Consider the following 114057-nt stretch of genomic DNA (forward strand, 5'->3'; position numbering starts at 1 on the left):
ATGTCCGATGGGCTGCTGAAGAGCGTGACCTGGGACCAGGGATCGGAGATGGCTGACCACCTTCGGTTCACTCTGGCCAGCAACGCGAAGGTCTACTTTTGCGACCCTCACTCGCCCTGGCAGCGCGGCACCAACGAGAACACCAACTACCTCGTCCGTGACCTCCTCGGCGGCAAACAAGCCGACTTCCGCGACTACACCGACGCCGACATTGCTGAGGCCCAACGACTCCTCAACATCCGACCCCGACAAATCCTCAACTGGCAAACCCCAGCCAACTACCTCGCCGAACGCTTTCTTGCACTCACCACTTGACACCGCCTAGTTGCGACCAACAGCCGCTGGGGCGCGGTTTTCTGCGGGGGCCGGCGCTGTCGGGCCGGAATCCGCACCTCAGAGATGGGGGAGGACCAGGTCCGCGTAGCGCTGGGCCATGGTCGCCACGATGGTCGGGGCGCCCTGCTCCCAGATGCCGACGTTGAAGATCTCGACCTCGATGTCGCCGGTGTAGCCGGCGTCGCGGACCCACTGGGTGGTCGAGGTGAAGTCACAGTGGCCATCACCCATGTAGCCGCGCGAGTTGAGGGTGTCCTCCTTGAGCGGCAACTCCCAGTCACACACCTGGTAGGAGGAGATTCGGCCCTCGGCACCGGCGCGAGCGATCATCTCCTGCAGCTTCGGGTCCCACCACACGTGGTAGGTGTCGACGACCACGCCGACCGCCTCCGCGGGGAACGGGGCCGCCATCTCCAGCGACTGCTCCAGCGTCGACAGGACGCCGCGGTCGGCCGCGAAGATCGGGTTCATCGGCTCGAGTGCCAGCCGTACGCCCGCGTCCTGTGCGTGGGGGACCAGCGCGGCGATGCCGTCGGCGACCCGCTGCCGGGCAGCCACGATGTCGCGGTCGCCCTCGGGCAGCCCGCCGACCACCATCACCAGTTCGCCGGCGCCGATCGCGGCGGCTTCTTCCAGCGCCCGCCGGTTGTCGGCGAGTGCCTCGGCGGTGGCCTGCTCGCCGACCGCGGTCAGGAACCCGCCCCGGCACAGCGAGGAGGTACGCAGGCCGGCGTCGCGGATGATGCGCCCGGCCTCGGCGGCGCCGACCTCCTGGACCCGGTCACGCCAGGGCCCGACTGCGCCCAAGCCCGCTTCGGCGGCCGCTTCGACGCATTCGGCCAAGGTTTGCAGCTTGGCCGTCGCGGTGTTGAGGGAGAGACGGGACAGATCGGTCACAGCGTGATCTCCGGGATCTCGAGGCGGCGCCCCTCTGCCGAGGACTGCAGGCCGAGCTCGGCCAGCTGTACGCCGCGGGCGGCCGACAGCAGGTCGTAGCGGTGCGGGCGGCCGGCGGCGACGTCGATGAGGAACTCTTCCCACTGCTGCTTGAAGCCGTTGCCCAGGTCAGCGTTGGCGGGCACATCGAGCCACTGCGCCCGATAGTCGTTGGTCTCGGGGATGTCGGGATCCCAGACCGGCTTGGGGGTGTGTGCACGCTGTTGGGCGACGCAGTTCGTCAGCCCGGCGACGGCGGATCCGTGGGTGCCGTCGACGTGAAACTCGACCAGTTCGCCACGGTGCACCCGGGTGGCCCAGGAGGAGTTGATCTGGGCAATGATCGAACCGTCCGGACCGTCGATGTCGAAGATGCCGTACGCGGCGTCGTCGGCGGTGGCCCGGTATTCCTTGCCCTGCTCGTCCCATCGGGTCGGGATGTGGGTGGCGGCCTGGGCGTACACCGACTTGACCGGGCCGAGGATCCCCTCGAGCACGTAGTTCCAGTGGCAGAACATGTCGGTCATGATGCCGCCGCCGTCCTCGGAGCGGTAGTTCCAACTGGGGCGCTGGGCGGGCTGCTGGTCGCCCTCGAAGACCCAGTAGCCGAATTCGCCGCGCATCGACAGGATGCGGCCGAAGAAGCCTTCGCTGACCAGCCGGCGCAGCTTCACCAGGCCGGGCAGATAGAGCTTGTCGTGCACGACGCCGGCGACGACCCCGGTCTCCTCGCGGAGCTTGGCCAGATCGACGGCCTGCTCGAGCGTCTCGGCGGTGGGCTTCTCGGTGAAGACGTGCTTGCCGGCCTTCATCGCCTTGGTGAGCGCTGGGAAGCGACGCGAGGTCAGCTGCGAGTCGAAGTAGATGTCGATGTCATCGCGGGTCATGCAGTCGTCGGTGTCGGTCGACCATTCCTCGATGTCGTGCTGCTGTGCGATCTCCTTGAGGCGATCCTCGCGGCGGCCCACGATGATCGGTTCGACCTGCAGGCGGGAGCCGTCAGGCAACGTGACGCCGCCTTGGTCGCGGATCGCGAGGATCGATCGCACCAGGTGCTGCCGGTAGCCCATCCGGCCGGTGATGCCATTCATGGCAATACGCAATGTGGTCATGTGTTCTCGTTCCTCCGCGAACGTCGGGGTGGGCATCCAAGGATGGCCTGGGACCTCCATGGCACCCCAGTCTGGAATGCGCTTTCCAATACTCTAGGTTGCCGGTTGGTGGGTGTCAAGACGGCAACTCCTCAGTCGAGTCGCTCGACCGTGCCGGTGCCCTTGCCGTCGGGGCCCTTGTCCCGGGTGCCATTGCCGGCGGTGCCGTTGTCGCTGGCGGTGGCCGCCGAGTCGCCGGACTCCGCGTCCGCCGAGCCGGCGTCAGCCGAGGCCGTCCCCGACTCGGCCCGCTCCTCGGCGCTCAGCTCGGAGGATCCGATCAGCTGGGGCTCCAGCTCGGGCTGCGGCTGGCGCCGGCGGCGTACGATCACAACCACGGCAGCGACCGCGACCAACAGCAGCGCACTGGCGGCGATGAGGATGCCGGTGGTGCCGCCGTCATCGACGGGGCGGCCGTCCTGGTCCACCACGTCGACCGGGATCGGGTCCTGGCTGCCGACCTCGGCGCCGCTGACCGGATCGCCACAGCCCTGCGCCGGATAGCCGTCGATCCCGCAGATCAGGCCGCTGTCAGCGGTACGAATCGCGAAGGCGTCCTGCAGCACGGCCTGGGCATTGGCGTCGGTGGCGATCTCCACGCAGGTCGCGGTCGCACGATCCAGCTTGGCCGGCTGCTCACCGTCGGGGGCGTCGGTGGCCGAGCCGCTGTCCAGCACCAGGGCGACCCGCTTCATGCCCTCGGCCGGTACGCCGGTGCCGCAGACCTGGTCGAAGCTGACCTGGGCGCGCGGCGCCGGCGGTTCGGCGGTGCTGACCGCAAACCGCCAGCCGAGCACATCGCCGTCATCCGGGATCACCTCGGCGGGACCGGTCATCGCGGCGGTCCACTGGTTGCCGTTGTGGGTGAAGAAGGCCCAGTAGCGGAAGCCCTCTTGAGCGTGGGCCGGCACGGCCGTGAGGATCAGAGCCACCAGGGCGGCGATTCCGGTTGCGAGGCGTCGCATGGTCAGAGTCCCTTCGTCAGGTCAGGGGTGGATTCCCGCCACTGCACGTTTACATCGATCTCCAGCGTCTGGGGTTCGCCGCCGCCGAGCGCGAGCTCCACGGCCGTGGCGCCGATCTCCTCCAGTGGCAGCCGCACTGTGGTGAGCTGCGGGCGTACATCCGCCAACGTCGGAATGTCACCGAACCCGGCCAACGCCACGTCGTTGGGCACCTGTACGCCGGCATCCCGCGCCGCAGCCAGAGCGCCGAGCGCCATCACGTCGGTGACGGCGAAGACCACCTCGGGTCGGTGCTTCATCAACTCGACCATCGCCTGGCCGGCGCCGGCCCGGTCGAAACTACACGGGTGGATCCGCAGCTCGCCCTGCCAGGCGCGGGCAAAACCCTCGGCCCGCTCCGTTGCCGTCTGGTGGGTCGGTGGTCCGGCGATGATCGCGGCACGGGTGTAGCCGCGCTCGTTGAGGCCACGGGCCAGCGCCTCGGCGCCGCCGCCGTTGTCGGGATGCACGGTGTGGTGGGTCAGACCCGGCTGGCTGATGAGGGCCACCTGTCCCAGCTCGGCGTACGCCGCCAGCGCGGCGTCGAGTTCGGCGAGCTCAGCCTCGTCGACGGGCAGCGCGCCGGCCAGGATGATGGCGCGGGCGCGCTGGGAACGCATCAGATTGATCAAGGTGATTCGGCGGGCATGGTCGCCGCCGGTGGAAGCCAGCGTCACCACTCCGCCGGAGGGCTGCACCGCGTGGCTCACGCCGGCGCTGACGCCGGTGAAGTAGGGGTCGGTGATGTCACCGATGATGAGTCCGATGGCATCGCTGCGGCCCCTGGCCATCGCCTGGGCGGCGGCGTGGGGGCTGTAGTTGAGGCGGATGGCGGCGGCGAGCACACGTTCGCGGAGCTCGGGCCGAACCTGCCGGTCACGGCTGCCGTTGAGGGCGCGGGAGGCGGTCGCCAAGGAGACGCCGGCCTCCTGGGCCACGTCAGTCAGCCGAGCCATCGCCGGATCCGTCGCTGCCGGCATCGCTGGAGCCGGAGTCACTCGTGCCACCCTCGGAGGTCTCGGTTGTGGTGGTGGCGCCCTGGTCGGGGTTTTCCCGCTGGGCAGTGCCCTGGTCAGTGTTCTGGTGAGTGTTCTGCGCCGGCACCGAGGCCTTGCCGCCGGCTGCCTTGCCCTTGTTGCGACGCAATACGAAGGCGGCGGCGATCACACCACCCAAGATCAGCGCCACCAGCACGAAGGAGAGGATGCCGCCGGCGGAACCGGGGACGTTCTCCTCGTCGATGCGCGGCTGCTGCCAACCACCCGAACCTGCCTGGACGTCGATCTCTTCCTCGGGTTCCTGCGGGAAGGGGCCTGACGCCGGTTCGCCACAACCCTCGGCCGGGTAGCCCTGGACCGCACAGATCGACTCGTCCTGCACGTCGATGCGGCCGAGGTCCTCGAACACCTGAGCTGCGGTCGCGCCGGGGTCGACGGACTTGCAGTACGCGACCGCCGAGCCCTCCCGCGGCGGTTCGGCGCCCTCGGGTGCGTCCGTGGCTGTCCCGAAGTCGATCAGCACCACGACCCGCTTGGCATCGTCGGAGATCGGCACCGAACCGCAGGCGGTCTCGACATCGGTCTGGGCCCGGGGTTCGCGCGGCGCGTCGGTCGGCGCGGCGCTGAAGCGCAGGCCCAGCACGGCACCGTCGGCGGGCACCACCATCGACGGCGGATCCTGCGTCACATTCCACTGCCCGTTGAGCAGCGAGAAGACCCGCCAGCCCCGTTCGCCGTCCTCGGTCTGGGCATGCGCGGGGGCCGCGGCGAGCAGCGGCGCCAGGAGAGCCAAGGCCAGAGCCAGCAGGACGACGACCGATCGAGCGGCTCGTCCGGTGGCAGGCATGGTGAGCGTACGCATGGAGTCCTTCCGATCGGCGCCGGCGGCGACCACCTTCCACCGACTGACGGTCACCCTACTGGGTCCGGGGCGGGTGACCGTTCGAGGTGTCGGCGGATGAAGCAGGCACGAACTGCGAGGGCAGCGGCCGCATCAGCGAGTCCGGGTCGGGTCCGGCAGCGCTCGGTGCCGGCAGCGGCAAGTCGGTGGTGACGCCGTCGGGCCAGGTCAGGCGTACGCCGTCCTGGCGCACCTCGGCCGTGGGGAGTGCTTCGGCGGGCAGTTCGGCGACCTCCCCGTAGGTGACCGCGACGACGGCGTGGCCGGTCTCGGCGGGGATCCGACCGTTCTCCAACGACACTGTCGCGTAGGGGGCATCCAGTTCCTCGCTGGTGGGGCTGGCGTCGGCGCAACTGGCGTGCCCCAACGACATCCCGGGCACCAGCGGGGTGACAGCGGAGCCGAGCGGACCGGCAGGGTCGATCGCCCAGCCGCCCAGTCGCAGCGCGATGCCGTTGTTGGCGCCATCGACCGGGTCGACCCGGATCGCGCGCACCTCAATGCCGCCGCGGATCGCGCTGGCGTAGGTCAGGGTCGGGCCGGGGGAAACCGTACGCCGCTGCCCGGGCTCAGCGTCCGGATCCAGGTTGGACCACTGGGCCTGCCACCAGGAACTACCGACCAGGGTGCCGTCGGCGTCGAGCGCGACGCCGGTCGCCTCGGGCCAGACCCGATGGCTGGCACGGATGCTGCCGTCGGCGTCGCTGAGGATCGCGGCCGCATTCGGCAGTGGGTTCTCGACCCAGTCACCGACCAGGGCTCCGGTGGTGTCGGTGGAGTATCCGAGCCGGGTGTAGAGGACGTCCTCCATCTTTCGGGCCATCCCCAGACCGCCGTGCGGGTGGACGCGTACGGTGCCTTCCTGCTGGCTGCCCGAGACCAGCCAGCCGGCCGGTTCGATGGCGAAGGCGATGTCGCCGGTCTCGATCGGCATGGGTTCCTCGACCGCGGACCAGACCGGGTGGTCGGCCGGCAGCGCGAGACCGAGCAGGCCCTTGGCGGCCCAGTAGGGCGAGCCGGTGCCCGAGTAGACCTGCGCCATCGCGGGCCAGTTGTGGTGCCAGCCGCGGTTGAGGATGCCGTCGGCGTCGGGGGCGCCGTGGTCGACGAAGTACTTCACCATCCCGGAGGTGATGCGGCGGATCTGACCCAACGGCAACGGACTGGCATCGGCGATGGTGGCTGCCCAGAAGGGTGCACCGGCGGCGAACCGATAGATCAGGCTGCGGCCCTGGAAGAGCGGGCTGCCGTCGACGCCGACCAGCGCGGCCGCCTGCGGCAGGAAGGTCCGGATCCGGTCGTGATAGATCGGCCGATACTTGTCGGCGAACTCCTGGTCGGGCACCAGATCGGCCCAGATCAGCGGGTAGGTGTGCATCGCCCAACCGTTGTAGTGGTCGAAACGCATCCCCTCACCGTCGGTGTACCAGCCGTCGGCCAGATACATCTGGTCGTGCTGGTCGAGGCGGAACTGGACGAACTCGCGGTCCCAGCCGGCGCCCATCACTTCCAGCAGGGTTTCGGTGAAGATGTGGAACCAGACCCAGTTGTTGAGGGCGACCCGCGCCTGACGTACGTCTCGCAGCCAGTCGGCCAGGTTGTCCTTGGTCTGCTGGTCCATCCGGTCCAGCGTCCAGGGCTTGGTCTTGAGCAACATCATCGCGATCGAGGCGGCCTCGACCACGGCCTGCGGGTGCTCGGTGGGCCGGGTCCACCGCTCCGGATGGGTGGGTTCGACGCCGTTGCGGATGCCCTCGAGGTACCACTCGGCGCTGCCCAGCGGGTCCGCGCCGTGCTCGCCGGCGATCCGGGCGCCCGCCAACAAGAAGGTACGCGCGAAGCCCTCCAGTCCGGCAACATCGTCACCGTGGGGGCCCTGATCGCCCGGGAAGAGGATCCGGGCGTGGCCGGGCGAGGCGTACCGCCGCGCATTCTCGAGCAGGTGGTCGACGACCGCGGTCAGGTGGTCACGGGTCCAACCCGTGTACGGTGACAGCTCGCGGTCTTCGGGGGGCAGATGGAGGGTCGGCTCCGACATCTCAACTCCTGTGAAGGGAACGCCGCCCATCATGCCGTACGCCCGCCGGACCCGGAAAGCGCCTACCTGCAGCCGGCGCTGATCGGTCAGAACAGGCCGAGACCTGCGTTGGAGTCCTCGGCTGGCTCGTCGGCGCCCGGTTCCTTGCTGCCCGTGGCCCGGGCACGCTGCTGTTGGCTCTCGGTCGGGCCGCTCTGGTCCTGGTTGCGGCCGCGGCGCCGCTTCTTCGGTTCCTCGAGGATCAGCTCGTCGCTCTCTTCCTCACGCGGCGGGCGCTTGAAGAGCTGGTCGACCGCCCCTCGGCCACCTCCGAAGGCGACGAAGATCAGGCCCAGGCAGGCGAGCGCGATGTTGAATTCGAAGCCGTTGTTCTCGTGGAAGAAGCCCTGCCACCAGTTGGTCCAGACCACGATCATCACCTGCTGGACCACGACCGCGACGCCGATCAGCGGGGTCAGCACACCGAACAGCAGCAGCAGTCCGCCGAGCAGCTCCAGGATGATGGAACCCCACACCATCACCTCGGGAAATGGCGTGGCGAACTGCTCCAGATAGGTGACCTGCGTCTGTACGCCCTCGACCTGCCAGCGGCGCCAGCCGTTCGCGACCATGATGGCGCCCAGGCCGAGACGCGCGATCAGCAACGCGAAGTCGCGTACCACCTTCATGAAACCCGCCATGCTCACTCCCGTCTGCCCTGAAAGGGTGCTGCTGCGCTGCCACAGTAGGGGAACCGTGGCGTCGGCGGCAGCAAGGTTGGACCCGAGGTGGAGGTGCGATCAGTCCTCGACGATCGCGGCGAGCCGTTCCAGGGTGTCGGCCATGTCGCGTCGGGAGACCTTCGGCATGCCGGTGGCAGCCAGCAGGGGTGCGCTGCCGGACTTGCCCCACAGATAGTTGTGGGTGACCAAGGTGCCGCCGTCGACGTCACTGAGGATGTACATCCAGACTTGGCCGGCCAGCGGGGCTGATCCGGTACGCCAGGCGATCAGCTGGCCGTCGACGAAGTCGACCACCGTGTTGGGGGTCTGGTAATTCACCGGGCCGCGCTTCATCTCCATGGTGAAGGTGGCGCCCTCGCTGAGTCGTTCGGGCGCCTGCGAGACGCCGACCACGCTGCCGCCACCATCCAGGTCGGGATGGCGGTGGGCGTCGGCGAGCAGGTCAAAGATGGCTTGGCGTGGCGCTGCGATCACCCGGCTCACCGTCTCGGTCCGTTTGTTGGCCTTGGCCTCGGCGGCGGCCTGGCGTACCGGTTCGGGGGCGGTCAGCATGGCCAGCTGGTCCTCGGCGCCACCGATCGCGGCGGCCGGGGCGCTGCCGATCCGCAGCAGCCGCGCCAGCCAGGGGCGGCGGTCCTGTTCGGCGCTGTGGGCGGCGATCTTGCCGCTGGCCGCGTTCAGCGCGGCGAGCGGACGGGCGTACACGCTGACCTCGCGCACCAGGCCCTCGTGGTTGAGGCGGAGCAGGTGGACCTCGTGGAGCTGTCGGCGGCCGGCGGCGCCGTGCGTGACCAACGTCCAGTTCTGGCCGCCACCCAAGATGTCGGTGACCTGGCTGGGAAAGATGACCTGCCACGCGGCCTCGAAGGAGGCCTGGACCTGCTGCCGGCCGGTCACCGCATAGGTGTCGGTCGAGACGGAATGCAGGACTGCGTCGGATGCCAAGCACTGGCCCAGTCGCGCGGCGCTGCCGTCCTCGATGGCGGCCTGCCAATCGCGTACCGCCTGGGGAACCTCGGGGATATCGGAGTGGGTGGTCATGCGGTCTCCCTAGCTGGTCGATCGGCGTCTGTGTTGGCCATCTTAGAGAGGGGCGTGCTGGTGCCGCGCAGCGCGTGCCTCACTACAGTGGGTGCGTGCCTCCGGCCTTTCCCGGCCGCCCATTGAACTTGACCAAGGAGCCTGCTGTCATGGCTGATCCCACCGCGCCGCGTACGCCGTCTCGGCTGGGTCGCGCGATCCGCATGGGGATCGACGCCGACACCCAGTTCGGGGCGGTGGCGCCCCCGATCTACACCTCCTCGACCTTCAGCTTTGCCGATGTCGGCGAGTCCCGGCAGTACGACTATGGCCGCTGCGCCAACCCCAACCGGGACCAGCTCGGCTCCGCCATCTCGGTGCTGGAGGACGGTGCGGCACCCGCGACCATCGTGGCCAGCGGGATGGCTGCCATCACGGCGTTGGTGGTCGGGCTGCTGAAGACGGGCGACACCATCGTCGTGCCGCACGACTGTTATGGCGGATCCTGGCGGCTCTTCGACCAACTGGAGCGCAAGGGCTACTGCCGCGTGGTCGCCCTCGACCTCACCCGGACCGACGCGGCCGCTGCCGCCATCGCCGAGATCTCCCCGGCGATGGTGTGGGTCGAGACGCCCTCCAATCCGCTGATGCGGATCACCGATCTGGCAGCGGTCAGCGCCGCCGGTCATGCTGCCGGCGCGATCGTGGTCGCCGACAACACCTTCTGTACGCCGCTGCTGCAGCGGCCGATCGAGCACGGCGCCGACTTCGTGGTGCACTCGACCACGAAGTATCTCAATGGTCACTCCGACGTGGTGGGCGGCGCGATCGTGGCGGCCACCACCGAGGGGGCCGAGCAGGCGGCGTACTGGGCGAACTGTCTGGGGCTGACCAGCAGTCCTTGGGATGCGGCGCAGGTGCTGCGCGGGATGCGGACCCTGGCGGTGCGGATGCGGGCCCATCAGGAGAATGCGGCGGCGGTGGCTGAGCAGTTGGCTGCGCATCCGGTCGTGACAGCGGTGCACTATCCGGGACTGGCTGACCACCCGGGCCATGAGCTCGCGGCACGGCAGCAGGACGGTTTCGGTGCAATGTTGAGCTTTGAACTGGCCGGTGGTGAGCAGGCGGTACGCCGGTTCGCGGACGGGTTGACGTCGATCACCTTGGCGGAGTCCCTCGGCGGGGTGGAGTCGCTGATCGCCCACCCGGCGAGCATGACCCACGCTGCGATGACCCCCGAGGCGCAGGCTGCTGCCGGGATCACCGAGGGTCTGGTGCGGATGTCGGTCGGGATTGAACCCGCTGAGGACTTGGCGGCCGATCTGGCTGCCGGGTTGGCCCGCGCTGAGGGCTGAGCCTCCGGGCACAGTCAGCCATCTGTCGGGACAGATTCCGGGAATGGTCCCGGGATGCGGCGACCCCAGTGTTCTGGCTGGATCCTGACCCCGGTCCGGGGCAGGGTGGGCTCCCAGCGCGGCCCTGACCCCAGGCGAGTTGGGGCCACCGGGGCCCGAGGGAAGGAATCGCCATGGACAACCCCAACCAGGCAAGTGATCCTCGACAGACGAGTGATCCTCGACAGACGAGTGATCCTCGACAGACGGGTGATCCTCGACAGACGGGCGCCCACCGCTCACAGCCGACCTTCGGGCGGCGCTCCATGCTCGCCGGCTCACTCGGTCTCGGTATCGCCGGCCTCATCGGACTGCCCGGGGTGGCGGCCGCCGCCGGCCCGGAGACTGCCGCCGAGTTCGACCGGGTGTGGACTGCGAACAGCCACACCGTCACCGACAACGAGTCCGGGGTGATCGCCTGGGGCACGTCATACGAACTGCTCGCCCTGACTCGGATGTACCAGGCCACCGACGACGAGAAGTACCTGGACTGGTTCGTGTCGCTCGCCGACGACGTGCTCGCCGCGACCGATGCCAAGCGCGGTGTCAAGGACGCGCTGGGCAGGTCCGGACCGGTGTGGCGCACCGGCGGCAAGTACACCGCCGCCAAGTTTGTGATCAAGGACGTCAACGGCGACGAGCTGGTGGCCCTGCGGTACGCGGGTGGTTCGGCACTGGAGGCGACCGTGACCTTCACCACCCACACCGACGCCAGCTTCGACCTCACGCTGACCTGCGGCACCGGGACCAAGAAGTACGAATTCGTCCAAACCGAACGCAGCCACGCCAAGTATGTCGTCGACGTCATCAACGACGCCTTCGCACCCAACTGGGAGTGGACGGCCGTCGACCTGCGCGACCCTGACTTCCCGGGCCGGGTCCCGCACGGCACCGCTGCGGTGCAGGAGCAGTTCCACGCCTTCACGGTGCACACCGGCATGGTCACCTATCCGTTGGCGCAATTCGCCCGGATCGTCACCGATGCGGGCCTCACCCGGCTCGCGCCCAAGGCCGAGGCGTACGCCGCTGCGGCCCGGGAGGCGGTTGCCTTCCATGCTCCCGAGGTGCAGTTCTACGAGGATCATCCCGACTCGGCCGACTACGCCCATCCGGTTGGTGCCGCGCTGCGGCACGACGGCCTGATCCAGCCCTACAACCAGTCCCACGCGCTGGGCGCGACCCAGGTTGAGCTGTATCGGTTGGACGGGGACCAGGCGTACGCACGGATCGTGAAGGCGCTGGTGGCCTCCTTCCTCCGCGGCGCTGACCTGGTGGACAACGCCTACGTGTGGTCCTACTGGCCGCCGTCCTCCCAGGCGTACGCCGGCTATCAGGGCGGCACCGAGTCGACCTACACGCCGCGCTGGAACGCCGCTCCGGGGATCGAGGACATCAGTCACGCCGCGATCACGGTCGAGTTCCTGGTGGCAGCCTCACGAGCCGGCATCGGCCTGACGGCGACGCAGTTGGCCAACCTGAAGCGGACCTTCAGCCAGAACATGGTCACCGGCGGCGACACGGTCGCCTATCGCGTGGACGGCAGTGACCCGCGCAACACCGTCTCCCTGGTGGGGCAGCTGCCGCGCTGGTTGCCGCTCGCGGCGTGGCTGCCGGATGCGCCCGCCCAGGCGCTGTCGACCTGGAATGCGGCCGGTGTGAGCGGAGAAACGGGCTCCTATGTGGCCGGCCGTGGCTATCTGGTGTGGGCGCACAATGCTGGCTGGGAGGGCGACAACCGCTGAGGTGGTGGCGCGGTCCTCGGTGGCTCACGTTCGCCGCGGTTGCGCGGCACAATGGGGCGCATGAGCACCGGCTGGAACAGTGAGGCGATCTCGGAGGGAGCCAGCAAGCGCCCTCGTCGCCGCGGCGAACGTGGACCGTTCTTCGGGCGGAGTCGAGTTGCGCTGCGCCGACTGTTCGGCACCTCCGGCGTCCCGGACTGGAAGGTCAATCTCGTCTCCAGCCGTTCGGCGGAGGATGACCGGCACGGACGTGCCGTGACCGAACTGTGCCTGCGGCTCGCCGAGGGCCTGCTGTCGACCGGGAAGGGCGCCGCTGACGTGGTGTCCACCGTGGTCCGCGTCACCCAGGCGTACGGCGTCTCCACCGTGAACGTCGAGGTGACCTACACCTCCATCTTCATCACCCGGCTGCGCGGTCTGGGGCGGGATCCGGTGACGGCGACCCGGGCGATCCGGGGTCGAGTCAGCGACTACGCGACGCTGGCCGGCCTGGAGGAAATCGTCGAGCGGATCGAGAAGGAGAACATCGACGTCGCGACCGCCGCCAAGGAGTTCGACAAGGTGATGGGGCGGCCGGAGACCTACAACAAGGTGGTCACGGTGATTGCCAGTGGGGTCACTGTCGCCGGAGTTGCGGTGATCTTCAATGCCACCGCCTTCATCGCGATCGTGTCGGGCCTGTCCGGGATGTTGGTCGATCTCGTGACCCGCGCGTTGGGGGAGCGCAAGGTGCCGCCGATGCTGGTCCAGTCCGCCGGCGGCGCTGTCCCGACGCTGCTGTGTGTGCTGCTGGTGTTGGGGCGCAACAACGGGATGACTTTCCTCAACGGCGTCTATCCGTCCCTGATCGTGGTTGCAGCCGTGGTGATCCTGCTCGGCGGGTTGTCCTGGGTGGGTGCGGCCGAGGATGCGCTGAGCGGCTACTACATCACCGCGTCGGCGCGGGTGACCGAGGTGGTCATCCTGACCCTGGGCCTGCTGGCCGGCATCTTGGCGGTGCTCACGGTCGCCAACGGGTTGGGTGTGTGGATCGAGTACGACCCGCCCACTGCGGTGCAGCAAAACCTGGTGGTCAGAGTGATCGCGCTGGCGGTGCTGGGGGTGGCGTTCGGCGTCGTCACCCACGCCCAGCCGCGGATGCTGGTGTGGTTTGCGGTGTCGCCGGTGGTGACCTGGCTGACGTACGCCACGGTCACCGACCAGGGCGTCGGCCCGGTCACGGCCGGGGTCGCCGGTGGCTTGGTGGCGGGTCTGATCTCACCGGTGATCGGCCGCCTTGCGAAGGTGCCCGACCTGGGGGTCGCGACCGTCGGCATCCTGCCGCTGGTGCCCGGCATGGCGGTGTTCAACGCCCTGTTCACGCTGATCGCCGGCACCGGCAACGAACAGTTGATCCTGGGCGCCACTCAGTTGTTGGCCGCGGCCCTCTTCGGCATCGGGATCGCGGTCGGTGCCTCCACCGGCATGGCGATCAGCCGCGGCATCATGGGCCGGCCGTTCCTGGTGGCCCGGTCGGCCCGGGTGCGCCAGCCGACCGCCGACTGAGGCGCGTACCTCGCGACCTGCACAACCACAGCATCGCGTCGTTGCGCACGAAGCCGCAGAAAACCCCGCCCTATTGCGACCTACCGCCGCTGGGGCGGGGTTTTCTGATCGAACTGGCCCAGAGGTACGCCCGGTGGCGAGCCCTGGGGTGGTGTCAGGGCTTCTGGACGGTGATGGTCCAGCCGGCGTCGCCGACCCGGTCGAAGGAGGTGACCGGGTAGCCCTCCTCGGCTGCCCAGCGCGGGATCGCCTCGGTGGCCTGGGTGCAGTCGAAGTTGATGCGCAGCTCATCGCCGCTGGGCAGTGTCGTCATCGCCTGCTTCGCCTCGGTGAGCGGGAAGGGGCAGACCTCGCCGTTGGTTTCGAGGGTGTGGATGGTCATGGTTGGTCCTTTCGGGTGGGTGTGTGGGGGGACTCTCAGACCGAGACTGGCTGCTTGACCGGCGCCGACGTACCGGCTGGGGGGCTGGTCTTGGGACGCAGGAAGATCTTGGCGGCGATGCCGACGCCGAGGAAGAAACCGCCGAAGGCGAGCCAGCCATTCCACTGGAACTGGGCCGCGCCGACCAAGGATGCGCCGATGGTGCAGCCGCCGGCCCAGCTGGCGCCGACGCCCATCAGGACGCCGCCGGTCAGCGACCGGACCATCTGGCGGGTGTCAGGCACCCGGAGCCGGAACTCACCGCTGGCCTTGGCTGCGATGAAGGAGCCGAGGATGATGCCGATGATCAGCAGGGTGCCCCAGTCGACCAGCTTGGCGACGTCGCCGGCGACCAGCCCGTACGCCAGGTTGGCCGACGGGGTGGTGATGCCCAGGCCGCCCTCGCGACCGGCGGAGTAGCTGAGCGGGAAGGCCGCGATGGCGATCAAGCCGAAGACGATCGCGGTGGCGAAGGGATGCCACGGCTTCTCGAAGAGCAGGTGCTCCAGACCGGTGCGCTGCGGCGGCAGCGTGGCGACCTTCAGGCCGCGTTCGGCGCGCAGTTGACGCCAGGTGAGATAGCCGACGAAGGCCACGAAGGGCACCACCAGGAACCACGGCGAGATGCCGAGGGTGTCGTGGACGCTGACCATCGGGAGGGTCGGCTCGCGCAGCCCGGAATTGATCGGGGCGAGGACGCCGTACTTCATGGCGGCGGCGCTGACGGCATACATGATGAGGGCCAGCCAGGAACCGATCAGGCCCTCACCGGAGCGATAGAAGGTGCCGGTCGCGCAGCCGCCGGCGAGCACGATGCCGACGCCGAAGATCAGCGCGCCGACGGTGGTGGCCAGGGCGGGCAACTGGGAGCTGGGGGCGTTGACGATGCCGGCGCCGAGCAGCAGGAAGAAGCCGACCGACAGGACGGCGATGGCGATGAGATAGGCGGTCAGCCAGCGGGTGCGCCCGGAGGTCCAGACCTCGCGGAACGCTCCGGTGACGCAGAAGCGGCCGCGCTGCAGTACGAAGCCGAGTGCGGCGCCCAGCAGCAGGCCGGAGCCGTGGGTGAGCAGGGGGGACATGGTTCTCCCGAGGAGGTGGTGACGCGGGTCGCGGGGTGCGACCGAGTCAGAAGTCAACCCCGGTCATGCTCAAAGCGCAAGCTATGCCCATATGTTGGACGGTTATATGGTGCTGGTTGGCGCTGGATCGGCCTGGGACGGGGTGACGGGTTTCTTCGCACCAGCACGAGCGGTGGGTCCTGTCGGTGCGGGCCTCTAAGGTGCAAGCGTGCCCTCGTACCGGATCGTCATCGACATCAACGGGAGCCGGCCGGGTGTGCTCCCCGACCAGGTGCTGCCCGCCGCCGAAGCGATGCTGGGGCGTACCCACCGGGTCGAGGACCGTAGCGTCGAACTGGTGGGGCGGCAGCCGCAGATCAACCTGCGCTTCCTGATCGAGTCCTCCCATGCGCAGGCTGAGGACGCCCAGGCCGAGGCGGTCGTACGCCGACTGGTCGCTGACCTCGACGAGGTCGCCGAATGTGGGGGCTGGGTGCTCAAGCGCGGTCCGGGGCGGCGATGGCGTCCGATCCGGTGGAGCTGAGGCTCAGCTCTCGATGCCGAGGCGGCGCACCAGCGACTCGCCGCCGACGGTGCGGATCACGGCCGGGTCGCCGACCACGATCAGGAGATCGGTCGCCCGCGACATGCCGACGTAGAGGCGTTCCCGGGCGCGGTCGCGGCTGCCGTCCTCGTTGACCACCAGGATCACGACGTGACGTTCCAAGCCCTTGCACCCCAGCACGTGTCCGTAGAAGACGTCCTCGCCCTCCCAGAAGGTCTGCCAGTAGCCGATCTGGCCGTCGCGCTCCTGCTGTTCGCGTTGCACCGGATGCCTGGATCCGGTCGTGACCAGCGCGATGCTGCCGGGTTCCCAGCCCTGGTTCAGCAGCCGTTCCACCTGGTCGTCGGCGACGCCGAGTGCCTCGGTGGGGGAAGCCGGCAGAAACTCCACCTCGGGGCCGTCGCCGCCGCGCGGCGACATTCGCTCCGGGCCGAGCATCGCGAAGCTCTGCGCGATCTGTTTGGTGTTGCGCAGATTGTGGTCCAGCACCAGCGGGACCAGGGCCACCGGTGGCCGGCCGAAGCGCGCGAACACGCGCTGGTGTTCGTCGGAATAGACCGACAGCCGGCCATTGTCCTCATCGCGCAGCGCCTTGAGGATCGGGCGCCACCACAGGTCGGCGAAGTCCTGCGCCTCGTCGACGATGATCGCGTCGAAGCGTTGGTCATCGCGCAGTTGGCTGGCCAGCAGGGCCATCTCCTTGGGCAGGTCCTGCTCCCAGAAGGTCGAATCGTCACGGGTGCCGCTGACGTCGGCGCCCCAGCTGCGACCGAGCTCGGCGAAGGTGCCGATGAAAGCTGGCCGCTGCTTGTACGGGCGGGCTTTGAAGTCGCGCTTGAACCACTCCGCCAGCCCGATCGAATAACAGACCAGTGCCACCCGCTGCGCCGGCACGTCCCGGGTGCCCTTGGTCAACTCCGCGGCCTGGGTCATCGCCAGGTGGGTCTTGCCGCTGCCCGCGCCGCCGCGGATCTCCACCCGCGGGATAAGCCGGGTGGCCCGCAGCAGCATCGCCTGCTCGTCGGTCAGCCGCTCGATCCGGGCGGCGCGCTCCTCGGCGTACGCCTGCGGGTCGTCCCGCCTGGGCGGCAGCCGACCGTTGAGGATCTCCTCGATGAGGGCCACGTCGTCGGTGGTGGGCACGTAATAGGGATCCTTGATCACCTCGAGCTGGCGCCGCAGGCGTACGCCGAGATTCGGCTGGTCGCTGCGGCCGTGCACCGCTTCCCGCGGCGCGTCGGGGGCCTCGAACGCGGCGTCGAAGTCGGTGTGCGGCGCGACCACCGCATGGGCCATCCGCGGATACCCACGGGAACCCCAGCGCGGATCGTCGATCAGATACTTGCGAAGCGTGTACTTGTTGCCGGCCACCTGGGTGGCGGGCGTCACCCGGTGCTTCTCGCCGGACCTGGACTGCTGCATCCACTCGCCGCCGACATAAGTCAGCGACCCGCCCTTGATCTCGACGACCACCAGCCCCGAGCCGGGCAGGACCAGGATCGCGTCAAGCTCCCGGTCCTGCCCGTCAACGGTGAAGTGCTGGTTGCACAGGACCAGGTCGCTGGCGCCCAGCTGGTCCACCAACCGCATGACGACCTGACGTTCGGTCTCGTTGACGAACGACGGATCCTCCGGCAGCAGGCGGGCCATGGCTCAGCCGGCGAGGACGTCGGCGATGTCGCTGACCTGGTCCTCGGTCAGTTCGATCTTGCCGGCCTCGGCGTTGGCCTCGAGCTGCGCGACGTGCGAGCTGGACGGGATCTGGGTGCCCATGCCCGGCATCGCCAGCATGTACGCCAGTGTCAGCGCGCTGATCGAGTAACCCCACTGCTGGCCCAGCTCGCCGAGCTTGCGGACCTTGGCCAGATGGGACTCGGGGATCTCGGAACCCTCGTCGTGGAGCCGGTCGCCCGCGCTGATCTTGGCCGGGTCGAGGTAGCGATCCGTCAGCAGACCGCGGGCCAGCGGCGACCACGGCATGAAGCTGAGGCCCTGATCGGCGCACAGGTCCAGCAGGCCCTCCTGGCGCTCGCCGTCCAAGACGTCGTACTGGTTCTGCAGCGCGATCGGGCGGACCCGGCGAGAGATCTTGGATGCCGCGTTCAGCGTCTCCTCGACCTGCTCGCGGGTGAAGTTCGACAGGCCCAGGTAGTGGACGGCGCCCTGGCTGACCAGATCCTCGACGGTCTCCAGGGATTCCTCGATCGGGGTCTCCGGGTCGGGGCGGTGGAACCACAGCAGATCCACCCATTCGACTTTCATGCGCTCCATCGAGGCGCGCACTGACTCGATGATCTGGAGGCGCGACAGGCCGCCGTGGTTGGGGGTGTCACCGTCCATCTGGCCGTGCGTCTTGGTCGCGAGGACGACGTCGCGGCGCCGCTGCGGATGCCGCTCGAACCAGGTGCCGAGGATCCGTTCGGAGTTGCCGGTGCCGTTGTTGTAGCGGTTGGCGGTGTCCCAGAACATCACGCCGATCTCGGCGGCGCGGTCCAGGATGGCCAGCGACTCGGCCTCGTCGCTGCGCGATCCGTCACCTTGGTCGGGATAGCCGAACTTCCACGTTCCGAGTCCGATCCGAGGGGTCTGCAGCCCCGATGCGCCCATGTGCAGGTAGGGCATGCCCTGATAGTCAGCCATGGCCCGAGCCTAGCCAGCGGCGTACCGGCGGGCTGATGCGGGTCCGGAGGCGGGATCCGGTCTCAGGTCGCGGCAGGATCGGCGTGCTCGGTGGCGGCGGCTCGGTCGCGACGCCAGCGGCGTACGGCCATCACGGTCAGCACCAGCACCAGGGCCCAGGCGAGGACCACCACGACGCCGTTGATGATGCTCGGGTCCACCAGGAAGGCGCCGATCGCCACCAGCGACAACTGGCCCGGCAGGGCGGCGACCGCGGTTGCCGTCAGGAAGTCGCGGTTGTTGATGCCGAACGCTCCGGCCCCGTAATTCACGGGCCAGTAGGGGATGCCCGGCGTCAGCCGCAGCGCGGCCACCGCCAGGAAACCGCCGGTGGACAAGCGTTCCTCAACCCGGCCCCGATGGCTGCCGAGCAACCGTCCCACGGTCTCGCGGCCCAGCCCGCGGGCGATCAGGTAGGCGATCCAACACCCGATCATCGCGCCGACCATCGAGGCAAGGGTGCCGCTGATCACGCCGAACATCGCGCCACCGGCCAACGCCATGATCGTCACCGGGATCGGGGTGATGGCGACCACGGCGTAGAGGCCGATGAAGGCCAACCAGCCCCATGGCCCGAGGCCGAGGATGCGGGCCTCGATCTCCTCCCAGGGTGGCAGGCGCACGTTGATCGCCAGCCACAGCATCAGGCTCACGAAGGCGACCAGGGCCACGCCGCGCAGCAGACCGCCCCACGGCAGCCCGTGCTTCTCGTGGTCCGGTTGGCTGGTCACCTCAGATCACGGTTGGCGCGTCCGAGTCGCCGACCAGCGGCCGCCCGGTCAGCTGCCAGCCCTGCATCCCGCCGAGCACGTTGGTGGCGGGGATGCCCTGCTGCGCCAGGAACTGTGCGGCCCGGGCGGACCGACCACCCGAGCGGCAGATCACCGGCAGCTCGCCGTCCACCTGAGGGATCTCCGCGATCCGGTCGGGCAACTGGGACAGCGGGATGTGGACAGCGGTCGGGGCATGGCCCGCGGCCCACTCGTCGTCCTCGCGCACGTCCAACACCACTGCGTCGGTCGGCAGGTCATTGATGGTGGTCTCGCTGGCGTCCATGACGCCATTCAATCACTCGGGCTGAGGTCGGGTGGGCGCCCGTCGGCCAACCTGGACAGAATCCGTCCCACTGATGGGTGATGATGCTGTCATGGTCAATCGCACCTTGGTCCGGCACCGCATCGTCGCGCAAGGCCTGACCGGGCCCGCGCCCGGCGTGTCCACACCCGACCCCAGCGCAGTGGTACGCCAGTTGGTCGCGATGCAGGGACAGGACCTGCCCGGCGTGGTCGCCTCGATTGCGCTGCGCAGCACCGGTGCGGTCGCCGACGTACTGGCCGCTTTCGAGCGCGGCGAGATCGTGCGCGGCTATCCGATGCGGGGGACGGTCTTTGCGGTCGCCGCCGAGGACCTGGCCTGGCTCACCGAGCTGTGTGCCGGCGGGGCGCTGCGCGCGGCCGCGGCCCGCCGCCCGGATCTCGGGCTCACCGACGAGCACCTGGCCACCGCCGAGGAGCTGGTGCTCGAACACGCCGGCGACGGCATCAGTCGGGCGGCGTTGCAGGAGCAGTTCGCGGCGGCGCAGGTGCCGACCGAGAAGGGCTGTTTCTATCATCTGGTCGCCCACCTGGTCGGGACTGGTGTGGCGGTCTACGGGCCCACCGACGGTAAGGACCAGGAGGTGCGTACCGCGGCCTGGTTGCCGGCCGGGGGCTTGGAGCATCGCTTCAACGGAGATCGCGATGCGGCCATCCAGGAACTCATCGTGAGGTACTTCCACGGGCACGGTCCGGCGACGCTGCGCGACCTGGCCTGGTGGAGCAAACTCGGCCTGACCGAGCTGCGCCGCAACCTGACCGTGGTCCAGGACCAACTCGAGGGTGGCGAACTCGCCGGGGAGGCCGAGCTGTGGTGGCGACCCGGGCTGCTCGATGAGGTTGCCGCCGCAGGCCGCAGTGTGGACCGGGAGCGGCTGTTGCCCGGCTTCGACGAACTGGTGCTCGGCACCCAGGACCGGGGCGTGGTGACGCCGGAGGCGTACCTGCCGCGGCTGGCGCCGGGCAACAACGGCGTATTCGGCAAGTCGGTGACCGCGGGCGGGGCCATGATCGGTCTGTGGAAGCGGGCCGGCCGGCCCCGCAAGCGCATGCTGGAGCTGGAGGAGTTCGCCACCATCTCGCCGACCCGGCGGGTCAAGCTGCAGCGGCTCTTCGAGGACTTCCCCTTCGTGGATGAGTGAGGTGCCATGACCAAGCTGACGATTTCGGTACGCCGAGTGCGCGAGCTCCTGGATGACGCCGGTGGACGTGACGGGGAGTGGCGAGTGCTCGTCGACCGGCTGTGGCCGCGCGGGATCAAGAAGGAACGGCTCGCCCACGACGACTGGGACAAGGCCGTTGCCCCCTCGACTGACCTGCGTCGCGCCTTCCATGGCGGTGACCTCGACTTCGATGCCTTCGCCGAGGCCTACCGGGAGGAGCTCGACGCCAGCGGGGCGGCCCGGGAGTTGCTCGACCGGGCCAAGGAGGCCGGCGTACATGAGCTGGTGCTGCTGTCGGACAACAAGGACGACGACCACAACCACGCCCGGGTGCTGCAGGCGGTGTTGGAGTCGGCCTGAGCGGTGCCGATCAGGAAGTGCGCGCACTACGTGCAGTCGATTCCCGCAGCGGCCCTGAAGACGGGGTCTGGGTGAATCGACTGCACGTCTTGCGCGTGGTGGTTGTGCGCGGGGCGTCTCAGCGTCGCGGCAGGCCCCGTTTGACCGGCAGGTCCTCGCCGTCGCTGACCGGGCGGCCGTCGGCGACCTCGACCAACAGCCGGTCCCAGGCCGGTGCCCAGCCGCCGTCGCGGCCGGTCTGGCGTACGACGACACGGTCCTCGGTGGCCTCGGCCTGCCAGTGATGGTGCAAGGTGCGGGCTGGGTCGGTGGTGTCGCCGTCGTCCTCGTACACCCAGCCGCGGTAGCTGCCGGCGCCCGGCGGCAGGCAGAGGCGCAGCCGGCGTACGTCGTCGGCTTCGACATCGACGTGCGCGAGCCGGTCGGAGGTCGCGATGCCGGTGCCGCCGCGGACGAACAACGGGATTCGGTCCAGCGGGGCATCGACGGTGACCTCGGAGCCGCCGGGATACCAGCGGCCGGTCCACCAGTCACCCCAGCCCGGATCCCCCTCACCGGACAGCGGCAGGGTCACCGTCCGTTCGCGTACGCCCGGGTCCAGCACCCCGGCGACCAGCAGGTCGCCGAGCAGGAAGTCCTCGAACTCGTCGGGCCAGCCTTCGAAGTCCCAGCTGATCGGGCGCAACAGCGGTCGGGTGCCGGCGGCCATCTCGTACAGCCCGGTGTAGAGGTGGGGCAGCAGTCGATAGCGCAGCTGGATCGCGTCGCGGATCGCCGGCAGGGCCTCGGGATACATCCACGGTTCGTTGACCGTGCCGTCGTCGTGCCAGGAGTGGATGCTGAAGCGGGGATGCATCACGCCGTTTTGGACCCAGCGGATGAACAGTTCCGGATCGGGCCGGTTGCCGCTGAAGCCGCCGACATCGTGGCCGACGTTCCACATGCCCGAGAGCACCATCGACAGGCCCTGGTGGGTGTTGTAGCGCAGCGTGTCCCAGCCGGTGCGGTTGTCGCCGCTCCAGGTCTGGGCCCAGCGCTGCAGGCCGGCGCTGCCGGAACGGGTGATGAGATAGGGCCGCTTGTCGGGGGCGTACGCCTGCTGTGCGGCGGCGGATGCCCGCACCATCCCTTGGGCCAGGATCGGCCGGATCGGGGCGATCGGCTGCGGCGTGCCGAAGCCGTGCCCGACGGCGCGATCATCCCAGATCTCGAACTCGTTGTTGTCGTTCCAGGTCGCGTCGATGCCGACCTCGAGGAGCTGCTTGGTGACGTTGTCGCTCCACCACTGGGCGGTGGCCGGATTGGTGAAGTCGAGGTGGGAGCCCCAGTCATCCCAGAACGGGGAGCGTTCCGGCTCGCCGGTCTCTGCGTTGGTGACGAACAGGCCCAGCTCGGCCGCCTCGGCGTACCGCGGATGATCATGAAGCAGGCAGGGCTTGATGTTGGCGACGATGTGGACGCCGGCCTCGGTGAAGCGGGTGAAGGTTGCCAACGGATCAGGGAACTTGTCGTGATTCCAGTTGAAGACGTAGCGCTTGTCGTTGATCGAGGTGTAGCCCGAGCTGAGATGGAAGGAGTCGCACGGGATGTCGTGGACCTTGATCAGTTCCAGGAAGGTGAGGAGCTGGTCGGCTGCGTCCGGGGCATCGGTGTAGTGCATCGTCGAGCCGGAATAGCCCAGCGACCACTTGGGGCCGAAGGCGTTGTGGCCAGTCAGGTCAGAAAACCGCGTGGACACCTCGGCGAGGCTGTCGCCGGCCCAGACGTAGTAGTCGATGTCGCCGGTCTCGGCCCGCCAGGAGTCGCTGCGGACGTGGTAGTTGTCGATCTCCTGACCAAGATCAATCCAGCCGCTGGACAGGTTGTCGTGATAGAGGCCGACCCAGCCCGAATCGAGCCGGCTCAGCAGCAGCGGGACGTGCTTGTAGAGCGGGTCGGTGTGTTCGGCGTTGTAGCCCATTGCGTCGACATTGCGCAGTTCGAAGCGGCGCTTGGAGCGGTTGGCGTGGCCGCCCTTGTCGGCCAGGCCGAGGATCTGGTCGCTGGTGTGGACCCGGTGGTGGGCGACTTGTCCGGTGCGGGGGTTCCAGGCGTACGCACCGGTGGGCCGGTCGGTGTGGATCGGCTGCCAGGTGCCGTCAGGGCGGCGTCGGCTGATGGTGAGCCGGAGCGGATCGGCGGCCACCTCGACCCGGAGGCGCCCTCGAATGATCATGGTCGGGGAGGGGTGCTCCAGTTCGGCGGCGCCGGCCGCAAAGCCGTCGACCTCCTCGCGGTCGCGACCCTCGGCCGGGATGGCGGCGGGGTCGGGCCCGATGGTCCAGGTCCTGGCCAGCGTCGGCTTGCCGTGGCTCACGGCGACGCGCACCAGGTCGTGGAGGAGCTGGATGCGCATGGTGAACTCGCCGTCCACCTCCAGGTCGAGGCCGTGGGGTGTTTCAGTGGTGGCGGTGATGGCCTGAAGTGTCCTCACGGGAGGCATTCTGCCACCGCGTCAGGTGAGTGGTGCTGCTGCCTGAGGGGTGCCGCTGAGGTCAGCGGAAGACCTCGCTGATGGGGCCGGATTCGTGGGCGCCGGGCTCGGCGCCTTCCGGCAACGGCTCGCCATTGCTCTGCCGGCGGGCCACCATGTCGGCGGCGATCCTGCTGCGCTCGAGGATGTCGGCGGCGACCTGAGGCAGCTGGTCCTCGCTGAACTCCGCCTTGGCCTGGTCATCCCACGACGACAGCGCCGTTTCGTTCTCGACGATCTCCACGACGCGATACAGCAGGGCGGTCACGGTGCGGGCTTGGTCCTCGTCGGTGAACCAGTAAGGCACCACCAGGTGCAGCCGCTCGGAGCTCCAGTCGATCCCGATCGCGCCCGATGCACCGGCCAGCCGGACCTGGTCGCGGCCGTCCTGGACCTCGAGGTCGGACATCAGTTCGCGCAGCTGGGCGGTGATGCGTTGCCACTGGGTGCGTCCGGCCTCGGTGAGGCCGCCGCTGGCGAGGTCAGGGGAGTCGCTGCCGGCTTGGCTCGGGGCGACGAAGTAGAGGTCGAAGCTCACGAGCCTGAGTCTAGGGGAGCGGGCGCAAGCGCCGCGGTCGGCCACGGCGTACGCCGGTAGCGTGCAGAAACGACGGCGATCGGGGCGGTTTCGCCGCACAGGTGCAAAACCCGGAGAATCGACGTCCTTTCTGCACGGGCGCCGGCGCGCGTGTACGCCCTCAGTGTCGCCAGCGCTCCCGCGGGTCGTAGGTCCAGTCCTCGCCCTGTTCCTCGCGTACGCGCTGGGCCTCCGACTCGGCTTCGCGTCGTGCTCGCGCGGCATCGACCTCGGCCTGCATCTGGGCCAGGCCGGCATTCAGTCCCACCTCAGCCTCGGCGGGGTCGGGCAGGCCCTCCTCGACGGCTTGCCGGAAGACCCGGTCCACCTCGGCCAGTTCGTCGGCGTGGACGCGTCGGTACGCCTCGGAGTTGAGGACCTCTCGGAAGCCGATCTCTCCCTTCTCGGCCCGCTTGAGCAGCGCGCGCAATTCGGGGTCGGTGGTCCGTTCCAGCTCCCAGGCAATCCGGGTGTCCTGGCTGCGGCGGGCTTGTTCCTGGAGTTCGGCGACCAGCTCGCGGAGCCGGGCCGGGATGTGGTCGCTCATCAGCCCACCGTCGGGTTGTCGTAGCTCGTGGCGCTGCCGGCGACCGCGGGGATGTTGCGGAGGTCATCGATGTTGCCCTGGGCGCCGGTGATGAGGTCCCACAGGGCCGCGATGCCGATCCCGAGCAAGGTGAGGACCTCCCCGAGGACGCTCAGGACGCGGCTGACCGCGAGCGGCAACAACGGCGGAAAGATCGCCGAGGCGAGGGCATCAAGCGCGGACCCGATCGCGGTGCCGACCAGTGTGGCGAGGGCGTACACCTCCGAGGCCAGCGTCTGGATGTCCTTGCCGATGGCGCGCATGATCCCGGGGGCGTCATCGGCCACTTCGGAGCCGCGTCGCATCTGTGCCTTGGCATCCTCGGCGGCATAGCCGCTCCATCGGTCGGTGACGCACCATGCGGCCTCGGCGGCGTGGTGATTGATGGCGCCCTGCATGTTGCCGGCAGTGTCCATCCAGTCTGCCGCTCGGCTGATGTCACGCCAGTCCGGACCCAGTTGGTCCTTCAGCCAGGTGAGCGGGTCGGACCCGAAAACCTGGCGGCAGACCCACGCCGCCACGCCGGAGGGCGAGATGGCGTCGCCGAGCGTGCTGGTGACCGCGTCGGCGATGTCCACGGCAATCTGTGGGCTCGGTGTGTGGAGTTCATCGAAGGGGTTGCTGATGGTCGGCTCGGGCACGTCGGGCCCGATGTCTGCGCGTGGGGTGGCGGAGTCCTCCGCCACCGGGGAACTGCTCCAGTCCGAGAAGCTGGCGTCCATCTCCTCGAGCTGGGACTGCTCGGTCGAGTCGTAGAGGTAGGCGGTCTGCAGGATCTCCTGCGCCGACCCGATCCAGAAGTCGATCTGGTCTCCGAAGAAGGTCGACAGCGCCTCGTTGGCGTTGGCGACCAACTCCTTGCCGTCGGCGTGAAAACCGCTGCTGTCCTCGACCTCGTTGACCAGCCATTGCCGGGACCAGTTGCCAATGGAGCTGTAGAAGCTCTCCATCTGCATGAAGCGCGGTGCGACGGTGTGGGTGAGGTGTCGAGTGTCGACCTCAAAGCTGGGCATCGGCTGATTCTACGTCTTGATGCGCTACGACCGCAGGGCCACGCGTAGCCGATCGCTCCGGGAATACCCGGAACTTCCCCGGAGTTGAGTCAATGTCACTCAAGTTTGCTTGTGCTCCGAACGGGGCGCCAGTAGGGTTGAGCGCGTTGGACTCAAGGTCGCAAGCCTCACGCGGCTCGGGTCCTGAGAAACCAAACATCGAACACAGCAAGCACCATCAGAAGGAGACTCACATGGCACGCGCAGTAGGTATCGACCTCGGCACCACCAACTCGGTCGTCGCGGTCCTCGAGGGTGGCGAGCCCACCGTCATCCCCAACGCCGAGGGCTCCCGCACCACGCCGTCGGTGGTGGCCTTTGCCCAGGGTGGCGAGGTCCTCGTCGGCGACGTCGCGAAGCGTCAGGCGGTCCGCAACATTGACCGCACCATCCGCTCGGTCAAGCGCCACATGGGCACCGACTGGTCGGTCGACATCGACGGCAAGAAGTACACCCCCCAGGAGATCAGCGCCCGCGTGCTGATGAAGCTGAAGCGTGACGCCGAGGCCTACTTGGGCGAGGACGTCACCAACGCCGTCATCACCGTCCCGGCCTACTTCTCTGACGCCCAGCGTCAGGCAACCAAGGAGGCCGGTGAGGTCGCCGGCCTGACCGTCGACCGCATCATCAACGAGCCCACCGCGGCTGCGCTGGCGTACGGCCTGGACAAGGGTGACGCCGAGCAGACCGTGCTGGTCTTCGACCTCGGTGGCGGCACCTTCGACGTGTCCCTGCTGGAGATCTCCGACGGAGTCTTTGAGGTCAAGGCCACCAACGGTGACAACCTGCTCGGTGGTGACGACTGGGACGCCAAGATCGTCGACTGGCTGGTCACCCAGTTCAAGAACGCCAACGGTGTTGACCTGTCCAAGGACAAGATGGCCAAGCAACGCCTGCAGGAGGCCGCCGAGCGCGCCAAGATCGAGCTGTCCTCGACCACTGACACCACCATCAGCCTGCCCTACATCACCGCCGGTGCCGACGGACCGCTGCACCTGGAGGAGAAGCTGACCCGCGCCGAGTTCCAAAAGCTCACCTCGGATCTGCTGGACCGTTGCAAGGCCCCCTTCAACGCCGTGATCAAGGACGCCGGCATCGACGTCAACAAGATCGATCAGGTCATCATGGTCGGTGGCTCCACCCGGATGCCGGCCGTCAGCGACTTGGTCAAGGACCTCACCAACGGCAAGGAGCCCCACAAGGGCGTCAACCCCGATGAGGTCGTCGCCCTCGGCGCCAGCCTGCAGGCTGGCGTGCTCAAGGGCGAGGTCAAGGACGTGCTGCTGCTCGACGTCACCCCGCTCAGCCTCGGCATCGAGACCAAGGGCGGCGTGATGACCAAGATCATCGAGCGCAACACCACGATCCCGACCAAGCGTTCGGAGGTCTTCACCACCGCTGAGGACAACCAGCCCTCCGTGATGATTCAGGTCTACCAGGGTGAGCGTGAGTTTGCCCGCGACAACAAGTCGCTGGGCAACTTCGACCTGACCGGCCTGATGCCCGCCCCGCGCGGCGTGCCCCAGATCGAGGTCACCTTCGACATCGACGCCAACGGCATCGTGCACGTGTACGCCAAGGACATGGCCACCGGCAAGGAGCAGTCCATGGTCGTCACTGGCGGGTCGGCACTGGGCAAGGAGGACATCGAGCGGATGGTCAAGGAGGCCGAGGCGCACGCCGACGACGACAAGAAGCGTCGCGAGGCCGTCGACCTGCGCAACGAGGCCGAGGCGCTCCAGTTCCGCACCGAGAAGCTGCTCAAGGACAACGACGAACAGCTGACCGAGGACATCAAGACGCCGGTCAACGAGGCCCTCGAAGAGCTCAAGGAGGTCCTGAAGGACGAGGAGGCCGACACCGACAAGCTCAAGGCTGCGGTCGACAAGCTCAACACCACTTCCTCGGCGATGGGTCAGGCGATGTACGCCAAGGCTGCAGGCGAGCAGCAGGCCTCCGAGTCCACCGACTCCGCCACCTCCGAGGACGCGGCCGATGACGGCGTCGTTGACGCCGAGATCGTCGATGATGAGGATGACAAGGACGCCAAGTGACCCCTGGCGACCAGCATCATCGAGACGACGGATCCGAGGAGACCGAGCCCACCGGCCCGGTGATCCGGGATCGTCGTCGCCTTGACCCGGAGACCTACCAAGTACGCCAGCCGGAGTCCGGCCCGGACCGCAACGGTCCGGGCCAGGCCCCGGCGGCAGGAGACAACGTGACTGATGCACAGCAGCCGCAGGACCCGATCGAACCGACCGAGTCGACTCCCGATGTCGACCCGGACCAGAGCGTCGGCTCCAGTGACGCCCCGGCGGGCGCTGACGGCGTACAGCAGATGATCGATGAGTTGCAGTCGGAGCTCAACGACCGCACCGATGACCTCAAGCGGGTCCAAGCCGAGTACGTCAACTACAAGCGGCGTGTCGACCGGGATCGGGCCCAGTCCAAGCAGCAGGGCATCCAGGCGGTCGCCACCGACCTGATCCCAGTGCTGGACGCAGTCCGTGCCGCGGCCGAGGTCGGCGACCTCGACGGCGGGGCCAAGCTGATCGGCGAAGAGCTGGGCCGGGTTGCCGCCAAGTACGGTCTGGTCCAATACGGCGAGGTCGGCGACGAGTTCGACCCGCACCTGCACGAGGCGCTCTTCCAGATGGAGATGCCAGGCGTGACGGTGCCGACCTGCGCGCAGATCATCCAGGTCGGCGTACGACTGGGCGATCGCGTCATCCGGCCCGCGCGGGTCGGCGTCGCCGAGCCTGATCCGGCTGCGCAGCAGCCCGGTGACGGCGCCGACGCAACCAACTGAAGGAACCGAAAGGGGGACGTGTGAGCACCAAGGACTGGCTCGAGAAGGACTACTACAAGGTGTTGGGCGTCCCCAAGGACGCCTCCGCCGAGGAGATCAAGAAGGCGTACCGCAAACTCGCCAAGGAGAACCACCCCGACTCCAACCCGGGGGACAAGGAACGCGAGAAGCGTTTCAAGGAGGTCTCCGAGGCCAACGCGGTGCTGTCCAACAAGGACCGTCGCAAGGAATACGACGATGCCCGACGATACTTCTCCGGCGGGGGCGGTTTCCGCTTCCCCAAGGGCAGCAACACCGCCGGCCAGAGCACCATGGACGACCTGTTCCGCAACGCTCGCTCTGGCGCTGGCGATCCGGGACTGGGCGACCTGTTCGGTGGTCTGTTCGGCAACCAGACCGGCGCCCGCGGCCGTACGCCTGGCACGCGGGGCCGCCGTGGCAGCGACGTCGAAGGCGAGGTGACCATCGACTTCTTGGAGGCGGTCGAGGGCACCACCGTGGGGATTCAGATGGTCTCCGACAAGCCCTGCCCGACCTGTCACGGCACCGGCGCGAAGGCCGGCAGCGTGCCGAAGATGTGCCCGACCTGTGAGGGCTCGGGCATGCGCACCAGCACGTCTGGTGGTGTCTTCAACGTGAGCGAGCCCTGCCCTGACTGCAGGGGCCGTGGCCTCGTCGTCGACGACCCGTGCCCCGACTGTGACGGATCGGGTCGGGGCAAGTCGACCGATTCCATGCAGATTCGCGTGCCGGCGGGAGTCGAGGACGGCCAACGGATCCGGATCAAGGGCAAGGGCGGTGCCGGTGAGAACGGTGGTGCCGCCGGCGACCTGTACGTGCTGGTGCACGTGCGGCCGCACGCCGTGTTCGGTCGCTCGGGCAGCAACCTGACCATCACCGTCCCGGTCACCTTCGTCGAGGCTGCGCTCGGGGCCGAGATCGACGTCCCGACCTTGGGGACGGGGCCGTTGGACAACTCCGTGCGACTGCGAATCCCCGCCGGCACGCCCAGCGGGCGTACGTTGCGGGTGCGGGGTCGTGGCGTCAAGCGCAAGGACGGTACGACCGGTGACCTCTTGGTCACTGTCCACGTCCAGGTGCCCACTTCGCTGTCCGATGAGGCCGCGGAAGCCCTGCGGGCGTACGCCGCGGTCGCGGCTGAGCCTGACCCGCGGGCAGCGCTGAGGAGTTGACCTCATGCCGACCCATCGAGAGCGCCGCGGGCGCCGAGCAGTCGGCGCCGACCTGCAGCCGGTGGATCGCCACGCGGCCCTGTTCACGATTTCGGTGGCTGCACGGCTGGCCGGCATGCACCCGCAGACGCTGCGCAGCTATGACCGGATGGGGCTGGTGGAGCCGCGCCGCGCCCGCGGGCGGGGCCGGCGTTATTCGGTTGCCGACATCGACCGGCTGCGGCTGATCCAGACGCTGTCCCAACAGGAAGGCGTCAATCTGCAGGGCATCAAGTACATCCTTGGACTCACCCGACGAGTCGAGCAGTTGCAGTCCGAGAATGCGCTGTTGCGAGACCAGCTCGCCGGGCGGGCCCAGCCCCGTGGCGGTCGTCGCTTCACCGCGGACCCGAATGGCGGTGTACACATGGCCAGGAGCGGTTCGAGGCTGCGCACCATCAGCAGCGGGCATTGAGCCGGACCGGGCAGCGAGGAACCCCGGCGGTGGGCCACACTGGGGCCATGCCCGACACGGTCGATCCATGGGAGTCACTTCGGGACGACCTGCGCCTTGAGCCGGTGGCGGACCGCCTCAAAAGGCTCCGGGCTCGGATGTGGCTGATCGTTCAGGCGGCCGCTGGCGCTGTGCTGGCATGGGTTTTTGCCAAGCACGTGATCGGTCACGAGTTGCCGTTCTTCGCTCCGATCACGGCGATGGTGTGTCTGGGCCTCACCTACGAAAACCGGGTACGTCGGGTGATCGAACTAGCTATCGGAGTCGCGATCGGCGTCCTCGTGGGTGACGCCTTCGTGCACCTGTTCGGGTCGAGCTGGTGGCAGATCTTCGTGGTCTGTGTGGTGGCGATGAGTCTGGCGGTGTTGTTTGGCGCCGGCCAGTTGTTGATGATGCAGGCCGGCATCCAAGGCGTCATCATCACCACCTTGGTCGCCGGCGATGGCGAGGCCCTGAACCGCTGGATTGACGCCGCAGTCGGTGGTGGCGTGGCCCTGCTCATCGCGGTGCTGGCACCGATGCGCTCCACCACCCAACGGCCCCGGCAACGCATCATCGCCTTGGTAGGGAACTTGGCGATGCTGCTCACCGAGACCGCCCAGTCGCTGCGGATCCGCGACCTGGACCGGGCCCGCGCAGCGCTGGCGACCGCCCGACAGCTCTCCGCTGAGTTGGACGAAGTGCGCGAGTCGACCCTTGAGGCAGCTGCGGCGGCGAGTGTGGCGCCGCTGTTGGCCGGCAGCTCTCGTCGCGACGTCGATGCGATACGTCGACTTCTCACGCCACTCGACCTGGCGATCCGCAACGCCCGTGTGCTGGTGCGACGGGCGGAGTCGTCGCTGGACGAATACCAGTACATCCCGCCCAGCTACATCGACATGATTGCCGAGCTGGCCAACGCCACCGCCGTCATCCAGGAACGGATTGTCACCCAGGAGCCCTTGGCGTCTGCGCGGGAGGACCTCATCTCCCTGGCTCGGCGCACCACCGTCCGGGATCCGCGCGCAGGCCTGTCCGCGGAGGTGATGCGCGCCCAGATCCGCTCGATCGTGGTGGACCTGTTGGTGCTGTCGGGGATGTCGCTGGCCCAGGCCCGGCGCCGAGTGCCGCCGACACGCGAGGAACTGGACCCGGGCTGAGGCGCGGACCCGCGATGCTTTCCGAAGGGTCGTGCATTGTTCATCGAAGAGACACCCAATCTCCGCCTGCATCCGATGGGATCACTGGGCCCGCCCCGGCCCGTTGCTCATCCCGTCCCAGGAGTTGTGCATGTCCCTGACTGTCCCTCGCCACGGTGTACGCCGTTGGCTCGCCACCGTGACCGGCTTCGCTCTGGCCGCCGGCGTCGTCGCGGTGGGCGTGGCGCCCCAAGCGCCGGCGTACGCCCAGGCCGACCAAGGTGTCACCCAGAGCTTGCGAAGTGAGGATGCTGCGTTGGTCGACAGCCACACCAGCGAACTCGCCCCCGGCGTCAACCTGACTCGCTTCGAGCGGCGGCAGGACCGCGCCTGGGTGGGCGGCAATGTGCTGGAGCTGGACCTGACTGCGGGCAACCTGTCCATCGACATGGTCGACGGTGACAGTGTCGCCGGCGACAACCGTACCGTCAGCGACTTCATCGAGGGTCAGGACGACGTGGTCGCCGCCGTCAACGGTGACTTCTTCGACATGAACGCCACCGATGCGCCGATTCACACCAACTACGCCGACGGCGAGATGCGGTCCTTCCGGGACGGAAGCCTGGCCTTCACGATGGCCGACGGGGTCGCCGCGATCGAGCGGTTGATGACCCAGAGCGCCATCGCCGGCCCGGCCGGCAGCGTCGACATCAAGGGCGTCAACACCCCCGATGTGACCAACGGCGTCACGGTCTTCAACCAGGCCTGGGGCAGCTACCCGTTGGACGGTCTGCTGGCCGGTGCGCCGGTGCGGATCCTCACCATCGAGGATGGCCGGGTGGCGTCGGTGTCGACCGATCCGGCCAGCGTGTCCGGCTCGGTCGACCTGAGCCCGGGCCGGATGATCGTGGTCGCCAGAGGCTCCCAGTGGGGATCGTCCCTGGACGGATTCCAGGTCGGCGATGAGGTCAGCATCGACCTGCAGGCCAGCTCCTCACCCGACACCGCGGTGGGCGGCAACTGGCAGCTGGTGACCAACGGCGAACTGACCGACACCGAGCAGGTGACCGCCGGGCGTACGGCCGTGGGCATCTCCCGCGACGGCACTCGCCTCTACATCGTGACCGTGGACGGCCGCCGCGCGGACGCCAACGGCATGACCGTGCAGGAACTGGCCCGGCTGATGCGTGACCTGGGCGCCTGGAACGCGCTCAACCTCGACGGTGGCGGCTCCACCACCATGGTCGGTCGCCCCGCTGGCAGCGAGGATCCGGTGGTACTGAATCAGCCCTCCGACGGCGGCCAGCGAGTCGTCTCCAACGCGCTGGTGATCCGCTCCTCGGCCACCACCGAGCTTTCCGGCGCCCACCTCGCGGTGGCCGGCGCCGACCCGACCACGCCCGAGGCCGGCCTGCTGGAGACCTTCCCGGGTCTGTCGCGTACGGTGCAGGGCTCCGGCCTGGATGGGGCCGGACGTCCGGTGACCTCGTTCGGGTCCTTCAGCTCCGGTGACCACGTGTCGCTGACCGCGGTCGGCGACCGCGCCAAGGTGACCGGTGGGGGCATCGGCTCTGGGCAGATCGAGTACGCCGTCGACGGGCACGTTGACAGCATCGACTACCGGGTCCACGGGGACCTGCAGCGGCTCCAGCCGAACCGTTCGCTGGTGGCGCTGTCCGCGGTCGACCAGACCTCGACCCTGCGACTGGAGGGCGTGGATGGCGACGGCAACACTGCCCCCATCGAGTACTCCGATGTGACCGTTGAGACGTCCGGGCCGATCTCGGTGCGGCCCAACTCGCTGACCAGCTTCGAGGTGTCGGGCACTGCGTCCGGCTCGGGTGTCATCACGCTGAGCGTGGGCGACCACAGCGTCCAGGTGGCCGTGACTGTCGGCACCGTTGACGCCGTGGTGTCGGACTTCTCCGACATCGGCCAGTGGCGCTTCACCGCCGCCCGCGCCACCGGCGAGGTGCATGCCACCGAGGGGCCTGAGGGCGGGCCGGCACTGGGCATGACCTATGACTTCACCACCAGCACCGCCACCCGCGGTGGGTACGCCGTCGCGGCGCAGCCGATTGCCGTCGAGGGGCAGCCGCAGTCGCTGAGCCTGTGGATCAAGGGCGACGAGTCCGGTGTCTGGCCGCGGATCCAGATCGGACGCGGGGATGGCACCACGACCAACGTCGACGGCCCGAATGTGACCTGGCAGGGCTGGCGCCAGGTGAGTTTCCCGATCCCGGCGGGGACGGCGTACCCGATCGAGGTCCAGCAGCTCCGCTTCATGGAGACGCGAAGCACCGTGAGCTATCACGGTGATGTCGCGATCGCCGACCTGGCGGCGCAGGTGCCCGCCGATGTCGAATTGCCGCAGACCCCGTACGTGCACGATCCGGTGATCGTGGCCAACGGTTCGGTGGCGGATCGCCCGACCCGGATTGCGGTGATGAGCGACGCGCAGTTTGTGGGGCGCAACCCCGACAGCGCGCTGGTTGCCAGCGCCCGCCGGACGCTGCAGGAGATCCGGGCCGCGCAGCCGGATCTGCTCGTCATCAACGGTGACCTGGTCGACGAGGCCAGCGACGCCGACTTCGAGCTGGCCAAGCGGATCCTCGACGAGGAGCTCGAAGGGTCGGTGCCGTTCATCTACGTTCCTGGCAACCACGAGCTGATGGGCGCGGGGATCGACAACTTCGAGAAGCATTTCGGCGATTCCCGGACCGCGACCACCGTGAACGGCACTCGGATCATCACCCTGGACAGCTCGACCGGCAACCTGCATCCGGGCGGCATCGACCAGCTGGCCTTCCTCGAGGAGGAGCTGGCCGCGGCCCAAGCCGATGACGCGATCACCGGTGTGGTCGTGTTCAACCACCATCCGATCGACGACCCGACCCCGCAGAAGGCGAGCCAGCTGGGCGACCGGACCGAGGCGGCCGCGCTGGACCGGGTGTTTGCCGAGTTCCGCGCCGGCGGCAAGCAGATCGCTCACATCAACGGCCACGTCGGCCTCTTCCACGCGACCGCGCGGGACGGAGTGAGCCGGGTCGTCAATGGCAACTCCGGCAAGGCACCGGCCGCGGGAGCTGACCAGGGTGGCTTCGTGGGCTGGACGATGCTTGGCATCGACCCGGCGCGGGGTGTCGTCGACACCGACCCGCAGATCGTGGCGGACCGGATCGGTTGGCTGCGGGCCGAGACCAAGCCGCAGACCGATGAGGTACGCCTGACCGCCGAGTTGGACGGCAACCAGGATGCGGAGATGGTCGATGGCCGGCTGGTCATCGCCGAGGGCGGGCAGGTCGACCTGTCCGCGGTGCTCAGCCAAGGCAGCATCGAGGTGCCGGTGCAGTGGCCTGTGTCGGCGCAGTGGGCCGGCAACGGTGTGCTGGTGGCGGCCGAGGATGTGCTGGGGGAGCAGCAGCTGCTCGCCGCGCAGGCGTTGCCGGAGGGTTACCGGTTTGACCCGGCCACCGGCGTACTGGCCTGGAACGGTGGCGGGCAGGCCGAACTGACCGTGACCGTCAATGGTGTCGAGGCGACGCTGCTGATCGGTCCGGCTCAGGTCGACCCGACCCCGACCCCGACGCCGAGCCCGACCCCGACGCCGGATCCGACCGGTACGCCGACCCAGGATCCGACCGGTACGCCGACCCAGGAGCCGACCGTCACGCCGACTCAGGAGCCGACCGTCACGCCGACTCAGGAGCCGACCGGGGAACCCACCGGTACGCCGACGCCGACCCCGACCGAGCAGCCGACGGGGACGCCGACTTCGGACCCGACCGGTCCGGCCGACCCCACCGGGACCCCCGGCGACTCGGCTGGCCCGACCGGTTCGTCGACCCCGACCGGGGATGACGACAAGCCCGGCATGCTGCCGGACACCGGCGCGGGCGCTGCCGGCGTGGTGCTGGCGGGGCTGGGCGCAGCCGCAGCGAGTGTGATGGTGCTTCGTCGCCGGAGCTGACCGGCGTACGGCTGATCCTGTAACAACGAACGGCCGCCCCAGCCTGAGCTGGGGCGGCCGTTCCGTCGTCGGGAGGCGGTGTTATTGGGGGCGTCGGCCCCAGGCATCCGCGACCTGGTCGGGGGTCGGCGGGTCAGCGGCGGGGCGCTGCGGTTGCTTGCGGAACACCAACCAGGCTGCCCAGCCGAACAGTCCGATCGAGATCAGCCGCACCACCCGTCCCAGGACGAGCTTGAGCTCCGCGATCTCTGGTCCGAGCGGGAGATAGCCAACGCCGAGGCCGATCAGCTGGGCGGCCAGCGCAAGGAGCAGCACCACTTGGGCGGGGCCGCGCATCAGGAAGGCGACGAGCACCAGCAGCGCGAGGACGGTGACCAGTGTCACGATGCTGGCGGTGACGCTGGCGATCACGAACTCATTCATGCGGCCTCCCTGCTCCGCAGGATGAGCCCGAGGACGAGGCACACCAACCCGATGCACGACACGGCGACGGGCAGGATAATCAGCGGGAGGATCGAGGCCCGGGCCGCGCTCAGCCAAAACCCCAGGCCGATGGGCAAGACCATCGCGAAGGCCAGCAGAGCTGCGCCGATGATGGCCAGCTTGGAGCCGGGGCCGCGCGCGATCAGTGCCACCAGGACGACCAGCGCGCCGACCGCAATCACCCCCAGAATCGAGAGCGCGGCGTTGAGCCACAGGATCGGTTCGGACATTGATCGTCCTTTCGGGGAGGGACCCGACAAGCCTATTCCCTGGCGGTGGCGCCCCGCCCGTAGTGCGCAGCCTCGGGTGGCTTGCGCACCGGGGGATGGAGCACAGTGTCCCCATGGAGATCGCGGATCGGCGCACCGACTATGCGGGGCTGTCGCTGGACGATGAGGTGCCGAAGGACCCGGTTGGCCTGTTCGAGACGTGGCTGGAGCAAGCAATCGCAGCCCAGGACGGCGGTGCCGACATCGAGGCGACGGCGATGACCTTGGCGACCGCCTCGCCACGGGCTGACGGCGGCTGGCAACCACATGCGCGGATCGTGCTGCTCAAGGGCTGGGGAGCCGAGGGCCCGGTGTTATTCACCGGCCACGGCTCCGACAAGGGGATTGAGCTGGCCGCCAACCCGTACGCCTCACTGAGCTTCTACTGGACTCCACTGTTTCGCCAGATCCGCATCGAGGGCAGGGTCGAGCAACTCCCGCAGGCGGAGTCCGAGGCGTACTTCGCCTCCCGCCCACGGGCCTCGCAACTGGCGACGTACGCCTCGGACCAGAGCCGACCGGTGGCCTCCCGGGCCGTGATGGAGCAGGCGTACGCCGCCGCCGAAGCACGGTTCGCCGGGACCGAGGTGCCGATGCCCGAGGACTGGGGCGGCTATCGGCTGGCGGTGGAACGGATCGAGTTCTGGCAGGGGCGGCCTGCGCGGTTCCACGACCGGATCCGCTACACCCGGGCCGCCGACGCCTGGACGCACGAGCGCCTGCAACCCTGAGCCGTACGCCGGCCGCCCGGGTTTCGGGCTGGGCCGGACGACCCGCGTATTGCGCCAACATGTGGGCGCAAAGACGGGTCAGGGCTCGCGGTGGCGCGTCGGGGCGTACGCACCGGTCCCGCCGGACCTGTACGCCGCGGCTTGGCCCCACCCACGCAGGACACCGCGCCCTACCGTGCGACGTCGTCCTGCGGGGCGAGCTCCTGTGCGCGCAGCTGCTTGATGGTCGGCAGACCCTCGAAGTCGCCGCGGTGGGTGACGGCGGCGCGGCCCATCAGGTTGGCGCGCGCCATCCGTTCGGCCGGCGGCAGGCCGTCGAGTAGTCCTGCGACGTAGCCGGCGACGAAAGCGTCCCCGGCGCCGACCGCATCCACCACCGTGGCCGGCTTGGTGGGGACCTCGAAGGATTCGGTCGCCGACGTGTAGCGGGCGCCCTGGGCGCCCAGCTTGGTGAGCACCTCAGCCGGGCCGCGCTCGATCAGCGCTGACTCGTCGGCGGTGCCGAGCATCGCCAACTCCTCGGGGGAGCCGACCAACACGTCCACGTCGGCCGACAGCGGCGCCAACGCCTGACCGGCCTGCTCGGCGGTCCACAGCTTGCCGCGGAAGTTGACGTCGAAGACAACCGTCGCGTCGAGCTCCTTGGCCGCCGCCAACACAGCCCGGGTGGCCTCCGCGGGGCGGTCACCCAGTGCCGGGGTGATCCCGGACAGGACGACCAGCTCCGGCGTACTGGCGCGCACCAGGTCGGCCATCTCCGGGCCCATCGCCGAGGCTGCGGACAGCGCCCGGTGATAGTCCGCGGCCCAGCCGAAACTGGCCGGCGACAGGAACATGAAGCCGGTCCGGCGCCGATTGTCGGCGGCCGCCTCGACCCGTACGCCCTCGGCGCGCAGCTCCCGGCGAATCAGGTCACCGAAGGCGTCATCGCCCAGCCGGCTCGCCCACGTCACCTCGTGGCCGAGCCGCGCCAGCCCGATCGCGACATTGGATTCGGCGCCGGCGACGTGGGTGGTCCACCGGGTCGCCATCGCCACGGAGGCGTCGGCGCGCAGACTCACCATCGTCTCGCCCATCGTCCAGATGCGTCCCATGTCAGCCGGCCGCCTCGACGAAGGCGCGGGCCCGGTCCGCCAACTCGGTCAGGGAGCCACCACTGGCCGCGTCCCCGATCAGCGGACCGCCGACCCCGAAGCCGATCGCACCGACCTTCCGGTACGCCTCGATCTCGGCGAGCCCGACGCCGCCGACGGCGACCAGCGGGATGTGCGGCAGCGGGTCGCGCAACGCCTTCAGGTGGCCGGGGCCGCCGCTGGAGGCGGGGAAGATCTTCACCGCCGTCGCGCCCTGGTCGTGCGCGGTGATCACCTCCGAGGCGGTCCAGGCGCCCGCCAGGCTGGGCACTTCGGCCCGGCTGGCGGCGGCGACCGCCGGGCACAGGCCCGGCGTCACGACGAAGCGTGCGCCCGCGGCGACGGCGGTGTGGACGTCGTCCTCGGAGATGACGGTGCCGGCGCCCACCCAGGCACCGGAGCCGCCATCGGCGACCTCACCGGCCAGCGTCGCGATCGTCTCCACCGCATCCGGGGTGGTCAGGGTGACCTCCAGCATGCGTACGCCGGCCTCGAGCAACGTACGCCCGATCGCCAGCGCGTGCCCGGCGTCTGGGCAGCGGATGATCGCCACCAGCCCGGTGTCGGTGAGGTCGGCAAGAAAGTCCAGTTCGGAGCTCATGGTCACCATTCTGCGTAGGAACCGTCGGGATGCTGCCAGACCGGGCCGCGCCAGCCGTGCGGGGACTGGTCCGCCCGGCGTACGGCTGCCTCGTCGATCTCGATGCCCAGCCCGGGCGCGTCCCAGCGCGGCAGCCAGCCGTCGGTGGTCGCCAACATCGACGAGTCGAGCACCAGGTCCAGCAGGTCGGCGCCCTGGTTGTAGTGGATGCCCAGGCTCTGTTCCTGGATGACGTGGTTGCTGGTGGCGAAGCCGACCTGCAGGCAGGCCGCCAGTGCCAGCGGACCCAGCGGGCAGTGCGGCGCGAGCAGCGCCCCGTGGGCGTCGGCGAGCGAGGCGATCTTGCGGGTCTCGGTGATGCCGCCGGCGTGGGACAGGTCGGGCTGCACCACGCCGACGCCGGCGCACAGCACGGGCAGGAACTCCTGGCGGTTGTAGAGCCGTTCCCCCGTCGCGATCGGCAGGTGGGTGTGGGCGACGAGGTCGCCGAAGAGGTGGCTGTTCTCGGGCACCACCGGCTCCTCGATGAACATCGGTGCGACCGGTTCGAGAGCCTTGATGAGGGTGCGGGCCGCCGGGAAGGAGACCCGGCCGTGGAAGTCGATCGCCACGTCGCCGTCCTCGCCCATCGCCTCCCGGGCGGCTTCGGCGCGGGCGACCGCCGCCGACACCTCGGCGCGGGTGGCGAGCTTGCCGAAGGCCGGCGTGGCGTTCATCTTGATCGCGGTGAGCCCGTTGTCGCGGGCGGCCGCGGCGGCCTCGGCGACCCCGCCGGGTTCGTCCCCGCCGATCCAGCCATAGATCCGGATCCGGTCGCGTACCGCGCCGCCCAACAGCTGGTGCACCGGTACGCCGAGCCGCTTGCCGAGGATGTCCCACAGGGCCTGGTCGATGCCCGCCACGGCGCTGGCCAGGATCGGGCCGCCGCGATAGAAGCTGCCGTTGGTGAGCAACTGCCACAGGTCCTCGATCCGGCCCGGGTCGCGGCCGATGGCCAACTCGGCCAACTGCTCGACCGCGGCGCGTACGGTCTCGGAGCGACCCTCACAGGTCGCCTCGCCCCAGCCCACCAGCCCTTCGGCGGTCTCGATGCGGACGAACAACCACCGCGGCGGCACCAGAAAGGTCTCGATGCGGGTGATGGTGTCAGGCGACGTGCTCACGCTGGCTCCTTCGACGGCTCTTTGCTCAGCCTAGGGGCAGCGCCCGGTTGCCGGTCGGCGGATCGACCCTTGACCTGCTCGGGAGTGTCGGCTTAGGTTGCAGGAACCGTTTGCTGCAACAGCAGCAGAAACTTTCAAGGGAGCAACGATGATCCCCCAGACGACGACACGCACCGTGGCACGCACCCTCGGCGGCCTGATGGCCCTCGCCGTGGTCGGAGCAGGACTCACCAGCGGTTCGCCGGCGTACGCCGACATCCCCGTTCCGGAGTCGGTCCAGCCGATCCTCGACCAGAATCCCGACGTCCAGTACCTCGGTGAGCCGGTCCAGGTGAAGCAGCCCAGCCCCGCCAAGATCGGTCGGCTCGACGGCCGCGACGTGGCCTATCAGGTCTTCAAGGGCACCGCCGGCAGCGATTATCCAGGCGCCTTCACCGCGGTCGATGTCCGCACCGGCGAGACCCTGGTGAACCTGCCCATGGACACCGCCGAGCATGCCCGCGCCGTCACCGTCGCCAGTGACGGGAAGGTCTACATCGCGACCTACTTCGACCAGAAGCTGTGGCAGTTCGACCCGGAAACCCGGGAGCTGCGCGACCTGGGCACCTATGAGCCGAATCCGACCGATGCCCAGCCCTTCGGCCTGTGCCCGGGGCCGGACGGCTCGGTCTTCATCCCGACCTACAAGCATTCGGCGCTCTACCAGTACGACCCCGCCACCGACGCGATCACCAAGGTCGCCACCGTCAATCCGGAGAACACCTACCTCCACGCCTGCGCTTGGGATCCGGCGACCAACGACCTCTACGTGACCGCCGGCGGCTCCCATGCGGAGCTGTGGCGCATCGCGGATGCCGGCACCGGCGAGATGACCAAGATGACCAACAACGAGAACGTCCCGGGCCTGGAGGACACCGCCTTCATCCACCGCATGTGGCTGGTGGATGACCACTTGGTGCTGAGCGCCAACGGCCAGGCGCTGCTGGTGATCGGCACCGACGGCGTCGTGGACACCTGGACCGATCCGGGCCAGATCGGCGGCTACAACGTCGTCGAGCTGCCCGATGAGCCGCGCAAGTTCTGGTACACCAAGTCGGGCGACGTCCTCGAGTACGACCTTGACGCGAAGACCTCCACCGACACCGGGCTGGATCTGGGCGCGTACTTCGGCGACGCAATGATCGCCGAGAACGGCGACCTGATCGGCACCGACATCCGGGGCGCCTTCCAGGTGACCCCGGCCAACGAGTACACCAGCCAGCCGTGGACCGTGGAGCAGCCGACCGCGATCCAGAAGATGATTGCCGGGCCCGACGGGCTGATGTTCGCCTCGGGCTATCCGCTCGGCATGGCGCGGGTGGACACGACCGGCGGCGGCACGGTTTATCCCTCGCTGACCTCGGGCCAGTACGAATCGGCGATCATCCGTGACGGCCAGATGTATGTGGGCTCTTACGGCAATGCCCGCTTCAGCAGCTGGAATCCCGCCAACCCGACCGCTGCGCCGAGGCTGATCTTCGACGGAGCAGCCGAAGGGCAGGACCGGCCGTTTGCGATGGCGTACAACCCGGATCGCGACGAGGCCTACATGGGCACGATCGCTGGCTACGGCAAGCTCCAGGGTGGCCTGGCGATCCACGACTTCGCGACTGGTGAGCACGTCTGGTTGACCGAGGAGATCGTCGAGGGGCAGAGCATCATCTCGGTGACGTACAACCCCAACGACGGGCTGGTCTACATCGGCACCAACATCGACGGCGGCATGGGCATCGAGGCGCCGGACGGGGAGGCAAAGCTGATCGTCTTCGACCCGGCAACCCGCACCGTCGTCAACGAACTGGTGCCAGTGGCCGATCGGGAGGGCGTCACCGGGCTCATGGTGGCCTCCGACGGCCGCCTCTGGGGCTGGGCCGAGGACACCTTCTTCGTGTACGACCCCGCCAGCCGCACCGTCGTGCACCGCGAGTCGGGGCTGGCCGGCCGCTACCAGGCCGGCACTTTCTACTGGGCGTGGGCCTACCAGTACATCTCGCCGGTCGACGGCAACGGCTACGTCACCGCTGGCAACAAACTCTTCCGCATCGATCCGGAGACGCTGGAGGTGACGGTGCTGCTCACCTCGGGGGCGGCCTTCGGCAACATGGACACCAACGGCGACATCTACTTCTCGCAGAAGTCGCACGCGTTCAAGTACGTGGTGCCGCAGCCGGTGCCGAGCGGCGCGCCGACCGCCCCGACGAAGTGCGAGGTGATCGCCGCGGCCGAGTCGGGCCGCAGCCTCGCCTACCCGGAGGGATACCGGCTGGCCTGGCGCAGGTCGCTCGAGGAGATCGAGCGGCAGGTCGCCGACGGCCGCGGTGAGCGGCTGAAGGGTGTCCACTGCGCGTGAGCGGCGGGCGTACGCCGCCCGGCTCTCAGCGGACCTGGCCGCGGTCCTTCGGTCCGAGGCTGGGCGGCGTCACGATCCAGCCGAGCACCGGCACCTTCGACAGCCGGTCGACCAGCAGGCCGACCGTGATGCACATCGCGGTGACCAGCAACACCTCGGTGGAGGCCGGGGTGACCCAGGTGTGCAGCCAGGTCATGGTGCGCTCGTAGAACGGGCCGAAGCCATAGATGGCGAAGATCAGCATCTCGTGGCTCACGAAGATCGGCAGCGTACGCCGGCCGAGGTACGCCAGCGCATCGCTCACCCAGCCGGCGCGGCTGACCGCGACGGCCAACACGACACCAGTGGGGAGGGCGATCAGTGCCCGACCGCACTCGGCGGTGATGAGGACGGCGTGCAGGGTCGCCGGATCCAGCCTCATCTCACCCCACTCCTGTAGTCCGCGGTAGAGCCCGAATGCGAGGAAGAAACAGACAAAGGCGAGCAGGACGGCCCACCAGCGGAAGGCGCGCTCGGCCAGCCAGAACCATGCTGAGCGGGCATGTAGGCCGAGCATGAAGATCGGCAGGAACGCCACGCAGCGGTGGAAGATCCAGACCTGGGCCAACTCAGGATTGGCCAGGCCGAGCAGCGGCAGGAAGCTGAGCAGCACCGTCAGCCAGCCGGGCAGCCATTTCGTCAGCCATGCCGCGACGGTGAAGACCACCAGTGCGTGCAGGAACCACAGGCCGGTGGTGGGCAGCAGGATCTCCCACCCGATCAGGTACGCCGGATATGCCACCGGGTCCATGAGGTAGCGCTCGACGCCGAACAGGAGTGACCAGACGACGTAGGGCACCACCAGGAACCACAGCCGCCGCGTGAACAGACCCAGCAGGCTCAACTCGCGGATGCGGTGGCTGAACAGGCCTGACAACAGGAAGAACAGCGGCAGGCGTACCGGGGTGAGCAGGTCGGTGATCTCACCGGCCAGGCCCTCCCAGGTTTCGGCGCGGACGACCACGTGGAAGGTCACCACGCCCAGGATCGACAGGCCCTTGCCGGCATCGACCCAGTCCAGCCGCTTCTTGGCGGCAGGGGACGCCTCGGTCGGCTCTGGGCGTACCGGCTGGGTGGGACTGTCGCTCATCAATGATCGGCCTGGGGGAGGGGGCAGGGCAGGCAGCCCAAGCGGCTACGGCGCCGGCTGACGTCCGGCCACTCTAGTGGCCGGCCACTCTAGTGAAGTGCGTGCTCAACCCTTGGTTGCCCCGGCCGTCAGACCGCTGACGATGTATTTCTGCACGAGCAGCGTCTCGGCTGAGGGGTCGGGTCGCTGGGGCGAGGATGTTGCAGACGATCAGGGCGTACAGGAGCCACAACCCAGCCGCGGGCAGGAACAAGTTGGCTACGACCGCGTCGAGCACTGCGCTCGGTTCGACGGTCATGCTCCCAAGACCGCTGAAAAAGGTCCAGCAGACGTGCGCCCAGGAATGACAGGCGCCGACGGAGGGCCTTGGCCAAGGTCCACGTGAGGATGCGGTGGCTGAACACCCCGGACAGCTCGAAGAACACTCGCATCCGCATAGCTGTTGGCTGGATGGGGGCAAGCGGCATGAGGAAATGGTCTTGAGCCATCCGCCTTGGTCCGCCACGCGGTGCGGTACGCCGATGTCAGTCCGCACGCGTGGCAGGGAATACGATGGTGCGCGTCAAAGTTGAGTAGGTGTGACTCAACTCTCGCGGCGGTGGCGCTGAGCCGCCATCGTGGGAGAGGGTCAACCACTACTGATCACGACTGCACCACGCGTACGCCTGACCGGGTGGACGCGGACACAAGGGGGAGACATGGACACCAACAAACTGACCACCAAGAGTCGCGACGCGCTCTCGACGGCGTTGCGCGTGGCCCTGACCAAGGGCAATCCGCAGGCTGATGCGGTGCACCTGCTGCATGCGTTGTTGCTGGTGCCCGAGGACCCGGCAGCGCAGCTGCTTGCTGCCGTCGGTGCTGAGCCGCGCGTCGTCGACGCCGCCGCCCAGGGCGCCATCTCCAAGTTGCCCTCTGCGCAGGGCAACTCGGTCACCCAGCCCACGGTCGCCGGCGGCCTGGCCAGGGTGCTGGCCGATGCCGAGACCCGCGCCCAGCAGCTCGGCGACCAGTTCGTCGCCACCGAACACCTGCTGATCTCGCTGGCCGCAGTGCCCAGCGACGCCGCGAAGATCCTCAACGACCTCGGCGTCCGGGCCGCCGACCTCGAAGGCGCCTTCGACGAAGCGCGCGGCGACAAGCGGGTCACCAGCGAAGAGGCCGAGGGAGGTGAGTCGGTGCTGGAGAAGTACGGCGTTGACCTCACCGAGGCTGCCCGGGAAGGCAAGCTCGACCCCGTGATCGGACGCGATGCCGAGATCCGTCGCGTGGTCCAGGTGCTGGCCCGGCGTACGAAGAACAACCCGGTGCTGATCGGTGAGCCGGGCGTCGGCAAGACCGCCGTGGTCGAGGGTCTGGCGCAGCGGCTGATCGCCGGCGACGTACCCGATTCCTTGCGGGGTCGCCGGTTGGTGTCCCTGGACCTGTCCGCGATGGTGGCCGGGGCCAAGTTCCGAGGCGAATTCGAGGAACGCCTCAAGGCCGTCCTCAACGAGATCAAGGAGTCCGAGGGGCAGGTCATCACCTTCATCGACGAGCTGCACACCGTCGTCGGAGCCGGCGCCAGCGGCGACAGCTCGATGGATGCGGGCAACATGCTCAAGCCGATGTTGGCCCGAGGTGAGCTGCGCATGATTGGTGCCACCACGCTGGATGAGTATCGCGAGCGAATCGAGAAGGACCCGGCTCTGGAGCGTCGCTTCCAGCAAGTCTTCGTCGGCGAGCCGACCGTGGAGGACACGATCGCCATCCTGCGCGGGCTCCGGGAACGGTACGAGGCGCACCACAAGGTCGCCATCACCGACGGTGCGCTGGTGGCTGCCGCGTCGCTGTCGAATCGCTACATCACCTCGCGGCAGCTGCCCGACAAGGCGATCGACCTGATCGACGAGGCCGCGTCGCGGCTGCGGATGGAGATCGACTCCTCGCCAGAGGAGATCGACCAGCTGCGCCGCAGCGTGGATCGGATGACGATGGAACAGCTGGCACTGGAGAAGGAGGACGACGTCGCGAGCCGGGAGCGGCTGGCGCGTCTCAACGAAGACCTGGCCAACGCCAAGGAAGAGCTGCGTGGCTTGGAGCAGCGTTGGGAAGCCGAGAAGTCGGGCCTGAACCGCGTCGGCGAGCTGAAGGAGCAGATCGACCAGCTCCGCAGCGAGGCTGACCGTGCGCAGCGCGAGGGTGACCTGGCGAAGGCATCCGAGCTGACCTACGGCAAGATCCCGGCCCTGGAAAAGGAACTGGAGAAGGCCGACGCCGCCGAGGCTGAAGTCGCCGACCGCAAGTCGATGGTGTCGGAGGAGGTCAGCGCCCAGGACATCGCCGAGGTGGTGTCGAGCTGGACCGGAATCCCGGTCGGCAAGATGCTGCAGGGCGAATCGGAGAAGCTGCTGCAGATGGAGGACCGGCTGGGCCAGCGGCTCGTCGGGCAGCGGGCGGCGGTCACAGCGGTGGCCGATGCGGTACGCCGTTCCCGTGCGGGGATTTCGGACCCGAACCGGCCCACTGGCTCGTTCCTCTTCCTGGGGCCGACCGGTGTCGGCAAGACCGAGCTGGCCAAGGCGCTGGCGGAGTTCCTCTTCGACGATGACCACGCCATGGTGCGCATCGACATGTCGGAATACTCCGAGAAGCACGCGGTGTCCCGACTGGTTGGTGCCCCTCCGGGCTATGTCGGTTACGAGGAGGGCGGTCAGCTGACCGAGACGGTACGCCGCCGGCCCTACTCGGTGATCCTGCTGGACGAGGTCGAGAAGGCCCACCCGGAGATCTTCAACATCCTGTTGCAGGTCCTCGACGATGGTCGACTCACCGATGGTCAGGGGCGTACGGTCGACTTCCGCAACACCATCCTCATCCTCACCTCAAACTTGGGGTCGCAGTATCTGGCGGACCCGAAGCTCAATCCCGACACCAAGCGCGAGTCGGTGATGAATGTGGTGCGCAACTCCTTCAAGCCGGAGTTCCTCAACCGGCTCGACGAGGTCGTGCTGTTTGATCCGCTGAGCGAGGAGGACCTGTCCCAGATCGTCGGCATCCAGCTGGAGCGCCTCAATGCACGGCTGGCGGAGCGGCGAATCCAGGTGGAACTCACCGACCAGGCGTACGCCTGGCTGGCTCGTACCGGCTTCGACCCGGTCTATGGTGCTCGCCCGCTGAAGCGGCTGATCCAGTCCTCGATCGAGGACGAACTGGCCCGCCAGATCCTCGCCGGCAGCGTCATGGCTGGCGACACGGTGCGTTTCGATCTGGTCGATGACCGGCTCGCGGTGGTCTCCGACGGGGACCAGGAGTCGGCGGGGGAGTCAGCCGTGCCCGAGGCGACTCGGCGTGCCGACGAGATCGCCGAGTGATCGGTGAGTCCGACCTCCCATGAGGTGATCCCGGATCCGGACCGGCCAGGCAGCTGGAAGGTCCGGTTCGGGGTCACCGACCAGTCCTACGTGGATCCCGACGATCCGCGCTACATCGCCTTTGAGTATGTGCAGCGCATCACCGAGCTGCTCGATGCGTGGGCGCCCGAGGGGGAGCGGATCCGGGTGCTGCACATCGGCGGAGGCGGGCTGACCCTGCCGCGGTATGTGGCCGCGACCCGGCCCACCTCCGCCCAGATCGTGCTGGAACCCGATGCGGAGTTGACCGAGTCCGTACGCCGGGTGGTCCCGTTGGGGAAGACCAGCGGGATCAAGGTGCGGCCTGAGGACGGGCGTACCGGGATCGCAAAGATCCGCGAGGCGACCCAAGACGTGGTGATCGTCGACGCGTTCGCCGGCGCCCGGGTGCCGGCCGAGTTGGGAACCGCAGAGTTCCTGGCCGAGGCGGCGCGCGTGCTGGCGCCGGGCGGGATGTTCGTGATGAACCTCACTGACCAGGCGCCGTTTGCGTACGCGAAACGGCTGCTGGCCGGGGTGCGCCAGCAGTGGCCCAACCTCAGCGTGGCGGCCGAACCAGCCACCTGGAAGGGCCGGCGCTTCGGCAATCTGGTGGTCGCGGCCACGGCGGGGACGCTGCCGGACACGACCCGGTCGATGGCCTCGGCGATCTTCCCGCAGCGCCGCTTGGCAGGCAAGAAGCTGGCCGATTGGATCGGCGGGGCGGCGCCGTTCACGGACGCCGACTCAATGCCCTCACCAGAGCCGCCGAACCTGTGGCGGTGATCACATGAGTAAACGAGACTTGCGAACCGCCCAAGGGTGTCCGGAGGCTCTGGTCCATGCCGTCGCGGCTGACGAGATGGCAGGTGTATTTCCCGAGAGCTGCGGGCGATGAAATCGGGTCGAACGACGCCGCATCGCAGCTGTGGTAACACCGCGGCGGAGACGGCCAACTACCCTATCATGCGCCGACGCGTATCGGCTACGCCGGGACGTCAGCCTACGCAAGGCTTGGATTACTCCGGCGCGCCCCAACCTGGTTTGCTGGCGAGTGCGACGCAGGCTCGGCTGCTGCTCGCAGTACACTCTCGGCATGACGGCGCGAAGCACAGAGACGTACTTGACCGGTATCAAGCCGACGGGCGAGCCGCATCTCGGGAACTACGTTGGAGCGATCCGGCCGGCACTGGACCTCGCGGAGCGCGGAGATTCGCTGTATTTCATCGCTGACTATCATGCGCTGAACCAGATCGATGATGCGGAGCGGCTCAGGGGCCTCTCGAGGTCAGTTGCAGCGGCCTGGCTTGCTTGCGGGCTGGATCCTGCGAAGTCGCTAATTTATAGACAGTCTAGCGTGCCGCAGATTTTTGAACTGGCTGTAGTCTTGTCAGCGGTAGCTTCAAAGGGGATGATGAACCGAGCGCATGCCTACAAAGCGGCAGTCGAAAGGAATGAGCGCGCCGGGCGTCAGCCGGATGATGGCGTCAATATGGGCTTATTCAACTATCCCATTCTGATGGCCTCCGACATTCTGCTCATGAACGCAGACATCGTCCCTGTGGGCAGGGATCAGAAACAACATGTCGAAGTAGCGGCAGAGCTCGCGCGTCGGTTCAATAAAAGATATCCGGCGGGTTTCCAGTTGAAGACACCCAGAGTGCATCTCGATGCCAAGGCCCTAGTGGAAATCCCGGGAATCGATGGTCGTAAGATGAGCAAGTCATACGAGAACACGATCCCACTTTTTGCCAGCCCTGAAGCCATCAAGCGCTGCTGCATGAAAATTGTAACGAACTCCCAGAGAGTTCAAGATAGCGCGCGCGAGTCAGTGGTGGTTCAAATTTTGTCGACGGTCGCCTCCGATGATGTGACCTCGCAGATCGTGTCGGCTCTTGAGGCCGGGAGCATCGGTTGGGGAGACGCTAAGGAGGTTCTTTCTAAGCAGCTTATCGAGCGAGTCGAGCCAATGAGGGAAAAATACTTTACCTTGATGGCGGATTCTAGCGACCTTGATGATGTGCTTGACGACGGAGCTCGAGAGGCAAGAAGGCGCGCGGAAGAGACTATGTCCAGTCTTCGCCAATCGATCGGAATCGGCAGGAGTGGCCACGATGTCAGCTAGGCTGGGGTTGCTCTAGCTAGCGTGGGCACTGGATTCTACGCCGTTCAACATTGCCCTTTCAGTTGAAACGTGTCGAGCCGTCAGTGTTCGTTGCCTCGGCGTACGGACGAACGCATTCAACGAGGAGTGATCGTGGACACCGGATACGACCCGACCCCGTTTCGGGACCAATTGATCGCGGAGCTGACCGAGGCAGGGGTCCTGCGTTCGCCGATCGTCGCGAGGGCCTTCGCCCAGGTCGACCGGGCCCAGTTCGTTCCGGAGGTCGATCCGGAGCAGGCGTACAGCACCGGCGTCGTCACGGTGCGCCGCGACGGGACCGGGCGCGGCGTCAGCTCGATGTCGTCGCCCATCGTTCACGCGGCGATGTTGGAGGTGGCCGAGCCGGCGCCCGGGGTGCGGGTCCTGGAAGTCGGCTCCGGCGGTTGCAACGCCGCCTTGCTGGCGGCCTGTGTCGGCGATTCCGGCTCCGTGACGACCACTGATGTTGATCCCGAAATCATCGCCCGGGTGGTGCGGCTCTTCCCCTTTGCACAGTTTCCGACGGTCAGGGCCGAGCTGTGGGATGCATGGGAGTCGGTCGGTCGGGCCGATGGCGAGTTCGACCTGATCGTGGTCACGGTGGAGTGTCCGACCCTTCCCGACAGTCTGCTGGCCAGCTTGGCCCCAGGCGGCCGCATCGTCGCACCGGTCACGATCCACGGCGTACGCAAGTGCATTGTCCTGGATCGCCTCGCTGACGGGCTGCGGGGGCGAGTGGAGTTCGACTGCGGTTTCGTCGCCGCACGGGGTCACGGGGCGGGGGAGTACGACACCCGCGCCGTCCGGGAGACCGGGGAGCACACCTTGGTCCTGCGCGAAACCGGTGTGCCGGCGCCGTCGGAGAAGGAACTTCTCAGCAGCGGCACGATCCTGAGCGCAGAGGACTCGGGCATCTCGCTGGCGGTGGACCGATCCCCCAGCGACCTGTGGTTGTGGATGTTCTCCGAGATTGCCCCGATGGCGAGTTGGGCAAGCCTGGGCTCGAGGCGCCTCGACGGCTTCACGGGGGTGTCGCCGTTGGGTACGCCGGTGCTGTCCGATCGGGATGGTTTCGCATTCTTGGGCTGGCCGGGACCGGTCCGCGAGCAGGTGGACCGGATTGACGTCCCGGTCAGGGGCGGCGGCGCGACGGGGCCGGACCTTGCGCGGCGACTCGCCGAAGCTGCCGCGTCGTGGCTGGAGGCGGGTGAGCCGGGGCGTCCGGAATGCCTGCTGGTGCCACGGGATGAGCCGAGCCCGATTGACGGCCCGACCACGTTTCGATCCAGCCTCGGCGCGACAGCTGACCTCGTGGTCAAGCGGGCGGAGGGCTGACATCGGACCACGATGGCTACGAGCTGCTGTGGCGCCCACGAGCAGCCTTACAGCCCCCGTGGAGTACAGGGGCTGTCAGGGGTTGGATCCCGGTCGACGCCTCAGGCCGCGGCTGGCACGGTGAAGGACTCGGTCGGGTCGTGGATCTGCCAGGTGTGGCTGGGGGTCACGAGGTAGACGAAGTTGAGCGGCGAAGTCCAGATGAAGATGCCGGGGCAGGGTTGGGCGACGCGCCAACGGGCGTGGGTGTGGCCGCCGAGTGAGGGGGCCGAGGTTGCCGGGGCGGGTCAGCGGCAGGTCATCGTCGGGTGGATCTCGATCCGGCAGGACATCAAGTGGATCCTCGTGTGGAGAACCGCCGTCGGGGGAGCCGTCGCCCGGTGGCCCGTCCTCGGGGACGGCGGCCGGTCGTGGTGGTGCCCAAGGGATGGTGTGGTCGATGTCGAGGTTTCTGCTGTTCCTCGTGGAGAAGGGGAAGACTGAGGTGGGGTTGCGCAGGGCGATCCATTCGCGCATGGCTTCGGGGATTTCGTACGCCTCGGTCGCCCACTTCTGATCTGGTGCCAACACGGGCCGGACGGTGACATGAGAGTCGGCCAACAGCTCGGTCAGCCAGGTCGTGAGGACGGGCCCGACGCCTTCCACTCGGGCGATGCCGCCGTCCTTGAGGCTGGCGTCGGTGACGTGCACGATCAGTTGGGCCCTGGGGAGCAGCTTGATCGGATCGACGGTGACCTGGCCGCAGGTGTGCGCGGGTGAGCTGGCCATCGGGCAACCGATCCCGAGGCTGGGCTCCTGCCCGACCTCGGACCTGGGGGCATCAACGTCGGTCGCGGCCAGTTCGGTGTCGTCGAGGGTGTCGATCAGCGATTCCTGGAGGAGGTGCAAGGCTCGGGCCGGGGTGGCGAGGATGCCCAGCGCGAGCGCCCGGCGTACGTCGCGAGGATCCATCGTGTCGGAAGCTTCATTGCCGGCTTTGCGGAGTTGGGCCTGGCCCACGATGGTCGCGATCCGATTCAACTGGGCGTCGAGGTGGATGGCGGTGGGCACGTCCACGCTGGCATGGATTTCGCGGGTGACACCTTCGCCGAGGCGATCGATGTACACATGACGGCGGGCCAACTCGGCATCATGAGCGGTCTGCGCGGCCTCAGGACTGTGCTTCAACACGATCGCGTCGATCATGTTCTCCAGTGCTCGCTTGCCCATCGAGGCCCCGAACCCCGCCACCTGGGCATCAATTCGGGCACACAGCTCGACGGGCAGGTCGCTGGTCTTCCCGACCAGGTGCCGGACCTGCCACACCCGCAGCCGCCCCTCACCCAGCACGGCCCACGTCTTCGGAAACCGGCCTCGCAACGCCAACGCGTCTGCGACCAGAGAATGGGCTTCCTCCTCCGGCATCCCGAGGGCCGCTCCGAGCTCGAGGACGCAGAACTCGGCGACCAGCGGCGTACCCTCGCCACCGAGCCGAAGCAGGCGCTCGCCGAACGACACCACTCCGTTGGGGTATTCGATCGCGTGCCAGTCCTTGTCATAGAGGTCGGCGAACTCGGCGGCCTGCATGAACTCCCGCGCCTCCGCCTCCAATTTGGAGGCCTTCGCAGCACGGATCTTCGAGATCACATCGAGGGCGGCTGTGGTGTGAGGGTCCGTCACTGGATTCACCTCCCTGAGGGGTTCGAGCAGGTGTTCGATTGAATGGCTTCAGGCTACGCGTTATCACCGACAAAAACTAGGGGTTCAGGCCTTCAATCGAACAAATGTTTGACCTGGGGGCGGGAGGGTCATGGCGGCGTGTGCAGAAACGACTGGCAGATCGACCGATCTGCAGCCAGCGTGCACAGCGGCGGAACTAGTCGTCGTCTCTGCACGCTCTGGGGTGCTGGGCTTCGACGCCCGGCCCACGAAAAGACTGAGCCCCCGGAAAGCTCCGGGGGCTCAGTGGCAACTGTTGGTCTCAGCCGTGGCCGTACGACCCATACCACGTGCCATCCCGCGAATCGCGGATGCACCACGAGATGCCGTCGATGCGTACGCCAGCGTCGCGGCGTTCATCGACCTCAGTTCGCAACACCGCATTGCACTCGGCACGGGTGTCCCCACTGACCATCGAGCCGCCGCCCGCCTCAGCGGGCGCCGACATGACCATGCTGCCGACCAGAAGTCCGCCTCCTGCAGCGAGTCCAAGGGCGCGCTTCAGGGTGGTCTTCATCGTCATTCACCTCCTGGGCAGTTCACGATCCCTGCGGGAACGAGGACCTGCCCTCTTGGTTTCTCCCCGACCGAGCGACAAGCGGATTGCCGCTCGTCCATGGCGCTAGGCGCTACCTCGGTTGCGGGTCACCTCCGAAACGACGGTTGGAATGAACCACTCGCGATGGGGCGTCATACTGATGCGGTGACCGCACGCTCCCGCTTCTCCTTCGCCGGCCTCCTGGCCGGCGTTCTCGCGTTGGCGCTGCTCGCGACGGCGGGCTGGGTGGCGTACAGCTATCTCCTCACCGACGAACCGGCCCGCGAACGGCAGCAGGTCGCGGTCGCGCAGTTGGAGGACGGCGGACTGGTGGACGGTACGCCGACCGTGGGCGAGCCGGCGTGGCTGCTGCGGATCCCGCGGCTCGGCGAGGACTGGGTGATGCCGGTTCTGGGTGGCACCGAGGATGACCAACTCAACTCGGGTGTCGGCTGGACTGAGGGCAGCGGGGTGCCCGGCGAGCACGGCAATGTCGTCCTCACGGGTCATCGGATCACCAACGGCGAACCGTTTCGCCAGTTGCTGACTCTCGAGGTCGGCGACGAAGTCATTCTCGAAACCGCGAGCTCGACCTACATCTATGTCATCCACGTCGCCCCGGCCGACCTGACGGTCGACGCCGGGGACAGTTGGGTCCTGGACCAGCTGCCCGGCGGCGCCGGCAGCCACCCGTCCGAGGAGCTCCTCACCCTCATCACCGCCCAGGATCTGTTCTGGTCACCCGACCGGGCCGTCGGTTTCGCGCACCTGGTCAGCACCGAACCGCGCTGAGCGCGCGCACCGCTGGCCTCGTCATGAGCCCAGCGCGTCGCCTACGTCGGTCCGACGGAAGTCGTCCCCTTTGAAGAGCAGCGGCAACCCGCGTTGCTGGGCGAGCGCGTACGCGAAGCAGTCGCCGAAGTTGAGCCCGGCCGGGTGGCGCCCCTTTCCGAATCGCCGCCACGCCCGGACCGCGCCATCGGCCAAGTCAGCATCGACTGGGACGATCTCCTCGATCGCTCCCTCGATCAGCAACTGCAGGTCTCGTGCTGCGTCCAACCCTTGGCGAGACTCAACGACAATTGCCGCCTCCACGAGGTTGGCGGCGCAAAAGATGCCGGCCGACGCTTCGAGCGCAGCAAGCATCTGCTCAGCCTCCGGCTCGCCGAGGACCACGGCCACGAGGGCGGAGCTGTCGACCGCGATCATCGGGGCATGCCGTCGTCGCCGTAGCCAAGGATCGCGTCCTCGGAATCGCGGGTAAGGACCACCCGGGCCCGGCCACGTCGGATGATTCCGCTCAGATCGGGTCGTGGGCTGCGGCGGCGCCGGACGGCGGCGAGACGCTCCTCAATCGAGCGTTTGAGGGCGACGGTGATGCTCTCGCCGGTGAGCGCCGCGAGCTCGCGTGCGAGTCGATCCGTATCGGGGTCCTTGATGTTCAGCGCCATGACAGGAAGATTAGCAGGAAGAACACCTCCCATGAATCTTCCTGCGGTCTGAGTTACACGTGCCAGGCCCGCATCCTCGCCGCCCGACCCTCACCGGCGACAGCTGGGTTCTGGGACCAACTGTCCGCGGGGCCGGCCACCACCCTCCGAGGAACTCCTCACCCTCATCACCGCCCAGGATCTCTTCTGGTCACCGGACCGTGCCGTCGGTTTCGCGCACCTGGTCGGCACCGAACCGCATTGAGTGACACCGAACCGCGTTGACGCGCGCAAGACGTGCAGTCGATTCGGCAGGAGGCCCGTTTCAGGGCTGGTGTGAGCATCGACTGCACGCCATGCGCGTGAATCCCTTGACGGTGGGCGAGGATGTCGCTCCCATGGTCCGGGCGCCCCGCGCCTCGCTGCTCTAGGGTTTGACCCATGTCCGACCGTGATCAGCTCATCGAGGCCGTCAAGGACCTCGCCGTCGTCCATGGCCGCGTGACGTTGGCCTCCGGTGCCGAGGCCGACTACTACGTCGACCTGCGCCGGGTCACCCTCGACGGTGCCGCTGCGCCGCTGGTGGGCCGAGTGATGCGGGAGCTCACCGCCGACCTCGACTTCGACGCGGTCGGCGGCCTCACACTGGGGGCCGATCCGGTTGCCACCGCCATGCTCCACGCCGCCGCCGCGGCCGGGGAGCGGCTGGATGCCTTCGTGGTACGCAAGCAGGGCAAGGCCCACGGCCTGCAGCGCCGCATCGAGGGCGCCGAGGTCGCTGCCCGCAAGGTCCTCGTCGTGGAGGACACCTCCACCACCGGCGGCTCCGTGCTGACCGCGGTCGAGGCGTTGCGGGAAGCCGGCGCCGACATCGTCGCCGTCGCCACGGTCGTCAACCGTGGGGATGCCGCCCGGCAGGCGATCGAAGCGGAGGGCCTGGCGTACCGCTCGGCCCTCGATCTGACCGACCTCGGCCTGGCCTGACGCGGACCAGGGACAGCGACTTCTACTCCCGCTGGCCGGGCCCACCCGCTACGCTGGTTTTCGCCAGGCACTACTCACACAGATGGGGCACCCATGGAATTCCTGATCGGTACGGTCGTCGTTCTGCTGATCATCGCAGTCATCGTCGTCATCGCCGGCTTCAGCATGTACAACTCGTTCGTGAAGTCGCGCAACCTCATCCAAGAGTCCTGGCGCCAGATCGATGTCGAGCTCAACCGTCGCTACGAGTTGATCCCCAACCTGGTGGAGACCGTCCGCGCGTTCGCCTCGCATGAGCGCAACACCCTCGAGGACGTCACCCGGCTGCGCAACCAGGCCCAGAACATCGCCTCCCACGAGGGCGCGATGCCGTCCGAGCAGCGCGCCCAGGTGGAGGAGCAGCTCTCCGGAGCGGTCCGCAACCTGATGGTCAGCGTCGAGGCCTACCCCGAGCTGAAGTCCAATGTGAACTTCCTCGAACTGCAGAAGCAGCTCACCGAGACCGAGGACCGGATCGCGGCCGGCCGGCGCTTCTACAACGCGAACGTGCGGGCGTACAACACCAAGGTCGAGTCGATCCCCTCGAACATCATCGCCAACATGGCGCACTTCGAGAAGGCGACCTACTTCGAGGTCAACGACCCGCAGGTGCGCCAGGCACCCGACGTCAACTTCGGTGAGATCGCCTACCGCGGCGACGAGCGGCGCGCCCCGCAGCAACAGCAGCAGGCGCTGCCGCAGCAGCAGTCCGGCGACCTGCCCAACCCGCAGCAGTTCCAGCAGCAGCCGCAGCAGTTCCAGCAGCAGCCGCAGCAGTTCCAGCAGCAGCCGCAGCAGGCACAGCCGCAGTACCAGCAGCAGCCGCAGCAGAACCAGCCCCCGCAGCAGAATCAGCAGTGGAATCAGGGCCCGCAGCAGTGAGCTGACCCCCTGATCAACGCGACTGATCAACACGAAGGACCGGCCCTCGGGCCGGTCCTTGGTGTTTCTGGGAACTGTGGTCGGGGCGTACGTCAGCGGTCGCGACGCTCGTCCCGGGCGTCCTTGAAACGCCCGGCGATCGGTAGCGCCAGGTTGACCAGCCCGATGCCCAACCAGGTCACCAGGACGCCCGGGAACTGGGCAAAGATCGCCGCGGGGATCGACAGTGGCACCGCGACCACGATGCTGATGATGCCCAGCGCCAGCTGATAGCGCATTCGAGACCTGGCCAGCCGCTCCCTGGCGTCGGCCGACCGCGACAGCATTCTGGCGCGTTCGTCGACGACCTTTTCGATCTTGGCGGCGAAGGATTCGACCACCGCCGGTTCGAGTTCGGCGCCCAGGTGCTGGCGGGCGCCGAGGGTCGCCTCGTAATCCTCGAAGTCGATGCGTTGGTCGTCACGATCCGCCATGCGCCCATCCTCCCACCCGCGGCAACCCGCTATTGTCACGGCTCGTGACGGACGACGCGTGCACCACGCCACACTCGATTGCCGAAACCGGGCCTCAAGGCGGGGCGGAACGTATCGAGAGTGAATTGGTGCACGCCGAGGTCGGCGTCGGCCCGCATCCGCAGCCGTGGCCCACTGACGACCGCCTCGATCCCGAGCTGCTCGCCGCAGGGGACCGGCGCAACGTCGTGGATCGTTACCGCTATTGGCGGATGGAGGCGATCGTCGCCGACCTCGCCGCCGAACGGGCCGCGCTCACCGGCCGCGAGCTCCACATCGCCATCGAGAACTGGGAACACGACTTCAACATCGGATCCATCGTGCGGACCGCCAACGCGTTCAACGTCGCTGGTGTCCACATCATCGGCCGCCGCCGTTGGAATCGCCGCGGCGCCATGGTCACCGACCGCTACCTGCAGGTGCGCCACCATCCCGAGGTGGCGGGGTTCGCGGCGTACGCCGACGAGAACGACCTGACCCTGATCGGCGTCGACAACCTGCCCGGCTCGGTGCCGCTCGAGACCGAGGCGCTGCCGCCGCGCTGCTGCCTGGTCTTCGGGTCCGAGGGGCCGGGGCTCAGTGAGGAACTGGTCGCCGCCTGCGTACGCCTGGTGGCCATCACCCAGTACGGCTCCACCCGATCGATCAACGCCGGCGCCGCCGCCGCGATCGCGATCTACGCCTGGAGCTCCCGCCACCGCGCATGAACCGGGCTGACAGAAGGCCGTCGGACGCAGCCGGTTTGAGGGTGGCGCGGATCTCGATGATGACCTTGACGCCCAGCAGGATCGCGAGCACCACCTCGGGCGTGAAGAGCCGGTCGCCCGACACCATCAGCCACCACGCCACGATGATGCTCACGTGCAACACGACGACGCGCGGCGCCGGATAGCGAGCGGCCTGTTCCGCCGTCGGCTTCTCGTCGCTGGCGGCCCAGCCGGCGATCTCCACGCCGTACCGGATCACCAGCAGCGCCAATGGCAGCCCCAGCGTCATCGCGCCGAGGTCGACGCCCAGACGCCAGGCGAGGATGGCGGTGAAGATGCCGTGGACGAAGCAGAAGAAGAGGTAGTTGAGCGGCCGGAACCACGCGCCCCGGCTGGTGCCCTGCTGCCGGCGGGTCGCCGAGGTGGCCTGCACCAGCGCGAACACACAGATGATGACGTTCTCGACCCAGAACATCACCAGGACGTTGCCGACCGGCCAGCCCCACAACAGGACACCCGCGGCCTGGACGAGGGCGAGGGCAATGATCCCGCCGATGGTGGCGAGTTGGCGAGTCCGCGGCAAGGATCCTCCTGTGGCTGAGCGGTCGGTGCCCCCCATTGTTCCAGCGACCGGTGGCAGGTGTCGGCGCTCCCCGCGCCGACGGCGTACAGGCCATAGACTCAGCACCCAAGGAGAGCACATGACCCAGATCGACGGCACCAAAGTCGCCTCGAAACGTGCCCAGGTGCGGGCCCTGTTGGAGAAGCGGATCGCGGCAGACCTGCGCCCCGGGGACCCGATCGACTCCGAACGCGCCCTGGTCCGCGAGCTGGGTGTCTCGAGGGTGACCGTACGCCAGGCGATCGCCCAGCTGGTCGAGGACGGGCTGCTGGAACGTACCCACGGCAAGGGCACCTATGTCACCGGCCCGCGGGTCAACAGCCGGCTGCACCTGATGTCCTTCTCGCGGGAGATGCGGGCTCGAGGCTTCGAACCGGCCACCGAGGTGTTGGAGGCCGTCGAGGTGACGGCGCCCGAGGAGGTCGCCGAGGCGCTCGATGCCGAGCCCGGGGCTCGCTTCACCCGCGTGGAACGGCTCCGGTTGGCCGACGGCACCCCGATGGCGCACGAGGTCGGCTACTATCCCGTCGCTGCTTTTCCGGGGCTGGCGGCTCACGAACTGGCCTCGCTGTACGACGTCTTCGCCGCCGACTACGGCGTGGTGGTGACCCGCGGTGAGCAGACCGTACGCGCGGACTCCGCCGACGAACACCGGGCGCGGATGCTGCAGGTGACCCGGCGGGCGCCACTGTTGGTGCAGCAGCGGGTCTCCTATGGCGGCGACCTGCCGATCGAGTACGCCACCTCCTGGTATCGCGCCGACCGCTACCAGATCCACTCCACGATCACGCCTCGCGGCACGTCCTCCTGAGGCCCGCGCGTACGAAAGGACCACCGTGACCATGCCCGACGGCACCTCTTCCCCGGACCGATCCATCGTTCGCCACAACGCCGAACCGGCCCATGCCCGGGCCGCTGCGCGCGGTGCGGCACTGAAGATGCGGGTCATCACTTCGATCATCACGGTGGTGCTCGTGGTGGTGCTGTGGTTCATCATCGGACAGTCGATGGGCCCGAGTTTCTGGTGGCTGGGTGGCTCGCTGCTGATCGCGTCGGCCGTCTGGCTGGTCGTCGCCGTGGTGCGCTGGCAACTCGCCAAACGTGCCGCCGCGGCGATCCCGCACGGCGAGCCGGCGCTGGTGATCTCCCGGCGCGGGCTGGAGCTGCCCGGTGAAGGGGAGGTGCAGGCGTACGCCTGGGAGGAGCTGGGGTCCTTTGCCGCGAAGTCCTCCATTCGGGGTGACCAACTGATCATTCAGCCCCGCCAGGGCGAGCCGACCGTACTTCCGCTCAACGACCTCGACACCATGCCCGGCGACCTCGATCAGATCGCCCGCGCGCTGTCGACGGGCCGGTTCGGGCTCGACACCGGTGGTCTCGGCGCCTAGCCGTACCCAGTTGTCGGGGCGAGGGGCGGGACGGCCCACCCCGAGGTTGGTCGACGTGAAAGACTGAGGGTGTTCCGCCGTCGAAGAGAAAGAGTGCATGGCGATGCCCATTGCGACCCCTGACGTTTACGCCGACATGCTGGACCGCGCCAAGGCCGGCTCCTTCGCCTACCCAGCGATCAATGTCTCCTCCTCCCAGACCCTTCACGCCGCCCTGCAGGGCTTCGCCGAGGCCGGCAGCGACGGCATCGTCCAGGTCTCGACCGGTGGCTCGGAGTACCTCTCCGGCCCGACCGTGAAGAACATGGTCGACGGAGCGGTGGCGCTGGCGGAGTACGCCCACGTCGTGGCGAAGAACTACCCGGTCAACATCGCGCTGCACACCGACCACTGCCCCAAGGAGAAGCTGGACGGCTTCGTACGCCCGCTGCTCGACATCTCCACCGAGCGCGTGAAGAACGGCGGGCTGCCGCTCTTCCAGTCGCACATGTGGGACGGTTCGGCGGTGCCGGTCGATGAGAACCTCGAGATCGCCAAGGACCTGCTGGCTGCCTGCGCCGCCGCGAACGTCATCCTCGAGATCGAGGTCGGCGTCGTGGGTGGCGAGGAGGACGGTGTCTCCCACGAGATCAACGACAAGCTCTACACCACCGTCGAGGACGGCATGAAGACCGTCGAGGCGCTCGGCGCCGGCGAGAACGGCCGCTACATCACCGCGCTCACCTTCGGCAACGTGCACGGTGTGTACAAGCCGGGCGCGGTGAAGCTGCGCCCCGAGGTCCTCAAGGAGATCCAGGACGCCGTCGGCCAGAAGATCGGCAAGGACAAGCCCTTCGACCTGGTGTTCCATGGTGGTTCTGGCTCCACGGCTGAGGAGATCAGCGCGGCCGTGGATCACGGCGTCATCAAGATGAACATCGACACCGACACCCAGTACGCCTTCACCCGCCCGGTGGCTGAGCACATGTTCCGCAACTACGACGGCGTACTCAAGATCGACGGCGAGGTCGGCAACAAGAAGCAGTACGACCCGCGCGCCTGGGGCAAGGCCGCCGAGGCTGGCATGGCCCAGCGCATCGTTGAGGCCTGCGAGCAGCTGCGTTCCGCAGGCACGCACCAGGCCTGAGCGACCGGAGCTCCCAGCCGGCTCGGCTGAACGGCATTGACTGGCGGGTCCCCTCGGGGGCCCGCCAGTGCCATGTCCGGATGCCGCGTGGGGCTGGGCTCGGAGGAATCTGGTCGTGAGCTGTCCCTCGACGCGTCGATCTGCAAAGTAACGCCGTTTCTCGGGATCGAGGGGCAGCTGGTGACCACGTGGTGCCGGGGAGACGTTGGCGTCGGGACGGGGGTTGTCCTCGGTCAGGTGTTGTCCGAGACGGGTCCGGTGTTGTTCATCTGCGCCAGGTGTTGTCCGCTTTTGAGCAAGGCTTTTCTGTCAGCGGCTCGGGCGTCGGCTCCGGTATCAGTGGGGCATGGACGAACTTGAGGCGTGGCTCGAGGATCACGGCGCCGTGTCAGTGCGGCGCGCGCCACACCTGCTCAACCGGATCCGCAGTGGGGTGCGGGCGGGGCGCCTGGTCCGCGTGTTGCACGGGACCTACGTTCCTGCGGGCGCGGAGCGGGACTGGCGTACGCTCGCCTCCGCAGCCGTGCAGCACGACCCGCGCAACGTGATCGTGGGTGCGGCCGCCGCGGCGCTCACGTACTGGCGGGAGCGGCCCGTCTCCACCGTGGCGGTGGCATCGCCCGTCCGACCCGGTCGGGTCCCCGGCTTCGACTTCCGCAGGCAGTTCGTCGACCCACACCATGTTGTGGGCCAGGTCGCCACCGATGCCTGGGCGGCAGTGGATCTGATGCCGCAGGATGGGCCCAGTGCCGTCGATCGACTTCGTCGTTCCCGCGTGGTCAACAAGAAGGAACTCCAGTCAGTGCTGGCATCGATGCCCGGTCGGCGCGGCAACGCCGAGCGTGCGGCGCTGATTGCCGCGGACGCCTGGTCGGAGGCGGAGCGGATGGCCCACGAGCAACTCATCTCAGCCGGGATCGGGGGCTGGTATCCGAACTGCGAACTGCACTTGGGCGATGACTCGGTCTTCGCCGACCTCTGGTTTCCTCGTGCGAGGTTGGTGGGCGAGATCGACGGCTGGGAGTTCCACGGGACGCGGGAGGCCTTCGAGAAGGACCGGTTCCGCGATTCCGCGCTCCTGCGGCACGGGATCCGCAGCGTACGGATCACGTGGGAGATGCTCTGCAACCCTGATTACCTTCCGGACCTGGTGCGGGGCCTGCTGCACCGACGCCGACGCCGGGCGGTGTGAAGGCAAACGGCGCGGACCGCGCCAGCGGGGCGGCGTGAAGGCAAACGGCGCGGACCACGCCCGCGGGGCGGCCGCGGTTCCCGCTGGTCGACCCGGGTCGGGCTCGGCAGATCTGGTCGTGAGCTGCCCCTCGATGCGTGGATCTGCAAAGTAACGCCGTTTCTCGGGATCGAGGGGCAGCTGGTGGCCACTCAGCGTTGGCGCGCGTCGGTGGCCCATTCCTCCGGGTCGGCAGTCCCTTCGGGGGCGCCATGGGCGCGTAGCCAGGTGCACACATTGACGCAGTCGCGCTCCAGGAATCGGTCGGCGTGCGGGTTGGAGATCAGGTCGATCACTTGGGGCACGTCGATGACCACCAACTGTTCGCCGTCGCCACGCGGGTCCACCAGGATGTTGTACGGGGACAGGTCGCCGTGCACCAGGTGCAGATCTGCCAACCCCACCACGAACGTGCGCAGCTGCCGGGCCCACTCGGCCGCCAGTTCGGGCTCGGGCCGGGCGTCCTGGAGCCGCGGCGCGGCGATGGCGCCGCGCTCGTCGTCGGTGCCGACGAACTCCATGCACAGCTCGGTCCCGACGATCTGCACCGGGTAGGGGACCGGCAGTCCGGCGGCCCACAGCTGCTTGAGGGTGTCGAATTCGGTACGCGCCCACTGCAGCGCGGCGACCTCCTTGCCGAAGGCGGTGCCGCGGGCCATCGCGCGGCCGGCTCGGGAGTCCGTCACCTTGCGGCCGTCGGCGTACTCACCGGAGCGATGGAAGGTCACCTGGTCGCCGCTGCGATAGCGCTTGGCGATCATGAGGACGGCCTCGCCGGCGGCGCCGGTGCGGTCCTCGGGTGGGATGCCGCGCTCGATCAGGTAGGCGTCGGCCTCCTTGCCGGTCTTGAGGATGCCCAGCTCGGTGTCGATGGCGCCGTCGTGCTGCACCACCCAGTCGGGGAAGGGTTTCGGTCCGCGGTCCAGGGTGCGGGCCGTTTCGGGCCAGCTGGACCAGCGTTGGTCGTCGGCCAGGTCGACGGACTCTTTGGCATGGAAGTCAGCGAGAAAGGTGTCCCAGTCGAAGGACGGTGTCATGAAGGTCTCCTGAGGGAGGCGGCCCGCCCCGACTCAGGTTGTCCTGAGTCAGCGGGAGGCCGTGGGAAGGTAAGGCATGGCAGCGTGGAACGTCGCAACAGCCATCACGTCCTCCTTCCCTCGGGTGCGCCTCAGCGTAGGGCCGCCCGGCTCGGGTGGGGAAGTGATTTTCGACCCCGCTCACCGGTCAGGCCGCGCGCGCAGGTACGCCGACGGTGCGGACTGGGCCCGAGTAGGCTGGCGGCATGAGCGACACCCACGAGAATCTCCTCGCGAACGCCCAGCCGCAGACCAAGCTCCCGGTGGATCCGGCGATGGCCGAATTGGTCGACCATGGCAAGGACCGGTTCTCCGAGGTGGTGTGTGCACATCCGGAGTCCTCCCTGGTGTGGGCGATCTTGGCGGAGGGCGCGCTGAGCGCCAACAGCCGCGAGGCCGACATCACGGCATACGCCTATGCCCGCACCGGTTATCACCGCGGGCTGGACGCTCTGCGCCGCGCCGGCTGGAAGGGGTCGGGCCCGATCCCCTGGGAGCACGAGCCCAACCGTGGTTTTCTCCGTGCGCTGTGGGCGCTCAAGGTGGCCGCCGACCGGATCGGTGACACCGAGGAGTCCGCACGCTGCGCCCAGTTCCTGCGCGACAGCTCGGCCACCGCGTACGAGGAGCTCGCCGGCTCCGAGGGCTGAGGGGGTCGCACCTCCAGCGCTTGTGTTGCTACAGACCTTTTGTATTGATACATTGATTGTGTCAACACAAACGGAGGTTCGACATGAGCAGTATCTTCACGTACGCGATCATCGGGTTTGCGATCGTCCTCGCCTCGGCTCCGGTCACCGGCGGGGGCCGCGGCAAGCTCGACACCAAGCAACTGAAGAAGCTCGCCAATCGGGAGCGGCTGCCGCTGCCCGACGAGCTGCAGCTGCGGGTGGTCGCCCGGATCCGGCAACGCGAGAAGCTCTCCTTGTCCTGGGGAGTTGGCGGCCTGGTGGTCGGCGCCGCCCTCGGCGTCATCATCGACGCCATCGCCACGACTGAGGTCGCCCCCGTCGGAGTGATGTTCGGCGCGGCCATGGGCATGACGCTGGGCAGCTGGCGGGCCGTCATCCGCGATCCCGGGACGTTCCGCCGGGATGCCCCGCGGGTGGCCAGGGCGCAAGCAACCGAGGTCAGCGACTACACCACTGCCGCAGAGATGTGGGCCGTACGCCTGGTGCCGGTCGTGGTGGTGATCTCGCTGCTGGTGATGGCCGGCGTGTGGTACTTCACGCTGCTGCGTCCCGCCGGCGGGCTGCTGGTGCCGATCGCGTGGACGCTGGCGGCGGTGGTCCTGATGGGGCTGTGCGGTTGGCTGGTCCGGATGCGCAACGACGTCGTCGAACGGCCCCAGCGGGCGGCCAGCGACCTCGAGTTGGCCTGGGATGACGCCCTGCGCGGCGCGGCGATCCGCGACCTGCAGGACTCGGTGGTCGCCGCGGGGATGGCGCTCTCGGTGGGTATCGGGGTGTCGGCGATGAACTGGCTCCTGCCCCACAGTGTGCGCGACGGCAACGAGCAGCTCACCGCGACCATCGCGGTGGTCGGGGGCGTCGCCATTCTGGTCTGCCTTGTCACGCTCGGCATCGTCTGGGCGGCCGGCCGGCTCACGGCCAACCCCTCGCGCCGGCTGTGGGCCGGGACGGCTTTCGAGGTGCTGTGATGTTGGTCGTGGATCCGCGCTCGTCGGTCCCGCCGTTCGAGCAGTTGCGCAGCCAGCTGATGGCGCAGATCGACTCGGGTGAGCTTCCTCCGGCGAGCAAGCTCCCGCCAGTGCGCAGGCTTGCCGCTGATCTGGGGATCGCCCCCAACACGGTGGCCCGGGCCTACCGGGAGCTTGAGGCGGCTGGCTACGTCCGCGCAGCGGGCCGCAATGGCACCTCGGTGGTGGGGCCGCAGCGGCAGCCCCACGCCGGCGCCGAGGCTGAGGCGTTCAGCGCGACCCGGGCGTACGTGGCTCGGATGCGGGAGCTGGGGCTGGGGCGTGAGGCGATGGTCAGCCAGCTGCGTCGGGTGCTGGCCGAGGTCGAGGGAAGTTAGACTGCTCCGGTAAGAGCCCGGGCATGTTCCGGGCTTGTCTGGTGAAAGGCGGCGGCGATGCCCGGCGTAATTGTGATGGGCGCCCAGTGGGGCGACGAAGGCAAGGGCAAGGCCACGGATCAGCTGGGTGACCGGCTGGACTACTGCGTGCGCTACTCCGGCGGCAACAACGCGGGCCACACCGTCGTCGTCGGCGGTGAGAAGTACGCCATGCACCTGCTGCCCTCAGGCGTCCTCAACGCCAACTGCACCCCGGTCATCGGCAACGGTGTCGTGGTCGACCTCGACGTCCTCTTCCAGGAGATCGACGGGCTCGCCCAGCGTGGCCACAACCTCGACCACCTGTTGGTCTCGGCCAATGCGCACCTCATCACCCCGTTCCACCAGACATTGGACAAGGTGACCGAGCGTTTCCTCGGCAAGCGCAAGATCGGCACCACCGGTCGTGGCGTCGGCCCGGCGTACGCCGACAAGGTCAACCGGATCGGCATCCGGGTCCAGGATCTTTTCGACGAGTCGATCCTGCGCCAGAAGGTCGAGGCCTCGCTGGACCAGAAGAACCAGTTGCTGGTGAAGGTCTACAACCGGCGCGAGCTGGATCCGGTGCAGATCACCGAGCTGCTGCTCTCCCATGCCGAGCGGCTGGCGCCGATGGTCACCGACACCACCCGGGTGCTCAACGACGCTCTGACAGACGGCAAGGTGGTCCTCTTCGAGGGCGCCCAGGCGCATCACCTCGACGTGGATCACGGCACCTACCCCTACGTGACCTCCTCCAGCCCGACCGCCGCCGGTGCGTGCACCGGTACCGGAGTGGGGCCGACCCGGATCGACCGGGTGATCGGGATCGCGAAGGCGTACACCACCCGCGTCGGCGAGGGGCCGATGCCGACCGAGCTGCTGGGCGCCGACGGTGAGAAGCTGCGTACCGATGGTGGCGAGTTCGGTGTCACCACCGGGCGCAAGCGCCGGTGTGGCTGGTTCGACGCCCTGGTCGTCGAGGCCGCCGCGACCATCAACTCCTGCACCGACCTGGTGCTGACCAAGCTGGACGTGCTGACTGGCTGGGAGAAGCTGCCAGTCTGTGTCGGCTACGAGATCAACGGCGAGCGGGTGGACCGGATGCCGGTCTCGCAGTCGGACTTCCACCACGCCAAGCCGATCTATGAGGAACTGCCGGGCTGGAACGAGGACATCACCGGCGCCCGCGAGTTCGACGAGCTGCCGGCCAATGCCCAGGCCTACGTCAAGCGGCTCGAGGAGTTGTCCGGTTGCCGGATCTCGGCGGTCGGCGTGGGGCCCGGCCGGGAGCAGACGATCATGATCAACGACCTGCTCTGATGCGGCGTACCGGGATGGCCGCCGCGACCGTGATGGTTGCCTTCGGAATTGCCGTCGGAGCGTTCGGCGCGCACGGCCTCAAGGCGATCGTCACTGACGAGGGCCTGCTGGCGAACTTCGAGACTGGCGCCCGTTACTGGATGTACGCCGCCCTGGCGCTGCTGGCCCTGACGGCAGTCGGGATCTCCCGCTGGGCAGCCGGGCTGCTGGCCGGCGGCGCCGCGATCTTCGCGGGTTCGCTGTGGCTGATGGCCTTCACCGGCGCCCGCTGGTTGGGGGCCATCACGCCGATCGGCGGGGTCGGGATGATCGCCGGGCTGGTGCTGGCGGCGGTCGGGCTGTACCGCGGTCGCACGCCAGCCACGGACTGATCCGGCCGGAGTTGTCCACAGTCGGGCTGGTTTTCGCCGGTGGACGCCGAAATCATCGAGTTCTCCACAAGGGTTGTCCACAGCTGAGCCCGGTTCTTCACAGGTTGCTGGCGTCAACGCCCACGGCTGTCACCCGGTAGGCTCGCGCCGTGAAGATTCTGGTGTTGGGTTCGGGTGGACGGGAACACGCGCTGGCGTGGGCGCTGCAGCGCGACGAGGCGGTCGCCGAGGTGCATGTCGCCCCGGGTAATCCGGGCACCGAACAGGTCGCCACCAACCATCGGCTCGATCTGTCCGATCTGGACGCCGCCGTCGATCTGGCCCGTGACCTGGCCGTCGACCTGGTCGTTGTCGGCCCCGAGGTGCCACTGGTCGCCGGCATCGCCGATCGACTCCGGGCCGCCGAGATCCCCTGCTTCGGCCCCAGCAAGGCCGCCGCCCAGCTCGAGGGCAGCAAGGCGTTTGCCAAGGACGTGATGACCGCGGCCGGCGTCCCCACCGCCCGGGCCCGGGTCTGCACCACTGGCGCCGAGGTCGCCGCCGCACTCGATGAGTTCGGTGCGCCCTACGTGGTCAAGGACGATGCGCTGGCTGCCGGCAAGGGCGTCGTGGTCACCGAGAGCCGCGATGCCGCGCTGGCCCACGCCAACGGGCTGACCCGGGTCGTGGTCGAGGACTACCTCGACGGCCCCGAGGCCAGCCTGTTCGTCATCACCGACGGCGAGACGGCGGTGCCGCTGCTGCCTGCCCAGGACTTCAAGCGGCTCGGTGACGGTGACGAGGGTCCCAACACCGGCGGGATGGGGGCGTACAGCCCGCTGCCGTGGGCGCCCGAGGACCTCGCCGAGCAGGTGCTGGAGGAGGTCGTACGCCCGACGCTGGCCCAGATGCGCGACCGCGGCACCCCCTTCAGTGGGCTGCTCTATGTCGGCCTGGCACTCACGTCCCGCGGCCTGCGGGTGATCGAGTTCAACGCCCGCTTCGGTGACCCCGAGACTCAGGCGATTCTGCCCCTCATCACCGACGGATTGGCCCTCAACCTGCTGGCTGCGGCGACCGGGCGGCTCGCCGAGGCGCCGCCGCTGAGCTGGTCCGACCAGTACGGGGTGGTCGTGGTGATGGCCTCCGACGGCTACCCGTGGGACCCGCGTACCGGCGCGCCGGTCCAGGTGCCCAGCCCCTTCCTCGCGGATGGTCGGCTGGTCTTCCACGCCGGCACCGCGATGGCGGAGGACCAGCTCGTCACTTCCGGCGGCCGGGTGCTCGGCGCGGTCGGCATCGGCGAGGACCTCACCCAGGCCCGGGAGCGGGCGTACGCCCAGGCGCTCGCCGTGCACTTCCCGGGCTCGGTGACGCGCAGCGACATTGCGCGTCAGGCCGCCGATGCCCAACAGGCCGGCCGTAGCCCCTATCAGGAGCAGTGATGATTCCCGACGTACTCGCCAACCGCTACGCCTCGGCGCAGATGCGCGAGCTGTGGTCCCCTGAACGCAAGATTGTCGCCGAACGACAGCTCTGGCTGGCCGTGCTGGAGGCGCAACGTGACCTCGGCGTGGACTTCGGGGATGTCGATCCGGACCAGGCGCTGGCCGACTATCGCGCGGTTCTGGAGCAGGTCGACCTGGACTCGATCGCCGAACGCGAGAAGGTCACCCGGCACGACGTCAAGGCGCGCATCGAGGAGTTCAACGCGCTCGCCGGGCACGAGCAGATCCACAAGGGCATGACCTCGCGGGACCTCACCGAGAACATCGAGCAATGGCAGGTGCGGTCCAGCCTGGTGCTGATCCGCAGCCGTGCCCGGACCGCGCTGGTCCGGCTCGCGGACCTGGCGGCTCGGTACGCCGACCAGCCGATCGCCGGCCGTTCCCACAACGTCGCCGCCCAGGTCACGACGCTGGGCAAGCGGTTCGCCTCGGCCGCCGAGGAGTTGCTGATCGCCCACGACCGGCTCGACGAGCTGATCGCGCGCTATCCGGCGCGTGGCATCAAGGGGCCGGTCGGCACCAGCCAGGACATGCTCGACCTGCTCGACGGGGACGCCGACAAGCTCCGCGAACTCGAACAGCGGGTGGCCGCCCACCTCGGCTTCAGCCAGGTCCTCACCAGCACCGGTCAGGTCTATCCGCGTTCGCTGGACTTCGACGCGGTGACGGCCCTGAGCCAGATCACCGCCGGTCCCAGCAGTCTGGCGACCACCATACGCCTGATGGCTGGGCAGGAACTGGTCACCGAAGGTTTCCGGCCCGGGCAGGTCGGCTCCTCGGCGATGCCGCACAAGATGAACACCCGTTCCTGCGAGCGCGTCAACGGCCTGGCCGTCATCAGCCGCGGATTCGTGTCGATGGTCGGTGAGCTGGCCGGTGACCAGTGGAACGAGGGCGACGTGTCCTGTTCCGTTGTACGCCGGGTGGCGCTGCCGGGCGCCTGCAACGCGGTGGACGGGATGTTCGAGACGTTCCTGTCGGTGCTGGAGGACTTCGGCGCCTTCCCCGCCGTGATCGGCGCCGAGCTGAATCGTTATCTGCCCTTCCTCACCACCACCAAGGTGTTGATGGCAGCCGTACGCCGCGGCGTGGGCCGGGAGCAGGCACACGAGGCGATCAAGGAGCACGCGGTCGCGGTCGCCCTGGCGATGCGCGAGGACGGTGCGGACAACGATCTGATGGACCGGCTCGCCGGGGACGATCGGCTCGGCTTGAGCCGGGAGGACCTCGCCGCGCTGGTGGCCGAACCGCTCGAGCTCACCGGCGCCGCGACCGCGCAGGTCGCGACCCTGGTGGAACGGATCGGCGCGATCGCCGCGGCCGACCCGGACGCGGCGGCGTACCGGCCGGGCACCGTCCTCTGAGGGTCGCGCTCGCGCCGACCACTGCGCTTTCAGGCGGGGACGCGGACCCGCAGCGCGGAGGCCTTGACCTCACAGCGGAAGCCGCGGACCTCGCCGACCAGGTCGCCGTCGATTTCGGCGAGCTGCGGTTCCCGGAATTGGATCTCCACCACCTCGCCCTGCAGATAGCGCAGCGCGTGGGTGTCGGAGGTCCGCGCGGTGATCTTGCGGCCGATCTCGGTGCGCCGCAGCACGCCGTTCTCGAAGATGACCTTGCTGGCGATCTGGAACCAGCCGCCGGCGCCGCGGGGCCGCAGCGTCACGACGTCGAGCAGCCCGTCGTCGATCTCGGCATCGGGCAGCAGCACCACGTTGCCGGGCAGCAGTCCGCAGTTGCCGACCATCACGGTGTGGGCATGGTTGGTGTGCCAAGACCCGCCGTCCATCCGCAGCCGGACCGCGACATGGTCGGTCCCGATGAAGGCGGACACGATGCCCTGGATGTACGCCAGCCAGCCCGCCTTGGCCTTGGCATCATCGTCGGTCCGGTCGACCATCTGAGCGTCGATCCCGATCCCGACCGCCACCATGAAGGTCTCGGTGCGTTCCTCGCCGTGCGGGTCCACCAGCGTCACTCGGCCCAGGTCGACGACCTGGTCGGTGCCGGTGAAGGCGGTCTGGACGGCGGCCGCCTGCTGCAGCGGCACCCCCAGATTGCGCGCCAGCAGGTTGCCGGTGCCGGCCGGGATGATCGCGAAGCTCGCGTCGGTCTCGCTGACGGCCTGGGCCGCCGCCCGGATGGTGCCGTCGCCGCCGGCGGCCAGCAGCAGGTCGGCGCCGTTGCTGAGGGCGCGCTCGGCAGCAGCCAGGCCGTTGTCGTCCGGGTCGGTCTCCAGCCATTCCACCGGGGTGTCGCCGGCGGCGTCGCTGACGGCCTTCTGCAAGGCGTCGAGGTCGACCTTGGTGGGATTGTGGACCACGGCGACCCGATCAACGGGCACAGCACGATCAACGGGCGCGTCATGACGTACGGACATGGCTGGTCTCGATTCTGTAGGCTCGACGTCAAGGCAGGCGAGCGATGGGTCGGTGGTGAGCCGATGGAATGAGGGTAGGGCCTGCTGCTGCAGCAGGTGATCAGAGGTCGCAGCCGTCGCAACCGTCAAGGTCGCAGCCATCCAGCAGGCCGCCGATGCCGTCACCGGAGCCGACGAACTCGCCGATACCGTCAGTGACACCGCCCAACGCCTCGCCGATGTCGAGTCCTTCCAGACCCTCGAACAGCGACCCGGCGTCGAGCAGGTCGGCCAGGATGATCGCGTCGGTCAGGCCGTCCATGACGAGGTAGCCGACGTCAAACCAGGTCAGGTCGTAGCCGACGTCGTAGCCCTCGTGCTTCGCGCGCTTGGCGACCTCACCGAAGAGCTTGGCCCACCGATCCGCCAGCCCGAAGACGATCGCGTAGGGCAGGTAGCGGCTGAAGATGTCGGCGGCCTCTTCGAACTTGATCTGGTTGGCCTCGGCGGTGGCGATGTACTGCTGGAAGCCCAGCGTCTGGATCCGGACCGCGGTGCCTTCGGCGGTGCGCGGCGTACGCCCGCGGCCCCCGAACACCAGCAGTGCGATCGCGGAGGCGACCACCATGCCGCCGGCGATCCAGCCGATCGGTGAGCCGGCCTGCATGCCACCGACGCCGAGCAACAGCATCAGCGGGATGCCGACCACCAGCATCACGACGCCGAGACAGCCCACGCCCTTGCCGCCGGCACGGGGATGGTCCGTGTACCAGTTCTGGTTGACGACTTCGCGATAGAGCTCGACCTGGGCGTCCTTGAGGGCCTGCCCGTGGCGACCGCTGAGATCCGACATCCGGATCTGCGGGCCGTGGCTGAAGAGAGCGTGCAGCAGCAGCGACTCGAACCGTGCCAACTCCTGGCCGGCGGGTCGGTTGCTGCGAGCCAGCAACCAGTCGGGCTTCTCCTTGCCCTTGCTCTTGCCCTGCGGCTGAGGCTGCGCCGGCTGGCCCTCGGTCTGCGGCCCGTTCAGCGGGGTGATCTTGAGGTAGCCGCGGACCGCCAGGTCGATGATGGTGGCGGTCACGTCGCGCCCATCGGCCTTGCCGTCGACGACCGTGCCGGCCAGCCCCGGGGCAACCCCGGCGGGCGGAGCGAACTGGACTGCCACCGGTCCGGCGTACTCGGTGCCCGGCACCTTCTCGCGGCGGACGGTGGTGCCCGGCGGCGGGAACTGGCCCGGGGTGATGTCGGCGAAGATCTCGTCGCGACGGCCGCGGCGTACGGCGATGATTCCCCAGATGGTGAGCGCCATGACGACTGCGCCGCCCGCCAAAAGGATCATTTCGCCTGTTGTCACCGCGGGCTCCTTCGTTGTGGTGGTGGGCCGAGCCTACCGGGGTGGTCCCAGCGGGTCCGCGAGTTCAGACGACGGAGAGACCGTCGCTGACCTGGGCCAGCTCGGCCGCACTGGTGACCAGGGCGTCGCGCAGCTTCTCGGGCACCGGCCGGTCCTTGCTCCAGACCAGACTCAGCGTCCGCTCGGGGCCGCCGATGACCGGCCTGATGGTGACGCCGTCGGTACAGGTCAGCGCATTGAGCGCGGGCCGCAGTGCCACGCCGGTGCCCGCGGCGACCAGCCGAAAAGTCATCCCGACGTCGTCGGTGGAGCAGACCAAGTCGGGGGTGAAGCCCTGGGCGGCCGTGCTCTGGAGCACCTCGTGGCGGCAGGTCGGGCATCCGACGATCCATGGTTCTTCGGCGAGCTCGCTCAGCTGGACCGGGCCGGTCTCGCCGGCCAGCGCATGCCTCTCGGGCAGCAGCAGTACGAACTCCTCGCGTGCCAGGGCGAGCGACTCCAGGTCGGTGGGCAACTCCTCGTCGGGGTAGGTGAAGCTGACCGCTGCCACGCAGTGGCCGGTGCGGACCAGGTCATAGTTGTGCGGCGGTTCGGCGTCGACCACCTCGATGCTGGTGCCCGCGGCCACCAGCTCGGTGACGGCACCGGCCACCAGTCGGGCGCTCGCGGTCGGGAAGGAGGCCAGTCGCAGCCACGCGGCGCTGGCGCGGGCCTCGGCGTCGCGGACGTCTTCGCGAGTGTGCTGCCAGGCGGCCAACAGGCTCTCGGCGTGGCCGAGCAGCTCCACGCCGGCGGCGGTCGGGCGTACGCCGCCGCCTTCGCGCAGGAACAAGCGCACGCCCAGCTGCTGCTCCAAAGACTTGATCTGCATGCTGACCGCGGGCTGGGTGATGCCCAGACGGCGAGCGGCACCGGAGAAACTGCCGGCCTGGGTCACTGCCACGAAGCACTCGAGAAGCTTGGATTCCACTGCTCCAACCTACCCGGTGACGGTAGGCTGCGAAGCGATGAATGAGCAGCCTGAGGTTTCCGACCTGCCCCTCCTGCATCGCGGCAAGGTGCGGAGCCTGTACGCCCGCCCCGACGGCACCATCCTGATGGTCGCCAGCGATGCCATTTCTGCCTTCGACCATGTCCTCAGTCCGGCGATCCCCGACAAGGGCGCGATCCTCACCGCGATGTCGCTGTGGTGGTTCGAGCAACTGGCCGACCTGGCCCCCAACCATGTCATCTCCACCGAGGTCCCCAGCCAGGTCGCCGGCCGGGCGCTGGTCTGCGAGAAGCTCGACATGGTGCCGATCGAGTGCGTCGCCCGCGGCTATCTCACTGGTTCCGGCTGGCTCGAATACCAACAGCACGGCACCGTGTGCGGCATCGACCTGCCCGCCGGCCTGGTCGACGGCGCCCGGCTGCCCGAGCCGATCTTCACCCCGGCCACCAAGGCCCCGATGGGGGAGCACGACGAGAACATCGACTTCGCCACCGCCGCCGGGATCGTCGGCGAGGAGCTCGCCACCCAGCTGCGTGACCTGACCCTGGAGCTGTACGCCCGGGCCGAGGAGATCGCTCGCCAGCGCGGCATCATCCTGGCCGACACGAAGGTCGAGTTCGGGCTGCGCGCCGACGGCACCATCGTGCTTGCCGACGAGGTGCTCACCCCGGACTCCTCGCGCTTCTGGGACGCCGAGACCTGGGACGGCACCGCCGCCCCGGAATCCTTCGACAAGCAGTACGTGCGCAACTGGCTCAGCCGCGAGTCCGGCTGGGACCGGCACGGCACCGACGCTCCGCCCGCACTGCCCGCCGAGGTCGTCGCTGCGACCCGGGAACGTTATCTGCAGGCGTACGAACGCCTGACCGGTGAGCCGTTCGTGCCCGCCGGAGCCGTCGACGAGGCCCCGTCTGTCGATCAGGATAGGATCGCTGCCATGGGGCGCGTTGTCGTGGAGGTCATGCCGAAGCCGGAGATCCTGGACCCGCAGGGGAAGGCCATCTCGCAGGCACTGCAGCGGCTGGGGTACCAAGGTCTGTCGGTACGCCAGGGCAAGCGGTTCGAGATCGAGGTCGAGGGTGAGGTGACCGCCGAGCGGCTCGAGCAGATCGAGACCGCAGCCGAGCAGTTGCTCGCGAACACCGTCATCGAATCCTTCGTCGTGCGGGCCGAGTCGGCCGAGAGCGACAAGTGACCATGAGGATCGGGATCGTCACCTTCCCCGGCACCCTCGACGACGTCGACGCCCAGCGGGCGGTACGCCTGTCCGGGGCCACCCCGGTGTCGCTGTGGCACGGCCACGACGACCTGCAGGGCGTGGATGCGGTCATCCTGCCCGGCGGTTTCTCCTACGGTGACTACCTGCGCTGCGGCGCCATCGCGCGGTTTGCCCCGGTGATGGATCTGGTCATCAGCGGCGCCAAGCGCGGCCTGCCGGTGCTGGGGATCTGCAACGGTTTCCAGGTGCTCTGCGAGGCGGGTCTGCTGGAGGGCGCGCTGATCCGCAATGAGAAGCAGCACTTCGTGTGCCGCGACCAGCGGCTCGAGGTGGTGTCCCGCGACACCGTGTGGAGCAACCAGTTCACCGACGGCCAGCAGATCACCATCGTGCTCAAGAACGGTGAGGGCCGCTTCATCGCCGACGACGAGACGTTGGCGCGGTTGGAGGGGGAGGAGCAGGTGGTCTTCCGCTACCTCGACAACCCCAACGGTTCGGCCAATGACATCGCCGGCATCACCAACGAACGTGGCAACGTGGTCGGCCTGATGCCGCACCCCGAGCACAACGTCGACCCGCTGGTGTCGCCGTCGGTCGACGGCCGGGGCTTCTTCACCAGCGTGCAGGCCTTCCTGCAGCACGCCTGACCCGACGCGCCCGGCCCGACCGAGGGGCCTGCGCCACGCCGACGCGGCGAGGTGACAAGCTGGCGGGGTGAATCCGAGCAATGTCACCCGTGAAAAGGCACGTCAGCGCAGCGACGCCGTCGAACTGAACGAGTACGCCGTCGAGCTCGACCTGAGTCAGGCAGCCGACCCCGCGCAGACACATTTTCCGACCACCAGCTGGCTGCAGCTTGTCACCTCCGAACCGACCGTCGAGATCGACTTCATCGGCGGTGACGGGGGCGGGCTGACCGGCGTGAGCGTCGACGGTGAACTCCATGAACGTCACTACGACGGCGCCCGGCTCACCCTCCACGACATCCCGGTCGGCCGCCCGGTGGTCATCGAGATCCGGGGGCGGGCGGCGTACAGCCGGACCGGTCAGGGCCTGCACCGCTTCGTCGACCCGACCGATGGTGAGACCTACCTCTACACCCACTTCGAGCCGGCCGATGCCCGGCGCATGTACGCCAACCTCGAACAGCCCGACCTCAAGGCGCCGTTCCGGCTCAGCGTCATCGCGCCGAGCCAGTGGCAGGTCACCTCCAACCAGGCGGCTGAGGCCACCATCGATCTGGGCGACGAGACCCGACACGAGTTCGGACCCACGCCGGAACTGTCGACGTACCTGACGGCGCTGGCCGCCGGCCCCTACCACCACGTACACCGGACCTGGCAGCGTGCGGCGACCACTGGGACGGACGAGGCGGCCGACCATCTCAGCATCGAGGTTGGCCTGTGGTGTCGCCAGTCGCTGGCCGAACACCTCGACCCCGAGGAGCTCTTCGAGATCACGTTCGCCGGGCTGGACTTCTTCCACGACAACTTCGGCTACCCCTATCCCTGGGGCAAGTACGACCAGGTCTTCGTGCCCGAATACAACATCGGCGCCATGGAAAATCCGGGCTGCGTCACCTTCACCGAGCGCTACATCTTCTCCAGCCCCGCCACCCAGGCGCAGCGGCAGGGCCGCGCCAACACGATCCTGCACGAGATGGCGCACATGTGGTTCGGTGACCTCGTCACCCCGCAGTGGTGGGACGACCTGTGGCTGAAGGAGTCCTTCGCCGACTACATGGGCACCCACGCCAGCGCCGCGGCGACCCGCTTCACCGACGCCTGGGTGCCGTTCGCCGGCGGCCGCAAGCTGTGGGCGTACGTCCAGGACAGCCTGCCGACCACCCACCCGATCGTCGCCGACATCCCCGATCTGGAGGCGGCACGGCAGAACTTCGACGGCATCACGTACGCCAAGGGAGCCTCGGTGCTGAAGCAGCTGGTGCGGTTCGTGGGGACCGAGGAGTTCTTCGCCGGCGCGCGGGACTACTTCCAGCGGTACGCCTTCGGCTCGACGACGCTGCCCGACCTGCTCGACTCGCTGAGCCGTGCCAGCGGCCGCGACCTGTCGCAGTGGGCGACCCGCTGGTTGGAGACTGCCGGCCCCGACGTGCTCACCCCGGTGGTGACCGAGGCCGCATCGGCTCAGCGGTCGGGCACGATCGAGGAGTTGGTGATCGAGCAGCAGTCGGTCGATCCCACCACCGGCGCCTGGGTGGGGCGGCCACACCGGCTGCAGGTCGGGCTCTATCGCAGCGGAGCCGACGGCCTCGTGCGGACCGAGCTGATCGAGACCGAGCTGGCCGCCGGTGAGCCGACCGAGGGCGTACGCCGGCACCCCGTCGCCGAGGCGGCAGGCCTGCCGGTGCCGGATCTGGTGCTGGTCAACGACGACGACTGGACCTATGCGCTGGTCCGGCTCGATGACCGGGGCCGCGAAACCGTGCTTGCCCAGCTGAGCCGGTTGGGCGACCCGATGGCGCGCGCGGTGATCTGGTCCTCGCTGTGGACGGCGGTCCGCGAAGCCGAGCTGCCCGCTGCCCGGTTTGTCCAGGCGGTGGCCGAGCACGGCCCGGCCGAGACCGACATCAGCCTGCTCACCACCATCACCCGCAACGCCGGCACGGCCGTACGCCGCTACGTCCCGGCGGGCCGACGCAGCGAGGTGGCTGACGGTCTGTACGCCGCCGCCCAGGCACAGATCGCGGGCGCCCAGCCCGGCAGCGACGGCTGGTTGGTGTGGCACCGGGTGGCCGGGGCCCTGCTGCCGCTGCTGACCGAACTGCCGGCTGATGCGGTCGCTCAGGTCCCGGCCGAGGGTGGCGACGACCTGCGCTGGCTGTACTGGAGTGGGCTGGCCGCCGCCGGTGACGCGACGCCGGAACAACTGGACGCCGAGTTGGCCCGCAAGGACACCTTCGACAACCGCGTCAATCACCTCGGCGCGCTGTCGGCGCGCCCGACGCCCGAGGTGAAGGCCGACGTCTGGCAGCGGGTGCACCAGCCCGGGGCGTACAGCAATGACGAGGTCGACGCGATGATCGGCGGCTTCAACGCGCCTGCGCATTCGGGACTGGTGGCGCGCTATGCGGTGGACTACATCCAGGGCCTGGAGCAGACCTGGGCCGACCATCCGATGGAGATCGCCGAGCGGCTCGCCGCGGGGCTGTTTCCGCGGCCGGACCACGAGCCCGGCACCGACCCGGCGGATCATCCCGTCGTGGGTGCCACCCAGGAGTGGCTGGAGCTGCACCCCGACGCGCCCGGCGCACTGCGCCGGATCGTGACGGAGGAGACCGCCGAACTGCAGCGCGCGCTCACCGCGCAGGCCGCAGGGGAGTGACGGCCGAGTGGCTTGTGGTAACCAGCTGCCACTCGACGCCGATATTTGCAGAGGGGAAACGCCGTTTCTCGCCGTTCAGGGGCAGCTGGTGACCACTCAGGCCTGACGGATGGTGGTGACGAGCTCGCCGGAGGCGGGCAGGCTGACCCGGAGACGGGTCACCTCTTCGTCCCAGACGTCGGTGAGCTTCGGGTCCTCGTCCAGGTCCCAGGTCTCCACCTCGACCCCGGTGGCACGGGCAGGGTCCCATTCGAGGGACAGCGCGCCGTGCTCGCCGGTGGCGTCGGCGCCGGTCTCGGTCGGGCGTACGTCACCGGCCACCACCCACACGACCGAAGTGTCGCCGGGCGTGCGGATCTGCCACTGGTCGCGTACCTCGATGGTGGCGGCCGTCCGGTCGAAGGTGACCTCACGGATCCAGCTGTCACCCTCGGCGAGGTCGTAGGCGCCGGCCAACTGCATCCGGGTGCGGGAGACCTGGCCGTCGTCGTCGTGGGAGTGCTCGGTGGCGGCGTACGCGGTGCCGCGGCCCTGCAGCAGGCCGGCGGGCTGGGGACAGTTGTGCCAGTCCGAGCGCATCGGCAGCAGGTCGTAGCGGTCGGCCGAGAAGGTCTTGCGGGTGTAGGTCGGGGCGCCCAGATCGACCAGCAGCGGGATCCCGCTGACGGCGACCATCACCTGCCCGACGTCGAGATGGTTGTGCATCTCGCCGTTGTGGCCGCCCTTGACGCCGAGGGTGAGGCCCTCGTACGTGCCGGCGGTCTGCCGGTCCAGGCTCACCTGCACTGACTCGTACGCCGAGGCCGCCGGGTAGGCCGGTTCGCCGGGCTTGGCAGCCATCCAGTCCGGGTCGTTGAGGGCGGACATGAAACGCCCCAGCGCGCCGAAACCGACCGAGGGGATCGCGCCCTGGCCACGCCAGGCGGCGGCCAGCGCCACGCTGGTGTCGTCGCCGATCAGGCGCCCCCAGCGGTGCGTGAGATGCCAGGGCTGCGGCGCGGGACTTTGGGCGGTGCCGTCAGCGACCACGAAGAACCAGCCCTCGCGCAGATGCACCGAGGCGGGATAGCCGACCACCGCGCCTACCTTGGTCAGTTCGGTGGCATCGAGGGCGCCGTCGGTGGCGGCGCGAAGCCAGTCGAGCGCCTCCAACATGCGCGCGGCGCCGGCCCAGAAGTAGTTGTAGCCCTCGTCGATGGCGCCGTCGGCGGGCAGCGTGGCCAGATAACGATCAAGGTCCTGGATGGCCTGGGCGACGGTGTGGCTGCGGCGTACCTCGTCGTCCTCGAGGAAGGTAGTGGCGGCGAGCAGGTTGCTGAGGATCCACGGATTCCAGTTGTTGGTGGTGCGTTCGATGCCGACCCACCACCAGTCGGTCGCGTGATAGGGCTCGATGATCCGCTGGCGTACCTCGTCGCGGATGCGGCGGCGCAGACCCGGGATGCGGTCGTCGAAGGCGGGGCCGAGGATCCGGTCGGCGTACGCCACCAGCGCCGCCATCTCGCCGGCTCCGAGGTCCAGGGTGGGGTCGTCTCGGTGCGGCGGACGTTCGTCGTGGTCGGAGAAGGCGCGGTCGTGCGCGGGCCAGCACCAGCTGGACTCCTCGAGGATCAGCCAGAGTCCGTCGGCGACCTCGTCGATCCAGTCCTCGCGGCCGGTGACGGCAGCGGCGAGGATGCCACGTACCACCCGGCGGGCCCGCGCAAACTCCTTGCCCTCGTAGACGCTGCGGTCGCCGTCGCGGTGATAACGGAGCCAGTCCTGCAGCAGAGGCTGGGGCCAGGGTTGTCCGAACTCGCGTTCGGCCTCGGCGAGGTGATCGGCCAGGTGCGGCTCGGCGGCCTGCCACCAGTCCCGATCGGTGATGGTCGGTACGCCGACCCGCTCGGCCGCGCGGGCCAGCAGGGGTGCGAGGGTGGCCGGGTCGGTGCGCCCCTGCCATGCGGCGCCCAACTCACCGGTGTAGCTGGGGCGCAGACGGAGGGTGTCGTCAGGGCTCATGCTGCCCCATCCTCGCAGGTGGGTCTGGTGCGCAGGACCCGGATGCCGCAGCGGGGCGGCGAAACCTCAACGTGTTGAGGAACGGGGCCTCAGATCCCGGGTTGGGGGCACGGAAGCTCAACTTGTTGAGGAAACGTACGCCCGAGGTCCGCCCCGTCTGGTGCCGGCACCGCCTGGCGTACGGCCGACCTGCACAACTACAGCATCGCGTAGCCGTGCAGGCGATTCGGCCGGTTTCACCTGCACAACTACAGCCTGCTGTGGTTGTGCGGTCGCGCTCAGGGCCCCGACACCGACGTGAAGCCGGCGTCGACGAACACGCGCAACAGGACCTCGCGGTGTTCGGGGGCGAGCTTGTCGCCCATCGCGAGAGCGATGGCGGCGCTGGCGACCCGCTCCCGTGCCCGGGTGCGGGGGCGCCGGTCCAGGTCGTCGTTGGTGAGGCCGACGGACGCGAACGCGTCGCGGCCCGCCTTGTCGACCGCGGCCCGGACCGCAGCGGACATCGCGCCGACGGTGGCCTTGACGGCGGCGGGCTGCTCCTGAACGGTCGTGTCGCCCTCCATCAGGGGACCCCACGCTGCCTTGGGGGTGGCGCGTACCTCCTCGAGGAAGGCGGTGACGCTCTCGTGACTGGGCCCGTACTTGTGTGCCATGACTCTCCCTCCAGGATCGACGGTAGCGCCGGGTGGCGCAGCCCGGCGCTGAGGGCCGGTTCAGGGCCAGGGGATGCCGCGCTTGAGGATGTAGTCGAAGGAAACGGCCCGGTGGCCGGACTGCTCTCCGACGCAGTGGACCAGGCCGGCGCTGTAGTCGATGGTCAGGTGGCGTCGGTCTCGGTCCGGATTCATGGTCGGCGGGTGGCACCAGGAGGTGCTGGCCTTGTCCAGATAGAACAGGCAGCCGGCGGAGTAGAGCAGGACCATGCTTGCGATCAGGAGGGCGAGGCCGCTGCGGGGCAACGCAAGAAGCGCCAAGGCGGCCGCGGTGTAGGTGAGGATCATGTGGGCAGTGAAGAACCAGCTGAGTTCGGGGTAGCCCCAGCCGAAGACGCCGCTGATGCTGAAGCCGAGCGAGGAGATCAGCCCGACGTAGGAGGCGCGAGTGGCGATGGTGCGGGCTTTGCTGAGGCGACTTGTCATCGGGGCGACGTCAGGGAGTCGGTGGTGTAGGCCACGTGTGCGGTGCGTCCGAATTGGTCGGTCCATTCGCCCATGACGGTGTAGCCGTCCCAGTAGAGGAAGCCGTGTTCGAAGAACTGGACCCGGTGGTTGGCTGGTTGTCCATCGCCGGGGTGCTGTTCACCGCTGGTGGGGTATCCGAATGGTCCGTTCTCCCAACCGTTCTCCCCCATGCCGTTCTGATCAGCCCCATGACGGGGTGCGCATCGGTCGCCAAGCTCCAGTAGATCGCGCCGTTCTCGTACTGGAACAGTGAAGAACGCTAGGATGAGGGCGACACGTCGACGGATCACAGCTTGATGATCGTGGTCTCAGTTGGTCGCGGTCAAGACTGATACTCCTTCCCGCCTGAGGTCATGGCCGTTTGAGGACAGGTCCGCTTGCTCGAGTCGCTGATGCCGAGGTGAGGTCCTATGAATGATCGTGTTGCCGATGGCGCCGGCCAAGCCAGTCGCCGAGCGGGGGCAATCCAAGGCACGGCCGATCCTGCCCGAGTCTGGCTGCGCGCCGGGGCCGTTCTGATGCTCGTCGGTGTCGTCATGGCCGTGGTGGGCATGCTTACGCCGTGGGATGTCTACCGGGATGAGGTGTCCAACGGTATTCAGCACGCGCTTGACGACATGAGCATGACGCGGCCGGTCGGGGGGATACGGATGTTCGGGTTTGTTGTCGTCGGCTGCTGTTGTCTCTTGGTGGCAGATGGCGCTCTGCGGGTGCTTGGCAGCCGAAGCGGCGGCATGGGGACTCTTGGTTCTTTGGCAGGATTTGGCGCCAGCGTGGTCGTTTTGATGTTTGAGACGGCGACCGGGCGGCCGGCTGAGTTGTACCCCGGCGCTCAGCTCTATTACGTGTCGTTCATCGTCGTGCTGGTCGGGGCGCTCATCGTGCGGGAGGCCCGCGCCTCGCAGGCCGAGGCCGCGGAAGCGTGAGTCGATCCCGATGCGTGCCGCGTCCCGCTGGGGTGGCGACAAGCTGGTCGGCGACAATGCGACGGTGACCAGTTCAACGACCACCCCTGCCGAAGGACCCGGCCGAACGGGTGCATCGGAGCAATCCCGCCAGGACCGAACTGACGCCGTGCTCGGCATCGACTTGGGCGGCAGCTCCATCACCGCGGTCCGGGTCGATCATGATCAGCGCCAGGTCTGGGTCGGGCGTACGCCGGGTGCCAACCCGTTCTCCTCGCCGGGCCTGGCCGCAGAACGGCTGGCGGCCGCGGTTGCCGCAGCGCTGCAGTCCGAAGGCGAGCCGCCGTCGGTGAGCCACGTCTGCCTGGGGGCCAGCGGTGCCGGGGGAGCGGGCCGGGCCGTGCTCGAGGAGGCCATGCAGCAGGCCTGCGGCGACCTCGGCGCCGAGCTGGAGTTGCGCACCGATCTGGACATCGCCTTCCTCAGTGGTGCCGAGACCGGCAGCCTGCTGCTCAGTGGCACCGGGGCCGTGGCCGCCCGCTATCAGGACACCGCCATGACCGCGCGCTGCGACGGGATGGGCTGGATGCTCGGCGACGAAGGATCCGGCCTGTGGATCGGCTGGCAGGCGGTCAGGGCCGTCGCCGCCGCGCTGGACGGCCGCGGGCCCAGCACTGCCCTCACCGAGCCGGTGCTCGCCGCCCTCGACGTCGAACCGACAACGACCGTGGACCTGCGACAGGAACTCATCGCCGCGGTGGCCGCCGTCCGGCCCGCGGACCTGGCCCGGCTCGCCCCCATCGTCCTCAACGCTGCCGACGCTGTCGCCGAGCAGATCGTGGACTCCGCCACGCAACGGCTGCTCGCCACCCTGGCGGTGGTCGATGCCGGCGGTCCGATCGTGCTGGCCGGAGGCCTGCTGGCCAACGACACCTCGCTGGCCCGCGGCGTACGGGCCGGGCTGCCGGGCCGGGACCTGCGTGCGGTGAGCGCTCCGGTGGTCGGCGCGGTGAGCCTCGCCCTCGCCGCGGCCGGCGTGACGCCGGATCGCACCTGGCTGGAGGCCCAACTCGCGGCCTGATCGCGGTTGTCGTCAGGTGACAGCCCGGTCCGCCGCCCGGTGGCCGGTGGGCTGAACGGCGTACGACTGGCAGAATGACCCCACGGCCACGCCGCACGACGCCGCCGCATCACTCGGTCCGCAGAGGCGGAAAGACGAAGGGAGTCACGCATGACTGAACAGCCGCGCATCGTCCACCTGGGACTCGGCAACTTCCACCGCGCTCACCAGGCGGTCTACACCGCCGATGCCGCCGGCCAGCCGTGGCGCATCACCGCCGTGGCCCGCAGCAACCGCCAGCTCGTGGAGACGCTCAAGGCGCAGAATATGAGCTACACCATCGTCGAGGTCGGCCCCGGCGCCGCCGAGCCGCGCCGGATGACCGTGATCGACCGCGCGCTGGTCGCCAAGGATGAGCCCGCCGCGGTGCGCGCCGCCATCGCCGACCCCGAATGCCACGTCGTCACCCTGACGATCACCGAGAAGGGCTACGGCTACAAGCCGGGCAGCAGCGACCTCGACGTCGAGGCGGCAGGCGTACGGGAGGACGCCGCCGGTCTCGGTGACGCCGACCGGGTGCCGACCACCATGCTGGCCGTGCTCGCCGGTGGCCTGCTGGACCGCGCCGACTCGGGCAACCCGATCACCCTGGTGAGCTGCGACAACGTCGGCCACAACGGCACCGGTCTGGGTCGGCTGCTGCGCCAGTTCGCCGCGCTACTGCCGGCCGAGCAGGGCGACAAGCTCACCGCCTACCTGGACGCCTCGGTCTCGACCCCGAACACCATGGTCGACCGGATCGTCCCCGCCACCACCGACAAGCATCGGGACATGGCCGCCGAGGCCGGCTTCGAGGATCAGATCCCGGTGCCGGGCGAGCCCTTCACCATGTGGGTGCTCGAGGACGACTTCGCCGGCCCGCACCCCGACTGGGCCAGCAGCGGCGCGATCCTGTCCGACCAGGTGGACCGCTACGAGCTGGTCAAGCTCCGTCTCCTCAACGCCGCCAACTCGATGCTGGCCTACCTCGGCCTGCTCAACGGCGGCACCTTCATCGCCGAGGGCGCGGTCAACGACGCCATCAAGGCGGCGACCTGGCAGCTCGGCGAGGAGATGCAGCCCACCATCACGCTGCCCGACGGCTTCGACCCGATCGACTACCGCAAGGAGCTGTTCGTCCGGTTCTCCAACCTGGAGCTGGGTCACACCTGCCAGCAGGTCGGCTCCGACGGCTCGGCCAAGCTCACCCAGCGCGTCCCGGGCCCGGTGGCCTGGCATGCCGAGCACGGCGACCCGGCCCCGAAGGCCCTGGTGCTGCTGACCGCAGCCTGGCTCGCGGCGGTCGTGTACGCCGACCTGCCCGAGGGCAATGTCCCCGACGAGCCGGCCCGCGATCTGCTCAAGCAGCTCGCCGAGGGTGGCGTGGACCAGCTCGCCAAGGCGGCCCTGGTGGACCACGCCGTGTTGGGTCCGCAGCTGGCCGAGCAGACCGCCTTCGTCGAGGCCGTGTCGGCGCAGCTGGTCGCGTTGCAGGAGAAGGGGCTGGCGGCCGTTCTCGCAGACTTCTGATCATGGTGGCTGCTGAGTCCGGCGGCCCGCGATTGTGATCAGTTGGCCCGGTCGGAGTGATCCGACCGGGCCGTTCTGTGTCCTGTCGTAGTCCTGAGGAGGTCAGTCGGGTCGCCGTGATGCGTCTAGAGTGACCAGCGTCGCCGCTTCAGACACAGGAGTCACCCATGGACGTTGACGACTACTTCCGCACCCTCGGCCACGACCGTGCCATCGGGGCGCTGCCAGGTCCGCCGGCCGGTACCTCGCCGCAAGCCTGGCGGGAACAGCGCCGGGATCAGGTGTGGCAGGACTGGGGCCTGGCGGCACGACGTCCAGAACGTGACCTGCCGCCGGCCTGGCATGTCACCGGGGCGGTGGATCAGGGCAGTCACGTCGTGGAGCGCGGCTGGTTCGAGGCCTCGCCCGGGCTGGTCATCACCGCCAACCTCTACCGCCCGGCGGCCGGCCACGCCAGTGGTGCGGGCATGCTCTACTTCTGCGGCCACAGCCCGGCCCAGAAGATCCACTACCAAGATCATCCGCGGCGGCTGGCCCAGCTCGGCTTCACGACCTTGATCGTGGACACGCTGCAGTACGGCGAGATCCCCGGCAAACATCACGGGTTGCACCGCTTCGGCGAGTTCTGGTGGGTGAGCCGAGGCTACTCACCGGCCGCTGCCGAGGCGTGGGTGGCGGTGCGGGCGTACGACCTGCTCGTCTCCCAAGGGATCGACAGCAGCCGGATCGGGGTGACCGGGCACAGCGGTGGCGGCGCCGTGAGTTGGTGGGCGGCGGTGCTGGAGCCGCGGATCGCCGCCGTGGTGACCTCGACCGGCACCGTGAGCGAGATCTCCCACCTTGATCATCGGACCCTGGACTCCCACTGTGACTGTTACTTCCCGGTCAACCCGCGCGGCGAGGCGATCGCTGCTCTGTACTCCCTGGTCGCGCCGCGACCGACTCTGATTCTGGCGCCGCGGTTTGACCTGTGGTGTGCCTACGGCGCGGTCGTCGCGACGCGGGACAAGCTCGCCGATCACCACGCCGGGCACAGCCGGGAGCCGTGGCCGTTGGAGGTGTTCGGCTTCGAGGCCGAGCACGAATACACCCCCGCGTCGCGGCGCCGGGCCTTCGGCTGGCTGACTCAGTACGTCCGCGACGGCGGCGCTCCGGCACCGGAACTGCCCGCCGACATCGACGGCGTACGGCTGCCCGAGGAGGACCTGCGCGTGTTCGGTGGTGGTGCGCAGCCGCCGCGCCATGCCGCCAATGAGACCGCCGCGGCCTGGCTGACCGACGCCGAACCGGTCGAGGGGCTGACGCCTGACGAGGTGGCGCAGCGCGTCTGGGACACCTGTTTCGGCTTCGCCGAAGACCGGCCACCAGCTGGGGGAGTGCGGATCGAGCGGCGCTACTGGCGGGCCGGCACGGAGTTTCTCGACTTCAGCCACGAACCCGAGCCGGGCTGGCGGGTCGAGGCCACGCTGCGCCGACCGCTCCCTGATCCGGGCGATCGAGCCGAGGCAACTGGGCAGCCGCTGCGGGTGTACGCCGATCACCGCGCGGTCGACCGGCTCAGCAAGGACCCCGTCACTGAGCCGACGCTGCAGTTGGCGGTGCGCGGGTCGGGTCGCAGTGCCTGGCATCCGGCGCGGGACTGGCACGTCCGCCGGGCTGCCGTCCTGCTGGGCCGGCCGCTGGCGGCGATGCGGGCCCTCGACATCCTGCGGGGGCTGCAGGCGTACGCCGAGGTCGCCGGTCAGCCGGCCGGCGTCCACCTGTACGCCGGGCGCGAGATGGCGGTGCCGGCGCTGCTCGCGGCGGTGCTGGAACCCTCGGTGACCACGCTCGAGGTGACCGACCTGCCCGCCTCGATGCAGCTCTCGGACCAGGAGCTCGCCGAGCAGGGCAGTGCCGGGGCGCAGCCCGAGGTCGGCGGACTGCTCCGGGTCGCTGACGTCGACGACCTGCTGACCACCCTCAAGGACCGCGGCGTGCGGGTCGTGACATCGATTGCGTAACAAACCATGAAATTTGCTGGCCGATAGCGGACAGATGGATACGTCCTAAGTAACCCTTTTATTACGAAGCGGCCCGGGCGGCGCCCAGGTCGGTTAGCGTGAGCGCAGGTTTTCTCTACCAAGGAGCGAAGATGCGCCTCAACCGACGGTCCCTGCTGGCCGGTACTGCGGCAGTTGCGGCCGGTGCCGCCCTGACCGCCTGCTCGACGGACGACAACGCCACCGGCGGCGAGGGTGGCGGCAACGCCAATGCGCCGGAGTCTCGCGACAGCCTCAAGCCGACCTACGCCAAGCTCGCAGGGACCACCCCTGACGTCGAAGCCGACGTCGAGCTGGGCCTGCCCGAGGCGTACTGGACCTACCCGGAGCCGCCGCCCTCGCGCGACATCCTGCCGCTGCCTGAGATCGCGACCGTCAGCTTCCTGACCCAGGGCAACGCCCCGCCGGCGGCCCGCGGCAACAACCAGCGTTGGGATGACCTCGAGCAGGCAACCGGCGCACAGTGGGACATCACCTTTGGTTCCTTCGTCGACTACGACGCGGTCTTCCAGACCCGGGTCGCCTCCGGTGACCTGCCCGACTTCGTCCAGGTCGTCCCGGTGTCCCGGTTCGGTGACCTGCTGGAGTCCGAGTTCGAAGACCTCACTGAGTACCTGTCCGGCGACGCCGCCGCGGAGTACCCCGCGCTGGCCGCGATGCGCCCGGATGCCTGGGACGTCGGCGTCATCAACGGCGCTCTGCGCGCCATCCCCCGTCCGCGTACCGCGGCGACCGGTCGCTGCTGCCGCACCAGCGCGGCCAACCTCGAGGCGATCGGCCTGGATTCGATGGTGGAGCCGGCCAACTACGAGGAGCTGTACGACATCTTCACCGAGCTGACCGGAGACGGGAAGTTCGCGATGGGGTCGGATCCGGTCGAGTGGCTGCTCAACCTGGTGCTGGAGGGCCTCGGGGCGCCGAACATCTGGCGCGTCGAGGATGACGGCAGCTTCATCCACGCCAACGAGTCCGAGGAGATGGTCGCGGCGCTGGAGTGGGTCAAGAAGGTCTGGGATGCGGGCCTGCTGCACCCGAACTCCTTCATCGAGCCGCAGAACAACAACGTCTGGTGGAAGGCCGAGCAGACCACCTTCTATCACGAGGGTGCGATCACTCGGGTGACGCTGACAGAAGAGGGTTCCGACCGCAGCACCGGCTTCCTGGTCAACCCGAAGTTCGACGGCGGTGGGCCGGCGGTCAAGCACACCGGTCCGGGTGCCTACTACGCGCCGATCGCGATCTCCAAGCAGGACTCGCCCGATCGGGTACGCGAGCTGCTCCGGGTCGCCGACGCGCTCGCGTCCCCGTACGGCACCGCGGAGTACACGCGGTTCCAGTACGGCATCGAGGGTCGCCACTTCACCATCGAGGACGGCGCCATCAAGACCAACTCCGACATGAGCAAGCAGGAGCCGCTGATGACCAGCTACCTGGGCATGCAGGGGTCGTCCGTCTTCCAAGGCCCGGAGAAGTCCGGTCAGATGACGCTGGACTTCGCCCGCAAGATCATGGTGGACAAGATGCCCAACCCGGCCGAGAACATCTTCAATGAGGAGGACGTCAACTCCATCGCGGCCGAGCGGCAGTTGACCGACCTCAAGGCCGACATCATCCAGGGCCGTCAGCCGATGACTGCCTGGGAGAACGGCGTGAAGAGCTTCAGCTCCGCCAAGGAGAAGGCCAAGCAGGTCTACGCCGAGGAGTACGCCAAGCTCAACGGCTGATCGACTCCCAGCATCAGTTCCGGCCCCGCACGCCCGAGTGTGCGGGGCCGGCAGGCTGTTGGCCCCCTCTTCGACACATCGGGCACAAGCTGGTCAGGGACGATAGATTGGGTCCGTGGCCGACACCGTCAACGATGCTCAGCAGACTCCCGACATCGCCCAGCCGTGGGCCGAGCTCGGGCTGAAGCCCGACGAGTACGAGCGGATCCGCTCGATCCTCGACCGCCGCCCGACCGCCTGTGAGTTGGCGATGTACTCGGTGATGTGGTCTGAGCACTGCTCTTACAAGTCCTCCAAGATCCACCTGAAGAAGTTCGGTGCGCTGAGCCAGGACACCCCGCGCGGGCCGCTGCTGGCCGGTATCGGCGAGAACGCCGGCGTGGTCGACATCGGCCACGGCTATGCCGTCACCTTCAAGGCCGAGTCACACAACCACCCCTCCTTCGTGGAGCCCTACCAGGGCGCCGCGACCGGTGTCGGCGGCATCGTGCGCGACATCCTGGCGATGGGCGCCCGCCCGGTGGCCGTGATGGATCCGCTGCGGTTCGGCCCGCTGGATGCGCCCGACACCCGCCGCGTGATGCCCGGGATCGTCGCCGGCGTCGGCGGCTACGGCAACTGTCTGGGCCTGCCCAACATCGGCGGCGAGGTCGTCTTTGACTCGACCTACGCCGGCAACCCGCTGGTCAACGCACTCTGCGTGGGCGTACTGCGGCACGAGGACCTGCACCTCGCCCATGCCAGTGGCGTCGGCAACAAGGTGATCCTGTACGGCGCAGCCACCGGCGGCGACGGCATCGGCGGTGTCTCGGTGCTGGCTTCGGAGACCTTCGATTCGGACGGCCCGGCCAAGCGCCCCAGCGTCCAGGTCGGCGACCCCTTCATGGAGAAGCTGCTGATCGAGTGCACCTTGGAGCTCTTCTCCGAGGGCCTCATCAGCGGCATCCAGGATCTCGGCGGCGCGGGACTGTCGTGTGCCACCAGCGAGCTCGCCAGCGCTGGTGACGGCGGCATGCACGTCGATCTCGACCTGGTGCCGCTGCGGGACTCCTCCCTGAGCCCCGAAGAGATCCTGATGAGCGAGTCCCAGGAACGCATGATGGCGGTCGTCACTCCGGACAAGGTCGATGCCTTCATGGCGATCTGCCGCAAGTGGGAGGTGCAGGCAACCGTCATCGGTGAGGTCACCGACGGCGAGCACCTGGTGATCGACTGGCACGGCGCAACCGTCGTCGATGTGCCGCCGCGCACTGTCGCCCACGACGGCCCCACCTACGACCGTCCCTACAGCCGGCCGGAGTGGATCGACGCCGTGATGGCCGACGACGCCAACGAGCTGCCGCGCGACAACAGCCCCGAGGGCCTCAAGCAGGCGCTGTTGACCATGGTCGGATCGCCGAACCTTGCCGACAAGTCCTGGGTGACCGACCAGTACGACCGCTACGTCCGAGGAAACTCGGTGCTGGCCCAGCCTGAGGACTCCGGCGTCATCCGAATCGATGAGGAGACCGGTCTGGGGATCGCCCTGGCGACCGACTGCAACAGTCGATTCGCCTACCTCAACCCCTATCTGGGCGCCCAGCTGGCGCTGGCGGAGGCGTATCGCAACGTTGCCGTGGTCGGCGCCGAACCGGTGGCGATCACCGACTGCCTCAACTTCGGTTCGCCCGAGGATCCGGCGGTGATGTGGCAGTTCGTCGAGGCGATCCTGGGGCTGGTGGACGGCTGCCAGCAGCTCGGCATCCCCGTCACCGGCGGCAACGTGTCCTTCTACAACCAGACCGGCGAGACCGCGATCCTGCCGACGCCAGTGGTTGGTGTGCTCGGTGTGATCGACGACGTCGCCGCGCGTACGCCGATGGGCTTCAGCCACCCCGGCGACGCCGTGGTGATGCTGGGCACCACCCGTGAGGAGATGTCGGGTTCCCAGTGGGCCGACGTCGTCCACGGCGGCCACCTCGGCGGCCAGCCGCCGCAGGTCGACCTGGATCACGAACGCCGACTGGCACTGGTGATGCGTGCGGCCGCGGCCGAGGGCCTGCTCAGCTCCGCCCACGACCTGGCGGACGGCGGTCTGGCCCAGGCGCTGGTGGAGTCGGCGCTCCGCCACGACCAGGGCGTCGCGCTGACGCTGCCGACCGGGGAGGGGGCCGCGTACGAACCGGCTGTCCAGCTCTTCAGTGAATCCGCCGGCCGCGCGTTGGTCAGCCTCGCCGGCCAGCACCTGCGTCGGCTGCGCGAGCTCTGCGAGGAGCACGGCGTCGAACTGACCCGCTTGGGTGAGGTGACCGGTGCCCCGGCGCTCGAGATCAACGGCCTGATCAGCCTTGACCTGGCTGAGATCCGCGAGGTCTGGACCGCACCGATCCCGGCCGCGATGGGTGCCTGAGCCCGCCATGGCGATGCAGCCGATGTCGGGCACCCACGAGCTTGCGCCGAACATGTACGCCCGCAACGCAGCCTTCCTCATCATTGGCGTGGTGGTGATCACGATCGCTGTCACCGTGGGTGGCGGAGCGATCGGCAACATCACCGGCTCGTCGTCGACCAGCGTCATCATCGGACTGGCCATCGGTTTCGTGCTCGGCGCAGGCGGGTCGATCCTCATCTTCTGGACGTGGCTGCGGGGCTACCGGTCTGCCTCGGTCGACTTCGGTACCGGCATCCTGAGCGGCCCGGCCGGTGACATTCCGCTTCGCTCGATCGACAAGGCGATGGTGATCCCCGCGCAACGCCCGCTCGTCGGCGTCTACGGTGCCGATCTGGTGTTGGGCGCCGGCGACAAGGAGGCTGCACGGCTCTTCCTGCAGGGGACTCGGCTGCGCAAGGCGCGGCGCGACAACGTTGAGGTGGTGGCGGAGGTGCTGCGGCGCAGTTCGGCGCCGACCACCCCGGACACCATCGAGGGGTTGGTGGTGGCGGACCTGCTCGAGGCGCCGAGCTGGCACCGTTTCCCGCCGCCGAACAGCCCCGAGCGGGCTGCCCGCAACATCCTCATGACACCGATCGTGCCCACGCCGCCGCGCAAGGGGATGGCCACGGTCGCCAGCAACCTTGGGGTGCCGGCCGACGTGATCGCCGGCACCATCCAGGCCGACCCGGATGCGGTGCAGCGCTACTGCGCGGCGCTGGCGGCGGCCGGCGTACAGGTGGAGGTCCTGCAGGGCAGCGACGACTCCGGGGAGTTGGCGCCCGAAATCCAGCTCGAAGCCACCAAGGCGTTGGCGGTGCTGACGGGCCAGCCGGTGGAGGCGGTCACCGTCGAGCAGGCGCCGGAGTTGTCCGCGCGGCTCGCCGCCATCGTCAACCCACTCGGCATGGCGGAAGCGGTCGACGTGCTCAAGGGCCTTGAGCCGGAGCGCCGCGAGAAGATCCTGGCCGAGGATGTCGGCATGAAGGCCATCTGGGAGGCCCGCAATCTGCGGCCGTGAGAGGCGTACGCCTGACCTGCACAACTACAGCCTCCAGCGGTAGCGCAGCGGGGCCGTGGCTCCCGACCACCCCACACGTCCGACCCACTAACCTGACCGGCATGAGTTCTCGTGCAGCAGCGGTGGAGGCCGAAATCCCGGGGGCCCTCGCGGACCTCAAGCGGTTGGTGGCGATCGAGTCAGTCAGTTCGGACCCGGATCGCGCCGATCAGGTGCAGGCGAGCGCGGAGGCGGTCGCCGAACTCCTCACCGGCGCAGGATGCCCCGACGTACGCATCGTGTCCGCCGCGGGTGGGAAGCCTGCGGTCATCGGGCGCTACCCGGCGCCCAAGGGCGCTCCGACCATCTGCCTGTACGCCCACCACGACGTCCAGCCGACCGGGCCGGTGGACCAGTGGCACAGCGATCCCTTCACTGCCACCGAACGCGACGGCCGCCTGTACGGGCGCGGCGCGGCCGACGACAAGGGCGGCTTCGCCGTCCACCTGGCCGCCCTTCGCGCCTGGGGTGGCCAGCCCCCGGTTGGTGTCACCGTCTTCGTCGAGGGCGAGGAGGAGATGGGGTCGCCGACGCTGGCGGACCTGATGGCCGAACACCGCGAGCTGCTGGCCGCCGACGTCTACGTCATCGCTGACTCGGGCAACTGGGAGGTCGGTGCGCCGGCCTTCACCACCACGCTGCGCGGCCTGGCTGACTGCGTCGTCGAGGTCGAGACCTCGGACCGGCTGCTGCACTCGGGCCAGTTCGGTGGCGTCGTCCCCGACGCGCTCACCACCCTGTGCCGGCTGCTCGCCACCCTCCACGACGACGCTGGCAATGTGGCGGTGGCCGGCGTACGCAACGCCGAGGAGCCCGACCTGGACTATCCGGCCGAACGGGTTGCTACCGAGTCGGGGATGCTGCCAGGCGTCCAGACCATCGGCACCGACGGTCTCGCTGGCCGAATGTGGCGCAAGCCTTCGGTGTCGGTGCTCGCCATTGATGCCACCCCGGTCGACAAGGCCGCCAACGTGCTCGCGCCCTCGGCCCGCGCCAAGGTCAGCATGCGGGTGGCTCCGGGCCAGGACGCCCACGAGGCCATGTCCGCCCTCACCGAGCACCTGCGTACGCATGCACCCTGGGGAGCCAAGGTGACCGTCCATGACGGCGAAGCCGGGCAGCCGGGGCAGGTGCCCTTCGAAGGCCCGTACGCCGACGCCGCCCAGGCGGCCTTTGGGCAGGCCTGGGGTCGGGAGCCGGTGTTCGTCGGCCAGGGTGGCTCGATCCCGATGGTCGCCGATTTCCAGGCCGCCTTCCCCGAGGCGACGGTGTTGGTGACCGCGGTCGCCGACCCGGATTCCCGGATGCACGGCATCGACGAATCGCTGCATCTGGGGGACTTTGCGAACGCCTGCCGGGCCGAAGCCGATTTCCTGGGCCGGTGCGCCGAGTTGCAGCGCTGAGCTCGACTGGCGCAAAGAAGCGGGATTCTTCGGCGGTCGCAGGATGCCGCCGGAGGATTCCGCGGGTAGGCTCCGCCCATGAGTACGATCGTTTTCATTGGCGACTCGATCACGGACTGTCGCCGCCGCGAGGATCCTGAGGCGCTCGGCGCGGGCTACGTACGCCTGTTGGCCGAGCAGTTCTCCCGACACGGTGGCGCCACCGTCATCAACACCGGCGTCAGCGGTGACACGGTGCCCGACGTCGCTGCGCGGCTGCAGGAGGACTGCCTGGGCCACCAGCCCGACCTGGTCAGCCTCTACGTCGGCGTCAACGACACCTGGCGGCGGTTCAGCCGCAACCAGCCCACCTCGGTCGAGGAATTCGAGGAGGGCTACCGCGGGTTGCTGGATCGCATTGCGCCGCTGCCGACGATGGTGGTGATCCCCTTCATCGTTGACGCCAACGAGGAGGTTGCCACGTATCACGAGGACCTCGACGGCAAGGTGGCGGTGATTCGCAAGCTGGCCGCGCAACGCAATCTGGTCGTGGTCGATCTGGAGGCTGCGATGGCCGATGCCCTGCAGGGTCACGAGCCGGCCGAGCTGGCCGCCGACGGCATTCACCCGACCCCGATGGGGCACGAGATCGTCGCGGAGACCTGGCTGAATGCCTACAACCAGGGTCGCGAGGAAGGCCGCCTCCCCGACCTCGCGGCGTAACCTTGGGCCATGGGTGAGCACTGGATCGACCGGCAGATTCGTGAGGCCCAGGAGCGAGGAGAGTTCGACAACCTCCCCGGGGCCGGCAAACCGCTGGGTAATCTGCGCCAGACCGACGAGAACTGGTGGATCAAGGCGAAGCTCGAGCGCGAGGGCCTCTCGATGCCGCTGCCGCCCGGCATGCAGTTGCGCAAGGAAGTCGCCGAGATCGACGAAACCGTGGCGGACATTCGCGACGAGCGGGTCGTACGCGACCTGGTCACCGACCTGAATCGGCGGGTCCGCGAGCATCACCGTCGCGGGGCGCCGATGCCTGGCCAGATCGTCCGCGTGCTTGACGCGGACGCCGTCGTTGAACGCTGGCGCGACCGTCGGTCCTGAGAGCCCCGGCAGCCCACTCAGCCGAGCAGGCTGCCGACCGCTCCGGTCAGCAGCAGCGCGGCCATACCGCCGAGCACGATCCGCAGGATCGATCGCGGCACCGAGGACTCGCCCAGCTTGGCGCTGACGTAGCCGGTGATGGTGAGCGCGATCAGCACGGCCACCCCGGTGACCGGGATCCGGATGTCGACCGGCGTCAGCAGGATCGTCAGCAACGGCAGCAGCGCGCCGGCCAAGAAGGCGAGTGCGGAGGCGTACGCCGCGTGCCACGGGTTGAGCACCTCGTCGACGTCGAGGTGCCACCGGGTGCGCAGGTGTGCGCTCAGTCCGCTGCGCTGCCCCAGTTCGGTGGCGACGGCCTCGGCGGTCGCGGCACTCAGTCCCTGCTGTTGCAGGGCGGTTCGCAGCGCGGCATGCTCGCGAGCCGGGTCCTGGCGCAGTGATCCACGCAACCGGTCGATGATGCTGCGTTGGGAGTCCGACGCGCTGGAGACCGAGACGTATTCACCGACGGCCATCGACAGGGCGCCGGCAATCACGGCGGCGACGCCGGCGATGAGCACCGGGCGTACGTCGGTGGTGGCGGCGGCGACACCGACGACGGTGGCCGCCACGGAGACGATGCCGTCGTTGGCGCCGAGCACGGCAGCTCGCAGCCAGTTGAGGCGTGCGGCCAGTTGGCTGCTCTGGCTGCGGGCATCGTCGACGGCGGTGGACGTGACGGACTCGGGGCCGGGACCGGTACGGGCAGCGCTACTCATGGCTTCATTCTTGCCCCTGCGTCGGGGCATTTCCAGCAAGGCAAGGCGGTGCTCAGCAAGGGTAGGTATGCCTTGCTGGAAGGGGCAATGCGAGGATTCTGGGTCGAATTACGCAACACGATCCTAGCGCTATCGTCGGTGACGGATTTCGGCTGTCGACGACTTCACCCACTAGGCTGTCGGTGTGTTGCCCCCCGACGGTCTCTTGACCCACGAGTTGGACCCGCAGGACCACGGCCCGCAGGATGCGTGCGGAGTGTTCGGCGTCTACGCCCCGGGCGAGGAAGTCGCCAAGCTCACCTACTTCGGCATGTACGCCATCCAGCACCGCGGCCAGGAGTCCGCCGGCATGGCGGTCAGCGATCACCGCCGGATCATGGTGCTCAAGGACATGGGTCTGGTGTCGCAGGTCTTCAACGAGACCGCGTTGAACTCGCTGCCGGGCGACATCGCCATCGGCCACACCCGGTATTCGACCACCGGCGGCAGCGTCTGGAACAATGCCCAGCCGACCTTCCGATCCACCGGCCACGGCGGCCTTGCGCTGGCCCACAACGGCAACCTCACCAACACCGACGAGCTCGAGGAGTGGCTGGCCTCCATCAGCACCGGCCCGGTGCCCCACAAGGAGCGGATGGACTCCAGCAGCGACACCGCGCTGATCACCGCGCTGATGTGCGCCCTGGGCCGCACCGTCGCCGAGGCCGCCATGGAAGTGCTGCCGCGACTCAAGGGCGCCTTCTGCCTGACCTTCATGGAGGAGAACGCCCTGTACGCCGCGCGCGACCCCCAAGGCATCCGACCGTTGGTGCTGGGTCGGCTCGCCAACGGCTGGGTGGTCGCCTCCGAGACCGCGGCCTTGGACATCGTCGGGGCCTCCTTCGTCCGGGAGGTCGAGCCCGGCGAGATGATCACGATCGACGCCGACGGGCTGCGCACCACCCGATTTGCCGAGGCCCAGCCCAAGGGCTGTCTGTTCGAGTACGTCTATCTGGCGCGCCCTGACACCACCATCCGCGAGCGGCCGGTGCACTCGGTCCGGGTCCGGATCGGCGAGATCCTGGCCGAGGAGCATCCAGCCGATGCCGACCTGGTGATCCCGGTGCCGGAGTCCGGCATCCCCGGTGCCATTGGGTATGCCGGCGCTTCCGGCATCCCCTACGGCGTCGGCCTGGTCAAGAACGCCTACGTCGGGCGTACCTTCATCCAGCCCAGCCAGACCATCCGTCAGCTCGGCATCCGCCTCAAGCTGAATCCGCTGCGCGACGTCATCGCGGGCAAGCGGTTGGTGGTGGTCGATGACTCGATCGTGCGCGGCAACACCCAGCGGGCACTGGTGCGGATGCTGCGGGAGGCGGGCGCTGCCGAGGTGCACGTACGCATCTCCTCCCCGCCGGTTCAGTGGCCCTGCTACTACGGCATCGACTTCGCCACCCGCGCCGAACTGATCGCCCCGGGTCTCAGCGTCGATGAGATCGCCACCTCGATCGGCGCGGACTCGCTGGGTTACGTCAGCCTTGAGGGCCTCACGTCCGCCACCGAACTGCCCGGCAGCGACCTGTGCCGGGCCTGTTTCGACGGTGTTTATCCGGTGTCCATCCCGACCCGCGCCGAAGCTCCGGGCATCCCGGTCGAGCGCGAGAATCAGGAGCGGCTCGTATGAGCGAGTCCCAGCCCTCTGCGTACGCCCGCGCCGGCGTCGACATCGAAGCCGGCGACCGCGCCGTGGAGTTGATGAAGGAGCACGTACGCCGGACCCGGCGCCCCGAGGTGCTGGGCGGGCTGGGTGGTTTTGCCGGTTTCTTCGACGCGTCGGCGCTGCAGCGCTACCAGCAGCCGGTGTTGGCGACCTCCACTGACGGGATCGGGACCAAGGTCGCCGTGGCACAGGCGATGGACAAGCATGACACCATCGGGCAGGACCTGATCGGTATGCTCGTCGACGACCTGGTGGTCGTCGGCGCCGAACCGCTGTTCGTCACCGACTACATCGCCTGTGGCTCGGTGCAGCCTGAACGGATCGCTGACATCGTCGCCGGCATTGCGCAGGGTTGCGTGCTGGCCGGTTGTGCGCTGCTCGGTGGCGAAACCGCCGAACATCCCGGGCTGCTGGAGCCCACCGAGTATGACATTGCCGGCGCCACCACCGGGGTGGTGGAACGGGACAAGATCCTGGGCCCCGACCGGGTCCGCGACGGTGACCAGCTGATTGCGCTGCCCTCCTCGGGCCTGCACTCCAACGGTTACTCGCTGGTGCGGCAGGTGCTGCTGACCGATGCCGGAATGAGCCTGACCGGACACGTCGACGAGCTGGGCCGCAGCCTGGGGGAGGAGTTGCTGGAACCGACCCGGATCTACGCCAAGGAACTGCTGGCGCTGATCGCCGAGGTCGAGGTCCACGCGATGAGCCACATCACTGGCGGCGGGCTGGCCAACAACCTGGCCCGGGTGCTGCCCGAAGGACTGGGCGGCGTGGTGGACCGGGCCAGCTGGCAGCCCGGCGCGATCTTCGATCTGGTGCAGCGGGTCGGCAACGTCAGCCAGGCTGACATCGAGGCCACCCTGAACATGGGGGTGGGGATGGTGTTGATCGTCCCGCAGGCGTCGGTCGAGCCGATCCTGACCCGATTCCCGCAGGCGTGGCGCTGCGGCGAGATTGGCGCTGGGGCAGGGGTACAGCTGGAGGGGGCGCACGTCTGAGGCGCTGCTGCTGAGCGTCGGGAGCGGTCCCGACGACCGACGGAATGGTCGCCCAGGGCGCACCACGCCGGCGAGAACGTGTGACCTTTGGTCCCCGGCGGTTTATTCGCTAATCTGTGTGGCACGACATTGACCAGTTGAAGCCCCGGATACGTCCGGCAAAGTGCGAGGGGGTCGACCCGATGGGGCGCGGCCGTGCTAAAGCGAAGCAGACCAAGGTTGCTCGCGAGTTGAAGTATCGCTCGGTGAACACCGACCTGCAGTCTCTGGAACGAGAATTGAGGGGTGAGCAGCCGGACGTCCCTGATCCGGACGACATCCCCGAGGCGTACGCCGATCTCGCGGAGGCCTACGGTGCCACCGATGACGACGGGGACGGCTACGGCCGATACTCCGCCAGCTGAGTCCGACTGGCATCCTGACTTCCTCGGCGGGTTTTCCGCGAGGCGTCTCCCTCTCCATGACGTGCCTGAGGTCGTCGGCGAATCTGTCGATGACCCGTACGCGACGGTGGTCCGACTGGACCGTGACGCGCCGTCGCAGGAGCGGGCCGAGATGTCTGGTGACCAGGCTGACCGCCACCCCCGCGAGGCGGTCCTCTATCTCCACGGCTGGAACGACTACTTCTTCCAGGCACACGTGGCGCAGTGGTGGGCCGACCGCGAGGTGGACTTCTACGCCCTCGACCTGCGGCGCTGTGGCAGAAGCCTGATCGACGGGCAGCTGCCCGGCTATGTCAACGACCTCACCGAGTACTACGAGGAAGTTGACCGTGCCTACGAGTTGGTGGCGCAGCACCATGACCGGGTCTGGCTGATGGGTCACTCGACCGGCGGGCTGGTGGCGTCCTTGTGGGCGCATGACCGGCCCGGTCGGGCGGCCGCGTTGGTGCTGAACTCACCGTGGTTGGAATTTCAGGGGTCGGCGGCTGGGCGTGCGTTGGGCGCCACGTTGCTGTCCGGGATCGGTCGGCGGCGGCCGACGACGGTGCTGCCGATGCATGACACGGGCTTCTATGCCCGCACCATCCACAGCCGCTACGACGGCCCGTGGGACTACGACCTGACCCTCAAGCCGAACCCCTCCCAGCCGATCCGGGTGGGCTGGCTGCGGGCGGCGTTGCGGGGCCACCAACGAGTCGCCCAGGGGCTCGACATCCAGGCTCCGGTGCTGGTGATGTGCTCGACCCGATCCGACCTGCGGCTGCGGTGGTCGCCACAGATGGCGTACGCCGACATCGTCCTGGACGTCGAACAGATCGCGATGCGGGCCCATCACCTGGGGCGCCGCGTGCTGATCAGCCGGATCGAGGGCGGCATGCACGACCTGACCCTTTCCAAGGAACCCGCGCGGAGCGAGACCTTTGCGACGATGGCGGCCTTCGTCGCCGGCGTGCGTGAGCGGCTCAACCATGACGATCAGCTGGCAACGGCCGGGGTGGCGCCGGTTGCGGGCAGTGAGACAATGGCTCAGTGAACAAACCAAGTCGTAGGCCCAAGGTCGTCATCGTGGGGGCTGGCTTCGCTGGAATCGCCGCCACCCGCGAACTCAAGCGCAAGAACGTCGACGTCACCCTGATTGACGCCAACGCCTTCACCACGTTCCAGCCGCTGCTCTATCAGGTCGCCACCGGTGGCCTGAACCCGGGCGACGTCACCTATTCGCTGCGGGCGCTCGCCGCCGGCGCGGGGGCCCGTTTCCGCCTCGGCAAGATGGTCGGGCTGGACCGCGTCAACAAGCAGGTGGTCCTCGACGACGGGACCCGCGTCGACTACGACTTCCTGATGCTCAGCCAAGGTCTGGGTGCCAACTTCTTCGGCATTCCCGGCGCACAAGAATACGCGATGGCGCTCTACACCCGCTCCGAGGCGATCAGCTTGCGTGACGTGATCCTGCATGGCCTGGAGCGCAAGGCCGCCGGCAAGGTGCCGCGCAACAAGCAGCTGTCGATGGTGGTCGTCGGCGGCGGCCCCACCGGTGTCGAGATGGCCGGCACCTTGGCCGAACTGCGCAACTCCGGCATCCCCGAGATGTATCCGGAGCTGACCATCTCCGACGTCCAAGTGGCGCTGGTCGAGATGACCGACCACCTGCTCGGCCCCTTCGACGACTCGCTGCGTCGCTACACCCGTCGCCAGCTGGAGCTGCGCGGCGTACGCGTACTGACCAACACGGCCATCGCTGAGGTCTTCGCGGACCACGTCGTCTTCAAGAACGGCGAGACCGAGCCGGCCGACCTGGTGGTCTGGGCCGGTGGCGTGGCCGGGCACCAAGAAGTGGGCGACTGGGGTCTGCCCCAGGGCGCCGGCGGCCGCATCAAGGTCACCCGAGACCTGCGGGTGGAAGGGGAGGACTCGATCTTCGCCGCCGGCGATGCCGCGACCATCTCCGAGAAGCCGGTGCCGGGTCTGGCCCAGCCGGCACTTCAGATGGGCGCCCACGTCGCCAACGAGATCGTGCGCGCCCTCAAGGGCGAACCGGCCGAGGACTTCGAATACAACGACCTCGGCACCATGGCCACGATCGGCCGCAGCTCGGCGGTCGCCGAACTGCCCAACAAGATCAAGCTGACCGGTCTGCCGGCTTGGATGATGTGGGTGCTGGTGCACCTCTACCAGCTGCTCGGTGGCCGCAACCGGATCCAGGCGATGATCAACCTCGGTGTGCGCTACCTGGCGTGGCCGCGGCATGCGATCACGATTGTCGGTGACCAAGCGGTGCCGCCCGCCGTCCAGTTCCGGCGCGACAAGGAAGCCCTCGAGGAGAAGCTGGCTCAGGCCGAACGCGAAGCCGAAGAGGCCGAACGAGCCCAAGGCTGATCCCCGTCAGGGTGTATTGAGCAAAGCGCTGCGCGAGTCCTCGCGTGGCGCTTGGCGTGTCCCTGGGGCAGCGGGGTGCGAAAAACTGGTGGGGGTCAGGCGTAGCGCTGGGCGATGCGGCTGGCCTCGGCGCCGTAGCTGGCATCGTGGGTGACGGCGTGGACGCACAGCGGATGGAGCTGGTGCAGGTCCAACAGCTCGGTCCATTGGTCGGGCAGGTGGTCGTTGGCCTCGTCGTACGCCGCGAACACGCGTTCCAGGTGGGGCGCCCCGAAGAGTCCCAGCATCGCGAGGTCCGTGAGCCGGTGGCCGCCGTGCGCGGCCGGGTCGATCAGGACCGGGTCTGGGGTCCAGACCACATTGCCGGCCCACAGGTCCCCGTGGATCCGGGCCGGTGGCGCGTCGTCGTCGAACTCGCCGGCCGCGATCCGCTCGCAGAGCGCTTCAATCGCGCGCAGCCCGTCGGCGTCGAGGTTGCTGACCTCAGCGGCTTTGCGGGCGTACGGCAACACCCGGTCCTCGGCATACATGGCGCCCCAGGTGAGGGTGGGGCGCAGGTTCATCGGCTGGCTGCCGATCCAGCCGTCCCCCTCCCAGCCGGCCGGCGGGGCTCCGAAGAGTGGGGCGCCGGCGTCGTGCAGCCGCGCCAGGCCGTGACCGAGGGCCTCGGCCTCGCTGGGACTGGGCGCGTCATGACGGAGTCGCTCCAATTCGAGCTGATCGTCAGAGACCTGCGCCACCCGCACCACCCGGAGCTGGGTGTCGTCGGGCAGTCCGTCGGTGAGCCAGCGCAGCCCGGCTGCCTCGTAGGCGAAGGCGGTGTCGCCCGGCGGCTGGTCCTTGACGAAGGTCTCCATGTCGTCAGCCTAGGGGAGCGGCGGCGCGGGAGGGAGCCCGATGTCGGGCCATCTGTAAGACTGGCCGGGTGCATGCGTTGGCCCGAGGATGGCAATGGTTGATGGGCATTGACCCACGGGACCGTCGCCGTACCCCGAGGTGGCTGGGTATCGCACTCACCGTCGCGATCGTGGTGCCGGTCGCCGCCGCCGCGGTCACCGGCAGTCAACGCTGGTGGCCCTGGCAGCCCTATCTGCCGCGAATGAGCGATGTCTCCGATGCCACCCAGGGTTTCCTGTTGGGGCTGCCGATCTATGAGGCGGACTTCTGGTACGCCCCGTTCGGCGCGCTGCTCGGCCTGCCGCTGACCAGCGCCGGCCCCTTCGTCGCAGCGCTGATCCTGACCGCCGGCACTGCTGCGACGTACGCCCGGCTGGCCCGCTATGCCGGGGTCCGCGGCTGGCTGATCGGACTGGCGGCAGCGCTGGCGATCGGCGCGACCGGCATCGTGCACGCGCTCTCGCAAGGCAGTCTGGTGCCGTTGCTGGTGGGGCTGCTCGCCCTCGAACTCGTGGCCTTGCTGGTGGGGCCGCCGGGCCGGGACACCGGCTTCTTCACCGGCCTGGTGACGGCGCTGTTCCCGCCTGCCGTGCTGGTGATCGTGGCGCTGGCGCTGCTGCGACGGGTCAAGCCGGCGCTGTTGGCAGCTGGGGTTGCGGTGGTCGGGCATGGCGCGGCCGCGGTCCTGCTGCCCGGCGCCACCGTCGACTACTGGACTCGGGTGCTGCCCGGGATGGTCGTCTTCAACACCGACAATCCGACCACGCCGCAGTCGGCGATCGCGATCTTCGCCGACGCGGCTCACCAGACCAGCCCGATGATGGTGTGGCTGACGGTGCTGGCGATGGCCGCGGTGGCGCTGGTGTTGGCCCTGCTGTTCGCGTCGAGCGCGCCGTGGCTGGCGGCGGGCTTGCTGGTGCTGCCGCTGGTGTTGCTGCTGCCGTGGCCCTTCGGCGGCGCGGCCGGGCTGCCCCTGCTGGTCGGCGCGGTGGTCACGCGGCAGCGCACGGCGACTGTCGCCGGTCTGTCCCCGGTCGGCCGGTTGGCTGCCCTGGTGGTCGGCGGTGCCGCGGTGTTGCAGCCCTGGCAAGCACTGATCGACCCGTTCGCGGCGACGCCGCGCTGGCTGGCCCGCCACGAACTGTGGGGCACTGCGGTCGTGGTGGTGGGCATCGTGGTCCTGTTCGTGGTGCTCGGTGTCGAGTTGCTGATCGGTGCCGGGACGCCGGCGTACCGGCGCTCCATCGGGACGCCGTACCGGCGCTCCATCGGGACGCCGTACCGGCGATGGGTCGGTCGAATCGGCTTTGCGTTGCTGCCGGTCGGGGTGCTGGTGTGGTGTGCCTGGATCGCTCACGAGCACGGCTTCTCGGGCGTGACCGACCCCTACGTCGAACAGCTTCGGTTGGCGTGGAGCGGTGGCGATGTGTACGCCGAGCCGACCGTCCCGGTGCTGATGCCCTTCGGAGTGCTGGTCGCTGGAGTGGCGGCGCGGATCGGCGGGCTGGTGGCGCTGCTGGTGCTGACCGGGCTGGCGCTGGCGCACCTGGCTCATCGGGCCGGGCTGCGCGGCTGGCGCGCCGGCGTGGCGGCCAGCGGCGTGGTGGTGCTGATCAGTTCGTTGTGGCCGGGCCTGGTCGGACTGAACGAGCCGCCGGCGCTGGGGCCGCTGCTGGTGCTGGTGGTGCTGCTCGATCTCGCCCCGGGCGATGGGCTGTGGCGGCGTTGGCTGCCGCTGTCGAAGCTCGGCGGGCGATGGGACCGGGAACGGGTGGTTCCCGAAGGCATCGGCACCGGGCTGGTCGCGGCGATGTCGCCGCTGACCCTGGTGGTGGTTGCCCTGTTGTTGCTGACCGGGCGGCATCGCGCCGGCTGGACGGCGCTCATCACCTTCGGGGGCGCGACGCTGCTGGGGCTGGTCGCCGCCCCGGGCGCGACGGCTTCGCTGTGGTCAGGCCTGATGGCTGGCACGTTGCCGATGGCGCCGGATTCGCTGGCGGGCTGGTTGGCGCAGATGACGGGGCATCCTGGCCATCCGCTGGTCGTGGTGGGCCCGGTGCTGGCGGTCGCGTTGGCGTTCCTGGCCGCGCTGCGATGGCATCGCGGTGGCGCGCGTGGCGCCCAGCAACAGTGGGTGGCGTTGGGCCTGGTCGGCCTGGGGGTGGTGCTGGCTGAACCCGCGCCGGGCACCGGCGGTCATCTGTGGTTGCTGCCGATCCTGGCGGCTGCGGGTGGCGCCGGCGTACGGATGGCTCCCCGGACGGCGGCGCGGGTGCCGACCGCGATCGTGCTGCCCGCGGGCCTGGCGCTGCTGTGGCTGGCGCTGCCCGCGACGCGGATCGTACGCCCCGAGGGCTGGGACGCCTGGCCGACGCTGGCGTCTGCGCTGGTGGTGGTCGCGGCCCTGGTCTTCGGTTCCCGAGGGCACACGCCGCCGAGGCTGGGGGAGGAGTCCCAGGACACGACGGCGGCACGCGAGCCGGCGGTGGCCAAGCCCGACCGAGCTGAGCCCGCTCCTGGACGGACGTTTGAGCCGGAGCCGACGCAGGATCCCGAGTCCACGGTGGTGCCGCAGCGGGCGCTCGGAACGGTGCCGGAGTCCGAGGGCGTCGCGACTGGTGGCGACCCCGAGGCGACTGGTGGCAGCGCTGAGACCAGCGAACCGAAGCCGCGCCGGCAGCGGTCCCCGTGGGCCCAGCCCGAGCATCAGGACAAGCACCGTCCGAGGCGCGCGCTGCCGCCGGAGTGAGGCCGGGGCAGCGGCGTGGAGCTGGTTCGAAAACTCGCCCCGAATCCGATTCGCGTCGCGCCGATCCGTACGCTATATTTTCTCTTCGGCAGGCTTCGGTCTGCAGGCTGAATCATCCGGTCACCGGATTGTTGAGGCCCCGTGGCGCAGTTGGTTAGCGCGCCGCCCTGTCACGGCGGAGGTCGCGGGTTCGAGTCCCGTCGGGGTCGCCAGCGCGAAGGTTTTCGCGCCGGCCTGGCCAGGTAGCTCAGTTGGTAGCAGCGTTCGCCTGAAAAGTGAAAGGTCGCCGGTTCGAGCCCGGCCCTGGCCACCACCCCACTCCCGTTCGGTTGAGTGCACATCCCCCTTTTTTTGCTTGCGCCACTGGCGTACGCCACCACACCAGTACGCCACCCCCGCCGCGCCGCACGCGCGGTGTACACCGCCCCGGGTCCGTGCATTGTCGTCAACTCGATCACGATTTCGTGCCCCCACGCCCCGACCCGGGCATCGAGTCGACGGATCTGCACGGCGTACGACGCCGAGCGTGCAAAAATCGACGGCGATTCGCCCCGATCTGCTCCTGAGGCGCGCATCGGGCGAAGTTACCGTCGTTATCGCACGGCCCAGGGCGGACTGGCTCGCCCAAACCGCTGCCGATCGGCCCAGATGGCCGATCGCGTACGCCCCCGGACAGCAGAAAACCCCCGCGCACGGGGGTTTCTGGGTGGCATCCCCAACGGGATTCGAACCCGCGCTGCCGCCTTGAAAGGGCGGTGTCCTAGGCCGCTAGACGATGGGGACCTGTGGCAAGCCACTCGTGCACTTTACAGGTCGGCGCGCCTGGGTGGAAACTGCGCCGCCCCGGCCACCGGGGCCGGGGCGTCGCAGACCAGCGTGGTCAGGGGCGTACGGAGATGTGCACGTGGTTGTAGTGGTTGGCGTTGTCGCTGCCGCGATCGGCCATGGCACGCCAGCCTTCACGGGAGCGCTGCTGGCTCCAGATCTTCTGGGCAAAGATCACGTAGTCGATGCCGAGCCGGGAGGCGTTGTCGCGGGCGTAGTTCGCCACCGCCCAGCCGAGCTGCTGGTTGCCCATGTAGGGCGCGGGGAGCATGAAGTCGATCGCGCGGCCACTGCCGTGGTCCGAACCGGAGCCATTGCGGTAGCCGTAGATCGTGGTGAACTGCTGGAAGTGGCTGTACACATCCGCCATCACGCCCTTGGACTTGGCCGTCAGCCCGTTGTGGCTGCTGTGATAGGGCACCTTCGCGCCGGGGTTGAAGTTGTCACCGCCGCCGCCACCGCCGGCGGAGGGCTCGTTCTCCGACAGGTACTTGGCGGTGACCCAGCGGGGCGCACCCTTGTAGATGATCTGCATCCGGCCGTTCTCGACCCGACCGGTGATCTCCAGCTTGGTGCCGGTGGGCACCTCGGCGATCCGTCGGTAGTTGTTGGCCGAGGTGGAGCGGATGTCGAGGGCGACGGTGGCGTACCGAACGCCGGTCACCGCCGGGTTCTCTCCGGGGTTCGGGTCGCTGGGCGGGGTCGAGGGGCCGCTGGCCCCACTGAGGTAGCGGGTGGCTGCCCAGCGCTTCTGGCCCTGGTACTCGACCTCGGAGTAGTCGTTGGTGACCTTGCCGGTCAGGCGCAGCTCGGTGCCCTTGCGGACCACGGTCACGGAGCGGTCGCGAATGCTGGGGCCGGTGCGGATGTGGAGGTTGGCGGTGGTGCGACGTACGCCCTCAGCGCCATCGTTGCTGGGCCGGTCATTGCTGCCGCCGCCACTGCCGCCGTTGGACAGGTACTCGCTGGAGATCCAGGCTTCCTGGCCGCGGTAGCTCACCGGCGTCCAGCCGTTCTGGGAGTCGCCGCGAGCATCAACCTGAGTGCCGCGCGGCAGCGCGCCCAACACCCGATGCTGGATGCCGGGGCCGCTGCGGACATTCACGCCGATAGCGGGGGTGACCACCAAGGTCGAGGCCGAGGCAACGGGGCCCATGACGGCACCGGTTGCGGTGAGGGCCACCAGGACTGCTCCTGTGGCCAAGGCCATGCGGGCCTTGCGCAGCACACTCTTCACGTCGTTCCTCCCACGGCCTTCCCATAGCCGTTGTTGGGTTTCGCCGATGGGTGAGTTGCCGGTTTCCCCGGGTGCCGATAGCACCCCCGTCCGTCACTTTTCGACGCCTGACTGGCAGTGAACTTAACTGCGTCACAGCTTTCACATCAACACCACGAACCTCAGTTGACTCTTCGTGCAACAGGACACGCCGAGTCGCTTCCTAAAATGACACCAATGTCATTCGGCTGGCTGGCTAGAGTCGGTGGCGATGGAGATCAGCAAGGAAGACTTCGAGGCGCTCGTCGACGACGCCATCGATCAGGTGCCCGATGACCTGATCGCCCAGGTCGACAACCTGGTGATCCTGGTCGAGGACAGAAATCCCGCCCGGGCGGACCTTCTGGGGCTTTACGAGGGGGTGCCGCTGACCTCTCGCGACAGCCACTACGCCGGCGTGCTGCCCGACCGGATCTTCATCTATCGACTGCCGATCGCAGCGATCTGTCGCACCCGAGCCGAGATCGTGGAGCAGGTCCGCATCACGGTCATCCACGAGGTTGGCCATTACTTCGGCATCAGCGACGAGCGGCTGCACGAGCTTGGATGGGGCTGAGAACTATCCCTCAAGTCTCACTTGAGACCGAAGGCTGAGAGTTCCCGGAGAAGTCCCACAGCAGGAGCGTGTCCCCGGTGAGCGCAACCCGGTCGGCGTGGCCAAGCCGTGTCGAGGGCAGGTAGTCCGCTTGCAGTTGGGCGCGGGTCACCGCAGTGGCGCCGGTCAGGTCGGCCAATCGGGTGAGCGGCTCCTCGTCCAGTGCCGCTGCGGCCACGGGCAGGCCCGAGTGTCGGGTGTTCACCTCAAGCAGTTCAATCAGCTCGTCGGGCAAGCCAGGAGAGGCGACCAGCAGCGCGCGGTGTCGAAACCGGCTCAGCGTCGGGACCAATTCCCGTGGCAACGTCGGGGCATCGGTCAACACCAGGACCGTGGGGGCCTCGAGCACCGCCCAGGGATGCTGCGGGTCACCGCCGGTGATCGCCGCCGTGGTTTCCAGACGCCCCCGCAGTTCAGTGGCCTGAGGTTGCTGGCGTACGGCCTCGGCCAGAGCGGCCTGCGCGGTGGCATCAGGGGGTGCAGGCGTCGAAACTTCGTCGGCAGTGAGGTAGCTCGGGCGGGGTTGGTCAGCCACTCCGGGGATCGGCGGGGGCTCGTGCAGCTGGCGGCGGCGCCGGCCGTCGGACCAGGAGCCGTACGCGATGACGGCGACGCCCAGCACGAAGACCACCGCCAACCCGATCCAGAACATGCGCCCAGCCTGCCATGACCGCGCGCGAGATCCGGCCGCTGGCGGTAGGCTGAGGCACCGCACCGGGCCTCTAGCTCAATCGGCAGAGCAGCGGACTTTTAATCCGCGGGTTGTGGGTTCGATTCCCACGGGGCCCACATGGCGTACGGGGGCACACCACTGAGGGTGCTGTTCGCGCCCGAGACCTTCAATCTGGGCGAGACCAGCCGAGGGATCGAGGTGGCACGACAGCTGCGGCGCTGGGGCCACGAGGTCCGGTTCATGGGGTATTCTCGCCGGTTCGTTGACCACGTACGCGAGGCCGGATTTCCGATCGACCTGCTGGCTCCCGAGCTGACCGAGGAGCAGGCCGATCAGTTGATCGCTGCCGATCAGGGGCGGAGCCTGCGGCACCCCTTCACCACCAAGATGATGCGGGAGCGGGTCGCGAGCGAACTCGATCTCTATCGGAGTTGGGATCCCGACTGCGTGGTCATCGGCACGACGCTGTCGACCTTCATCTCCACCCGGGCGGCCGGCGTCCCGCTGATCTACGTGCGTCCATACGCCATGAGCCGCAGCCACCTGGCCGTCATGGATTCCTTCCCCGTCAGCCAGGGCGAGACCTGGCTGGGCGGCCAGGTCAACAAACTGGCCGGTCGGTTGGTGCGAGCCGTGCTTCCGACGATCAGGTGGAAGCCGGCGTCGATCGTGCGGGCGGCGGCCGAGCACCGGGTGCGACTGCCATCGAGCACGCTCGAGGCGCTCGATGGCGACCTCAACCTGATCGCATCACTGTTCGCCCATCTCAACCAGCAAGAGACCAGCGCCAGTGAGATCGCCGTCGGGCCGATCTATGCGCAGGTGGGCGACGACCTGCCCGATGAAGTCGCGGCGCTGGCCGCGACCGGACGGCCGCTCGTGTACGTCGGTCTGGGGTCCTCGGGCAACCGCCGGCTCGGGCTGGAGATCCTGCACCAGGTTGCCGAGCTCGACGTCGAGATCGTGTCCACCTTGGGCCGCTTCCTCCGTGCGGGCGACCGGGAGCAGCTGCCCACGAATGTGCACGTCCATGACTTCCTGCCCGCCCACAAACTCGCCGGGTTGATCGCTGCGTCGGTGATCCACGGCGGCGAGGGCACCGTACAGACGGCTTGTGCCTCCGGGGCGCCCTTCGCCGGCATCGGTTTGCAGGCGGAGCAACGATTCAACATTGACGAGTGTGTACGCCACGGCAACGCAGCACGTTTCACCCCGGGCGACATCAGGCGGCGCCGGCTACCGGGGATCGTCACCAGGTTGTTGGCGGATCCGAGCATGCGTCGCAGTGCGGTGGCCCTGCAGGAACGAGCGCGGCCGGTCGGAGCCGAGAACGCGGCGCGGGAGATGGTTCGGTATGCGGTGAGCCGGCGGTCCTGAGCGTCCGGGCGTTCCTTGGACCAAGCGCACATGCGGGGATGCTGTGCCCGGGCGTCGGACCGGCAGTGAATTGTGTCGGACCCAGCACGCATACTCTTTCCATGGCCCCGCACCGCCCCCAGCCTTACGACCCCGACCCATACGGCCGCAGCTACGACCCGCAGGCAGCGCTGCGCCGCATGTACGCCGAGACAGGCGAGCGTACGTTCGAGAAGTGGCCGCAGGCAGCGGAGATTGCCGCCACCATGTCCGAGCCGGTGGTCAGTGGTGACCCATGGTCCGGGGTGTTGCGATTCCCCCGCGAGGGCGTCGAGCTCGACGTGCCGGCGCTCTACGGGAGGGCACCGACGCGCTGCAGCTGCGGCGTCAAGGGTTGCGACCACCGACTGGTGGCCCAGTGGTGGCTGGCCCAGGGGCCACTCAGCAAGGACTGGATGCCGACGGCCCGGCAGATTCTGGAGTCGCGGCGGGCGACGCCGACGACCGTGCCGCTGGCATTGGTGCTGCAGATCGAGCCGCGCACCGGGTTCGTCGCGCTACGACCCGGATTGCGGACCCAGAAGGGCACCTGGAACAAGCAGCTCGGCTGGCACCACGTCGCCGAGGGCTATCGGAACAAGCAGTTCGAGCCCGAGCAGGTGTCGGCGGTCGGAGCGCTGCTCGGACGCTGGATGAATGCTACCGAGGTGCCACTGGAGGTGGTCGGGCAACGCTGGTGGGAGTCGCTGCCGCGGATCCGGGAGGCCGGCGTCGTCATCGCGGCCGAGGACGTGTGGGGTGACCACGTCGACCTCGACATCCGCGCGGAGGCGCCCGTGGAGATCCATGCCCGGCTGCGGCGGGAGGAGAAACTGCTGCTCGACACCGCCACCACGGTCCCGTGGTCCGCGGATCGGCTGATGTTGGTGGGGACCCCGCCCACGTCCTGTGTGGCGTACGAGGGAGAGCTGCTCATCGTCGCGCCTGTGGTCGGTGACGACCTCGCCCTCCAACTGGTCGATGAGCCGCTCGAGATTCCCGCCGACGATGAGGCCGTCTTCAGCGAGCAGTGGATTCCGAGCCTGCGCACGCTTGGATCACTCCTGGTCGAGGCCGACCCGACTGACGAACCGCTCCGGCTCGGCGCCATCCTGACCGGCCGGGGCGCCGACGGGGCCGTTCTCGCCTGGCAGTGGGCGCAGGGGGAAAGCCGTCGACCCTTGCACGGCCCCATCCGCAACGGCCGCGATGTGATGGTCGAGCATGCCTTCCTCGAGCGGATCCAGGCCGAACATCCCGACCTGGCCGGATGGCTCAAGCCCGGCGAGCACGACCTCGACCCGGTCGAGGCCTGCCGTTTCGGGTTGGACATCGAACCGATCCTGAACGCCCACCCCGATCTCTTCCTCGACAGCCGCGGCGACGTGCTCGACTATCAGCCTGCCGAGCCGGAGATCGTCTGGGAGGCGAACGATCGCAAGGATCGCGACTGGTTCGACCTGGCCCTGGAGGTCGAGGTCGACGGGGTCCCCGTCGAGATGGGGCTGCTGATTGCAGCCCTGGCGACCGGTGAGGAACTGCTGGTGCTCGACGACGGGCAATACATCGACCTGCAGACCGCGACGATGCAACGACTGCGGGACCTGCTGGGTGAGGCCGCAAGTCTCGAGGGCAGCGGAGAAGCGCGGGTCAGCCGCTATCGGATCGACTGGTGGGAGCGACTGCAGGAGTTGGCCGAGCCGCGGCGTACCGGGGACCAATGGCGACAACAGGTCGGCTCGCTGGTGGTGCCCGACCACCGCGAGCTCGCCCTGCCCGACGGGGTGAAGGCTGACCTGCGACCGTACCAGCTGGACGGCTTCCGCTGGCTGTCGCAGCGTTGGGACGCGGCGATGGGCGGGATCCTGGCCGATGACATGGGTCTGGGCAAGACCCTGCAGGTGCTCGCGGCGATCCAACGCCAGCGCGACCGCGCCGAGGCAGCCGGTGGTGGCGCTCATGGCGGTGGCCCGACCCTGATCCTGGCGCCGGCCTCGGTGCTGCAGAACTGGCGCGACCAGGCCGCCCAGTGGACCCCGCAACTGCGGGTGCGGATCATCGACAGTCGGCTGCGCGACCCCCTCCAGGTCGATGACGTCGACGTCGTCGTGACCTCCCACACCCTCGCTCGGCTCGATGAGGAGCGCTATGCCGCGATTCATTGGCACGGCGTGGTCATCGACGAGGCGCAGGCCGCGCGCAACCCGAGGACCCGGCTGCACCGGGCGCTGCGTGGGTTGGATCGTGACTTCACCTTGGCCGTCACCGGTACGCCGGTGGAGAACGGCGTCGGGGATGTCTGGGCACTGATGGAACTGGTCGCCCCGGGCGCCCTCCCGCCGTCGAAGGAGTTCGGTGAAGAGTTCCGCAGCCCGATCGAGAAGCAGGGCCCGCAGGCCACCGAAGCGATGACCCGGCTGCGCCGCCGGTTGCGGCCCTTTCTGCTGCGTCGCACCAAGGAGGAGGTCGCAACCGACCTGCCCGAGCGCACCGAACAGGTCGTGACGATCGAGTTGCCGCCAGCGGAGGCGCAGGCGTACCGCAAGCGCCTCGACCACGAACGCCAGGTCGTCATGGGGCTCATCGGTGAGGAAGGGCAGCACCAGATCGAGATCCTCGCCAGCCTGTCGCGGCTCCGCAAGGAGGCCGCCTCGATGGGCGAGCCGGAGCGGCCGAGCGAGAAGAGCACGTTCGTGCAGGAACGCGTGGCTGAGCTGCGCGCCGAAGGTCATCGGGTGCTGATTTTCAGCCAGTACACCTCCCACCTGCGCATCCTGCAGGCCCAGCTCGAGGCCGTCGGGATCAGCAGCGAGTATCTCGACGGCGGCACCCGCAAGCGCGGCGCCGTCATCGAACGTTTTCGTAGTGGCACCGCCGACGTCTTCCTCATCAGCCTCAAGGCCGGCGGCGTCGGCATCACCTTGACCGAGGCGGACTACGTCTTCCTGCTCGACCCCTGGTGGAATCCGGCCGCCGAGAGCCAAGCGATCGACCGGTCCCACCGGATCGGCCAGACCCGGCCGGTGCACGTCTATCGGCTGGTCGCCGCGCAGACCGTGGAGGAGAAGGTCGTCGCCCTCCAGGAGCAGAAGCGTGGCGTCGCCAGCGGGGTGCTGACCGACGACGGCACCGCTGACCTGCTTGACCCGGACGTGGTACGCCAGCTGTTGCTGGAGGACTGAGGTGGCCTCAGGCAGCCGATCTCAGCATCCGCAGCGCGGCGCTGGCAGCCTTGCGGCCGGCCCGGGTGGCGCCGATGGTCGATGCCGAGGCGCCGTAGCCGACCAGGAACAGACCCGGCTGATCGACTGCGGTGACGCCGTCCTGGCCGACGGTGATGCCGCCGGCGCGAGTGCGGATGCCGAGCGGAGAGAGGTGATTGAGGACCGGCCGAAAGCCCGTCGCCCACAGCACCGCGTCGATCTCCACCTGCCAGCCGTCCTCGACGGCAATGCCGGGCAGTTGGCGTACGGACTTCACCCACTCGGCGCGCTGCTCCTCGACCGGGTCGCCCTGGGCCGGCAACGCGTCGGCGCCCGGGCCGGACACCGCGAGCACCGCGCCGGTCTCGGTCAGGCGTACCAGCGGGCCGCGCGACACCAGTACCCCGGACCGGATGCTGGCGATGTACTGGTCGGTCAGTGGCAGACCGGTGTTGGCGACGACGCTGCGGGTCGGCAGCCCCTGCGTCGTGTACGCCTGCACCCGCCGTTCCACGTCGATGCCCCACTCCTGGTCGAAGCGCTGCGCGGTCCAGTCCGGCGGCCGCCGGGTCGACCACACCGTGGTGACGCCGGCGTCAGCGAGCTGCAACAGAAACTGCGCGGCCGAGGTGCCGCCACCAACGACCAGCACACGCTGGCCGGTGAATTCCTCGGCGGCGACGTAGTCACGGGTGTGCAACTGGCGGCCGGCGAAGCTGCGCTGGCCGGCCACCGTCGGCCAGAACGGCCGGTCCCAGGTGCCGGTGGCATTGATGACCGCATCGCTGCGCCAACGCCGGCCGTCGCGGGTGACAATCTCAAAACCGGGGTCGGTCTCGACCACCGAGGCCACCGGCGCCGGCCGGACCACCGGCAGTCCGAAGTGCTCCTCGTACGCCCCGTAGTAGCGCTTGACGATCTCGCGGGCCGGTTCCCTCGAGTCAGGGCGATCCAGCGGATAGCCGGGCAGGTTGTGGATGCCGTGGGCGACGCCGAAGGTCAGCGAATCCCACCGGTGCCGCCACGCGCCACCGGGCCCGTCGTTGGCATCCAACACCACGAAGTCGACGCCGGGCGCCAGGCCGCGGGCGCCCAGGAAGTACGCCGCGCTCAGGCCGGCCTGCCCGGCGCCAATCACCACAACCTTGACCCGGTCCCGCTCAGTCATGACTCCTCCTTCGCTCATTGATCGCGGCGTTGCGCCGAAGCCTTCAATTCCCTGGAGAGTTCGCTGACACCGACGTGATCTAGGTTGGGCACCAGCACCAGCCAACCTGCACTCACCCCCAAGAGCAAGGAACCTGGACCATGAGCACCACTGTTGCTCGTCGCGTCGTCGCGACGATTCTGTCCGCATTCGTCCTGATCGGATCTTTCACGATGGCTGCCCGCCCCGCCGCGGCTGCCAACAACACCGAGGTCGCATTCGACTTCTTCGTCAAGAAGGGCCTGTCCGAGGCCCAGTCTGCTGGCCTGGTCGGCAACTTCATCCACGAGTCGGGCGCTGACCCGATCAACCCTGCTGCCAAGCAGCACGGCGGCGGCCCCGGCCGCGGCATCGCGCAGTGGGAGGGCAGCCGGCGTACCGACCTGGAGAACTACGCCGCCTCCCGCGGAATTGCCTGGAGCAATCTCCAGCTGCAGCTGGACTTCGTGTGGAAGGAACTGACCTCGACCGAAGGCCGGGCGCTCAGCAAGATCAAGGCCACCTCCACCGCTCGTGATGCCGCCGTGGCCGTGCGTGTCTACTACGAGCGTCCCTCGGTCCACGCCGACGCACAGCGGATCGCCGCTGCCCAGTCGGTGCTGAGCCGCTTCGGTGGTGGCGGTGGCGGGGAGAACCCGCCCGCCGAGACCTCCTTCCCGACCCTCAAGGAAGGCGCCAAGTCCAATGCGGTCCGCACCCTGCAGTGGACGCTGCGCGCCAATGGCCACAGCGTCACCGTTGATGGTTCCTTCGGCCCCAAGACCACCGCTGCTGTGAAGGCCTTCCAGAAGAAGAAGGGCCTGGTCGCTGACGGCGTCGTGGGCCCGAAGACCTGGGATGCCCTGTTGCCCAACCTCAAGGACGGCTCCAAGAGCGATGCGGTCCGTGGTTTGCAGGAGGAGCTCGGTCAGCACGGCCACAAGGTCGAGGTTGACGGCTCCTACGGCCCCAAGACCATCGCCGCTGTCAAGGCCTTCCAGAAGGCCAGCGGCCTGACCGTTGACGGCAAGGTCGGCCCCCAGACCTGGGGCGCCCTGATCGACTGAGGCGCCTGCCTCACCATCCCGTTTTCATCTGGTGCTTCGCGACGGGCCGGTCCTCGTGACCGGTCCGTCGCACTTGTGTTGCCGATGTGCGCCCTCGTGCTTCCAATGTGCGCCCTCGTGCTTCCAATGTGCGCCCTCGTGCTTCCGAACTGATGGCGCCGCTGCAGCTCATCGGCCCGGGCGCGGCACCTGCACAACTACAGCATCACGTGGTTGTACGCCTGGGCCCGACCCGGTGTGGAATAGTCGGCTTCCATGACCGGCTTCCTCACCCTCATCGACGGCCGATCGGGTGCCGGCAAGACCGTGTATGCCCAACGCATCGCCGAGGCCTTCGACACCCGAGTGATCCACATGGACGACCTCTATCCGGGCTGGCAGGGACTGGCGTACGCCACCGACACCCTGACCCGGATTCTCGCCGAACGCGCCGCGGGCCAGACACCGACCTGGCAGCGCTGGGACTGGTACGCCGAGAATTGGGGTGAGGTCGACACCCTGGATCCTGAGCGGCCGCTGTTGGTGGAGGGCTGCGGT

101 protein-coding genes and 4 tRNA genes (2 of these 105 running past the window's edge) are annotated in these 114057 nt (G+C 68.6%); 61 read left to right on the plus strand and 44 right to left on the minus strand.

Annotated features, from left to right (window positions below):
* Nucleotides 1-315: the 3' portion of an IS30 family transposase gene (locus tag CGZ91_RS13245; RefSeq protein ID WP_229116632.1), read on the plus strand. The gene continues 909 nt to the left of window position 1, outside the view; the window shows 315 of its 1224 coding nt (coding positions 910-1224); its start codon lies off the left edge, out of view; it ends in the stop codon at nt 313-315.
* A gap of 78 nt (nt 316-393) precedes the next feature.
* Here CGZ91_RS13245 and CGZ91_RS13250 read toward each other — a convergent pair whose 3' ends face one another.
* From CGZ91_RS13250 to CGZ91_RS13285, 8 genes are all read right to left on the minus strand, one after another.
* Nucleotides 394-1233 (minus strand): sugar phosphate isomerase/epimerase family protein, encoded by an 840-nt coding sequence (locus tag CGZ91_RS13250; protein ID WP_094455880.1) that lies wholly within the window; start codon nt 1231-1233, stop codon nt 394-396.
* Nucleotides 1230-2384, minus strand: coding sequence for a Gfo/Idh/MocA family protein (locus tag CGZ91_RS13255; RefSeq protein WP_094456090.1), 1155 nt, complete (start codon nt 2382-2384; stop codon nt 1230-1232). Before CGZ91_RS13255 ends, CGZ91_RS13250 begins: the two co-directional genes overlap by 4 nt.
* A gap of 131 nt (nt 2385-2515) precedes the next feature.
* Nucleotides 2516-3388: an SCO2322 family protein gene (locus CGZ91_RS13260; protein WP_094455882.1), complete on the minus strand. Its 873-nt coding sequence runs from the start codon at nt 3386-3388 to the stop codon at nt 2516-2518.
* A gap of 2 nt (nt 3389-3390) precedes the next feature.
* Nucleotides 3391-4383 (minus strand): LacI family DNA-binding transcriptional regulator, encoded by a 993-nt coding sequence (locus tag CGZ91_RS13265; RefSeq protein WP_094455884.1) that lies wholly within the window; start codon nt 4381-4383, stop codon nt 3391-3393.
* Nucleotides 4367-5272, minus strand: coding sequence for an SCO2322 family protein (locus tag CGZ91_RS13270; protein WP_179229376.1), 906 nt, complete (start codon nt 5270-5272; stop codon nt 4367-4369). The genes CGZ91_RS13265 and CGZ91_RS13270 overlap by 17 nt, the downstream gene beginning before the upstream one ends.
* Nucleotides 5273-5342: 70 nt before the next feature.
* On the minus strand, nt 5343-7364 hold the full coding sequence (locus CGZ91_RS13275; RefSeq protein ID WP_179229377.1) for a DUF2264 domain-containing protein: 2022 nt from the start codon (nt 7362-7364) through the stop codon (nt 5343-5345).
* Nucleotides 7365-7450: 86 nt separating this feature from the next.
* Nucleotides 7451-8044, minus strand: coding sequence for a DoxX family protein (locus CGZ91_RS13280; protein WP_094455890.1), 594 nt, complete (start codon nt 8042-8044; stop codon nt 7451-7453).
* Between the two features lie 99 nt (nt 8045-8143).
* On the minus strand, nt 8144-9127 hold the full coding sequence (locus CGZ91_RS13285; protein ID WP_094455892.1) for an SRPBCC family protein: 984 nt from the start codon (nt 9125-9127) through the stop codon (nt 8144-8146).
* A gap of 149 nt (nt 9128-9276) precedes the next feature.
* Here CGZ91_RS13285 and metB point away from each other — a divergent pair, with 149 nt between their 5' ends.
* The 3 genes from metB to CGZ91_RS13300 all read left to right on the plus strand — a co-directional run bounded on the left by metB (nt 9277) and on the right by CGZ91_RS13300 (nt 13787).
* On the plus strand, nt 9277-10461 hold the full coding sequence (metB, locus tag CGZ91_RS13290) for a cystathionine gamma-synthase (protein ID WP_094455894.1): 1185 nt from the start codon (nt 9277-9279) through the stop codon (nt 10459-10461).
* Between the two features lie 305 nt (nt 10462-10766).
* The gene (locus CGZ91_RS13295; RefSeq protein WP_094455896.1) at nt 10767-12242 is read left to right on the plus strand and encodes a hypothetical protein; all 1476 of its coding nucleotides are present in this window, start codon (nt 10767-10769) and stop codon (nt 12240-12242) included.
* Nucleotides 12243-12302: 60 nt separating this feature from the next.
* Nucleotides 12303-13787, plus strand: a complete 1485-nt coding sequence (locus tag CGZ91_RS13300) for a threonine/serine exporter family protein (protein WP_179229378.1) — start codon at nt 12303-12305, stop codon at nt 13785-13787.
* Nucleotides 13788-13941: 154 nt separating this feature from the next.
* Here CGZ91_RS13300 and CGZ91_RS13305 read toward each other — a convergent pair whose 3' ends face one another.
* Nucleotides 13942-14169 (minus strand): sulfurtransferase TusA family protein, encoded by a 228-nt coding sequence (locus CGZ91_RS13305; RefSeq protein ID WP_094455900.1) that lies wholly within the window; start codon nt 14167-14169, stop codon nt 13942-13944.
* Between the two features lie 35 nt (nt 14170-14204).
* The gene (locus tag CGZ91_RS13310) at nt 14205-15290 is read right to left on the minus strand and encodes a YeeE/YedE family protein (RefSeq protein WP_094455902.1); all 1086 of its coding nucleotides are present in this window, start codon (nt 15288-15290) and stop codon (nt 14205-14207) included.
* A 208-nt stretch (nt 15291-15498) separates the two neighbouring features.
* On the opposite strand from CGZ91_RS13310, the gene CGZ91_RS13315 reads away from it, so the two are divergent.
* Nucleotides 15499-15813, plus strand: coding sequence for a hypothetical protein (locus CGZ91_RS13315; RefSeq protein WP_094450020.1), 315 nt, complete (start codon nt 15499-15501; stop codon nt 15811-15813).
* A 3-nt stretch (nt 15814-15816) separates the two neighbouring features.
* Here CGZ91_RS13315 and CGZ91_RS13320 read toward each other — a convergent pair whose 3' ends face one another.
* The 4 genes from CGZ91_RS13320 to CGZ91_RS13335 all read right to left on the minus strand — a co-directional run bounded on the left by CGZ91_RS13320 (nt 15817) and on the right by CGZ91_RS13335 (nt 19569).
* On the minus strand, nt 15817-17484 hold the full coding sequence (locus CGZ91_RS13320; RefSeq protein WP_094455904.1) for a nuclease-related domain-containing DEAD/DEAH box helicase: 1668 nt from the start codon (nt 17482-17484) through the stop codon (nt 15817-15819).
* Between the two features lie 3 nt (nt 17485-17487).
* Nucleotides 17488-18474, minus strand: a complete 987-nt coding sequence (locus CGZ91_RS13325) for an aldo/keto reductase (protein ID WP_094455906.1) — start codon at nt 18472-18474, stop codon at nt 17488-17490.
* A 62-nt stretch (nt 18475-18536) separates the two neighbouring features.
* Nucleotides 18537-19244, minus strand: a complete 708-nt coding sequence (locus CGZ91_RS13330; RefSeq protein WP_229116633.1) for a TVP38/TMEM64 family protein — start codon at nt 19242-19244, stop codon at nt 18537-18539.
* Nucleotide 19245: 1 nt separating this feature from the next.
* On the minus strand, nt 19246-19569 hold the full coding sequence (locus CGZ91_RS13335) for a rhodanese-like domain-containing protein (protein WP_094455908.1): 324 nt from the start codon (nt 19567-19569) through the stop codon (nt 19246-19248).
* Between the two features lie 91 nt (nt 19570-19660).
* On the opposite strand from CGZ91_RS13335, the gene CGZ91_RS13340 reads away from it, so the two are divergent.
* Both CGZ91_RS13340 and CGZ91_RS13345 read left to right on the plus strand, forming a co-directional pair.
* Nucleotides 19661-20749, plus strand: coding sequence for a winged helix DNA-binding domain-containing protein (locus tag CGZ91_RS13340; RefSeq protein WP_229116634.1), 1089 nt, complete (start codon nt 19661-19663; stop codon nt 20747-20749).
* 6 nt (nt 20750-20755) lie between these two features.
* A complete protein-coding gene (locus CGZ91_RS13345; RefSeq protein WP_094455911.1) occupies nt 20756-21130 on the plus strand; it encodes a DUF488 domain-containing protein in 375 nt (124 codons plus the stop codon).
* 118 nt (nt 21131-21248) lie between these two features.
* Here the strand turns inward: CGZ91_RS13345 and CGZ91_RS13350 are convergent, their stop codons facing one another.
* The 4 genes from CGZ91_RS13350 to CGZ91_RS13365 form a co-directional block, all read right to left on the minus strand.
* Nucleotides 21249-23603, minus strand: a complete 2355-nt coding sequence (locus CGZ91_RS13350) for a glycoside hydrolase family 31 protein (RefSeq protein ID WP_144276920.1) — start codon at nt 23601-23603, stop codon at nt 21249-21251.
* Between the two features lie 61 nt (nt 23604-23664).
* Entirely contained in the window at nt 23665-24180 is a 516-nt protein-coding gene (locus CGZ91_RS13355; RefSeq protein WP_094450013.1) for a hypothetical protein, read from the minus strand.
* A gap of 160 nt (nt 24181-24340) precedes the next feature.
* Nucleotides 24341-24766 carry a hypothetical protein gene (locus tag CGZ91_RS13360; RefSeq protein ID WP_094455916.1) on the minus strand — a complete coding sequence of 142 codons (426 nt, stop codon included), beginning with the start codon at nt 24764-24766 and terminating at the stop codon, nt 24341-24343.
* Nucleotides 24766-25818 (minus strand): hypothetical protein, encoded by a 1053-nt coding sequence (locus CGZ91_RS13365; RefSeq protein WP_094455918.1) that lies wholly within the window; start codon nt 25816-25818, stop codon nt 24766-24768. The genes CGZ91_RS13360 and CGZ91_RS13365 overlap by 1 nt, the downstream gene beginning before the upstream one ends.
* Before the next feature lie 233 nt (nt 25819-26051).
* Between CGZ91_RS13365 and dnaK the strand changes: the two genes are divergently transcribed.
* From dnaK to CGZ91_RS13395, 6 genes are all read left to right on the plus strand, one after another.
* Nucleotides 26052-27911, plus strand: a complete 1860-nt coding sequence (gene dnaK, locus CGZ91_RS13370; RefSeq protein ID WP_094455921.1) for a molecular chaperone DnaK — start codon at nt 26052-26054, stop codon at nt 27909-27911.
* Nucleotides 27908-28669 carry a nucleotide exchange factor GrpE gene (gene grpE, locus CGZ91_RS13375; RefSeq protein WP_094455923.1) on the plus strand — a complete coding sequence of 254 codons (762 nt, stop codon included), beginning with the start codon at nt 27908-27910 and terminating at the stop codon, nt 28667-28669. Before dnaK ends, grpE begins: the two co-directional genes overlap by 4 nt.
* A gap of 20 nt (nt 28670-28689) precedes the next feature.
* Nucleotides 28690-29862 carry a molecular chaperone DnaJ gene (gene dnaJ / locus CGZ91_RS13380; protein WP_094455925.1) on the plus strand — a complete coding sequence of 391 codons (1173 nt, stop codon included), beginning with the start codon at nt 28690-28692 and terminating at the stop codon, nt 29860-29862.
* A 4-nt stretch (nt 29863-29866) separates the two neighbouring features.
* On the plus strand, nt 29867-30316 hold the full coding sequence (locus tag CGZ91_RS13385) for a heat shock protein transcriptional repressor HspR (RefSeq protein WP_094455927.1): 450 nt from the start codon (nt 29867-29869) through the stop codon (nt 30314-30316).
* A 47-nt stretch (nt 30317-30363) separates the two neighbouring features.
* Nucleotides 30364-31494 carry an FUSC family protein gene (locus tag CGZ91_RS13390; RefSeq protein ID WP_094455929.1) on the plus strand — a complete coding sequence of 377 codons (1131 nt, stop codon included), beginning with the start codon at nt 30364-30366 and terminating at the stop codon, nt 31492-31494.
* 130 nt (nt 31495-31624) lie between these two features.
* Entirely contained in the window at nt 31625-35443 is a 3819-nt protein-coding gene (locus CGZ91_RS13395; RefSeq protein ID WP_094455931.1) for a phosphodiester glycosidase family protein, read from the plus strand.
* Between the two features lie 81 nt (nt 35444-35524).
* Here CGZ91_RS13395 and CGZ91_RS13400 read toward each other — a convergent pair whose 3' ends face one another.
* Nucleotides 35525-35866 (minus strand): hypothetical protein, encoded by a 342-nt coding sequence (locus CGZ91_RS13400; protein ID WP_094455934.1) that lies wholly within the window; start codon nt 35864-35866, stop codon nt 35525-35527.
* Nucleotides 35863-36156 (minus strand): hypothetical protein, encoded by a 294-nt coding sequence (locus CGZ91_RS13405; protein WP_094455936.1) that lies wholly within the window; start codon nt 36154-36156, stop codon nt 35863-35865. The genes CGZ91_RS13400 and CGZ91_RS13405 overlap by 4 nt, the downstream gene beginning before the upstream one ends.
* A 113-nt stretch (nt 36157-36269) precedes the next feature.
* Here CGZ91_RS13405 and pdxH point away from each other — a divergent pair, with 113 nt between their 5' ends.
* Nucleotides 36270-36926 (plus strand): pyridoxamine 5'-phosphate oxidase, encoded by a 657-nt coding sequence (pdxH, locus tag CGZ91_RS13410; RefSeq protein WP_094455938.1) that lies wholly within the window; start codon nt 36270-36272, stop codon nt 36924-36926.
* A 170-nt stretch (nt 36927-37096) separates the two neighbouring features.
* Here pdxH and CGZ91_RS13415 read toward each other — a convergent pair whose 3' ends face one another.
* From CGZ91_RS13415 to dgoD, 3 genes are read right to left on the minus strand one after another with little or no spacing between them, the layout of a single operon-like run.
* On the minus strand, nt 37097-38020 hold the full coding sequence (locus tag CGZ91_RS13415) for a sugar kinase (RefSeq protein ID WP_094455940.1): 924 nt from the start codon (nt 38018-38020) through the stop codon (nt 37097-37099).
* A 1-nt stretch (nt 38021) separates the two neighbouring features.
* Nucleotides 38022-38660 (minus strand): bifunctional 4-hydroxy-2-oxoglutarate aldolase/2-dehydro-3-deoxy-phosphogluconate aldolase, encoded by a 639-nt coding sequence (locus tag CGZ91_RS13420; RefSeq protein WP_229116635.1) that lies wholly within the window; start codon nt 38658-38660, stop codon nt 38022-38024.
* 2 nt (nt 38661-38662) lie between these two features.
* The gene (gene dgoD, locus CGZ91_RS13425) at nt 38663-39823 is read right to left on the minus strand and encodes a galactonate dehydratase (RefSeq protein WP_229116636.1); all 1161 of its coding nucleotides are present in this window, start codon (nt 39821-39823) and stop codon (nt 38663-38665) included.
* A 175-nt stretch (nt 39824-39998) separates the two neighbouring features.
* Between dgoD and CGZ91_RS13430 the strand changes: the two genes are divergently transcribed.
* The gene (locus tag CGZ91_RS13430) at nt 39999-42212 is read left to right on the plus strand and encodes an NHL repeat-containing protein (RefSeq protein WP_144276921.1); all 2214 of its coding nucleotides are present in this window, start codon (nt 39999-40001) and stop codon (nt 42210-42212) included.
* 25 nt (nt 42213-42237) lie between these two features.
* On the opposite strand, the gene CGZ91_RS13435 is transcribed toward CGZ91_RS13430, so the two are convergent.
* Nucleotides 42238-43341, minus strand: a complete 1104-nt coding sequence (locus CGZ91_RS13435) for an acyltransferase family protein (RefSeq protein WP_094455946.1) — start codon at nt 43339-43341, stop codon at nt 42238-42240.
* Nucleotides 43342-44039: 698 nt separating this feature from the next.
* On the opposite strand from CGZ91_RS13435, the gene clpB reads away from it, so the two are divergent.
* The 4 genes from clpB to CGZ91_RS13455 all read left to right on the plus strand — a co-directional run bounded on the left by clpB (nt 44040) and on the right by CGZ91_RS13455 (nt 50193).
* Nucleotides 44040-46694: an ATP-dependent chaperone ClpB gene (gene clpB, locus CGZ91_RS13440; protein WP_094455948.1), complete on the plus strand. Its 2655-nt coding sequence runs from the start codon at nt 44040-44042 to the stop codon at nt 46692-46694.
* Between the two features lie 3 nt (nt 46695-46697).
* Nucleotides 46698-47498 carry a spermidine synthase gene (locus CGZ91_RS13445; protein ID WP_229116637.1) on the plus strand — a complete coding sequence of 267 codons (801 nt, stop codon included), beginning with the start codon at nt 46698-46700 and terminating at the stop codon, nt 47496-47498.
* Between the two features lie 310 nt (nt 47499-47808).
* Complete coding sequence (gene trpS, locus CGZ91_RS13450) at nt 47809-48837, plus strand: tryptophan--tRNA ligase (RefSeq protein WP_094456096.1); 1029 nt, start codon at nt 47809-47811, stop codon at nt 48835-48837.
* 132 nt (nt 48838-48969) lie between these two features.
* Nucleotides 48970-50193, plus strand: coding sequence for a class I SAM-dependent methyltransferase (locus CGZ91_RS13455; RefSeq protein ID WP_179229379.1), 1224 nt, complete (start codon nt 48970-48972; stop codon nt 50191-50193).
* Between the two features lie 75 nt (nt 50194-50268).
* Here the strand turns inward: CGZ91_RS13455 and CGZ91_RS13460 are convergent, their stop codons facing one another.
* A complete protein-coding gene (locus CGZ91_RS13460) occupies nt 50269-51852 on the minus strand; it encodes a DUF222 domain-containing protein (protein ID WP_094455954.1) in 1584 nt (527 codons plus the stop codon).
* Nucleotides 51853-52153: 301 nt separating this feature from the next.
* On the minus strand, nt 52154-52408 hold the full coding sequence (locus tag CGZ91_RS14405) for a hypothetical protein (RefSeq protein ID WP_179229380.1): 255 nt from the start codon (nt 52406-52408) through the stop codon (nt 52154-52156).
* A 186-nt stretch (nt 52409-52594) separates the two neighbouring features.
* Here CGZ91_RS14405 and CGZ91_RS14410 point away from each other — a divergent pair, with 186 nt between their 5' ends.
* Complete coding sequence (locus CGZ91_RS14410; RefSeq protein ID WP_179229381.1) at nt 52595-53221, plus strand: sortase; 627 nt, start codon at nt 52595-52597, stop codon at nt 53219-53221.
* 21 nt (nt 53222-53242) lie between these two features.
* On the opposite strand, the gene CGZ91_RS13470 is transcribed toward CGZ91_RS14410, so the two are convergent.
* Both CGZ91_RS13470 and CGZ91_RS13475 read right to left on the minus strand, forming a co-directional pair.
* Nucleotides 53243-53638, minus strand: coding sequence for a type II toxin-antitoxin system VapC family toxin (locus tag CGZ91_RS13470; RefSeq protein ID WP_229116638.1), 396 nt, complete (start codon nt 53636-53638; stop codon nt 53243-53245).
* Nucleotides 53635-53880 (minus strand): type II toxin-antitoxin system VapB family antitoxin, encoded by a 246-nt coding sequence (locus CGZ91_RS13475; protein ID WP_094455958.1) that lies wholly within the window; start codon nt 53878-53880, stop codon nt 53635-53637. Before CGZ91_RS13475 ends, CGZ91_RS13470 begins: the two co-directional genes overlap by 4 nt.
* Nucleotides 53881-54300: 420 nt before the next feature.
* Between CGZ91_RS13475 and pyrE the strand changes: the two genes are divergently transcribed.
* The gene (gene pyrE / locus CGZ91_RS13480; RefSeq protein WP_094455960.1) at nt 54301-54843 is read left to right on the plus strand and encodes an orotate phosphoribosyltransferase; all 543 of its coding nucleotides are present in this window, start codon (nt 54301-54303) and stop codon (nt 54841-54843) included.
* Nucleotides 54844-54936: 93 nt separating this feature from the next.
* The gene (locus CGZ91_RS13485; RefSeq protein WP_094455962.1) at nt 54937-55764 is read left to right on the plus strand and encodes a LemA family protein; all 828 of its coding nucleotides are present in this window, start codon (nt 54937-54939) and stop codon (nt 55762-55764) included.
* 92 nt (nt 55765-55856) lie between these two features.
* Here the strand turns inward: CGZ91_RS13485 and CGZ91_RS13490 are convergent, their stop codons facing one another.
* Entirely contained in the window at nt 55857-56237 is a 381-nt protein-coding gene (locus CGZ91_RS13490) for a hypothetical protein (protein WP_094455964.1), read from the minus strand.
* A gap of 128 nt (nt 56238-56365) precedes the next feature.
* Between CGZ91_RS13490 and CGZ91_RS13495 the strand changes: the two genes are divergently transcribed.
* Nucleotides 56366-56983: a TrmH family RNA methyltransferase gene (locus CGZ91_RS13495; RefSeq protein WP_179229382.1), complete on the plus strand. Its 618-nt coding sequence runs from the start codon at nt 56366-56368 to the stop codon at nt 56981-56983.
* Here CGZ91_RS13495 and CGZ91_RS13500 read toward each other — a convergent pair.
* Nucleotides 56922-57566, minus strand: a complete 645-nt coding sequence (locus tag CGZ91_RS13500) for a DUF6498-containing protein (RefSeq protein ID WP_094455968.1) — start codon at nt 57564-57566, stop codon at nt 56922-56924. The two genes, CGZ91_RS13495 and CGZ91_RS13500, sit on opposite strands and share 62 nt — an antisense overlap.
* Before the next feature lie 118 nt (nt 57567-57684).
* Between CGZ91_RS13500 and CGZ91_RS13505 the strand changes: the two genes are divergently transcribed.
* From CGZ91_RS13505 to CGZ91_RS13520, 4 genes are all read left to right on the plus strand, one after another.
* A complete protein-coding gene (locus CGZ91_RS13505; RefSeq protein WP_094455970.1) occupies nt 57685-58416 on the plus strand; it encodes a GntR family transcriptional regulator in 732 nt (243 codons plus the stop codon).
* A gap of 25 nt (nt 58417-58441) precedes the next feature.
* Nucleotides 58442-58993 carry a hypothetical protein gene (locus CGZ91_RS13510; RefSeq protein WP_094455971.1) on the plus strand — a complete coding sequence of 184 codons (552 nt, stop codon included), beginning with the start codon at nt 58442-58444 and terminating at the stop codon, nt 58991-58993.
* Between the two features lie 103 nt (nt 58994-59096).
* Nucleotides 59097-60119 carry a class II fructose-bisphosphate aldolase gene (gene fbaA, locus CGZ91_RS13515; RefSeq protein WP_094456100.1) on the plus strand — a complete coding sequence of 341 codons (1023 nt, stop codon included), beginning with the start codon at nt 59097-59099 and terminating at the stop codon, nt 60117-60119.
* A 346-nt stretch (nt 60120-60465) separates the two neighbouring features.
* Nucleotides 60466-61311, plus strand: a complete 846-nt coding sequence (locus tag CGZ91_RS13520; protein WP_094455973.1) for a PDDEXK family nuclease — start codon at nt 60466-60468, stop codon at nt 61309-61311.
* A gap of 191 nt (nt 61312-61502) precedes the next feature.
* Here the strand turns inward: CGZ91_RS13520 and CGZ91_RS13525 are convergent, their stop codons facing one another.
* Nucleotides 61503-62387, minus strand: coding sequence for a serine protein kinase RIO (locus CGZ91_RS13525; RefSeq protein ID WP_094455975.1), 885 nt, complete (start codon nt 62385-62387; stop codon nt 61503-61505).
* A gap of 245 nt (nt 62388-62632) precedes the next feature.
* On the opposite strand from CGZ91_RS13525, the gene CGZ91_RS13530 reads away from it, so the two are divergent.
* The 7 genes from CGZ91_RS13530 to purB all read left to right on the plus strand — a co-directional run bounded on the left by CGZ91_RS13530 (nt 62633) and on the right by purB (nt 69026).
* Nucleotides 62633-63076 carry a DUF3151 domain-containing protein gene (locus tag CGZ91_RS13530; RefSeq protein ID WP_094455977.1) on the plus strand — a complete coding sequence of 148 codons (444 nt, stop codon included), beginning with the start codon at nt 62633-62635 and terminating at the stop codon, nt 63074-63076.
* An 83-nt stretch (nt 63077-63159) separates the two neighbouring features.
* Nucleotides 63160-64086: a hypothetical protein gene (locus CGZ91_RS13535; protein WP_094455979.1), complete on the plus strand. Its 927-nt coding sequence runs from the start codon at nt 63160-63162 to the stop codon at nt 64084-64086.
* Entirely contained in the window at nt 64086-64463 is a 378-nt protein-coding gene (locus tag CGZ91_RS13540; RefSeq protein WP_094455981.1) for a GntR family transcriptional regulator, read from the plus strand. Before CGZ91_RS13535 ends, CGZ91_RS13540 begins: the two co-directional genes overlap by 1 nt.
* Before the next feature lie 57 nt (nt 64464-64520).
* Complete coding sequence (locus CGZ91_RS13545; protein WP_094449977.1) at nt 64521-65804, plus strand: adenylosuccinate synthase; 1284 nt, start codon at nt 64521-64523, stop codon at nt 65802-65804.
* Nucleotides 65805-65818: 14 nt separating this feature from the next.
* Nucleotides 65819-66175, plus strand: a complete 357-nt coding sequence (locus tag CGZ91_RS13550; RefSeq protein WP_229116639.1) for a DUF423 domain-containing protein — start codon at nt 65819-65821, stop codon at nt 66173-66175.
* Between the two features lie 149 nt (nt 66176-66324).
* Entirely contained in the window at nt 66325-67599 is a 1275-nt protein-coding gene (purD, locus tag CGZ91_RS13555; RefSeq protein ID WP_094455986.1) for a phosphoribosylamine--glycine ligase, read from the plus strand.
* On the plus strand, nt 67596-69026 hold the full coding sequence (gene purB, locus CGZ91_RS13560; protein WP_094455988.1) for an adenylosuccinate lyase: 1431 nt from the start codon (nt 67596-67598) through the stop codon (nt 69024-69026). The genes purD and purB overlap by 4 nt, the downstream gene beginning before the upstream one ends.
* Before the next feature lie 29 nt (nt 69027-69055).
* Here purB and CGZ91_RS13565 read toward each other — a convergent pair whose 3' ends face one another.
* The 3 genes from CGZ91_RS13565 to CGZ91_RS13575 all read right to left on the minus strand — a co-directional run bounded on the left by CGZ91_RS13565 (nt 69056) and on the right by CGZ91_RS13575 (nt 72348).
* On the minus strand, nt 69056-70006 hold the full coding sequence (locus tag CGZ91_RS13565; RefSeq protein WP_179229383.1) for a diacylglycerol/lipid kinase family protein: 951 nt from the start codon (nt 70004-70006) through the stop codon (nt 69056-69058).
* A gap of 136 nt (nt 70007-70142) precedes the next feature.
* Nucleotides 70143-71378: a DUF2207 domain-containing protein gene (locus CGZ91_RS13570; RefSeq protein WP_144276922.1), complete on the minus strand. Its 1236-nt coding sequence runs from the start codon at nt 71376-71378 to the stop codon at nt 70143-70145.
* 64 nt (nt 71379-71442) lie between these two features.
* Nucleotides 71443-72348: a LysR family transcriptional regulator gene (locus CGZ91_RS13575; protein ID WP_094455995.1), complete on the minus strand. Its 906-nt coding sequence runs from the start codon at nt 72346-72348 to the stop codon at nt 71443-71445.
* 37 nt (nt 72349-72385) lie between these two features.
* On the opposite strand from CGZ91_RS13575, the gene CGZ91_RS13580 reads away from it, so the two are divergent.
* The 3 genes from CGZ91_RS13580 to pepN all read left to right on the plus strand — a co-directional run bounded on the left by CGZ91_RS13580 (nt 72386) and on the right by pepN (nt 76933).
* Nucleotides 72386-73564 (plus strand): phosphoribosylaminoimidazolesuccinocarboxamide synthase, encoded by a 1179-nt coding sequence (locus CGZ91_RS13580; protein ID WP_094455997.1) that lies wholly within the window; start codon nt 72386-72388, stop codon nt 73562-73564.
* A 2-nt stretch (nt 73565-73566) separates the two neighbouring features.
* Nucleotides 73567-74235 (plus strand): phosphoribosylformylglycinamidine synthase subunit PurQ, encoded by a 669-nt coding sequence (purQ, locus tag CGZ91_RS13585; protein ID WP_094455999.1) that lies wholly within the window; start codon nt 73567-73569, stop codon nt 74233-74235.
* 67 nt (nt 74236-74302) lie between these two features.
* Nucleotides 74303-76933 carry an aminopeptidase N gene (pepN, locus tag CGZ91_RS13590; protein WP_094456001.1) on the plus strand — a complete coding sequence of 877 codons (2631 nt, stop codon included), beginning with the start codon at nt 74303-74305 and terminating at the stop codon, nt 76931-76933.
* A 96-nt stretch (nt 76934-77029) separates the two neighbouring features.
* Here the strand turns inward: pepN and CGZ91_RS13595 are convergent, their stop codons facing one another.
* The 4 genes from CGZ91_RS13595 to CGZ91_RS13610 all read right to left on the minus strand — a co-directional run bounded on the left by CGZ91_RS13595 (nt 77030) and on the right by CGZ91_RS13610 (nt 80288).
* On the minus strand, nt 77030-78934 hold the full coding sequence (locus CGZ91_RS13595) for a hypothetical protein (RefSeq protein ID WP_094456003.1): 1905 nt from the start codon (nt 78932-78934) through the stop codon (nt 77030-77032).
* 278 nt (nt 78935-79212) lie between these two features.
* Nucleotides 79213-79590: a hypothetical protein gene (locus tag CGZ91_RS13600; RefSeq protein ID WP_094456005.1), complete on the minus strand. Its 378-nt coding sequence runs from the start codon at nt 79588-79590 to the stop codon at nt 79213-79215.
* A gap of 60 nt (nt 79591-79650) precedes the next feature.
* Entirely contained in the window at nt 79651-80076 is a 426-nt protein-coding gene (locus CGZ91_RS13605) for a hypothetical protein (RefSeq protein WP_094456007.1), read from the minus strand.
* The gene (locus CGZ91_RS13610) at nt 80073-80288 is read right to left on the minus strand and encodes a hypothetical protein (protein WP_229116640.1); all 216 of its coding nucleotides are present in this window, start codon (nt 80286-80288) and stop codon (nt 80073-80075) included. Before CGZ91_RS13610 ends, CGZ91_RS13605 begins: the two co-directional genes overlap by 4 nt.
* 240 nt (nt 80289-80528) lie before the next feature.
* Here CGZ91_RS13610 and CGZ91_RS13615 point away from each other — a divergent pair, with 240 nt between their 5' ends.
* From CGZ91_RS13615 to CGZ91_RS13660, 10 genes are all read left to right on the plus strand, one after another.
* Nucleotides 80529-81044 (plus strand): hypothetical protein, encoded by a 516-nt coding sequence (locus tag CGZ91_RS13615; protein WP_094456011.1) that lies wholly within the window; start codon nt 80529-80531, stop codon nt 81042-81044.
* A gap of 10 nt (nt 81045-81054) precedes the next feature.
* Entirely contained in the window at nt 81055-82104 is a 1050-nt protein-coding gene (locus tag CGZ91_RS13620) for an N-acetylglucosamine kinase (RefSeq protein WP_094456013.1), read from the plus strand.
* Between the two features lie 150 nt (nt 82105-82254).
* Nucleotides 82255-83652 carry a mannitol dehydrogenase family protein gene (locus tag CGZ91_RS13625; RefSeq protein WP_094456015.1) on the plus strand — a complete coding sequence of 466 codons (1398 nt, stop codon included), beginning with the start codon at nt 82255-82257 and terminating at the stop codon, nt 83650-83652.
* Between the two features lie 167 nt (nt 83653-83819).
* Complete coding sequence (locus tag CGZ91_RS13630) at nt 83820-85655, plus strand: alpha/beta hydrolase (RefSeq protein ID WP_094456017.1); 1836 nt, start codon at nt 83820-83822, stop codon at nt 85653-85655.
* Nucleotides 85656-85786: 131 nt separating this feature from the next.
* The gene (locus CGZ91_RS13635; RefSeq protein ID WP_094456019.1) at nt 85787-87418 is read left to right on the plus strand and encodes a type 2 periplasmic-binding domain-containing protein; all 1632 of its coding nucleotides are present in this window, start codon (nt 85787-85789) and stop codon (nt 87416-87418) included.
* A 115-nt stretch (nt 87419-87533) separates the two neighbouring features.
* A complete protein-coding gene (gene purL / locus CGZ91_RS13640; protein WP_094456021.1) occupies nt 87534-89807 on the plus strand; it encodes a phosphoribosylformylglycinamidine synthase subunit PurL in 2274 nt (757 codons plus the stop codon).
* Nucleotides 89808-89814: 7 nt separating this feature from the next.
* Entirely contained in the window at nt 89815-90849 is a 1035-nt protein-coding gene (locus CGZ91_RS13645; RefSeq protein ID WP_094456023.1) for a hypothetical protein, read from the plus strand.
* Between the two features lie 101 nt (nt 90850-90950).
* The gene (locus CGZ91_RS13650; RefSeq protein WP_094456025.1) at nt 90951-92291 is read left to right on the plus strand and encodes a dipeptidase; all 1341 of its coding nucleotides are present in this window, start codon (nt 90951-90953) and stop codon (nt 92289-92291) included.
* A 78-nt stretch (nt 92292-92369) separates the two neighbouring features.
* Complete coding sequence (locus tag CGZ91_RS13655; protein WP_094456027.1) at nt 92370-92993, plus strand: SGNH/GDSL hydrolase family protein; 624 nt, start codon at nt 92370-92372, stop codon at nt 92991-92993.
* Nucleotides 92994-93002: 9 nt separating this feature from the next.
* A complete protein-coding gene (locus CGZ91_RS13660) occupies nt 93003-93374 on the plus strand; it encodes a DnaJ family domain-containing protein (protein WP_094456029.1) in 372 nt (123 codons plus the stop codon).
* A gap of 17 nt (nt 93375-93391) precedes the next feature.
* Here CGZ91_RS13660 and CGZ91_RS13665 read toward each other — a convergent pair whose 3' ends face one another.
* Nucleotides 93392-94135, minus strand: a complete 744-nt coding sequence (locus CGZ91_RS13665; protein WP_094456031.1) for a VIT1/CCC1 transporter family protein — start codon at nt 94133-94135, stop codon at nt 93392-93394.
* A 184-nt stretch (nt 94136-94319) separates the two neighbouring features.
* Here CGZ91_RS13665 and purF point away from each other — a divergent pair, with 184 nt between their 5' ends.
* From purF to CGZ91_RS13690, 5 genes are all read left to right on the plus strand, one after another.
* A complete protein-coding gene (gene purF / locus CGZ91_RS13670; RefSeq protein WP_179229385.1) occupies nt 94320-95798 on the plus strand; it encodes an amidophosphoribosyltransferase in 1479 nt (492 codons plus the stop codon).
* Complete coding sequence (purM, locus tag CGZ91_RS13675) at nt 95795-96835, plus strand: phosphoribosylformylglycinamidine cyclo-ligase (protein WP_094456033.1); 1041 nt, start codon at nt 95795-95797, stop codon at nt 96833-96835. The genes purF and purM overlap by 4 nt, the downstream gene beginning before the upstream one ends.
* Before the next feature lie 182 nt (nt 96836-97017).
* Nucleotides 97018-97239, plus strand: coding sequence for a DUF3073 domain-containing protein (locus CGZ91_RS13680; protein WP_094456035.1), 222 nt, complete (start codon nt 97018-97020; stop codon nt 97237-97239).
* A gap of 61 nt (nt 97240-97300) precedes the next feature.
* Nucleotides 97301-98311, plus strand: coding sequence for an alpha/beta hydrolase (locus CGZ91_RS13685; RefSeq protein ID WP_229116641.1), 1011 nt, complete (start codon nt 97301-97303; stop codon nt 98309-98311).
* Nucleotides 98308-99654, plus strand: a complete 1347-nt coding sequence (locus tag CGZ91_RS13690) for an NAD(P)/FAD-dependent oxidoreductase (protein ID WP_094456039.1) — start codon at nt 98308-98310, stop codon at nt 99652-99654. Before CGZ91_RS13685 ends, CGZ91_RS13690 begins: the two co-directional genes overlap by 4 nt.
* Before the next feature lie 95 nt (nt 99655-99749).
* Here the strand turns inward: CGZ91_RS13690 and CGZ91_RS13695 are convergent, their stop codons facing one another.
* Nucleotides 99750-100511 (minus strand): fructosamine kinase family protein, encoded by a 762-nt coding sequence (locus CGZ91_RS13695; protein ID WP_094456041.1) that lies wholly within the window; start codon nt 100509-100511, stop codon nt 99750-99752.
* A gap of 101 nt (nt 100512-100612) precedes the next feature.
* Between CGZ91_RS13695 and CGZ91_RS13700 the strand changes: the two genes are divergently transcribed.
* From CGZ91_RS13700 to CGZ91_RS13710, 3 genes are all read left to right on the plus strand, one after another.
* A complete protein-coding gene (locus tag CGZ91_RS13700) occupies nt 100613-103300 on the plus strand; it encodes a glycosyltransferase family 87 protein (protein WP_094456043.1) in 2688 nt (895 codons plus the stop codon).
* A 135-nt stretch (nt 103301-103435) separates the two neighbouring features.
* Nucleotides 103436-103512 (plus strand) — tRNA-Asp (locus CGZ91_RS13705).
* Nucleotides 103513-103536: 24 nt separating this feature from the next.
* Nucleotides 103537-103613, plus strand: a tRNA-Phe gene (locus tag CGZ91_RS13710).
* Between the two features lie 394 nt (nt 103614-104007).
* Here CGZ91_RS13710 and CGZ91_RS13715 read toward each other — a convergent pair.
* Both CGZ91_RS13715 and CGZ91_RS13720 read right to left on the minus strand, forming a co-directional pair.
* Nucleotides 104008-104083: transfer RNA gene (locus tag CGZ91_RS13715), tRNA-Glu, on the minus strand.
* Between the two features lie 97 nt (nt 104084-104180).
* On the minus strand, nt 104181-105362 hold the full coding sequence (locus CGZ91_RS13720) for an SH3 domain-containing protein (protein ID WP_094456045.1): 1182 nt from the start codon (nt 105360-105362) through the stop codon (nt 104181-104183).
* 250 nt (nt 105363-105612) lie between these two features.
* Here CGZ91_RS13720 and CGZ91_RS13725 point away from each other — a divergent pair, with 250 nt between their 5' ends.
* Nucleotides 105613-105957, plus strand: coding sequence for a metallopeptidase family protein (locus CGZ91_RS13725; protein WP_094456104.1), 345 nt, complete (start codon nt 105613-105615; stop codon nt 105955-105957).
* Between the two features lie 10 nt (nt 105958-105967).
* On the opposite strand, the gene CGZ91_RS13730 is transcribed toward CGZ91_RS13725, so the two are convergent.
* Nucleotides 105968-106648, minus strand: coding sequence for a hypothetical protein (locus tag CGZ91_RS13730; protein ID WP_094456047.1), 681 nt, complete (start codon nt 106646-106648; stop codon nt 105968-105970).
* A gap of 64 nt (nt 106649-106712) precedes the next feature.
* Between CGZ91_RS13730 and CGZ91_RS13735 the strand changes: the two genes are divergently transcribed.
* The 3 genes from CGZ91_RS13735 to CGZ91_RS13745 all read left to right on the plus strand — a co-directional run bounded on the left by CGZ91_RS13735 (nt 106713) and on the right by CGZ91_RS13745 (nt 111246).
* A tRNA-Lys gene (locus CGZ91_RS13735) sits at nt 106713-106785 on the plus strand.
* 28 nt (nt 106786-106813) lie between these two features.
* The gene (locus CGZ91_RS13740) at nt 106814-108046 is read left to right on the plus strand and encodes a glycosyltransferase (RefSeq protein WP_229116642.1); all 1233 of its coding nucleotides are present in this window, start codon (nt 106814-106816) and stop codon (nt 108044-108046) included.
* Between the two features lie 101 nt (nt 108047-108147).
* Nucleotides 108148-111246, plus strand: a complete 3099-nt coding sequence (locus tag CGZ91_RS13745) for a DEAD/DEAH box helicase (RefSeq protein ID WP_144276923.1) — start codon at nt 108148-108150, stop codon at nt 111244-111246.
* 7 nt (nt 111247-111253) lie between these two features.
* On the opposite strand, the gene CGZ91_RS13750 is transcribed toward CGZ91_RS13745, so the two are convergent.
* The gene (locus CGZ91_RS13750; protein ID WP_094456053.1) at nt 111254-112435 is read right to left on the minus strand and encodes an NAD(P)-binding domain-containing protein; all 1182 of its coding nucleotides are present in this window, start codon (nt 112433-112435) and stop codon (nt 111254-111256) included.
* Nucleotides 112436-112575: 140 nt separating this feature from the next.
* Between CGZ91_RS13750 and CGZ91_RS14800 the strand changes: the two genes are divergently transcribed.
* Together CGZ91_RS14800 and CGZ91_RS13760 are read left to right on the plus strand one after the other, a co-directional pair.
* Nucleotides 112576-113520, plus strand: a complete 945-nt coding sequence (locus CGZ91_RS14800) for a phage tail tip lysozyme (RefSeq protein ID WP_179229386.1) — start codon at nt 112576-112578, stop codon at nt 113518-113520.
* A 255-nt stretch (nt 113521-113775) separates the two neighbouring features.
* A protein-coding gene (locus CGZ91_RS13760; RefSeq protein WP_094450677.1) for a nucleoside/nucleotide kinase family protein crosses the window boundary here: on the plus strand, nt 113776-114057 show its 5' portion. 198 nt of this gene lie beyond the right edge of the window; the window shows 282 of its 480 coding nt (coding positions 1-282); its start codon is at nt 113776-113778; its stop codon lies off the right edge, out of view.

This window comes from Parenemella sanctibonifatiensis (genome assembly GCF_002250565.1).
GTDB lineage: Bacteria > Actinomycetota > Actinomycetes > Propionibacteriales > Propionibacteriaceae > Parenemella > Parenemella sanctibonifatiensis.

Coding starts and splice junctions, on each gene's coding strand:
- CGZ91_RS13255 (WP_094456090.1), bottom strand. CDS start 2,384: ATGACCACATTGCGTATTGCCATGAATGGCATCACCGGCCGGATGGGC.
- CGZ91_RS13260 (WP_094455882.1), bottom strand. CDS start 3,388: ATGCGACGCCTCGCAACCGGAATCGCCGCCCTGGTGGCTCTGATCCTC.
- CGZ91_RS13265 (WP_094455884.1), bottom strand. CDS start 4,383: ATGGCTCGGCTGACTGACGTGGCCCAGGAGGCCGGCGTCTCCTTGGCG.
- CGZ91_RS13270 (WP_179229376.1), bottom strand. CDS start 5,272: ATGCCTGCCACCGGACGAGCCGCTCGATCGGTCGTCGTCCTGCTGGCT.
- CGZ91_RS13275 (WP_179229377.1), bottom strand. CDS start 7,364: ATGTCGGAGCCGACCCTCCATCTGCCCCCCGAAGACCGCGAGCTGTCA.
- CGZ91_RS13280 (WP_094455890.1), bottom strand. CDS start 8,044: ATGGCGGGTTTCATGAAGGTGGTACGCGACTTCGCGTTGCTGATCGCG.
- CGZ91_RS13285 (WP_094455892.1), bottom strand. CDS start 9,127: ATGACCACCCACTCCGATATCCCCGAGGTTCCCCAGGCGGTACGCGAT.
- metB (WP_094455894.1), top strand. CDS start 9,277: ATGGCTGATCCCACCGCGCCGCGTACGCCGTCTCGGCTGGGTCGCGCG.
- CGZ91_RS13295 (WP_094455896.1), top strand. CDS start 10,767: ATGCTCGCCGGCTCACTCGGTCTCGGTATCGCCGGCCTCATCGGACTG.
- CGZ91_RS13300 (WP_179229378.1), top strand. CDS start 12,303: ATGAGCACCGGCTGGAACAGTGAGGCGATCTCGGAGGGAGCCAGCAAG.
- CGZ91_RS13305 (WP_094455900.1), bottom strand. CDS start 14,169: ATGACCATCCACACCCTCGAAACCAACGGCGAGGTCTGCCCCTTCCCG.
- CGZ91_RS13310 (WP_094455902.1), bottom strand. CDS start 15,290: ATGTCCCCCCTGCTCACCCACGGCTCCGGCCTGCTGCTGGGCGCCGCA.
- CGZ91_RS13320 (WP_094455904.1), bottom strand. CDS start 17,484: ATGGCCCGCCTGCTGCCGGAGGATCCGTCGTTCGTCAACGAGACCGAA.
- CGZ91_RS13325 (WP_094455906.1), bottom strand. CDS start 18,474: ATGGCTGACTATCAGGGCATGCCCTACCTGCACATGGGCGCATCGGGG.
- CGZ91_RS13335 (WP_094455908.1), bottom strand. CDS start 19,569: ATGGACGCCAGCGAGACCACCATCAATGACCTGCCGACCGACGCAGTG.
- CGZ91_RS13340 (WP_229116634.1), top strand. CDS start 19,661: ATGGTCAATCGCACCTTGGTCCGGCACCGCATCGTCGCGCAAGGCCTG.
- CGZ91_RS13345 (WP_094455911.1), top strand. CDS start 20,756: ATGACCAAGCTGACGATTTCGGTACGCCGAGTGCGCGAGCTCCTGGAT.
- CGZ91_RS13360 (WP_094455916.1), bottom strand. CDS start 24,766: ATGAGCGACCACATCCCGGCCCGGCTCCGCGAGCTGGTCGCCGAACTC.
- CGZ91_RS13365 (WP_094455918.1), bottom strand. CDS start 25,818: ATGCCCAGCTTTGAGGTCGACACTCGACACCTCACCCACACCGTCGCA.
- dnaK (WP_094455921.1), top strand. CDS start 26,052: ATGGCACGCGCAGTAGGTATCGACCTCGGCACCACCAACTCGGTCGTC.
- CGZ91_RS13385 (WP_094455927.1), top strand. CDS start 29,867: ATGCCGACCCATCGAGAGCGCCGCGGGCGCCGAGCAGTCGGCGCCGAC.
- CGZ91_RS13390 (WP_094455929.1), top strand. CDS start 30,364: ATGCCCGACACGGTCGATCCATGGGAGTCACTTCGGGACGACCTGCGC.
- CGZ91_RS13395 (WP_094455931.1), top strand. CDS start 31,625: ATGTCCCTGACTGTCCCTCGCCACGGTGTACGCCGTTGGCTCGCCACC.
- CGZ91_RS13400 (WP_094455934.1), bottom strand. CDS start 35,866: ATGAATGAGTTCGTGATCGCCAGCGTCACCGCCAGCATCGTGACACTG.
- CGZ91_RS13405 (WP_094455936.1), bottom strand. CDS start 36,156: ATGTCCGAACCGATCCTGTGGCTCAACGCCGCGCTCTCGATTCTGGGG.
- pdxH (WP_094455938.1), top strand. CDS start 36,270: ATGGAGATCGCGGATCGGCGCACCGACTATGCGGGGCTGTCGCTGGAC.
- CGZ91_RS13415 (WP_094455940.1), bottom strand. CDS start 38,020: ATGGGACGCATCTGGACGATGGGCGAGACGATGGTGAGTCTGCGCGCC.
- CGZ91_RS13420 (WP_229116635.1), bottom strand. CDS start 38,660: ATGAGCTCCGAACTGGACTTTCTTGCCGACCTCACCGACACCGGGCTG.
- CGZ91_RS13435 (WP_094455946.1), bottom strand. CDS start 43,341: ATGAGCGACAGTCCCACCCAGCCGGTACGCCCAGAGCCGACCGAGGCG.
- clpB (WP_094455948.1), top strand. CDS start 44,040: ATGGACACCAACAAACTGACCACCAAGAGTCGCGACGCGCTCTCGACG.
- trpS (WP_094456096.1), top strand. CDS start 47,809: ATGACGGCGCGAAGCACAGAGACGTACTTGACCGGTATCAAGCCGACG.
- CGZ91_RS14405 (WP_179229380.1), bottom strand. CDS start 52,408: ATGAAGACCACCCTGAAGCGCGCCCTTGGACTCGCTGCAGGAGGCGGA.
- CGZ91_RS13470 (WP_229116638.1), bottom strand. CDS start 53,638: ATGATCGCGGTCGACAGCTCCGCCCTCGTGGCCGTGGTCCTCGGCGAG.
- CGZ91_RS13475 (WP_094455958.1), bottom strand. CDS start 53,880: ATGGCGCTGAACATCAAGGACCCCGATACGGATCGACTCGCACGCGAG.
- pyrE (WP_094455960.1), top strand. CDS start 54,301: ATGTCCGACCGTGATCAGCTCATCGAGGCCGTCAAGGACCTCGCCGTC.
- CGZ91_RS13485 (WP_094455962.1), top strand. CDS start 54,937: ATGGAATTCCTGATCGGTACGGTCGTCGTTCTGCTGATCATCGCAGTC.
- CGZ91_RS13490 (WP_094455964.1), bottom strand. CDS start 56,237: ATGGCGGATCGTGACGACCAACGCATCGACTTCGAGGATTACGAGGCG.
- CGZ91_RS13505 (WP_094455970.1), top strand. CDS start 57,685: ATGACCCAGATCGACGGCACCAAAGTCGCCTCGAAACGTGCCCAGGTG.
- fbaA (WP_094456100.1), top strand. CDS start 59,097: ATGCCCATTGCGACCCCTGACGTTTACGCCGACATGCTGGACCGCGCC.
- CGZ91_RS13520 (WP_094455973.1), top strand. CDS start 60,466: ATGGACGAACTTGAGGCGTGGCTCGAGGATCACGGCGCCGTGTCAGTG.
- CGZ91_RS13525 (WP_094455975.1), bottom strand. CDS start 62,387: ATGACACCGTCCTTCGACTGGGACACCTTTCTCGCTGACTTCCATGCC.
- CGZ91_RS13530 (WP_094455977.1), top strand. CDS start 62,633: ATGAGCGACACCCACGAGAATCTCCTCGCGAACGCCCAGCCGCAGACC.
- CGZ91_RS13535 (WP_094455979.1), top strand. CDS start 63,160: ATGAGCAGTATCTTCACGTACGCGATCATCGGGTTTGCGATCGTCCTC.
- CGZ91_RS13540 (WP_094455981.1), top strand. CDS start 64,086: ATGTTGGTCGTGGATCCGCGCTCGTCGGTCCCGCCGTTCGAGCAGTTG.
- CGZ91_RS13545 (WP_094449977.1), top strand. CDS start 64,521: ATGCCCGGCGTAATTGTGATGGGCGCCCAGTGGGGCGACGAAGGCAAG.
- CGZ91_RS13550 (WP_229116639.1), top strand. CDS start 65,819: ATGGCCGCCGCGACCGTGATGGTTGCCTTCGGAATTGCCGTCGGAGCG.
- CGZ91_RS13580 (WP_094455997.1), top strand. CDS start 72,386: ATGAATGAGCAGCCTGAGGTTTCCGACCTGCCCCTCCTGCATCGCGGC.
- purQ (WP_094455999.1), top strand. CDS start 73,567: ATGAGGATCGGGATCGTCACCTTCCCCGGCACCCTCGACGACGTCGAC.
- CGZ91_RS13595 (WP_094456003.1), bottom strand. CDS start 78,934: ATGAGCCCTGACGACACCCTCCGTCTGCGCCCCAGCTACACCGGTGAG.
- CGZ91_RS13600 (WP_094456005.1), bottom strand. CDS start 79,590: ATGGCACACAAGTACGGGCCCAGTCACGAGAGCGTCACCGCCTTCCTC.
- CGZ91_RS13605 (WP_094456007.1), bottom strand. CDS start 80,076: ATGACAAGTCGCCTCAGCAAAGCCCGCACCATCGCCACTCGCGCCTCC.
- CGZ91_RS13610 (WP_229116640.1), bottom strand. CDS start 80,288: ATGGGGGAGAACGGTTGGGAGAACGGACCATTCGGATACCCCACCAGC.
- CGZ91_RS13615 (WP_094456011.1), top strand. CDS start 80,529: ATGAATGATCGTGTTGCCGATGGCGCCGGCCAAGCCAGTCGCCGAGCG.
- CGZ91_RS13620 (WP_094456013.1), top strand. CDS start 81,055: ATGCGTGCCGCGTCCCGCTGGGGTGGCGACAAGCTGGTCGGCGACAAT.
- CGZ91_RS13625 (WP_094456015.1), top strand. CDS start 82,255: ATGACTGAACAGCCGCGCATCGTCCACCTGGGACTCGGCAACTTCCAC.
- CGZ91_RS13630 (WP_094456017.1), top strand. CDS start 83,820: ATGGACGTTGACGACTACTTCCGCACCCTCGGCCACGACCGTGCCATC.
- CGZ91_RS13635 (WP_094456019.1), top strand. CDS start 85,787: ATGCGCCTCAACCGACGGTCCCTGCTGGCCGGTACTGCGGCAGTTGCG.
- CGZ91_RS13645 (WP_094456023.1), top strand. CDS start 89,815: ATGGCGATGCAGCCGATGTCGGGCACCCACGAGCTTGCGCCGAACATG.
- CGZ91_RS13650 (WP_094456025.1), top strand. CDS start 90,951: ATGAGTTCTCGTGCAGCAGCGGTGGAGGCCGAAATCCCGGGGGCCCTC.
- CGZ91_RS13655 (WP_094456027.1), top strand. CDS start 92,370: ATGAGTACGATCGTTTTCATTGGCGACTCGATCACGGACTGTCGCCGC.
- CGZ91_RS13660 (WP_094456029.1), top strand. CDS start 93,003: ATGGGTGAGCACTGGATCGACCGGCAGATTCGTGAGGCCCAGGAGCGA.
- CGZ91_RS13665 (WP_094456031.1), bottom strand. CDS start 94,135: ATGAGTAGCGCTGCCCGTACCGGTCCCGGCCCCGAGTCCGTCACGTCC.
- purM (WP_094456033.1), top strand. CDS start 95,795: ATGAGCGAGTCCCAGCCCTCTGCGTACGCCCGCGCCGGCGTCGACATC.
- CGZ91_RS13680 (WP_094456035.1), top strand. CDS start 97,018: ATGGGGCGCGGCCGTGCTAAAGCGAAGCAGACCAAGGTTGCTCGCGAG.
- CGZ91_RS13695 (WP_094456041.1), bottom strand. CDS start 100,511: ATGGAGACCTTCGTCAAGGACCAGCCGCCGGGCGACACCGCCTTCGCC.
- CGZ91_RS13700 (WP_094456043.1), top strand. CDS start 100,613: ATGGGCATTGACCCACGGGACCGTCGCCGTACCCCGAGGTGGCTGGGT.
- CGZ91_RS13725 (WP_094456104.1), top strand. CDS start 105,613: ATGGAGATCAGCAAGGAAGACTTCGAGGCGCTCGTCGACGACGCCATC.
- CGZ91_RS13730 (WP_094456047.1), bottom strand. CDS start 106,648: ATGTTCTGGATCGGGTTGGCGGTGGTCTTCGTGCTGGGCGTCGCCGTC.
- CGZ91_RS13745 (WP_144276923.1), top strand. CDS start 108,148: ATGGCCCCGCACCGCCCCCAGCCTTACGACCCCGACCCATACGGCCGC.
- CGZ91_RS13750 (WP_094456053.1), bottom strand. CDS start 112,435: ATGACTGAGCGGGACCGGGTCAAGGTTGTGGTGATTGGCGCCGGGCAG.
- CGZ91_RS14800 (WP_179229386.1), top strand. CDS start 112,576: ATGAGCACCACTGTTGCTCGTCGCGTCGTCGCGACGATTCTGTCCGCA.